Annotated in this window: 87 protein-coding genes, 1 other RNA gene and 1 other annotated feature (1 of these 89 running past the window's edge); of the genes, 38 read left to right on the top strand and 50 right to left on the bottom strand. The window is 53.4% G+C overall.

Translation table 11 applies throughout. The features are described 5' to 3' along the window. The 4 genes from fimH to fimA form a co-directional block, all read right to left on the bottom strand. Positions 1–176: the beginning of a type 1 fimbria D-mannose specific adhesin FimH gene (fimH, locus tag ACJHYD_RS19200; protein ID WP_001550766.1), read on the bottom strand. It extends 832 nt beyond the left edge of the window; the window shows 176 of its 1,008 coding nt (coding positions 1–176); its start codon is at positions 174–176; its stop codon lies off the left edge, out of view. A 12-nt stretch (positions 177–188) separates the two neighbouring features. Then, entirely contained in the window at positions 189–2,798 is a 2,610-nt protein-coding gene (locus ACJHYD_RS19195; RefSeq protein ID WP_001550764.1) for a fimbrial biogenesis usher protein, read from the bottom strand. Between the two features lie 30 nt (positions 2,799–2,828). After that, positions 2,829–3,521: a type 1 fimbria chaperone FimC gene (fimC, locus tag ACJHYD_RS19190; protein WP_000988364.1), complete on the bottom strand. Its 693-nt coding sequence runs from the start codon at positions 3,519–3,521 to the stop codon at positions 2,829–2,831. Between the two features lie 219 nt (positions 3,522–3,740). After that, entirely contained in the window at positions 3,741–4,283 is a 543-nt protein-coding gene (gene fimA, locus ACJHYD_RS19185; RefSeq protein WP_000776555.1) for a type 1 fimbrial major subunit FimA, read from the bottom strand. Between the two features lie 470 nt (positions 4,284–4,753). Here fimA and folD point away from each other — a divergent pair, with 470 nt between their 5' ends. The 3 genes from folD (at position 4,754) to ACJHYD_RS19170 (ending at position 6,463) form a co-directional block, all read left to right on the top strand. Beyond that, the gene (gene folD / locus ACJHYD_RS19180; RefSeq protein ID WP_000729155.1) at positions 4,754–5,620 is read left to right on the top strand and encodes a bifunctional methylenetetrahydrofolate dehydrogenase/methenyltetrahydrofolate cyclohydrolase FolD; all 867 of its coding nucleotides are present in this window, start codon (positions 4,754–4,756) and stop codon (positions 5,618–5,620) included. Between the two features lies 1 nt (position 5,621). Next, positions 5,622–5,834, top strand: a complete 213-nt coding sequence (ybcJ, locus tag ACJHYD_RS19175) for a ribosome-associated protein YbcJ (RefSeq protein WP_000190286.1) — start codon at positions 5,622–5,624, stop codon at positions 5,832–5,834. A 107-nt stretch (positions 5,835–5,941) separates the two neighbouring features. Beyond that, complete coding sequence (locus ACJHYD_RS19170; RefSeq protein ID WP_001522081.1) at positions 5,942–6,463, top strand: metal-dependent hydrolase; 522 nt, start codon at positions 5,942–5,944, stop codon at positions 6,461–6,463. A 35-nt stretch (positions 6,464–6,498) separates the two neighbouring features. Here ACJHYD_RS19170 and cysS read toward each other — a convergent pair whose 3' ends face one another. Further along, positions 6,499–7,884, bottom strand: coding sequence for a cysteine--tRNA ligase (cysS, locus tag ACJHYD_RS19165; protein WP_000912345.1), 1,386 nt, complete (start codon positions 7,882–7,884; stop codon positions 6,499–6,501). Positions 7,885–8,057: 173 nt separating this feature from the next. On the opposite strand from cysS, the gene ppiB reads away from it, so the two are divergent. The 4 genes from ppiB to purK all read left to right on the top strand — a co-directional run bounded on the left by ppiB (position 8,058) and on the right by purK (position 10,968). Next, the gene (gene ppiB / locus ACJHYD_RS19160; protein WP_000256006.1) at positions 8,058–8,552 is read left to right on the top strand and encodes a peptidylprolyl isomerase B; all 495 of its coding nucleotides are present in this window, start codon (positions 8,058–8,060) and stop codon (positions 8,550–8,552) included. Between the two features lie 2 nt (positions 8,553–8,554). Continuing rightward, complete coding sequence (lpxH, locus tag ACJHYD_RS19155; protein ID WP_000212237.1) at positions 8,555–9,277, top strand: UDP-2,3-diacylglucosamine diphosphatase; 723 nt, start codon at positions 8,555–8,557, stop codon at positions 9,275–9,277. A 117-nt stretch (positions 9,278–9,394) separates the two neighbouring features. Then, the gene (gene purE, locus ACJHYD_RS19150) at positions 9,395–9,904 is read left to right on the top strand and encodes a 5-(carboxyamino)imidazole ribonucleotide mutase (protein ID WP_001295318.1); all 510 of its coding nucleotides are present in this window, start codon (positions 9,395–9,397) and stop codon (positions 9,902–9,904) included. After that, positions 9,901–10,968 (top strand): 5-(carboxyamino)imidazole ribonucleotide synthase, encoded by a 1,068-nt coding sequence (purK, locus tag ACJHYD_RS19145; protein ID WP_001550762.1) that lies wholly within the window; start codon positions 9,901–9,903, stop codon positions 10,966–10,968. The genes purE and purK overlap by 4 nt, the downstream gene beginning before the upstream one ends. A gap of 136 nt (positions 10,969–11,104) precedes the next feature. On the opposite strand, the gene ACJHYD_RS19140 is transcribed toward purK, so the two are convergent. From ACJHYD_RS19140 to ACJHYD_RS19125, 4 genes are read right to left on the bottom strand one after another with little or no spacing between them, the layout of a single operon-like run. After that, positions 11,105–11,998 carry a carbamate kinase gene (locus ACJHYD_RS19140; protein WP_001550761.1) on the bottom strand — a complete coding sequence of 298 codons (894 nt, stop codon included), beginning with the start codon at positions 11,996–11,998 and terminating at the stop codon, positions 11,105–11,107. Further along, positions 11,995–12,810, bottom strand: a complete 816-nt coding sequence (locus tag ACJHYD_RS19135; RefSeq protein ID WP_001550760.1) for a DUF2877 domain-containing protein — start codon at positions 12,808–12,810, stop codon at positions 11,995–11,997. The genes ACJHYD_RS19140 and ACJHYD_RS19135 overlap by 4 nt, the downstream gene beginning before the upstream one ends. Positions 12,811–12,820: 10 nt before the next feature. After that, positions 12,821–14,080: a DUF1116 domain-containing protein gene (locus ACJHYD_RS19130; protein WP_001550759.1), complete on the bottom strand. Its 1,260-nt coding sequence runs from the start codon at positions 14,078–14,080 to the stop codon at positions 12,821–12,823. A gap of 9 nt (positions 14,081–14,089) precedes the next feature. Further along, positions 14,090–15,757 carry an acyl-CoA synthetase FdrA gene (locus ACJHYD_RS19125; RefSeq protein WP_001550758.1) on the bottom strand — a complete coding sequence of 556 codons (1,668 nt, stop codon included), beginning with the start codon at positions 15,755–15,757 and terminating at the stop codon, positions 14,090–14,092. A 316-nt stretch (positions 15,758–16,073) separates the two neighbouring features. Between ACJHYD_RS19125 and allD the strand changes: the two genes are divergently transcribed. Genes allD through allE form a run of 3 tightly spaced genes read left to right on the top strand, consistent with a single transcriptional unit; the run spans position 16,074 to position 19,176 of the window. Further along, complete coding sequence (allD, locus tag ACJHYD_RS19120) at positions 16,074–17,123, top strand: ureidoglycolate dehydrogenase (protein ID WP_000703911.1); 1,050 nt, start codon at positions 16,074–16,076, stop codon at positions 17,121–17,123. 21 nt (positions 17,124–17,144) lie between these two features. Beyond that, complete coding sequence (allC, locus tag ACJHYD_RS19115; RefSeq protein ID WP_001550757.1) at positions 17,145–18,380, top strand: allantoate deiminase; 1,236 nt, start codon at positions 17,145–17,147, stop codon at positions 18,378–18,380. Positions 18,381–18,390: 10 nt separating this feature from the next. Then, a complete protein-coding gene (gene allE, locus ACJHYD_RS19110) occupies positions 18,391–19,176 on the top strand; it encodes a (S)-ureidoglycine aminohydrolase (RefSeq protein ID WP_001550756.1) in 786 nt (261 codons plus the stop codon). A gap of 129 nt (positions 19,177–19,305) precedes the next feature. Here allE and glxK read toward each other — a convergent pair whose 3' ends face one another. From glxK to allA, 9 genes are all read right to left on the bottom strand, one after another. Further along, complete coding sequence (gene glxK, locus ACJHYD_RS19105) at positions 19,306–20,451, bottom strand: glycerate 3-kinase (protein WP_001550755.1); 1,146 nt, start codon at positions 20,449–20,451, stop codon at positions 19,306–19,308. A 21-nt stretch (positions 20,452–20,472) separates the two neighbouring features. Continuing rightward, positions 20,473–21,774 (bottom strand): uracil/xanthine transporter, encoded by a 1,302-nt coding sequence (locus ACJHYD_RS19100; protein ID WP_001302767.1) that lies wholly within the window; start codon positions 21,772–21,774, stop codon positions 20,473–20,475. Between the two features lie 56 nt (positions 21,775–21,830). Then, the gene (allB, locus tag ACJHYD_RS19095; RefSeq protein WP_001550754.1) at positions 21,831–23,192 is read right to left on the bottom strand and encodes an allantoinase AllB; all 1,362 of its coding nucleotides are present in this window, start codon (positions 23,190–23,192) and stop codon (positions 21,831–21,833) included. Between the two features lie 60 nt (positions 23,193–23,252). Further along, on the bottom strand, positions 23,253–24,707 hold the full coding sequence (locus tag ACJHYD_RS19090) for an allantoin transporter (protein WP_001550753.1): 1,455 nt from the start codon (positions 24,705–24,707) through the stop codon (positions 23,253–23,255). A 168-nt stretch (positions 24,708–24,875) separates the two neighbouring features. Beyond that, entirely contained in the window at positions 24,876–25,754 is an 879-nt protein-coding gene (glxR, locus tag ACJHYD_RS19085; RefSeq protein WP_000765839.1) for a 2-hydroxy-3-oxopropionate reductase, read from the bottom strand. Positions 25,755–25,853: 99 nt separating this feature from the next. After that, positions 25,854–26,630, bottom strand: coding sequence for a hydroxypyruvate isomerase (hyi, locus tag ACJHYD_RS19080; RefSeq protein ID WP_000943563.1), 777 nt, complete (start codon positions 26,628–26,630; stop codon positions 25,854–25,856). Positions 26,631–26,642: 12 nt separating this feature from the next. Continuing rightward, the gene (gene gcl / locus ACJHYD_RS19075) at positions 26,643–28,424 is read right to left on the bottom strand and encodes a glyoxylate carboligase (RefSeq protein ID WP_001305518.1); all 1,782 of its coding nucleotides are present in this window, start codon (positions 28,422–28,424) and stop codon (positions 26,643–26,645) included. Positions 28,425–28,513: 89 nt separating this feature from the next. Beyond that, positions 28,514–29,329 (bottom strand): HTH-type transcriptional repressor AllR, encoded by an 816-nt coding sequence (gene allR, locus ACJHYD_RS19070; protein ID WP_000141275.1) that lies wholly within the window; start codon positions 29,327–29,329, stop codon positions 28,514–28,516. 77 nt (positions 29,330–29,406) lie between these two features. Beyond that, complete coding sequence (allA, locus tag ACJHYD_RS19065) at positions 29,407–29,889, bottom strand: ureidoglycolate lyase (protein WP_000776388.1); 483 nt, start codon at positions 29,887–29,889, stop codon at positions 29,407–29,409. A 229-nt stretch (positions 29,890–30,118) separates the two neighbouring features. Here allA and allS point away from each other — a divergent pair, with 229 nt between their 5' ends. From allS to dinQ, 3 genes are all read left to right on the top strand, one after another. Then, positions 30,119–31,045: an HTH-type transcriptional activator AllS gene (gene allS, locus ACJHYD_RS19060; protein WP_000460155.1), complete on the top strand. Its 927-nt coding sequence runs from the start codon at positions 30,119–30,121 to the stop codon at positions 31,043–31,045. A 68-nt stretch (positions 31,046–31,113) separates the two neighbouring features. Further along, complete coding sequence (gene mnmH / locus ACJHYD_RS19055; RefSeq protein ID WP_001550752.1) at positions 31,114–32,208, top strand: tRNA 2-selenouridine(34) synthase MnmH; 1,095 nt, start codon at positions 31,114–31,116, stop codon at positions 32,206–32,208. Positions 32,209–32,547: 339 nt separating this feature from the next. Further along, entirely contained in the window at positions 32,548–32,703 is a 156-nt protein-coding gene (gene dinQ, locus ACJHYD_RS19050; protein ID WP_001308457.1) for a damage-inducible type I toxin DinQ, read from the top strand. A 217-nt stretch (positions 32,704–32,920) separates the two neighbouring features. On the opposite strand, the gene ybbP is transcribed toward dinQ, so the two are convergent. Further along, positions 32,921–35,335: a putative ABC transporter permease subunit YbbP gene (ybbP, locus tag ACJHYD_RS19045; protein ID WP_001550751.1), complete on the bottom strand. Its 2,415-nt coding sequence runs from the start codon at positions 35,333–35,335 to the stop codon at positions 32,921–32,923. Then, entirely contained in the window at positions 35,332–36,018 is a 687-nt protein-coding gene (ybbA, locus tag ACJHYD_RS19040) for a putative ABC transporter ATP-binding protein YbbA (RefSeq protein WP_001110573.1), read from the bottom strand. Before ybbA ends, ybbP begins: the two co-directional genes overlap by 4 nt. Here ybbA and tesA point away from each other — a divergent pair. From tesA to cnoX, 3 genes are read left to right on the top strand one after another with little or no spacing between them, the layout of a single operon-like run. After that, a complete protein-coding gene (tesA, locus tag ACJHYD_RS19035; RefSeq protein WP_001295836.1) occupies positions 35,989–36,612 on the top strand; it encodes a multifunctional acyl-CoA thioesterase I/protease I/lysophospholipase L1 in 624 nt (207 codons plus the stop codon). The genes ybbA and tesA overlap by 30 nt on opposite strands. Beyond that, positions 36,602–37,411: an NADP(+)-dependent aldehyde reductase gene (gene ybbO / locus ACJHYD_RS19030; protein ID WP_000148959.1), complete on the top strand. Its 810-nt coding sequence runs from the start codon at positions 36,602–36,604 to the stop codon at positions 37,409–37,411. Before tesA ends, ybbO begins: the two co-directional genes overlap by 11 nt. 60 nt (positions 37,412–37,471) lie before the next feature. Then, the gene (gene cnoX / locus ACJHYD_RS19025) at positions 37,472–38,326 is read left to right on the top strand and encodes a chaperedoxin (RefSeq protein ID WP_001295322.1); all 855 of its coding nucleotides are present in this window, start codon (positions 37,472–37,474) and stop codon (positions 38,324–38,326) included. Positions 38,327–38,388: 62 nt separating this feature from the next. On the opposite strand, the gene fetB is transcribed toward cnoX, so the two are convergent. After that, positions 38,389–39,168 (bottom strand): iron efflux ABC transporter permease subunit FetB, encoded by a 780-nt coding sequence (gene fetB, locus ACJHYD_RS19020; RefSeq protein ID WP_001295323.1) that lies wholly within the window; start codon positions 39,166–39,168, stop codon positions 38,389–38,391. Then, the gene (gene fetA, locus ACJHYD_RS19015) at positions 39,155–39,832 is read right to left on the bottom strand and encodes an iron efflux ABC transporter ATP-binding subunit FetA (protein WP_001157535.1); all 678 of its coding nucleotides are present in this window, start codon (positions 39,830–39,832) and stop codon (positions 39,155–39,157) included. The genes fetB and fetA overlap by 14 nt, the downstream gene beginning before the upstream one ends. Positions 39,833–39,977: 145 nt before the next feature. Between fetA and ACJHYD_RS19010 the strand changes: the two genes are divergently transcribed. Together ACJHYD_RS19010 and ACJHYD_RS19005 are read left to right on the top strand one after the other, a co-directional pair. Beyond that, positions 39,978–40,895: an SPFH domain-containing protein gene (locus tag ACJHYD_RS19010; protein ID WP_000904502.1), complete on the top strand. Its 918-nt coding sequence runs from the start codon at positions 39,978–39,980 to the stop codon at positions 40,893–40,895. Then, positions 40,892–41,350, top strand: coding sequence for an NfeD family protein (locus ACJHYD_RS19005; protein ID WP_000970327.1), 459 nt, complete (start codon positions 40,892–40,894; stop codon positions 41,348–41,350). The genes ACJHYD_RS19010 and ACJHYD_RS19005 overlap by 4 nt, the downstream gene beginning before the upstream one ends. A gap of 184 nt (positions 41,351–41,534) precedes the next feature. On the opposite strand, the gene ACJHYD_RS19000 is transcribed toward ACJHYD_RS19005, so the two are convergent. After that, on the bottom strand, positions 41,535–41,897 hold the full coding sequence (locus ACJHYD_RS19000) for a hypothetical protein (protein WP_001001643.1): 363 nt from the start codon (positions 41,895–41,897) through the stop codon (positions 41,535–41,537). 366 nt (positions 41,898–42,263) lie between these two features. On the opposite strand from ACJHYD_RS19000, the gene ACJHYD_RS18995 reads away from it, so the two are divergent. From ACJHYD_RS18995 to ACJHYD_RS18985, 3 genes are read left to right on the top strand one after another with little or no spacing between them, the layout of a single operon-like run. Then, on the top strand, positions 42,264–43,280 hold the full coding sequence (locus ACJHYD_RS18995; RefSeq protein WP_001550750.1) for a YadA family autotransporter adhesin: 1,017 nt from the start codon (positions 42,264–42,266) through the stop codon (positions 43,278–43,280). A 53-nt stretch (positions 43,281–43,333) separates the two neighbouring features. After that, positions 43,334–43,756 (top strand): hypothetical protein, encoded by a 423-nt coding sequence (locus ACJHYD_RS18990; RefSeq protein ID WP_001339231.1) that lies wholly within the window; start codon positions 43,334–43,336, stop codon positions 43,754–43,756. Then, positions 43,753–43,956 carry a hypothetical protein gene (locus ACJHYD_RS18985; protein WP_000664216.1) on the top strand — a complete coding sequence of 68 codons (204 nt, stop codon included), beginning with the start codon at positions 43,753–43,755 and terminating at the stop codon, positions 43,954–43,956. Before ACJHYD_RS18990 ends, ACJHYD_RS18985 begins: the two co-directional genes overlap by 4 nt. A 3-nt stretch (positions 43,957–43,959) precedes the next feature. Here ACJHYD_RS18985 and cueR read toward each other — a convergent pair whose 3' ends face one another. The 7 genes from cueR to glsA all read right to left on the bottom strand — a co-directional run bounded on the left by cueR (position 43,960) and on the right by glsA (position 72,504). Next, positions 43,960–44,367, bottom strand: coding sequence for a Cu(I)-responsive transcriptional regulator (cueR, locus tag ACJHYD_RS18980; RefSeq protein ID WP_001026752.1), 408 nt, complete (start codon positions 44,365–44,367; stop codon positions 43,960–43,962). Next, positions 44,364–45,539 carry an HlyD family type I secretion periplasmic adaptor subunit gene (locus ACJHYD_RS18975; RefSeq protein ID WP_001014327.1) on the bottom strand — a complete coding sequence of 392 codons (1,176 nt, stop codon included), beginning with the start codon at positions 45,537–45,539 and terminating at the stop codon, positions 44,364–44,366. The genes cueR and ACJHYD_RS18975 overlap by 4 nt, the downstream gene beginning before the upstream one ends. After that, positions 45,536–47,698, bottom strand: a complete 2,163-nt coding sequence (locus ACJHYD_RS18970) for a type I secretion system permease/ATPase (RefSeq protein ID WP_001550749.1) — start codon at positions 47,696–47,698, stop codon at positions 45,536–45,538. Before ACJHYD_RS18970 ends, ACJHYD_RS18975 begins: the two co-directional genes overlap by 4 nt. A 3-nt stretch (positions 47,699–47,701) precedes the next feature. Further along, positions 47,702–68,476, bottom strand: a complete 20,775-nt coding sequence (gene siiEA / locus ACJHYD_RS18965) for a BapA-related adhesin SiiEA (RefSeq protein WP_033546995.1) — start codon at positions 68,474–68,476, stop codon at positions 47,702–47,704. A 108-nt stretch (positions 68,477–68,584) separates the two neighbouring features. Further along, a complete protein-coding gene (locus ACJHYD_RS18960; RefSeq protein ID WP_001550747.1) occupies positions 68,585–69,940 on the bottom strand; it encodes a TolC family outer membrane protein in 1,356 nt (451 codons plus the stop codon). A 336-nt stretch (positions 69,941–70,276) separates the two neighbouring features. After that, positions 70,277–71,569 (bottom strand): APC family permease, encoded by a 1,293-nt coding sequence (locus ACJHYD_RS18955; RefSeq protein WP_001550746.1) that lies wholly within the window; start codon positions 71,567–71,569, stop codon positions 70,277–70,279. Between the two features lie 2 nt (positions 71,570–71,571). Beyond that, the gene (gene glsA / locus ACJHYD_RS18950; protein WP_000883024.1) at positions 71,572–72,504 is read right to left on the bottom strand and encodes a glutaminase A; all 933 of its coding nucleotides are present in this window, start codon (positions 72,502–72,504) and stop codon (positions 71,572–71,574) included. A 262-nt stretch (positions 72,505–72,766) separates the two neighbouring features. Here glsA and copA point away from each other — a divergent pair, with 262 nt between their 5' ends. From copA to ybaK, 3 genes are all read left to right on the top strand, one after another. Continuing rightward, positions 72,767–75,271, top strand: coding sequence for a copper-exporting P-type ATPase CopA (gene copA / locus ACJHYD_RS18945; RefSeq protein WP_001550745.1), 2,505 nt, complete (start codon positions 72,767–72,769; stop codon positions 75,269–75,271). 428 nt (positions 75,272–75,699) lie between these two features. Further along, complete coding sequence (locus ACJHYD_RS18940; protein WP_001550744.1) at positions 75,700–76,494, top strand: TraB/GumN family protein; 795 nt, start codon at positions 75,700–75,702, stop codon at positions 76,492–76,494. A 203-nt stretch (positions 76,495–76,697) separates the two neighbouring features. Continuing rightward, positions 76,698–77,177, top strand: coding sequence for a Cys-tRNA(Pro)/Cys-tRNA(Cys) deacylase YbaK (ybaK, locus tag ACJHYD_RS18935; protein WP_000186631.1), 480 nt, complete (start codon positions 76,698–76,700; stop codon positions 77,175–77,177). Between the two features lie 36 nt (positions 77,178–77,213). Here the strand turns inward: ybaK and ushA are convergent, their stop codons facing one another. Beyond that, the gene (ushA, locus tag ACJHYD_RS18930) at positions 77,214–78,866 is read right to left on the bottom strand and encodes a bifunctional UDP-sugar hydrolase/5'-nucleotidase (protein ID WP_001595403.1); all 1,653 of its coding nucleotides are present in this window, start codon (positions 78,864–78,866) and stop codon (positions 77,214–77,216) included. Between the two features lie 217 nt (positions 78,867–79,083). Between ushA and fsr the strand changes: the two genes are divergently transcribed. Continuing rightward, positions 79,084–80,304, top strand: coding sequence for a fosmidomycin MFS transporter (fsr, locus tag ACJHYD_RS18925; RefSeq protein WP_001251635.1), 1,221 nt, complete (start codon positions 79,084–79,086; stop codon positions 80,302–80,304). Between the two features lie 237 nt (positions 80,305–80,541). Further along, on the top strand, positions 80,542–82,218 hold the full coding sequence (ybaL, locus tag ACJHYD_RS18920; RefSeq protein ID WP_000546234.1) for a YbaL family putative K(+) efflux transporter: 1,677 nt from the start codon (positions 80,542–80,544) through the stop codon (positions 82,216–82,218). Positions 82,219–82,347: 129 nt separating this feature from the next. Here ybaL and gsk read toward each other — a convergent pair whose 3' ends face one another. Continuing rightward, complete coding sequence (gene gsk / locus ACJHYD_RS18915; RefSeq protein ID WP_000671574.1) at positions 82,348–83,652, bottom strand: inosine/guanosine kinase; 1,305 nt, start codon at positions 83,650–83,652, stop codon at positions 82,348–82,350. Positions 83,653–83,803: 151 nt separating this feature from the next. On the opposite strand from gsk, the gene aes reads away from it, so the two are divergent. Then, the gene (gene aes / locus ACJHYD_RS18910; RefSeq protein ID WP_000764314.1) at positions 83,804–84,763 is read left to right on the top strand and encodes an acetyl esterase; all 960 of its coding nucleotides are present in this window, start codon (positions 83,804–83,806) and stop codon (positions 84,761–84,763) included. Here aes and hemH read toward each other — a convergent pair. From hemH to ACJHYD_RS18870, 8 genes are all read right to left on the bottom strand, one after another. Continuing rightward, positions 84,760–85,722, bottom strand: a complete 963-nt coding sequence (gene hemH / locus ACJHYD_RS18905; RefSeq protein WP_001250117.1) for a ferrochelatase — start codon at positions 85,720–85,722, stop codon at positions 84,760–84,762. The genes aes and hemH overlap by 4 nt on opposite strands. Positions 85,723–85,853: 131 nt before the next feature. Then, a complete protein-coding gene (gene adk / locus ACJHYD_RS18900) occupies positions 85,854–86,498 on the bottom strand; it encodes an adenylate kinase (RefSeq protein ID WP_001220233.1) in 645 nt (214 codons plus the stop codon). Between the two features lie 180 nt (positions 86,499–86,678). Beyond that, on the bottom strand, positions 86,679–88,553 hold the full coding sequence (gene htpG, locus ACJHYD_RS18895; RefSeq protein WP_000678201.1) for a molecular chaperone HtpG: 1,875 nt from the start codon (positions 88,551–88,553) through the stop codon (positions 86,679–86,681). Positions 88,554–88,662: 109 nt separating this feature from the next. Continuing rightward, positions 88,663–89,268: a recombination mediator RecR gene (gene recR / locus ACJHYD_RS18890; RefSeq protein ID WP_001195025.1), complete on the bottom strand. Its 606-nt coding sequence runs from the start codon at positions 89,266–89,268 to the stop codon at positions 88,663–88,665. Further along, positions 89,268–89,597 (bottom strand): YbaB/EbfC family nucleoid-associated protein, encoded by a 330-nt coding sequence (locus tag ACJHYD_RS18885; RefSeq protein ID WP_000467098.1) that lies wholly within the window; start codon positions 89,595–89,597, stop codon positions 89,268–89,270. The genes recR and ACJHYD_RS18885 overlap by 1 nt, the downstream gene beginning before the upstream one ends. A gap of 52 nt (positions 89,598–89,649) precedes the next feature. Continuing rightward, complete coding sequence (gene dnaX / locus ACJHYD_RS18880; protein ID WP_000122013.1) at positions 89,650–91,581, bottom strand: DNA polymerase III subunit gamma/tau; 1,932 nt, start codon at positions 91,579–91,581, stop codon at positions 89,650–89,652. After that, positions 90,253–90,317: a sequence feature (DnaX frameshifting element), on the bottom strand. Its footprint overlaps the gene before it by 65 nt. A gap of 128 nt (positions 91,582–91,709) precedes the next feature. Next, complete coding sequence (gene apt, locus ACJHYD_RS18875) at positions 91,710–92,261, bottom strand: adenine phosphoribosyltransferase (protein ID WP_000127356.1); 552 nt, start codon at positions 92,259–92,261, stop codon at positions 91,710–91,712. A 152-nt stretch (positions 92,262–92,413) separates the two neighbouring features. After that, entirely contained in the window at positions 92,414–92,791 is a 378-nt protein-coding gene (locus tag ACJHYD_RS18870) for a DUF454 family protein (protein ID WP_001188905.1), read from the bottom strand. Between the two features lie 69 nt (positions 92,792–92,860). On the opposite strand from ACJHYD_RS18870, the gene priC reads away from it, so the two are divergent. Then, positions 92,861–93,388 (top strand): primosomal replication protein N'', encoded by a 528-nt coding sequence (gene priC, locus ACJHYD_RS18865; protein ID WP_001522038.1) that lies wholly within the window; start codon positions 92,861–92,863, stop codon positions 93,386–93,388. Positions 93,389–93,401: 13 nt separating this feature from the next. Further along, positions 93,402–93,566: a pleiotropic regulatory protein RsmS gene (gene rsmS, locus ACJHYD_RS18860; RefSeq protein WP_000051143.1), complete on the top strand. Its 165-nt coding sequence runs from the start codon at positions 93,402–93,404 to the stop codon at positions 93,564–93,566. Positions 93,567–93,604: 38 nt separating this feature from the next. Here the strand turns inward: rsmS and mscK are convergent, their stop codons facing one another. Beyond that, positions 93,605–96,967 (bottom strand): mechanosensitive channel MscK, encoded by a 3,363-nt coding sequence (mscK, locus tag ACJHYD_RS18855; protein WP_000177746.1) that lies wholly within the window; start codon positions 96,965–96,967, stop codon positions 93,605–93,607. Between the two features lie 127 nt (positions 96,968–97,094). Then, entirely contained in the window at positions 97,095–97,742 is a 648-nt protein-coding gene (gene acrR / locus ACJHYD_RS18850; RefSeq protein WP_000101737.1) for a multidrug efflux transporter transcriptional repressor AcrR, read from the bottom strand. A gap of 141 nt (positions 97,743–97,883) precedes the next feature. Here acrR and acrA point away from each other — a divergent pair, with 141 nt between their 5' ends. The 7 genes from acrA to pdeB all read left to right on the top strand — a co-directional run bounded on the left by acrA (position 97,884) and on the right by pdeB (position 106,436). Further along, positions 97,884–99,077 carry a multidrug efflux RND transporter periplasmic adaptor subunit AcrA gene (gene acrA, locus ACJHYD_RS18845; RefSeq protein WP_001295833.1) on the top strand — a complete coding sequence of 398 codons (1,194 nt, stop codon included), beginning with the start codon at positions 97,884–97,886 and terminating at the stop codon, positions 99,075–99,077. 22 nt (positions 99,078–99,099) lie between these two features. After that, the gene (acrB, locus tag ACJHYD_RS18840; RefSeq protein ID WP_001132480.1) at positions 99,100–102,249 is read left to right on the top strand and encodes an efflux RND transporter permease AcrB; all 3,150 of its coding nucleotides are present in this window, start codon (positions 99,100–99,102) and stop codon (positions 102,247–102,249) included. A 545-nt stretch (positions 102,250–102,794) separates the two neighbouring features. Continuing rightward, positions 102,795–103,169 carry an Hha toxicity modulator TomB gene (gene tomB, locus ACJHYD_RS18835; protein WP_000344800.1) on the top strand — a complete coding sequence of 125 codons (375 nt, stop codon included), beginning with the start codon at positions 102,795–102,797 and terminating at the stop codon, positions 103,167–103,169. A gap of 25 nt (positions 103,170–103,194) precedes the next feature. Next, positions 103,195–103,413, top strand: coding sequence for an HHA domain-containing protein (locus ACJHYD_RS18830; RefSeq protein ID WP_001291435.1), 219 nt, complete (start codon positions 103,195–103,197; stop codon positions 103,411–103,413). 171 nt (positions 103,414–103,584) lie between these two features. Then, positions 103,585–104,136 (top strand): maltose O-acetyltransferase, encoded by a 552-nt coding sequence (maa, locus tag ACJHYD_RS18825; protein WP_000102564.1) that lies wholly within the window; start codon positions 103,585–103,587, stop codon positions 104,134–104,136. Between the two features lie 115 nt (positions 104,137–104,251). Then, positions 104,252–104,722 (top strand): YlaC family protein, encoded by a 471-nt coding sequence (locus tag ACJHYD_RS18820; protein WP_000136192.1) that lies wholly within the window; start codon positions 104,252–104,254, stop codon positions 104,720–104,722. Positions 104,723–104,885: 163 nt separating this feature from the next. Then, the gene (gene pdeB / locus ACJHYD_RS18815) at positions 104,886–106,436 is read left to right on the top strand and encodes a cyclic-guanylate-specific phosphodiesterase PdeB (protein ID WP_001366446.1); all 1,551 of its coding nucleotides are present in this window, start codon (positions 104,886–104,888) and stop codon (positions 106,434–106,436) included. Between the two features lie 41 nt (positions 106,437–106,477). Here pdeB and ACJHYD_RS18810 read toward each other — a convergent pair whose 3' ends face one another. Both ACJHYD_RS18810 and ffs read right to left on the bottom strand, forming a co-directional pair. Beyond that, positions 106,478–106,831, bottom strand: coding sequence for a DUF1428 domain-containing protein (locus ACJHYD_RS18810; RefSeq protein WP_001550741.1), 354 nt, complete (start codon positions 106,829–106,831; stop codon positions 106,478–106,480). A gap of 119 nt (positions 106,832–106,950) precedes the next feature. Continuing rightward, positions 106,951–107,047, bottom strand: an RNA gene (ffs, locus tag ACJHYD_RS18805) — signal recognition particle sRNA small type. 162 nt (positions 107,048–107,209) lie between these two features. On the opposite strand from ffs, the gene ACJHYD_RS18800 reads away from it, so the two are divergent. Further along, entirely contained in the window at positions 107,210–107,521 is a 312-nt protein-coding gene (locus tag ACJHYD_RS18800) for an MGMT family protein (RefSeq protein WP_000409911.1), read from the top strand. A 30-nt stretch (positions 107,522–107,551) separates the two neighbouring features. On the opposite strand, the gene ACJHYD_RS18795 is transcribed toward ACJHYD_RS18800, so the two are convergent. Continuing rightward, the gene (locus ACJHYD_RS18795; RefSeq protein ID WP_000779831.1) at positions 107,552–108,124 is read right to left on the bottom strand and encodes a YbaY family lipoprotein; all 573 of its coding nucleotides are present in this window, start codon (positions 108,122–108,124) and stop codon (positions 107,552–107,554) included. Between the two features lie 217 nt (positions 108,125–108,341). Here ACJHYD_RS18795 and tesB point away from each other — a divergent pair, with 217 nt between their 5' ends. After that, on the top strand, positions 108,342–109,202 hold the full coding sequence (gene tesB / locus ACJHYD_RS18790) for an acyl-CoA thioesterase II (protein WP_000075876.1): 861 nt from the start codon (positions 108,342–108,344) through the stop codon (positions 109,200–109,202). A gap of 48 nt (positions 109,203–109,250) precedes the next feature. On the opposite strand, the gene amtB is transcribed toward tesB, so the two are convergent. The 5 genes from amtB to decR form a co-directional block, all read right to left on the bottom strand. Beyond that, positions 109,251–110,537, bottom strand: coding sequence for an ammonium transporter AmtB (amtB, locus tag ACJHYD_RS18785; RefSeq protein WP_000685029.1), 1,287 nt, complete (start codon positions 110,535–110,537; stop codon positions 109,251–109,253). Between the two features lie 29 nt (positions 110,538–110,566). Continuing rightward, positions 110,567–110,905: a P-II family nitrogen regulator gene (glnK, locus tag ACJHYD_RS18780; protein WP_001550740.1), complete on the bottom strand. Its 339-nt coding sequence runs from the start codon at positions 110,903–110,905 to the stop codon at positions 110,567–110,569. Positions 110,906–111,085: 180 nt separating this feature from the next. Then, complete coding sequence (locus ACJHYD_RS18775) at positions 111,086–112,867, bottom strand: SmdB family multidrug efflux ABC transporter permease/ATP-binding protein (protein WP_001550739.1); 1,782 nt, start codon at positions 112,865–112,867, stop codon at positions 111,086–111,088. Then, positions 112,860–114,632, bottom strand: coding sequence for a SmdA family multidrug ABC transporter permease/ATP-binding protein (locus ACJHYD_RS18770; protein ID WP_001550738.1), 1,773 nt, complete (start codon positions 114,630–114,632; stop codon positions 112,860–112,862). The genes ACJHYD_RS18775 and ACJHYD_RS18770 overlap by 8 nt, the downstream gene beginning before the upstream one ends. 29 nt (positions 114,633–114,661) lie before the next feature. Further along, entirely contained in the window at positions 114,662–115,120 is a 459-nt protein-coding gene (gene decR, locus ACJHYD_RS18765) for a DNA-binding transcriptional regulator DecR (RefSeq protein WP_000884589.1), read from the bottom strand. Positions 115,121–115,343 lie beyond the last annotated feature (223 nt).

The raw sequence follows: 115,343 nt of genomic DNA, 5'->3' as shown, positions 1-115,343 counted from the left end.
TTTTCCGGTAAAACAACAATCTGGCCTGGCTGGTTATTGGTGCTATTAAAGACATTTGAGAGATCATAGTGTTCATCTTCTGCTACGCCAGTACTATTTGCACAAACAGTAGCCCAGGATATGTTTGTTAACCACAAACATGCCATCGCCAATAATAATCTGCAGATTATCTTCATTGATAATTTCCTTTATGAGCCAGGATGTGTGCAAACTGCCGAAATAACAGTGACGGCTTGCTGTAAGCTTTGCTTCGGCAATACATAGTGCGCAATGCAGCGTGAGTTCGCGCCGTCTCCCCACTGAACCAGTAATTCACCAGACAATGGCGCACCACTTAAATAAACTTGCCCGTCATCACCCACCATACTGGTTATTCCGGTACTGTTTTCCCGTACCAGTGATCCAAACGGCACCGGTTTTCCGCCCTGGGTAACGGTAATGAGCGCCCGCACGCCTATGCGGGTATCAAAATTGGCACGAACCAACGCGCCTTGCGTCGGCACAACGCTGCTAATATTTTTTTCAACATCGATGGAATTCCCCATCGTATTGGTATCAAGCGCGATACGGTTATACCGATAAACCGTGGCATACGGCATCACCGCATAGCCGCGCCAGTCGGTTAAAATTCCAGTTTGATTTTCAATGCGTACACCGCCTGCGCCAGGCGCTTTAATCAAAACATTGGTATCCCCTAAAGGCTGGCTCAGCGTTATACCATTTTCATGCCCGACCACACCGCCAGACAGCTGCCAGTTAACGTCATGTTGATCGCGGTCGTAGTTATACCCGACCCCCAGCGTACCGTAAGCGGCCTGCCAGTTTGCCGTGGCGCTGCCCGTGTACCCATTATTCGAGGTATCGCCCTGGCTTACGTGATAACTCAGGTTGTGGCCTTCCAGTAAGGTCCCACCAACGCCTGCCAGCCAGCTATTTTGACCGTTGCTGTTACGGTTGGCGTTAAAGGAGGCATAAGCGCGATCGAGCGCATTTTCCCGGGTGTAGCGACGTTTGGTCAGGACATTGAAAGGCACTGAAACATTAAGTCCGACAATACGTTCGTTATCGGGGATCCCTACAGATTCATTCCACGAAAATGAGAGTGAGTAACTGATGCCAACCCAGCTGCTGGTATACCCCACCTGATACCACGTATCTGAATCCGAAGTATTCCAGTATTTTTGATGGGTACCAGAAATATAAAGCGAGCCAAAGTCATTAAGTGATTGTGAAATATTTAACTGCAAACGGTCTTTACGGCTAAAGCGTAAATTGTGGTAATTCACGATTATCGGTTCATCGCGATGCTCACCGTCATAATCGTAATCATATTCGTACCCCTCCATACGACGATACGCAACATCATCAAGGGTATAAAAACCTTGTGTCGAATAGCGGTAACCCATTAACTGAAAATTGGTGCCGAAAGTGTTCATTGATTTCGCATAGAGGAAGCGAATGGAATCCCCCTCATGACGACTGTCGTCGGCTAACTGACTGCGCGCATGCGTTACATCCAGCGACACTGCGCCCCAGTTCCCGAGGTTGCGCCCCAACCCTAACAAAAAGGCGGTGTAATTTGCAGATAATTGCGTCCCGCCGTAGGCAGTAAATTCCTGTGGTAAACCGCCGAGTGCCGTGCCCTGAAAAAAGAAAGGCGACGATTGCTGACTATTACCGCTACGAAAATCACCCGCCGTCAGGTCAAATTTGAAACGCCCTTCGCGTTGTAAAATTGGCACTGTTGAATACGGAATAGTGTAATTCTGCTGATTACCATCGCGCTCGTCGATGGTGACGTCCAGATCGCCATTTGAAGATGTCGGGTGTAAATCTGTAATTTCAAAAGCGCCGGGGGAAACATAGCTTTGATAGATAATAAAACCATTTTGCCGAATCGTTAGCTGGGCCGCCGTACGGGCAATCCCACGTACCGTTGGAGCAAACCCCTGCTGGCTATCAGGATACATATTATCGGAAGAATAAAGCCGTACACCACGAAATCCAACGCCATCGAAAATATCACTCCCTGTATTACCGTCTCCCATTACCAGTTCACTTTTCAGCGGAATAATGGCGCGCTGTACCCAGGTGCCAATATTATTCCACTGTTCTGAATGATATCCATTTCCGCGAAAATAATTCCAGGAACTATTGTTGCGTAAACGCCACGGGCCAATATTAATCCCGCTGAGTTCACTAAAAAAATAGCTATCGTTACCATTACCTCTGTTACCGGTGAAATTATAATTCAGGAGTAAAGCAGGAATACCTTCATCCCACTCTTCAGGCGGAATGTAACCGTGAGCGCTACTCAACAACGCTATCTGAGGAATAGTGATGTTCAGGCGCATCGCTGCAAAATCAAAGTTAATTGTGGCATCAGGTACAGCTTTCAGTAAATTAATGCATTTATTATTTTGCTGCTGGGCTAACTCGGGGAATGCACTGCTATTAAGGCCAATTCGTTCAAGGAGTGCCTGATTAAAACAAGGCATTAACCCACCTGATTTATCACCTGTATTTACTGTCGTCGATTCAAATACGATATCCTGTGAACCAATGAACTCATCATTACGCCAGAGATCCACCCGATACACGCCCGCAGGTTGATGATTACCTCTCTCAAAGCGCGATAAATCAGCAACGGATGTGCCATTCTCTAATAAAAATGCCGGGTTGAAATAACTTTCCGCATAGCTTAAAAAGGAGGGTAAAATGGCAAGAGATGAATAACAAATTCCGGCCAGACACCAGGTATACCTCTGCGGAATATCCGTAGTAGTGGGTATTTTCATAATTAGCTCTGATATTGTCAGATGATTCGGTTAGTTTAAGTTCACTTCTCTGACCGGGGTTACTGAACCATAATCATTAACGGTCTGAAATTTCAGCTTTCCCTGCACTCCTGAGGGTAAGGGAATTTGTGAATTAACTCTGGGTGCAGCCATAGCATTCCCCAGTTTTTGGCTGCCCACTTGCAAGTTAACCAGGGTGACATAAAAAGGTGATGGATTATGAACATTGATATAGTTACCGGATCGCGAAAACTTGAGTGTGTCCGGCGCTTCTGCGGGTAATTCTTGTAATTGAATTGGACGGAGAAATAATTTCATGCGCGATAAAATCGCCAGTTGCAAAACATTCCTGCCGTTCAATGCATTTTTATCTACCGAAGGGATCGTCTTAACATTCATCCAGAACAGAGACTCACGATCTGCCGCCAGCGGTGGACCGGTGTAAATAATACGCAAAGTATTTTCGCTTTTGGGTTCACTAACAAACAGTGGCGGTGTAATGATGAATGACTTTTCTTTTACACCGCTGCTGTTTTCAATCCACGAATTGACCAGAAAGCGCTCATTGGTATGGCTATTTCTAATCCATACCGCAGTCTGTTTAGCATCAGCGGGATAAATAATACGCGTGGCACCTAATGCGATCCCTCCGGCAGCATGGGCGCTGGCCGAAATGATTAAATAAAATATAATGAGCATCAATAACTTTATTTTAGTCATCATAGTTAATACGCCTTGTGTATTCCTGACGGCAAAAATAAGGAGTATAAAGAAATGATTGCTTTGGTTTCTTACAACACATCATTCCCTTTTCATTTAATAAAGCGGCATGATACAAAGTGAATATGATTTCGATTTACATTGCCACCATACCGCTTCAGACAACCGGTACATTACTTTGTTATAAGACGTGATATATAATTCAAAACAACGTGGTTTTGATTATTCGTATCTCATAATAAAAGTCGCGTCAGCATTTGCTTGCCCTGCTGATGCACTTGTACCGGTGCCTTTATAACGTGCAGAAAAATGAAGAACGTTGGTCCCGGGGATCAAGTTCTGGTTGGTTGAGAAGCTATTCCCATCAGGTTTGAGAATTGCGGATGTATTATCAAGTATTTCAATACCGACACCCGTTGCTGTTGTTGTATTAGTACTGGATGCAATGGCCAATAAATTATCATTGATTGCATCCGCCTGACCAGAAAATGCAACGGCAGCATTAGCGGCAACGACAGGATCGCAGTCGTTCAACTGTATAGTGAATGGAATTAATGCAGAGGTATTACCAACAGCATTGAAAATATCGGTACGATATTGACCGAGTGTGACAACCTGGTCTGCCGAGTCAGTATTCACTGAACAGGCAGCATTCACCAGTTCGCCTTCAAAGTGAATTGTACCGCCATCTACAACGGCAGCATAACTACCCGTAGCGGCGAATAGTGCGGCGGCCAGCGCAGACGAAATAAATCTTAATTTCATATATATTCCTTCAATCTCATTTATCGACTCCACATCCGTATATAACCGATTACTTTATTTAAGACACTGATAGTAGTAAATTCCTTTTTATCCTCTAAGAATGTCTTAATTGAAAATATGCACTCTATTCTAAAAAATAGAGAGCCCCGTTAGATGAATACTTCCGCGCAAAATATATTCAACACAAATATAGACCTGAAGCGGTAAATTACCAGGCTGAAAATTCTTTTTATATTGTCAGGTATTTCTTAAATTATCTTAATCCTTTGACAAGGAAATAAGTCAGTTCCAGATTTACAACGCCATCATGGACGAAAAATGAAGCTTTCAATCTCAGCGACAGTGCGCCTCACCTTCGCACGAGGTCGCTTCACGCGATAAATCTGAAACGAAACCTGACAGCGCGCCCCGCTTCTGACAAAATAGGCGCATCCCCTTCGACCTACGTAACAGATGGAATCCTCTCTCTGATGGCAGCAAAGATTATTGACGGTAAAACGATTGCGCAGCAGGTGCGCTCTGAAGTTGCTCAAAAAGTTCAGGCGCGTATTGCAGCCGGACTGCGGGCACCAGGACTGGCCGTTGTGCTGGTGGGTAGTAACCCTGCATCGCAAATTTATGTCGCAAGTAAACGCAAGGCTTGTGAAGAAGTCGGGTTCGTCTCCCGCTCTTATGACCTCCCGGAAACCACCAGCGAAGCGGAGCTGTTGGAGCTTATCGATGCGCTGAATGCCGACAACACCATCGATGGCATTCTGGTTCAACTGCCGTTACCGGCGGGTATTGATAACGTCAAAGTGCTGGAACGTATTCATCCGGACAAAGACGTAGACGGTTTCCATCCTTATAACGTCGGTCGCCTGTGCCAGCGCGCGCCGCGTCTGCGTCCCTGCACCCCGCGCGGTATTGTCACGCTGCTTGAGCGTTACAACATTGATACCTTCGGCCTCAACGCCGTGGTGATTGGCGCATCGAATATCGTTGGCCGCCCGATGAGCATGGAACTGCTACTGGCAGGTTGCACCACCACCGTGACTCACCGTTTCACTAAAAATCTGCGTCACCACGTAGAAAATGCCGATCTATTGATCGTTGCCGTCGGTAAGCCAGGCTTTATTCCCGGTGACTGGATCAAAGAAGGCGCAATTGTGATTGATGTCGGCATCAACCGTCTGGAAAATGGCAAAGTTGTGGGCGACGTCGTGTTTGAAGACGCGGCTAAACGCGCCTCATACATTACGCCTGTTCCCGGCGGCGTTGGCCCGATGACGGTTGCCACGCTGATTGAAAACACGCTACAGGCGTGCGTTGAATATCATGATCCACAGGGTGAGTAACATGGCGACATTTTCTTTAGGTAAACATCCGCACGTTGAGCTGTGCGACTTGCTGAAACTGGAAGGCTGGAGCGAAAGCGGCGCGCAGGCGAAAATCGCGATTGCCGAAGGCCAGGTGAAAGTCGACGGTGCGGTTGAAACGCGCAAACGCTGCAAAATCGTTGCCGGGCAGACAGTGAGTTTTGCCGGTCACAGCGTACAGATTGTTGCCTGATCCCTTTCCCGGCCTGTAACAACAGGCCGGTTCTCTTTTCAGACTTTTGCCCTCTACGCCCCGTTCATCCATGCTGATAGCATCGACATTTTGCCGAAGCGACCATCATGCCAACCATTATTACGCACGCAGCCGTTCCCCTTTGCATTGCTTTAGGGTTGGGTTCGAAAGTCATCCCTCCGCGCCTGTTATTTGCCGGAATCATCCTGGCGATGCTGCCCGATGCCGACGTCTTGTCGTTTAAATTTGGCGTTGCTTACGGCAATGTTTTTGGTCATCGCGGGTTTACCCATTCGCTGGTGTTTGCGTTTGTTGTCCCGCTGTTATGTGTGCTGATTGGACGCCGATGGTTCAGGGCTGGGCTGATTCGCTGCTGGCTGTTTTTAACCGTCTCGTTGCTATCGCACAGCTTGCTGGATGCGGTAACCACTGGTGGTAAAGGCGTTGGCTGGCTATGGCCGTGGTCAGATGAACGCTTTTTCGCTCCCTGGCAGGTGATTAAAGTCGCGCCGTTTGCATTGTCTCGTTACAGCACGCCGTACGGGCATCAGGTGATTATTTCTGAATTAATGTGGGTGTGGTTGCCGGGGATGCTACTGATGGGAATGTTGTGGTGGCGCAGGCGATAACCGGATGCGAAAACTCGCATCCGGCAATAGCGCAATTACTTACGACGCCAGGTGGTCCCTTGCGGGCCATCTTCCAGCACGATCCCCATCTCATTCAGACGGTCACGCGCCGCATCTGCCGCCGCCCAGTCTTTCGCTTTACGGGCATCCAGACGCTGTTGAATTAACGCTTCAATCTCAGCCACTTCGCTGTCGTCTGCCTGCGCGCCGCTTTGCAGGAACGCTTCCGGTTCTTGCTCCAGCAGGCCCAATACGGCGGAAAGTTTACGCAGATGAGACGCCATCGCGTTTGCCGCTGCCATATCTTCTGCTTTCAGACGGTTTACTTCACGCGCCATATCAAACAGTACGGAATAGGCTTCCGGGGTGTTGAAATCGTCGTCCATCGCTTCAATAAAGCGCGCTTCAAACGCTTCGCCACCCGCAGGCGCAACGGTTTTATCTGTGCCGCGCAGCGCAGTGTAGAGACGCTCCAGCGCCGCACGCGCCTGCTTCAGGTTCTCTTCGCTGTAGTTCAGCTGGCTGCGATAGTGGCCCGACATCAGGAAATAACGCACGGTTTCCGCGTCGTAGTATTTCAGCACATCGCGCACGGTAAAGAAGTTACCCAGCGATTTGGACATCTTCTCGCGGTCAACCATCACCATTCCGGAATGCATCCAGTAGTTCACATACTGACCATCATGGGCACAGGTGGACTGAGCGATTTCGTTTTCGTGGTGTGGGAACATCAGGTCAGAACCGCCGCCGTGGATATCAAAGTGGTTACCCAGCTGCTTGCAGTTCATTGCCGAACATTCAATGTGCCAGCCTGGACGGCCCGCGCCCCACGGCGACGGCCAGCTCGGTTCGCCCTCTTTCGACATCTTCCACAGAACGAAATCCATCGGGTTGCGTTTGTCGTCGACCACGTCAACGCGCGCGCCTGCCTGCAGCTGGTCGAGATCCTGACGCGACAGCACGCCATAAGTCGGATCGGTCGGGACGTCGAACATCACGTCGCCGTTGTCCGCCACATAAGCGTGACCTTTGGCGATCAGTTGTTCAGTGAGTTCAATAATTTCTGCGATATGGTGCGTCGCGCGCGGCTCCATATCCGGGCGCAGAATGTTCAAAGCATCAAAATCTTTGTGCATTTCGGCGATCATGCGATCCACCAGCGCCACAAAGCTTTCGCCATTTTCATTGGCGCGTTTGATGATTTTGTCGTCGATATCAGTAATGTTGCGCACATACTTCAGCTTATAGCCGAGGAAACGCAGATAGCGCGCAACCACGTCAAAGGCAACAAAGGTACGCCCGTGACCGATATGACAGAGATCGTAAACGGTGATTCCACACACGTACATGCCGACTTCCCCGGCGTGAATAGGCTTAAATTCCTCTTTTTGGCGTGTCAGAGTATTGAAGATTTTTAGCATCGAAGATTCCGTTTAGACATGTGTGGGTAATTGAGTTGCGTATAATACCCATATTTCCCGCGCGAATCAGCATACATTGCGTGATGATCCGATCGTGCGGTTATGCTATAACACCACCCTATATATGACCCGAACCGGGTTGAAGCACCAATCAAACGGAACAGGATGCAAAAATGGTTACTTTCCACACCAATCACGGCGATATTGTCATCAAAACTTTTGACGATAAAGCACCTGAAACAGTTAAAAACTTCCTGGACTACTGCCGCGAAGGTTTTTACAACAACACCATTTTCCACCGTGTAATCAACGGCTTTATGATTCAGGGCGGCGGTTTTGAGCCGGGCATGAAGCAAAAAACCACCAAAGACCCGATCAAAAACGAAGCCAACAACGGTCTGAAAAATACCCGTGGTACGCTGGCAATGGCCCGTACTCAGGCACCGCACTCTGCAACTGCACAGTTCTTCATCAACGTGGTTGATAACGACTTCCTGAACTTCTCTGGCGAAAGCCTGCAAGGTTGGGGTTACTGCGTGTTTGCTGAAGTGGTTGAAGGCATGGACGTGGTAGACAAAATCAAAGGTGTTGCAACCGGTCGTAGCGGTATGCACCAGGACGTGCCAAAAGAAGACGTTATCATTGAAAGCGTGACCGTTAGCGAGTAATCGTGGCGACACTCTTTATTGCAGATCTTCATCTCTGCGCGGAAGAACCGGCGATCACCGCCGGTTTTCTGCGTTTTTTAGCGGGGGAAGCCCGCAAGGCCGACGCGCTGTATATTCTTGGCGATCTGTTTGAAGCGTGGATTGGCGACGACGATCCCAACCCACTCCATCGCCAGATGGCGGCAGCGATCAAAGCGGTGTCCGATTCCGGCGTTCCCTGCTATTTCATTCATGGCAACCGTGATTTTCTGCTCGGCAAACGCTTTGCCCGTGAAAGCGGCATGACGTTATTGCCGGAAGAAAAGGTGCTCGAACTGTATGGTCGCCGGGTGTTGATTATGCATGGCGACACGCTGTGCACCGATGACGCGGGTTATCAGGCTTTTCGCGCCAAAGTCCACAAACCCTGGCTGCAAACGCTATTCCTCGCCCTGCCGTTGTTTGTGCGTAAACGCATTGCCGCGCGAATGCGCGCGAACAGCAAAGAAGCCAACAGCAGTAAATCGCTGGCGATCATGGACGTTAACCAAAACGCGGTGGTCAGTGCGATGGAAAAACATCAGGTGCAATGGCTGATCCACGGGCATACCCATCGCCCGGCAGTACATGAACTTATCGCCAATCAGCAACCTGCTTTCCGCGTCGTGTTGGGTGCCTGGCATACGGAAGGTTCAATGGTCAAAGTCACGGCGGATGACGTTGAGCTGATTCATTTCCCGTTTTAAAAAACCCGCAACTTTGCTGATTTCACAGCCACGCAACCGTTTTCCTTGCTCTCTTTCCGTGCTATTCTCTGTGCCCTCTAAAGCCGAGAGTTGTGCACCACAGGAGTTTTAAGACGCATGTCTTCCCGCAATAATCCGGCGCGTGTCGCCATCGTGATGGGGTCCAAAAGCGACTGGGCTACCATGCAGTTCGCCGCCGAAATCTTCGAAATCCTGAATGTCCCGCACCACGTTGAAGTGGTTTCTGCTCACCGCACCCCCGATAAACTGTTCAGCTTCGCCGAAAGCGCCGAAGAAAACGGTTATCAGGTCATTATTGCGGGCGCAGGCGGCGCAGCGCACCTGCCAGGCATGATTGCCGCCAAAACGCTGGTGCCAGTGCTGGGCGTGCCAGTACAGAGCGCCGCACTGAGCGGTGTCGATAGCCTCTACTCCATCGTACAAATGCCGCGCGGCATTCCGGTGGGTACGCTGGCGATTGGTAAAGCTGGCGCGGCAAACGCGGCGTTACTGGCAGCACAAATTCTTGCAACTCATGATAAAGAGCTACACCAGCGTCTGAATGACTGGCGCAAAGCCCAGACTGACGAAGTGCTGGAAAACCCGGACCCGCGAGGTGCGGCATGAAACAGGTTTGCGTCCTCGGTAACGGGCAGTTAGGCCGTATGCTGCGCCAGGCAGGCGAACCGTTAGGCATTGCTGTCTGGCCAGTCGGGCTGGACGCTGAACCGGCGGCGGTGCCTTTTCAACAAAGCGTGATTACCGCTGAGATCGAACGCTGGCCGGAAACCGCATTAACCCGCGAGCTGGCGCGCCATCCGGCCTTTGTGAACCGCGATGTATTCCCGATTATTGCTGACCGTCTGACTCAGAAGCAGCTTTTCGACAAGCTTCACCTACCGACCGCACCGTGGCAGTTACTTGCCGATCGCAGCGAGTGGCCTGCGGTGTTTGATCGTTTAGGTGAGCTGGCGATTGTTAAGCGTCGCACTGGTGGCTATGACGGACGCGGTCAATGGCGTTTACGCGCCGATGAAACCGAACAGTTACCGGCTGAATGCTACGGCGAATGTATTGTCGAGCAGGGCATAAACTTCTCTGGCGAAGTGTCGCTGGTTGGCGCGCGCGGCTTTGATGGTAGCACCGTGTTTTATCCGCTGACGCATAACCTGCATCAGGACGGTATTTTGCGTACCAGCGTCGCTTTCCCGCAGGCCAATGCGCAGCAGCAAGCGCAAGCCGAAGAGATGCTGTCGGCGATTATGCAGGAGCTGGGCTATGTGGGCGTGATGGCGATGGAGTGCTTTGTCACCCCGCAAGGTCTGCTGATCAACGAACTGGCTCCGCGTGTGCATAACAGTGGTCACTGGACGCAAAACGGTGCCAGCATCAGCCAGTTTGAGCTGCATCTGCGGGCGATTACCGATCTGCCGTTACCGCAACCGATAGTGAATAGTCCGTCGGTGATGATCAACCTGATTGGTAGCGATCTGAATTATGACTGGCTGAAACTGCCGCTGGTGCATCTGCACTGGTACGACAAAGAAGTCCGTCCGGGGCGTAAAGTGGGGCATCTGAATTTGACCGACAGCGACACATCGCGTCTGACCGCGACGCTGGAAGCCTTAATCCCGCTGCTGCCGCCGGAGTATGCCAGCGGCGTGATTTGGGCGCAGAGTAAGTTCAGTTAACCTGGTGCTCATATTCTTGCCGGATTCGGCGTGAACGCCTTATCCGGCTTACCGCTCCGGTACCCATTGTAGGCCTGATAAGACGCGTCAAGCGTCGCATCAGGCATGGTGCGACGATTGCCGGATGCTCTCATCACTACAGCGAAATACAGGTCCCCGCTTCGCCCGCCAGCGTCTCTTCAATCCGCGATAACGCCCCAATCCACGCAGGTTTACCACGGCTTCTGACATAACCACTCACCGCAGTCACCTTAGGCCCCATCGAACCATCGGCTTTGGCAAATGGCGCTAACTCATCCGGTGTGGCATGGCGAATGGCACGTTGCTGTGGCGTTCCCCAGTTTTCATATACCGCATCAGCATCGGTGAGGATCACCAGCCCATCGGCATTAATCTGCTCGGCGAGCAACGCAGCGGCGAGATCTTTATCAATCACTGCTTCACTCCCTGCCCCATCTTCCGTCACAGGCACACCGCCGCCGCCACTGCAAATCACCACATGCCCCTCTTTGAGCAACAACTCGATGGCTTCGCTGTCGAGAATTTTACGCGGTTGCGGAGACGCCACCACCCGGCGCAAGTATTTACCATCACGTTTCATCTGCCAGCCGTAAGCTGCTTCCAGTGCCTCTTGTTCTTCTGGCAGATAAACCGGACCAATAAACTTCTCTGGCTGCAAAAACGCCGGATCATCAGGCGAAACTTCAATGCGCGTCAGCACCGTCGTGACAGGCGGCATCTGCGGCTGCGCGCTCAAACTCTGCGCCAGCATATAGCCAATCATCCCCTGGCTTTCCGCCACCAGCACATCCAGCGGATACGGTTCTACCTCTTTCCACGCCAGATTCTGTAACGCCAGCAGCCCCACCTGTGGCCCGTTGCCGTGAACAATCGCCAGCCGATAAGAACGGGCCAGGCGCGTCAACGCGGGTACAGCACTGGCGATATTGCGATATTGATTTTCCGCCGTCAGCGCCTCACCGCGCTGGAGTAAGGCGTTGCCCCCAAGAGCTACAACCAGTGTTTTCATGGTTTTCCTTGTAATAATTGTTGACCAAGCCAGAACCCCAACAGCGTATCTGCCCCTGACGTGTGCCCCAGCGCCAGCAGCGAATCAATCGCCGCTGCGGTACGTTTCGGGCAACTCAGAGCATGAACAAAGTGCAGGAGTGGCGAGGCGAAATATCCTTGCGCGGCATAACGTAAATAACTGACGCTCACCGCAGTGGTAACGAGTTGAAGATTGTCGGAACAGGCAAAAAACGGGCGACCGGAGCGCGCATCTAAAGCGCCATAATACCAGGCCGCCAGCAGCATTCCGCTCAGCGTGTCATCATGACTTGGCGTTAATCCGGGGCCTTTACCCAGCCAGTGCCGCCAGTCGGTCTTAACGCCATTGAGCGCGGCCTGAAAACAGTGACGAAACTGGCGTAATTCAGCAGGCAGCGGATCGCTTGCCGCCAATGCCAGTGGCCCGAAAAGCCCGGTTTCCTCCGCGCGTTGCATCCATGCAACGGCAAGCGGTTGAGGATGCGCAGGCGGCGTAATACGCAGCAAACAATAACGCTGTGGCTGTTTAACCGTGAAACGCCCGAGGCGAATCCCTTGCGCCACAACCTGTGGTCGTTCATTGCCGCATAATCCACCGCATAACACATCGAATTGCGCGCGGCGAAGCACCCATCCGCCGGGGCCGAAACCACTACCCTGACGATGCAGCGTTAACAGTTCGCCGCTTTCCGTCATCAGGTTAATCGCCCGTCGCCACACGCCCGCTAACCGCCATGACTGGCGATAATTCGGTGCGCTACGGCTGGCAAGTAGAGGATGGATGATCGTCATTGCGCGTTCCTCAACCTATCCCCATGCTTTCAGCCAGTGCTTCCAGCGCCTGTTCAAAGCAGGCCAGCGGTGCCCGCACGGTGCCTGCGCCAATCTGCCCGATCCCCGCCTCTTTATGGGCGATACCGGTATTGATGAGTGGCGTAATGCCGGTTTCTACCACGCGACGAATGTCCAGTCCCAGGCACGCGCCCTGAAAATCCCAGCCGGGGATCTGCAACTGCATATTGCGTTCAAGGTAAATTTCCGCCATCTCTTCAGATACCGCTCTGGCCGCTTCCATGCCACCCGCACCGACAAAGCGCGTTACGCCAGGCGCTGCGATCATTGCCGCACCTCCGATACCAAAGGTTTCGGTAATCGCGCTATCGCCCATATCCGGGTTTGCCTGCTCCTGCGAGAAGCCGGTGAAAAACAGACCTTGCGGAGTGTTTACAGGCGCAGTAAACCAGCGTTCACCCAGCCCGCTGACCCGAATCCCGAACATATTGCCGTTGCGGGTCATAGCCGTAACGATGCTGCCTGCGCGGATCATCGCGCCAGCATCCATCGCCGCCTTGCAGTAGGCCATCGCGAGGTTGAGGAAGAACTGATCGGTCACGTTGAGGAAATCCATCACTTCCGCAATGTGCTGTTTATCATGATCGAGGCGAGCAATTTGTGGGGCCAGCGCACGCATTAACAGTGCAGAGGAAGCAATGTTGCGTTGATGGAACTCATCGCCCATGGTAATGCCCTGCGCCATCATCGCCGTGAGATCGATACCGCGCTCCATGCGCCCCAGCGCCGCGCTTAATACTGGCATTAACACATCGCGCATCCAGCGATGGCGAGTCAGGACATCTTCGCCGTAAGCGCCAAAACGCATCACTTTGCCGATACCTTCGTTGAGGTTGCAGTACGCCCGGTTGCCGTCGGTCACGTTCTCGACCACCAGCATCGGCATACTGGCAGAAGTAATGCCGCCCATTGGCCCGACGGCATTCACATGGTGACAAGGAATGAAGTTCACTTCCCCCTGATCCAGCATTGCCAGCGCCTGCGCTTCATCTTTCGCCCAGCCTTCAAACAGACATGCGCCCACACATGCCCCTTTCATGGGTCCGGTCATCTCCTGCCAGCGCATTGGCGGCCCGGCGTGAAGCAGTGTTTTGCCCTCGTTTAGTTCGCTGATAAGTGAAGAAGCCGGTTGCACATCCAGCCAGTGTGGACGAGCACGACGAATTTGTTCGATAACCGCAGCATTGGCTTGCGCCACTGATGTAAACATGGGAACCCCTTATTGCAAACGTTCTAATAAACGAGCCAGTTTTTTATTGCCGCCGGCGACTGGCGACCATTGGTAATGCACAACCGGTTTGCTGGCGCTTTGTAGCGCCAGCGCAAAGCTGCGTAATCCGATGTTAATCACGGCGACGTTTTCCAGTAATGACGGTGTGTGTTGCTGTGTGGCAGGCGAGAGCGGATGAATTAACGCTGCCGCCAGCAAGGTGGCTTCCGGCAGCGAACTCACGACCGCGATCCCCGCATCTTCCAGCGTGGCGATTTGTTGCGAGCGGCATTGCGGGTCACGTTCGGTGCCTGTCACCGTGGCAATGGCATACAGTGGTTGATTGTCTGGACGCGCGGCACAGGCTTTTTGCCAGGCGCTCACCAGCGAGGCGGCAGGATCGGCAGTCGCACCGAAGCCAATCACGACATCAAGCAGCAACACGCGCACTTGCGGTTTAGCGCCGAGATCGGCAATTAACAGGTTGCGTAAGGTCGGGTCGATCATCGGATGGGGACGCCCGACGGTGTAAAAATCATCGCCCAGGTCGAGGATCTGATGTCCGTCGGCGTCGAGCATCATGCCGTGATGATGGGCATCATCGGCTTCCACGCCAAGGTGTCCGGCAAGTAATCCCGCCGCTTCGGCAGCCAGCGTACCGCCGGTATACAAACCGCAAATAAATCCGCTGCTGGCAGGCGTTATCGCGTTACGTCGCGCCGTAACGCGTGAAAGCAGGCAAGCCAGGCGTGCGGCCTCATCCAGCGAGGAGGCAAACCAGACATTCTCGTCGCGGGCCACCGCCGGGGTATAACCTAAAAACAGCGCCACCGTCGGTTTGCCGGTTGCTTTCATGGCATTAACAATTTTCAGACGCACCGCTTCGGCAGGTGGTTTTGAAACAAATGCCAGCACTTCGCTTTTCTCGTCTGCACTGAGCATTTCCAGCGCCGTCAGCGCACTGATGCCGCCCACTTCACGGCTGAGGTCGCGCCCGCCAAGACCAATCGCGTGGGTAATTCCCTCCCCTGCCAGCGCAATCTGCGAGCACAGCTCCTGAATCCCGGTACCGGAAGCGCCAATGACGCCAATGTTGCCTTCCGGCATCACGTTAGCAAAAGCCAGCGGCGTGCCGGCAATCATCGACGTACCGCAGTCCGGCCCCATCACCAGCAAGCCTTTTTCCCGCGCGCGGGTTTTAAGTTGGATTTCATCTTCCAGCGTGACGTTATCGGAGAACATCATCACGTTGAGGTTGCGATCCAGCGCCTGATTCGCCAGCTCCGCCGCATACTCGCCAGCCACTGAAATCAGCGCCAGACTGGCGTCGGGTAATTTCTGACAGGCACTGTCCCAGCGACGCACCTGCGTCAACGCCTGGCTGCTGCCTGACCCCTGCGCCAGTTGTTTTAGCGCCTCTTCAAGCTGTTGCATAATCGCCTGCGCGATCCCCGCATCCGCCGCTTCGCTACGAATTGCCACGCAAATATCGTTCGGCGTGGCGTTATTAAAATCGTCATGCCAGAAACCTGTCGTCTCTAATAACGCTTTATTGGCGGGCGTACCCATCATTACAGAAACATCATCAACATTTTCTGATTCGCTTAGTTTTCGTGAAATAATCATTAAACTGACCGAATCCTGAAAACACCCTTTTTTAATAAAGGCGTGGATCATAACAACTCCTTAAAAATTGCACCCATGGCAATTGCACGAGCAGTGTTAATGTGGCAATTACGGTATCGATGACAACGGGAAAATAAGGTGATGAATATCACACAGGGATTATTAACAAAAGAATTCAAATAACCGCCAGGCTATTACGTGTTATTTTTTAATAAGCGTGGTTGTTTTAAAAACCAGGTTAAAAGCGAGCGGATTATCAAATAAATTCTAACTATATTTTTTTGCCTGTCTGGATCACATAATCCAGATATTTTCCCTGTATGTTAATTGCAGTCATGCTTCACACCGTCGTTAAAAAGGAAGACAGATGAAAATCAGTCGGGAAACACTCCACCAGCTAATCGAGAATAAACTCTGCCAGGCTGGGTTAAAACGTGAGCACGCTGCAACCGTGGCTGAAGTATTGGTTTACGCCGATGCCAGAGGGATCCACTCTCATGGCGCGGTGCGTGTTGAATACTACGCAGAACGCATTTCAAAAGGCGGCACCAACCGTGAACCGGAATTTCGTCTTGAAGAAACCGGGCCGTGTTCGGCAATTTTACATGCCGACAATGCCGCCGGACAGGTCGCGGCGAAAATGGGTATGGAACATGCCATAAAAACCGCCCAGCAAAATGGCGTTGCGGTGGTCGGTATCAGCCGGATGGGTCACAGCGGCGCAATCTCTTATTTTGTACAGCAGGCAGCTCGCGCAGGGTTAATTGGCATTTCGATGTGCCAGTCCGATCCAATGGTGGTGCCGTTTGGCGGCGCGGAAATTTACTACGGTACTAACCCACTGGCCTTTGCCGCGCCGGGAGAAGGCGACGAGATCCTTACCTTTGATATGGCGACTACCGTACAGGCATGGGGAAAAGTGCTCGACGCCCGCTCGCGTAATATGTCTATCCCGGATACCTGGGCGGTCGATAAAAACGGAGCACCAACAACCGATCCGTTCGCGGTACATGCTCTGCTCCCCGCCGCCGGGCCGAAAGGGTATGGCCTGATGATGATGATTGACGTCCTCTCAGGCGTCTTACTCGGCTTACCGTTCGGGCGACAGGTTAGTTCGATGTATGACGATTTACACGCCGGGCGTAATTTGGGGCAATTACATATCGTTATTAACCCGAACTTTTTCTCCTCCAGCGAATTATTCCGTCAACATCTTAGCCAGACCATGCGCGAATTAAATGCCATTACCCCCGCGCCCGGTTTTAACCAGGTTTATTATCCCGGACAGGATCAGGATATTAAACAACGCAAAGCCGCCGTCGAAGGCATCGAAATTGTTGATGATATTTACCAGTATTTAATTTCAGACGCGCTTTATAACACGTCATACGAAACGAAAAATCCCTTTGCGCAATAATTATTGAGACAGGACTTTCTTATGATTACACATTTCCGTCAAGCCATAGAAGAAACGCTGCCCTGGCTTTCCTCTTTTGGCGCTGACCCAACGGGTGGGATGACCCGTTTACTTTATTCGCCGGAATGGCTGGAAACCCAGCAGCAATTTAAAAAAAGAATGGCAGCAAGCGGGCTGGAAACACGTTTCGATGAAGTGGGGAATTTATACGGTCGCCTGAGTGGCACCGAATATCCACAGGAAGTGGTTCTGAGCGGTTCGCATATCGATACCGTGGTTAACGGCGGTAACCTCGACGGGCAATTCGGCGCGCTGGCGGCGTGGCTGGCAATTGACTGGTTGAAAACGCAATACGGCGCGCCGTTACGTACGGTCGAAGTGGTGGCGATGGCAGAAGAAGAAGGCAGCCGCTTCCCGTATGTCTTCTGGGGCAGTAAAAATATCTTTGGGCTGGCGAATCCTGACGACGTGCGGAATATCTGTGATGCCAAAGGAAATAGTTTTGTCGATGCGATGAAGGCTTGCGGATTTACTCTGCCGAACGCCCCACTAACTCCGCGTCAGGATATTAAAGCCTTTGTTGAACTGCATATTGAACAGGGCTGTGTGCTGGAAAGTAATGGGCAGTCAATTGGCGTGGTGAATGCAATTGTCGGGCAGCGTCGTTATACGGTGACGCTGAACGGCGAATCAAACCATGCAGGCACCACGCCGATGGGTTATCGTCGTGATACGGTTTACGCTTTCAGTCGCATTTGCCATCAGTCTGTCGAAAAAGCGAAAAAAATGGGCGATCCGCTGGTTCTGACCTTTGGCAAAGTAGAGCCGCGCCCGAATACGGTGAATGTGGTGCCGGGTAAAACCACGTTCACCATTGATTGTCGTCATACCGACGCTGCCGTGCTGCGCGATTTCACCCAGCAGTTAGAAAACGACATGCGGGCGATTTGCGATGAAATGGACATTGGTATTGATATCGATTTATGGATGGACGAAGAACCCGTGCCGATGAATAAGGACCTGGTCGCCACCCTGACAGAATTGTGTGAAAGAGAAAAACTGAATTACCGGGTGATGCACAGTGGTGCCGGGCACGACGCGCAAATTTTCGCGCCTCGCGTACCAACCTGCATGATTTTTATCCCCAGCATCAACGGGATCAGCCATAACCCGGCGGAACGCACCAATATTACCGACCTTGCCGAAGGGGTCAAAACGTTGGCACTCATGCTTTATCAACTTGCCTGGCAGAAATAAGGAGTTATAAATGGGATATTTAAATAACGTCACCGGTTACCGCGATGATTTACTGGCTAACCGTGCGATTGTTAAACACGGTAATTTCGCGCTGCTAACCCCGGACGGTCTGGTAAAAAATATTATTCCGGGCTTTGAAAATTGTGACGCGACAATCCTCTCCACGCCAAAGCTGGGGGCCTCTTTTGTTGATTATCTGGTCACACTGCATCAAAACGGCGGCAACCAACAGGGCTTCGGTGGCGAAGGCATTGAAACGTTCCTGTATGTGATCTCTGGAAATATCACTGCCAAAGCCGAAGGGAAAACATTTACCTTAAGTGAAGGTGGCTATCTTTATTGCCCGCCAGGCTCCTTAATGACGTTTGTTAACGCCCATGCCGAAGACAGCCAAATCTTTTTATATAAGCGTCGCTATGTTCCGGTAGAAGGTCATGCGCCGTGGCTGGTTTCTGGCAATGCCTGCGAACTCGAACGCATTCATTATGAAGGCATGGACGATGTTATTCTGCTGGATTTTCTGCCCAAAGAGTTAGGTTTTGATATGAACATGCATATCCTCTCTTTTGCGCCAGGTGCCAGCCACGGTTATATCGAAACTCACGTCCAGGAACACGGTGCCTATATTCTTTCCGGTCAGGGGGTTTATAACCTCGACAATAACTGGATCCCGGTGAAAAAAGGCGATTACATCTTTATGGGCGCTTATTCCTTACAGGCCGGTTATGGCGTAGGACGTGGTGAAGCGTTTAGTTATATTTACTCAAAAGATTGCAACCGCGACGTAGAGATTTAAGTCATACCACTCGCCTGATTATTTTTAGCTATGTTGGATTTTGCCACGGTTTATACCGTGGCTTTTTTTGCGGTAAATTCAGGTAAAAAACGGATGCGGGATAAAATGCATCCGCTCTAATGGCAAGAGTCAGTTTTTAATTCCCTGACCTATTTTAATGGCGCAGGCAATATTTCGCGCGCTGTTGAAGAGATTGATTTCACCGCTGGCGAGCACTTCGGCTAAAGGTGCCAGACGTGGCAAAATGCTGAATACCGCATCAATGCCGTACTGGTGCACCACTTCCACGCCATCACCCAATACGCCAGCAATCCCAATCACCGGTACATTAAACTGCTTCGCCACCGACGCCACACCCAGCGGCGCTTTACCGCCTGCCGTTTGCGAGTCGATGCGCCCTTCCCCGGTGATCACCAGTGCTGCGCCCTGCACTGCCTGCGCAAGATTGACCGCATTCAACACAATTTCAATGCCCGGTTTAATATCCGCATTGAGGAATACCGCCGCCGCAATACCCATACCGCCCGCAGCGCCGCCGCCCGCCATCTGGCAGACATTAATTTCAGTTTGCTGTTGTAAAACACGGGCGTAATTTTGCAGCCCCTGTTCAAGTTCTTCGACCATCTCCGGCGTTGCCCCTTTTTGCGGGCCAAACACCGCCGCCGCGCCGCGTGCCCCTACCAGCGGGTTATCAACGTCACATGCTACTTCAATATGGCAGTTCGCCAGACGCGGATCGCATTCATCCATTTCAATGCTTGCCACGCGCGCTAAATTGCCGCCGTTAGCCGCCAGCACCTGGCCGTCGGCATCAAGGAAACGCACACCAAGCGCCTGCGCCATGCCCATACCGCCGTCGACCGTCGCACTGCCGCCAATGCCGAGAATAATATGGCGAATGCCGTTATCCAGCGCATGACGAATTAACTCCCCCGTACCAAAACTGGAGGCCAGCAACGGATTACGCTTTTCAGGCGCGACCAGCATCAGGCCACTTGCTGCCGCCATCTCAATCACCGCTGTTTTCCCGTCGCCGGTAAGGCCATAAAAAGCATTCACTTTTTCGCCCATCGGCCCGCAGACTTCAAGCGTCACGATGTTACCACCCGTCGCGGCGACCATCGCATCCACCGTCCCTTCGCCGCCATCCGCTATCGGCAAACAGATATAGTTCGCATCGGGAAAGAGGGTCGAAAACCCGGCTTTAATTGCCTGACAACATTTTTCTGCACTTAAGCTCTCTTTAAAAGAGTCTGGCGCAATGACAATCTTCATTATCAATCCTTTTTCAACAAATTATTCGATGCGTTCCCACGGAATAAGGTTATCCATAAGAACAGCCAGTAAGATCCCGACCAATAAGCCGTTACTGAGCAGAGGACGCAGCGTTAATGGAAGGTCTTGCAGATACACAGGCGGTAATGCCATTAAAAATATGCCGACAAATAACGGTAATGCGAGTCGATAAATATTGCGAGCGGTAAAGGTTATTTGCTGGCTAAACACCAGCGCCGAAAAGAGTAAAGGCAGATAAGAAACCAGCATGACCGCGCTACTCACGGGTAAAGGGATACTGCAAAACAGTCGTGTGAGTGCCGGAACCAGCGCCACCAGCAGGCAAATAACGCTGCCATAAATAAACGAACGCCGCGTGTAATCGCCAGTCTGGGTTAATAAACCAATGGATGAAACAAACGGTGAAAATGGAATTACCGCCAGCGGTACAGTTATCAGTGTCATAAATCCGGTCGCCACAAAGCTGCGACGATAACGCGTATTCCCCGCGCCCTGCTGCGGATAAAAAACATCCGTGCCCCGAATCGCACCGTAGGTATTGCTGATATTCACCAGACCTGTAATCACCGCCGTCAGAATAATCCCCGGAGACAAAGCACCGCCACTGCCGAGCGGGAACCACTGCCAGTGCAACTCACCGGAGAGCGAATGCGAAGAAGGAAAGCAAAAGTACCACAACAACCAGCCGGTTATGGTGCCGACCAGCAGGCCATAACGGGCAAAACGTTGCGGCAGGAAAATAATCATCGCCAGTACCAGGCACATCACCGCCACCGAGAGCGCGAACGGCGGTAACTGAATTTTAAAATTCGGGTCGGCTATGCCAAACGGCAGCCCGAGCATACCTTTGAAAAAGATAGTGGTCAGCTGCGCGCCCAGCATCAACATAAACAAGACCATCACCGACGGCGTAAATAACCGTGCCAGGCGATGGCCTAATCCGCTAAAACCAATCAACATCGTCAGCACGCCAGAGAGAGCAATCCCCACCGCCAGGCTGGTAGCGATATCGTTGATCGGTGTCCCGCGCGATGCTTCACCAAGGGTGATAGTAAGGATGGTTCCCCACCACAGGCCACCGGGCCCTTCCATAATAGCGCGACGATGACCGCAGAACGCCTGAGCGAAGCAGGCCAGTGCGGTAGCAAGAAAAGCATATTGCGTGAGCGTAAGCAGGCTACTTTGCGGCAACTGAAAAGCAGAAAGTAGCGTAGGAGGAACCACAACCGTGTTGCAAAAAATAAAGAAAAACCACTGAAATCCTGATAACAGGCTTTCGCGGCTCACTGCAAAATTGAACATAAACACACCTTAACCGGAGAATGCCCGCCGCAAGGACGGGCATTGCAGGGGCCAGATTACTGCTGATGTTTAAGGATAAATTGACCTTTCGGCGCAACAGGGAAGCCCTGTTCGATGTCGTAAATCACATCACCACGTAAGATGGTTTTCGTGATACGCGCGCCAATGGTACGGCCAACATACGGGCTGACTTTGTGGCGATATTCCAGATCGTCATTGGTAAGAACATAGCTGCTATTCGGCTGAATGAAGACGAAGTCGGCATCTTTTCCTGGGGCGATACGGCCTTTTTGCTGCAGACCGAAAATATCTGCTGCGTTAGTCGCCATTAATTTGCCGAACATTGGCAGAGACATTCCGCGTTTCTGTACCGCTTCATCGAACATCACGTCCATGCAGCTTTGCAGACCGGCGATACCACCCCATGCTTTCATGATGTTGCCAGCTTTCATTTCCGGCGGGCATGGTGAGTGGTCGGAAACCAGGCAGTCGATTTCACCGTTAAACAGTTTTTCCCACATGCCTTTCTGGTTTTCCAGATCGCGGATCGGCGGTGAACACTTCGCCAGAGTACCGATTTCTTCGAACTGATCGGTATCCAGTACGAAGTAATGCGGGCAGGATTCACAAGTAACGTCCTGACCTTCCTGACGTGCACGAGTCACTTCTTCAACGCCTTCCGGGCTGCTGATATGGCAAACGTGCAGACGGCAACCGGCAACTTTCGCCAGGTACAGTACGCGGCGAATCGCTTCCACTTCGGTAAATACCGGACGCGAAGCCACATAGTCATGGGCAGTTACGCGACCTTCACTTTTCGCTTCTTCGCCCAGTGCATCACAGATCAGCGCGTTTTCGCAGTGCACCAGCACCGGCTGCCCCAGTTCGCCCAGCTTCTGCGCACCTTTGAAGAACTGCCAGTCGTTTACATCACGGAAGTCGTTGTCGATACCGCGATCGCCACAGGTTGCGACGAAGCATTTGAAGCCGACAACGCCCACTTCATCCAGCTCATGCAGACGGTCGATGTTGTAAGACACCAGGCCACCGAGTTGTGCCGCATCGATAGTCAGCTTGCCTTTAGCGGCATCGAACTTCAGTTCAATTGAAGCGCGGTCAACCGTTGCAGGCAGCTGGTTGAGCGGCATTTCGATCATGGTGGTGATACCACCTTTTGCCGCTGCGCGAGTACCAGTTTCATAACCTTCCCAGTGGCTACGACCCGGTTCAGAAATATGGGTGTGCGCATCAACCATGCCTGGCGAAACCACCAGACCAGACGCATCCATAACTTCTTTTGCATCGCCCAGATCCTGACCGATAGCAGCAATTTTTCCGCCTTTAACGGCGATATCTACAACGCGAGCTTCGTTTTCTAAAATAACAGTGCCGTTTTTAATGATTAAATCAAAAGACATAACAAACTCCTTGTAAAATACAGATTGGTTTTTTTACTCAATGTTCAATATCGGGATTAATTAACCTGTGACTTTTTGTTCTCCTGTGTTTTCTGCTGTAGTACGTTTCTTTAATAAGGCGTAGGCCGCAAAGGCGACGATGACGCCGACAAACCATGAAACACGAGATAACGGTTCCATAAAGGGAATAAACTTACCGCCAAGAGATAAAATAACGGCCACCAGAGTTACTGAAAACGCGGTGAGGTTAAAACCGTTATCGTAATATTTATAATCGCCAGGTGCGGTGTACAGTTCATCAAGATTAATTTGCCCACGCATCACCACAAAATAATGCGCCATCATGACACCAATTACCGGACCCAGCATTCCGCCGATAATATCGAGGAACAGATAAATACTGTCCTGATTTTCCATTAATTTCCACGGGCAGATCAGCAGGCTGATAATACTGGCAATCAGTACGCCGTTTTTATAGGTCAGTTTTGTCGGTGCAATAGCGGCAATCTGATAACCGGCCGGAATAATATTACCGGTGGCGTTAGTAGAGATAGTCGTCATCAGAATAACCAGTACCGCAAAGAACGAGGCAAACAGGCTATCCCAACGCTGAACAATATCCAGCACGTTCCAGGTGTCAGCGCCGTAGTGAATACTGGCTCCGGCAATAATACATACCCCGGCGACCGCAAACAGAATATAGGCCACAACTAAACCGAGCGTTTGCCCCAGCGCCTGCTCACGAAACGAGTGGGCGTTTTGCGTAAAGTCGGATGCGCTCACCGCCGGTGCCGCCCAGACCGCAACTACCGCGTTAATCACCACCAGGAACAGGAAGCCACTGTTTTCTGCTTTCTGAATACCGCTCGGAATGTAGTCAAAGATTGGACCGAGCCCGACCAGCGAAATCGCCCAAATCGCCATACCGCCGAAAACGATATAGATGCACGGGTTAAGAATGGCAGTGAATTTATTTAAAACTTTGCCACCACCGAAACCGATTCCGACGTTCACCAGCCAGAAGAGTAAGAAAGTGATTAAGCCCGGTAGAGAAAGCCCTAACAGGGTAAAATCACCACCGAGAGTTAAAAATCCCGGCCAGATTTTGCCAATCAGGATCAAGCAGGCCAGCGATCCAGCGTAACATTGCAGGCCAAACCACATAATGGCAGCAATCCCGCCTCTTAATAATCCGGGAAACAGTGCGCCACGTACGCCGTAAGAAGCACGCAGGATCATGGCAAACGGTACGCCGTATTTACTGCCCGCAGCGCCGTTTAATACCATTACCGCGGCAATGAAAAAGGCGCTGAGAATAATTGCCAGCATAATACTAAAGGTAGACAAGCCGAGAATAAAAAAGCCGCCGACCATCACATAATTGGGAACGTTATGAACCGAACCCATCCATAAGGTAAAATAGTTAAATGTTTTCCAGGTCCGCTGGCTTTGCGTTTTCGGCAATAGATCTTCGCTATAGCCGCGTTGCTGGAATAGTTTTCTCTGATGTTCCATAAATCCCTCTTAATTTCACGTATCGAATAACGTTGTTTTAATCTAGCTATGAGGAACAAATAAAATAAAAATATTATTTTTAATACTGAAGCAACATCTTTGGCTGCTTTCTTTTTTAATATTGCTGGCCGATTCATTTTCTGATATCGGCCATTTTTATTGTGGGTATCAGGCCAGTTTATGGTTAGCCATTAATTCCAGCGCCTGCACTAACGCAGAGTGATCCAACTGGCTGCCACCGTTTGCCGCACAGGTATTAAATAACTCCTGGCAGGTCGCAGTGTTTGGCAGGTTCAGCGCAAGTGCTTTCGCACTTTGCAGTGCCAGGTTGAGATCTTTCTGGTGCAGCGCAATTTTAAAACCTGGATTAAAGGTGCGTTTAATCATGCGCTCACCGTGAACTTCCAGAATACGTGAGGAAGCAAAGCCGCCCATCAGCGCCTGGCGCACACGTACCGGATCCGCTCCGGCTTTTGAAGCAAATAGCAGGGCTTCAGAAACCGCTTCAATATTGAGCGCCACGATAATCTGATTTGCCACTTTGCAGGTTTGACCGTCGCCGTTACCGCCCACGAGGGTGATATTTTTACCGAGCAGTTCAAACAGCGGTTTAACACGTTCAAATACCGCTTCGTCACCGCCAACCATAATCGACAACGTCCCTTCACGCGCGCCGATTTCACCGCCGGAGACGGGCGCATCGAGATAATCACCGCCCAGTTCATTCACCTGACGAGCGAAACGCTTAGTTTCGATCGGGGAAATGGAGCTCATATCAACAATGGTTTTGCCCTTCAGCGAGGCTTTGGTACAACCATTTTCACCGAACAGAACTTCTTCAACCTGTGGTGTATCCGGCACCATAATAAAAATGATGTCCGATGCTTCCGTTACCTGGCGCGCAGTTTCAACACTGACGGCACCCAGTGACAGTAATTCATCAGCAACCGGACCAATGGTTGTGACATGCAGTTGATGACCGGCACGCGCCAGATTAATGGCCATCGGTGTACCCATAATGCCTAAGCCAATAAATCCCAGTTTCATAATTAACCTCTTTTAAATTTCGCTTTTCCTGAATTCAGACAACACGATCCCCTGCCAACTTAGCGGCCTAAAAAAGCATTGTCTGAATAGCGTTACGTTTTAACGGTACGGATCCATCCAGCGTAAACCGGCTTCCGTGGTAGTTTGGGGTTTATATTCACACCCAACCCAACCGTTGTAGTCAGAATTTTCGATTACCTTAAAGAGATAATCATAATTAATTTCTCCGGTCCCCGGTTCCCCGCGATGCGGATTATCGGCAATTTGCAGGTGACCAATTTTATCGGCCCATTGCGTCATAGTGTTGGTTAATTCACCTTCCATCCGCTGCATGTGATAAATGTCATACTGAATTTTCAAATTGCAGCAACCAACATCATCAATCAGTTTCAGTGCCTGGCGAGTTCCGGTGAGATGGAAACCAGGAATATCAAAATGGTTGATAGGTTCAATCAGTAATAAAATATCTTCTTTCATCAGCATATTCGCGGCATAACGCAGGTTTTCTACAAGCGTTGTGTGAATCTGTTCACTGCTGAAACCAGCCGGCGTTTTACCGACCAGACAGTTAATTTTTTTATTACCCAGCGCACGAGCATAACGAATCGCTGCTGCTACGCCATCCCGAAACTCTTCTTCACGACCAGGAATACAAGCAATACCCCGCTCGCCCGCCGCCCAGTCACCTGCCGGTAAATTGTGCAACGTATGTTCGAGTTTATTACTCGCCAGCACCTGTTTTAATTCTTCAATGTCATAGTCATAAGGGAACATAAATTCAACGCCGCGAAAACCACACTGCGCAGCTTTCTCAAAACGGGCGAGAAAATCATATTCACCAAATAACATCGATAAATTAGCAGAGAAACGTAACATTATTTATCTCCCTTATTCATAGTGCATGAAGCAGGTTTCAGTCGGTGCGTCCACTGCGTTATCGGCGATATCTTCAAATTCCATGACGTTATCCAGTTCGCTGCCCATCGAAATATTGGTCACACGCTCGAGAATAACTTCCACGACTACCGGTACCCGATATTGCGCCATTAAGGCTTTCGCCTGTTCAAAGGCTGGTGCAATATCTTCCGGTTTGAAGACCCGAATCGCTTTACAACCTAAACCTTCCGCTACTTTTACGTGGTCGACGCCGTACCCGTTCACTTCACTGGAGTTAATATTTTCGAACGCGAGCTGTACGCAGTAATCCATATCAAACGCGCGCTGCGACTGGCGAATCAGACCCAGATAGGCGTTATTGACCAGTACATGGATGTACGGAATGTTGAACTGTGCGCCAACGGCTAATTCTTCAATCAGAAACTGGAAGTCGAAGTCACCGGAAATCGCCACCACTTTGCGCTCTGGATCAGCGGCACAAACCCCCAGCGCCGCCGGAATGGTCCAGCCCAGCGGGCCTGCCTGCCCACAGTTGATCCAGTGGCGGTCTTTAAAGACATGCAGCATTTGTGCCGCAGCGATTTGTGACAGGCCAATGGTGGTGACATAACAAACATCGCGACCAAAGGCTTTGTTCATCTCTTCATACACGCGCTGCGGTTTCACCGGCACGTTGTCGAAGTGGGTTTTGCGCAGCAAAGTGCGTTTGCGCTGCTGGCAGTCGGCGACCCATTCTTTACGACACGGCAGACGACCCGCTTTTTGCATCTCCTGCGCCACTTCAACCAGCAGCGTCAGCGCCGCTTTAGCATCAGAGACAATGCCGAGATCCGGACACAGCACGCGGCCAATTTGCGTCGGCTCAATATCGATATGAACGATTTTGCGCCCTTCGGTGTATTTCTCTACCGAACCGGTATGACGGTTCGCAAAACGGTTACCGATACCAAACACCATGTCGGACGCCAGTAGCGTTGCGTTACCGTAACGATGCGCGGTTTGCAGACCCACCATCCCGGCCATCAGTTCATGATCGTCGGGAATACAGCCCCAGCCCATCAGCGTTGGGATCACCGGAACGCTGGTCAGTTCAGCAAACTGTTGTAACAGTGCAGCAGCGTCAGCATTGATTACCCCGCCCCCGGCAACAATCACCGGACGTTCGGCCTGAATTAACATTTCTACCGCTTTTTCGATCTGCATACGGCTGGCAGCAGGTTTGTAGACCGGCAGCGGTTCGTACATGTCAGGATCAAACTCGATTTCCGCAACCTGAACGTCGAACGGTAAATCCACCAGTACCGGACCCGGGCGACCAGAACGCATCAGGTGAAACGCCTGTTGCAGCACACGAGGCACCAGCGCCGCTTCACGAACTGTAACCGCCATTTTGCTGACCGGTTTAGCAATTGCTTCAATATCAACGGCCTGGAAATCTTCTTTATGCAGACGGGCGCGCGGAGCCTGGCCGGTAATACACAGAATAGGAATGGAATCAGCAGAAGCGGAATAGAGCGCGGTGATCATGTCCGTGCCCGCAGGACCGGAAGTCCCCAGACATACGCCGATATTCCCTGCCGTTGCGCGGGTATAACCTTCCGCCATGTGCGAAGCACCTTCCACATGACGCGCCAGAATGTGACGAATACCGCCGTGCTTACGCATCGCTGAATAGAACGGATTGATTGCTGCTCCCGGAACGCCGAAGGCGGTGGTGATACCTTCTTTCTCCAGCACATACATTGCCGCGTCAACGGCTCTCATTTTTGCCATTTTATTCCTACCTCTATAAATTGGAAAAATTTTCCAACTTTCAAATTTTGTCAAAAAAACCCGCTCCGCAGAGCGGGATGCGACAGACACTATGGATGTGCTTTCAGTCCCAACGCCGTGCTGATATCGCGGGCGGTGTCTCTGACCAGCTCACCCTGACTGACAAAACGATCTTCTGTCAGTCTTGATGAAGGCCCGGAGATGGAGATAGCGGCAACAACGCTACCTACATCATCGTAAATTGCTGAAGCTATGCAATTCAGACCTACAACATGCTCTTCTTTATCTACGGTATAGCCCAGTTCACGCGCTTGTTCCAGGTCCTTCAGCAAGGTGGGCATATCCACAAGCGTAGTTGGCGTAAACTGCTGCAAACCGGTTTGCAGAATGATGCTCATCAACTCCTCTTCCGCCAGCGGATAAAGCAACGCCTTGCCCGCACCGGAAGCATGCAGCGGCAGACGACTGCCCAGTGGCGCACACATCCTGACCATCGATTTACACTCTAACTGACCAATTAATACTGCTTCATTGCCGTTACGAATCGCGACATTGACCGTTTCGCCGGAAAGTAACATCAGGCGGCGCATAAACGGCCCGGCGACGGAGAGGACATCGCGGTTATGGATGTACGCCGCACCGACATTAAAGACACCTAATCCTATATGCCACCAGCCTAACTGACTGTCCTGATAGACAAAATCCGCTGCCTGTAAAACCTTCAGCAAGCGAAAGGTCGTGGAGAGCGGCAAATCCAGATTGAGAGAAATATCGCTAACCGATGAACTTCCCCCACTTTTTTCCAGATATTGCAGAATCGCAATTCCCCGCTCTAACGCCTGTGCGCCCTTCTGTGCCACAGGCTCCGCCTGTCCTGGCCTGCCGCGCCGTCTAACTTCCGTCATACCTACGTTAACTCCGACCTACAAGTGAGCATAAACAATGAACAATTAGTTTATCTTATGCAAGTCGGTTGCAGGCGTCACGCAAAACAGAGTTCCTGTTCAGGAATACTTTCAACATCACAGTTGTCACTGCCGCCGCGATCGATGGTCAGAAAATCGGTGACGCGCTGCCAGGCGAAAAGTGGGTGATGCCAGACATTACGATGGTAATTCACCCCCTGTTCACCGTTGGTGATAAACGCCCGCAGCGTTGACAGGTCTGGTTTGTCGTCACCTAACGCCACGACCACCACAAACACTTCACCTTTCATCGGGATAAAGGCCTGAGTGCCCAGCGGATGACGTTCGAGTTCGTGAATGGTCAGCGGCAGATTCGCCGGTTGCGCGCGGTTAATGCTGATGAGCGTACGGTCTTGCTCAAGAATCTCAACCAGCGCCAAATCGTGGTAACGCTCTACCAGACCATTGTTAATATGGAAAAAATCCCGTTGCTGCGTTTCGATTACATCGCCATAAGCACTAAAGGCTTCCTGACTTAACGGTAATACCTGAAGTTTCATCTTTTTGTCCTTGTAACATAATTCCGTTCAACCACCGCCGACCGGTCAGCTTGGTTTCAATAACAGGCAATCTAAAACCTTAAGAGAACAACATCAACACAAAACTTGGAATATTTTTCCAAAACTAGATTTAGTCCACAAATTGAACAGGGTTATCATGTAAAAATACTGATAAACCAGAGGATAAGAAAATCACGCAACTTGCTGATTTAAAAGGGGATGCCTGAAGATGTTCGATCCAGAAACCTTGCGGACTTTCATTGCGGTTGCTGAAACAGGAAGTTTTTCAAAAGCGGCAGAACGATTGTGTAAAACCACGGCGACGATCAGTTATCGCATTAAACTTCTGGAAGAGAATACCGGAGTGGCGCTGTTTTTCCGCACGACTCGCAGCGTGACGTTGACAGCGGCTGGCGAGCATCTACTTTCTCAGGCCAGAGACTGGCTGAGCTGGCTGGAAAGTATGCCCAGCGAGCTGCAACAGGTGAATGATGGCGTGGAACGCCAGGTGAATATTGTCATCAACAACCTGCTCTACACCCCCCAGGCCGTCGCCCAGCTGCTGGCGTGGCTGAATGAACGTTACCCGTTTACCCAGTTTCACATCTCCCGACAAATCTATATGGGCGTCTGGGACTCGCTATTGTACGAAGGTTTTTCACTGGCTATCGGCGTCACGGGAACCGAGGCGCTGGCAAATACCTTTAGTCTTGATCCCTTAGGATCGGTGCAATGGCGCTTTGTCATGGCGGCGGATCATCCGCTGGCGAACGTTGAAGAGCCGCTAACAGAAGCACAGTTGCGGCGCTTTCCGGCGGTCAATATTGAAGACAGCGCCCGAACACTAACCAAACGCGTCGCCTGGCGATTGCCGGGGCAAAAAGAGATTATTGTTCCCGATATGGAAACGAAAATCGCCGCCCATCTGGCGGGCGTTGGCATTGGTTTTTTGCCAAAATCACTTTGCCAGTCAATGATCGATAATCAACAACTGGTCAGCCGGGTAATCCCAACGATGCGCCCTCCTTCGCCATTGAGTCTGGCATGGCGCAAATTTGGCAGCGGCAAAGCGGTAGAAGATATTGTGACCTTGTTTACCCAGCGCAGGCCAGAAATCAGCGGATTTTTAGAAATTTTCGGCAACCCACGCAGTTAAAAATCAAGTTTCCTTGCGCGTTGGCGCGTAAAATAGCGCGCAAGCTGATTTGAGGTTCACTTTTAACTATGCAAGAGAGACACACGGAACAGGACTATCGTGCCCTGCTGATTGCTGATACGCCCATTATTGATGTTCGTGCCCCTATAGAGTTTGAGCAAGGCGCAATGCCCGCCGCTATCAATCTGCCGTTAATGAATAACGATGAACGCGCCGCCGTTGGAACCTGCTATAAACAGCAAGGGTCAGACGCGGCGCTGGCGCTGGGGCATAAACTGGTGGCGGGTGAAATTCGTCAGCAGCGTATAGACGCCTGGCGGGCAGCGTGCCTGCAAAATCCGCAAGGTATTCTCTGCTGCGCCCGTGGCGGTCAGCGCTCACATATTGTGCAAAGCTGGTTGCATGCAGCGGGGATTGATTATCCGCTGGTAGAAGGCGGTTATAAGGCACTGCGCCAGACCGCGATTCAGGCGACCATTGAACTGTCACAAAAACCGATAGTGCTGATTGGCGGTTGTACCGGCAGCGGTAAAACGCTATTAGTGCAACAACAGCCAAACGGTGTTGATCTGGAAGGGCTGGCGCGTCATCGCGGTTCGGCGTTTGGTCGCACGTTACAACCACAACTTAGCCAGGCAAGTTTTGAAAACCTGCTGGCTGCCGAAATGCTAAAAACCGACGCCCGTCAGAATTTGCGCCTGTGGGTGCTGGAAGATGAAAGCCGGATGATCGGTTCGAATCACCTGCCGGAATGTCTGCGCGAACGAATGACCCAGGCGGCGATTGCGGTGGTAGAAGATCCGTTTGAGATCCGTCTTGAGCGCCTGAACGAAGAGTATTTCTTGCGTATGCATCATGATTTTACCCACGCGTACGGCGACGAACAGGGCTGGCAGGAATATTGCGAATACCTGCATCACGGACTTTCGGCGATTAAGCGTCGGCTGGGGTTACAGCGATATAACGAACTGGCTGCAAGGCTGGATGCTGCGCTGACAACGCAACTCACCACCGGCAGCACCGACGGTCATCTGGCCTGGCTGGTGCCGTTACTTGAAGAATATTACGACCCGATGTATCGCTATCAGCTTGAGAAAAAAGCTGAAAAAGTTGTCTTTCGCGGTGAGTGGGCGGAAGTGGCGGAATGGGTTAAGGCGCAGTGATGGGCGGTATTCTGAAACGGCGATTGTCGTGAGAACAGAATGGTTGCACCAGAATACAGATATAAAAAAACCGACATGACAGTCGGTTTTTTTATTTTTTCCGCCCAAGACTTGGTGGTTCCGGGCAGAAATGAAACAGTCCTCATCTAGCAAGTGAATTATAAGTCAGGATGCCTACATATTCAAACAGCTATGTTGGCGATACAATCCCGACGCTAGTAGTGATACTGCCTCAAGGGATTACCGCAGTGCGGAAAAGTACTTTTAAGTCCTGGTCAGGATACAGGTGGTGCTGATTCTGGTGCTCTAATTTGGAGAGAGGCAGTCCTCATCTAGCACATGAAGAAAATCATAGTTACAGGCAACGTAAGGGTAAGCTGTGATTGTCTTTCTCCCTTAAGGGAGCAACGGATGAAAACTTTTCTCGATAAAGTTCTCATCGTTCTTAAGGCGCTAATCGCGCTGCTGGAACTGATTCGTCAGTTTATTGAATAACTGAGGAAACGTAGCTAAGGCCGAAGGTTTGCCACCTTCGGCCTTTAAAAAAACCGACATGACAGTTGGTTTCATATTTATTGCCAAAATGCATACTGTTCATGCCAGATGCGGCGTAAACGCCTTATCCGGCCTACACAATCTTGCAAAATCAATATATTGCACGCTCTTCGTAGGCCTGATAAGCGTAGCGCATCAGGCAATCTAACACCTGTCATCATCCCGCAAACTGCCTGAACAGCGCCTTACCCTTAACCAGTCGCGCACCCAGCCAGCCGCCGAAAAGCGACAGCAGCAGCGCACCGCTGCACGGCAGAACAATCCACAATCGCCAGTCTGGCTCCCACGGGAAATCAAACACTTTCGCCTGCAACACTGCCAGCGCCGTTTCCGCACCAATTGCGGCCACCAGGCCAGAAACAAACCCGAGCATGGCGAATTCACACCACAACGTGGTGTGCAGCAGTTTTTTCCCCGCACCGAGTGTGCGCCACACCACCAGCTCCTGATGACGCTGACGCATTCCCACCTGCACCTGTGCCAGCAACAGCAACATACCGCAGGCAGTGACCAGCACCACCATCACCTCCAGCGCCCGACTTACCTGCTCCAGCACCTGACCGACCTGTTTTAAAATCGCGCCAATGTCTAACAGGCTAATGGTCGGGAACTGGCGGTTGAGTTGCGTCAACATGCCATTGCCATTCTCCCAGCGGAAACTGGTAAGCCAGCTCTGCGGTTGCCCGTCTAATGCCCCTTCCGGGAAAATAAAATAGAAATTAGGCCGCAGACTTTCCCAGTCCACTTTGCGCAGGCTGGTCACTTTAGCGCGGAACTCCTGGGTATCGCCCATAAAGGTGACTGTATCGCCGAGGCCAACGTTTAAGCGTTTCGCCAGCCCCTCTTCCATCGACACTTCATCGGCTTTTGGCGGCCAGTTACCGGCGATAATCGGATTATGATCGGGCCGCGTATTTTGCCAGGTAAGATTGAGTTCGCGGTTAAGCGCCTCATCTTCATTACCTTCTGTCGGCTTATCGTTAATCGCCGTCAGCCGCGCCCGCACCACCGGATAAAACGATTCCGGGACTATCTGATGTTCCGCGAGGAACGCTTTTAGCGGTGCTACCTGTTCTGTGGCGATGTTAATTAAAAAGTAGTTCGGGCTTTCTGGAGGTAGCTGCTGCTGCCAGCGGTCGAGCAGATCGCCACGCAGCACCAGCAGCAGTGCCAACAGCATAAAGGAGAGCGAAAATGCCGAAAGCTGGCTTAACGTTGACCACGGCTGACGTAACAGGCGGCTAACCGCCAGGCGCAGAGATAGCGATTTCAGCGTCATGCGGCGAAGTACATTCAGCAGCATCCAGCCCAGCACACCGCACAGCAAAGCCAGTACTACCGCGCCCGCCAGCACCGCCCAAAGCAGCATGCTGCCACCCATTAATCCGGCGAGCAGCAGCACAACCACCACACTGACAATCGGCAGATAAAACTTGAGCGGCCAGACGTTCGCTACCACATCATTACGTAATACGCGTAAAGGCTGCGTTGCCAGCAACAAGCGGTACGGTCGTAGCCCCACCAGCAGCGAGATAACCGTCATGGTGCCCAGCGCCCATAGCCACGGCCAGAGGCTGGCTGGCGGTAGTGCGGCAGGCAGAACGGGCTTGAGCAGCACCATCAACACGTTTTCGAACAACAGGCCTATCGCCCCGCCGGTAACGGCTGAAAGCGCCAGCACCATCAACCACTGACCGACGATTAGCTTACGCAGTTGCGCTCGCCCTGCCCCCAGCGTTTTGAGGATCGCCACAAGATCGTAGCGACTGCGACAGTAATGATTCATCGCCACCGCCACCGCTGCCACTGCCAGCAGCAAGGTCAGAAGCGCCGAAAGCAGCAGGAACTGTTGCGAGCGTTCCATCGAGCGCCCCAGCGCGCCTTCGTCCTGTTCCAGACCGTACCAGCGTTGTTCGGGTTTAAGCTGAGGTAACAACCATTTCTCATAGCCGTCGAGCTGGTTCTCGTTGCCGCCGAATTTATAGCGCCAGGTGACCCGACTTCCCGGCTGCACGGCTCCGGTTTTATCGACATCCGCCAGATTCATCATCAGACGCGGAGCCATCTGGAAGGGGTTAAAACCGGAATCCGGTTCCTGAATCACTTCTCCGGCAATCCGCAAGGTGGCATCACCCACGTCGATGGTGTCGCCCGTTTTCAGGTTAAGCAGTGCCATCAGGCGTGGGGCCAGCAATACGCTGCCCGCCTGCGGTTTCAGGCCAGGGGGATTGGTTTGCAGATCGCCATACATCGGATAGATATCATCCACCGCTTTGACGTTCGCCAGCTGCGGTGTGTCGCCTGCAAATGTCATGGTGGCGAAAGTCAGCTGCTTGCCGACTTTCAGGCCGCGCTTTTGCGCTTCCTCCAGCCACGCTTGCGGCACTTCGCGCGAACTGCGCAACGCCCGATCGCCCGCCATAAACTCCCGGCTTTGCTGGCTTAAGCCCTTCTCCATGCGATCGCTGATATTGCCCAGCGCCAGCACGCAGGCCACCGCCAGGCTTAGCGCCAGCCAGACAATTAATAGCGACGGCGAGCGCCATTCGCGCCAGAACCAACGTGCAATCATGCTTCCTCCTGCAACTGCCCGTTCACCAGCCGTAAGCAGCGGTCGCAGCGTGCCGCCAGTTGCAGGTCGTGGGTCACCATAATCAACGTGGTGCCATGCTCACGGTTGAGGGAAAACAGCAGGTCGGCAATTTTATCGCCCGTCTGGCGGTCAAGGTTGCCGGTGGGTTCGTCGGCAAACAGCACATCAGGTCGACCGTTAAAGGCTCGCGCCAGCGCCACTCGTTGCTGTTCGCCGCCGGAAAGCTGTGCCGGAAGATGATCAAGACGTTTACCCAGCCCTAACTGTTCGAGCAACGCTTTCGCCCCGTTACGACTTTCCGCGCTACTCTCACCGCGCAGCAGCGCCGGAAGCTCGACGTTTTCCAGCGCGTTAAGGGTAGGAATTAACATAAATGACTGAAAAACAAAACCTACGTGCTTCGCGCGCAACTTTGCCCGCGCTTCTTCGTCCATATTATGTAGCGGTTGTCCCACCAGACTCACTTCGCCACTGCTGCCGTCATCCAGCCCGGCGAGGATTGCCAGCAAGGTTGACTTACCCGATCCCGACTCACCCACCAGTGCGATGGTCTCGCCACGTTTGACAACCAGCTCAACTCCGGTGAGGATGGAGAGTTCATGCTCCCCCTGACCGACGGACTTCTTAAGATGATGAACTTCAACAATGTTTTCCGCTGGCATTTGCCCTTCCTGTTCCTGGTCCTGTTAACCTTCCGTGCCGCCGCAGCGGACACGTTATTGATTCTGGGTGATAGCCTGAGCGCCGGGTATCGAATGTCTGCCAGCGCGGCCTGGCCTGCCTTGTTGAATGATAAGTGGCAGAGTAAAACGTCGGTAGTTAATGCCAGCATCAGCGGCGACACCTCGCAACAAGGGCTGGCGCGCCTTCCGGCTCTGCTGAAACAGCATCAGCCGCGCTGGGTGCTGGTTGAACTGGGCGGCAATGACGGTTTGCGTGGTTTTCAGCCACAACAAACCGAGCAAACGCTGCGCCAGATTTTGCAGGATGTCAAAGCCGCCAACGCTGAACCATTGTTAATGCAAATACGTCTGCCTGCAAACTATGGTCGCCGTTATAATGAAGCCTTTAGCGCCATTTACCCCAAACTCGCCAAAGAGTTTGATGTTCCGCTGCTGCCCTTTTTTATGGAAGAGGTCTACCTCAAGCCACAATGGATGCAGGATGACGGTATTCATCCCAACCGCGACGCCCAGCCGTTTATTGCCGACTGGATGGCGAAGCAGTTGCAGCCTTTAGTAAATCATGACTCATAAAGCAACGGAGATCCTGACAGGTAAAGTTATGCAAAAATCGGTCTTAATTACCGGATGTTCCAGTGGAATTGGCCTGGAAAGCGCGCTCGAATTAAAACGCCAGGGTTTTCATGTGCTGGCAGGTTGCCGGAAACCGGATGATGTTGAGCGCATGAACAGCATGGGATTTACCGGCGTGTTGATCGATCTGGATTCACCAGAAAGTGTTGATCGCGCAGCCGACGAAGTGATCGCCCTGACCGATAATTGTCTGTATGGGATCTTTAACAATGCCGGATTCGGCATGTATGGCCCCCTTTCCACCATCAGCCGTGCGCAGATGGAACAGCAGTTTTCTGCCAACTTTTTCGGCGCACACCAGCTCACCATGCGCCTGTTACCCGCGATGTTACCGCACGGTGAAGGGCGTATTGTGATGACCTCATCGGTGATGGGATTAATCTCCACGCCGGGTCGCGGCGCTTACGCAGCCAGTAAATATGCGCTGGAGGCGTGGTCGGATGCGCTGCGCATGGAGCTACGCCACAGCGGAATTAAAGTTAGCCTGATCGAACCCGGTCCCATTCGTACTCGCTTCACCGACAACGTCAACCAGACGCAAAGTGATAAACCTGTCGAAAATCCCGGCATCGCCGCCCGCTTTACGTTGGGGCCGGAAGCGGTGGTCGACAAAGTGCGCCATGCTTTTATTAGCGAGAAACCGAAGATGCGCTATCCGGTAACGCTGGTGACCTGGGCAGTAATGGTGCTTAAGCGCCTGCTGCCGGGGCGCGTGATGGACAAAATATTGCAGGGGTAAGTTGAAGCGCGCGCTTAAGCCCCCATGTCAAAGAAAATATCGACAACAGAGAGCGACTCCATGTCCGTAGAAAATATTGTCAACATTAACGAATCTAACCTGCAACAGGTTCTTGAACAGTCGATGACCACTCCGGTGCTGTTCTATTTTTGGTCTGAACGTAGCCAGCACTGTTTGCAGTTAACCCCAATTCTGGAAAGCCTCGCGGCGCAGTACAACGGGCAATTTATTCTGGCGAAGCTGGACTGCGACGCGGAGCAGATGATTGCCGCCCAGTTTGGTCTGCGCGCGATTCCGACCGTGTATCTGTTCCAGAACGGGCAACCGGTAGACGGCTTCCAGGGGCCGCAACCGGAAGAGGCGATCCGCGCCCTGCTGGATAAAGTGCTGCCGCGCGAAGAAGAACTGAAAGCACAGCAGGCGATGCAACTGATGCAAGAAGGCAATTACACCGACGCCCTGCCATTGCTGAAAGACGCCTGGCAGTTGTCGAATCAGAACGGGGAGATCGGCCTGCTGCTAGCAGAAACGCTGATTGCGCTGAACCGTTCTGAAGATGCTGAAGCCGTGCTGAAAACCATTCCGTTACAGGATCAGGACACCCGCTATCAGGGGCTGGTGGCGCAAATCGAACTGCTGAAGCAGGCGGCTGATACGCCGGAAATTCAACAGCTGCAACAGCAGGTGGCAGAGAATCCAGAAGATGCCGCACTGGCGACGCAACTGGCGCTGCAACTGCATCAGGTTGGGCGCAATGAAGAGGCGCTGGAGTTACTGTTTGGGCATCTGCGTAAAGATCTCACTGCCGCAGACGGTCAGACGCGTAAAACGTTCCAGGAGATCCTCGCTGCGCTGGGTACAGGTGATGCACTGGCGTCGAAGTATCGCCGCCAGCTGTATGCGTTGTTGTATTGAGTTTCCGTTGATCGGCACATGAACCACAACGCCGGATGCGATGCTGCGCATCCGGCATTGCATCATTTCTTCTTCAATTGCGTCACCACCAACTGGTGGCGCGAATTATAAAATTTACGATAGGTTAAATAGCAGGCAATAATGGTAGACAGGCTGGCAGTTGAGAGCAGCATAAAGGTCACCATAATCTGATATTTAATCGCCTTCACCGGATCAATCCCGGCAAATATCAGCCCGGACATCATTCCTGGTAAACTCACTAAGCCAACCGTTTTTGCTGAATCGACCGTCGGAATTAAAGCCGCGCGAATACTGTCGCGAATCAATATCGCTGAAGCCTGTTTCGGCGTCGCGCCAAGACTCAGTTTCTCCTGAATCTGTTGCTGTTCGCTAATCACCCGTTGCCCTAAATTGTTGTAACACAACCCCACCGCTACCATGGCGTTACCGGCTATCATCCCGGCGATAGGGATCACCTGCATCGGGATAAATTCAATCGACCCAGAGAGAATCAGCACCGCCAGGGTAATTCCCGCCCCGACCGTAATGGCAATAAACGATGAGATAAAAGCTTTAGCAATATATTTACTGCGTTTTTGCGCGTTCCACGCCGCATTAAAGCAGATAAATAACACCATCAATAATGTCAGGCTGGCATCATCCACGCTGAAAATATACTTCAGCACATAGCCGACAATAATCAGCTGAATTATCGCTCGCCCGACGCTCCAGAGAATATCTTTCTCCAGCGCCAGTTTTTCTTTATGGCTAATTAAGATTGCCACCACCACCAGCATTAATGCCAGTGCCAATGATTCGTTAGTAATATTATGCGAGTTCATAGCGTGCTTCCTGCATTTCTCCGGCATGCGGTTGCAGTGTAATCACCTTATCCGCATGATTAATTTCGTCTTTATCGTGTGTCACCCACAGCACGGCAATATTTTGCTCGCGCACATACCGGTGGATCATCTCATTAACGTTATGTTTATTACTTTCATCCAGCGCACTGGTGATTTCATCCAGCAATAAAACCTTCGGCATAAATTGCAGGTTACGAATTAATGAGATGCGTTGTTTTTCACCCCCAGATAGCTCGGCGATATTCTTCGTCAAAATGCTGTCCGGTAAAGCGAAGCGTTCGAGAAAATCGAGAAAAATGGCCGGGTCAGGCTGCTGGTTACGGATCTGCCAGGGAAAGATCAGATTATCGTATACCGTATCGCCAAACAGCGTCGGTGTCTGGGCGCAGTAAGAGACTTGCTGGCGGTAGATTTCTGGCTTTAGTGTGCTGACATCCTCACCTTCAAACAGTAACGTTCCGCTGGTTGGGCTGATCAATGAAGCAACTATTTTTAGCAGCGTACTTTTGCCACAACCAGAAGGACCGGTAATTAACTTAAATTCGCCAGCACGCAGCGAAAAATTGATGTTATTAAGAATCTTCGCATCACCCGCCAGATATCCTACGTTTTGTAGCTGAAGCAAAGGACTATTTTCCTGCATCGCTGTTCCCTTTTTCTGATTTTTACTAAAAACAGTTTATCCTTCCCAGGAATAAGGGGGAACTCTCTTTCAGTAATCAGGTATAATTTGTTTAATCAAGCAGCAATTTTGCTGATTATGGACGGTACAACAGGAGGTTTTTCCGATGCTTATCTTTATCCCGATTCTCATTTTTGTCGCGCTGGTCATTGTCGGCGCGGGCGTCAAAATCGTGCCGCAGGGCTATCAGTGGACAGTAGAACGCTTTGGTCGCTATACCAAAACGTTACAGCCTGGGCTAAGTCTGGTGGTGCCGTTTATGGATCGCATTGGTCGCAAGATCAATATGATGGAGCAAGTGCTCGATATCCCTTCCCAGGAAGTTATCTCGAAAGATAACGCCAACGTTACCATCGACGCAGTCTGTTTTATTCAGGTGATTGACGCGCCACGCGCTGCCTATGAAGTCAGCAATCTGGAGCTGGCGATCATCAACCTGACCATGACTAACATCCGTACCGTGCTGGGTTCAATGGAACTTGACGAAATGCTCTCTCAGCGCGACAGCATCAACTCACGCCTGCTGCGTATTGTCGATGAAGCCACTAACCCGTGGGGGATTAAAGTCACCCGTATTGAAATTCGCGACGTGCGCCCACCGGCAGAGCTTATCTCTTCAATGAACGCGCAGATGAAAGCAGAACGTACCAAACGCGCTTACATCCTCGAAGCGGAAGGGATCCGTCAGGCGGAAATCCTCAAAGCTGAAGGTGAAAAACAGTCGCAAATCCTGAAAGCGGAAGGCGAACGTCAGTCGGCGTTTTTACAGGCTGAAGCGCGTGAACGTTCTGCCGAAGCAGAAGCCCGCGCCACCAAAATGGTGTCTGAAGCTATCGCCTCCGGTGATATTCAGGCGGTGAACTACTTCGTAGCGCAGAAATACACCGAAGCGTTACAGCAGATCGGTTCCTCCAGTAACAGCAAAGTAGTGATGATGCCATTAGAGGCCAGCAGCCTGATGGGGTCGATTGCCGGGATTGCCGAGCTGGTGAAAGACAGCGCCAACAAACGGACTCAGCCATGATGGAGTTAATGGTCGTTCATCCACATATTTTCTGGCTCAGTCTCGGCGGGTTGTTGCTGGCAGCCGAGATGCTGGGCGGAAATGGTTATTTGTTGTGGAGCGGCGTGGCCGCGGTGATTACCGGCCTGGTAGTCTGGCTGGTGCCGCTGGGTTGGGAGTGGCAAGGAGTAATGTTTGCCATCCTGACGCTGCTCGCCGCCTGGCTGTGGTGGAAATGGTTGTCGCGGCGGGTGCGCGAACAAAAGCACAGCGATAGTCATTTAAACCAGCGGGGGCAGCAGCTGATTGGTCGACGTTTTGTGCTGGAATCACCGCTGGTCAATGGGCGAGGTCATATGCGCGTCGGCGACAGTTCATGGCCTGTCAGCGCCAGCGAGGATCTCAGTGCAGGTACGCATGTTGAGGTGATTGCGATAGAAGGGATAACGCTGATTATCCGTGCGGTCATCGCCTGATGCGACGCTGATGCGTCTTTTCATGCCTACAAAATATGCCCGAATTGTAGGCCGGATAAGGCGTTTACGCCGCATCCGGCGGTTATGCGCTGATGCCTGATGCGGCGCGGGCGCGTCTTATCATGCCTGGAAGTCTGCGCCCGAATCGTAGGCCGCCTCCGCTATATTAACTGGCATTGGCAAATTACTCGTCACTACCTTTATTCATGTTTTTTTGGTCTTCATCCGGATAATGTTTTTTTAGATATTCCAGGACGTTTTTATTGACCTTGTGTTGCGTATACACCCACCCTTTCCAGTAATCAGGCTGGTCCAGGTAAACTTCTGGCGGAATGGTGAAATCAGAAAGCGTTAACCATTCGGCTAACAGATCGGGGTTTCGTTTCTGGATTAACTGCAACAGCATAATCAGTGACATAGCTGAGGCAGGAGCCGTACTATCACCACTCAAATATTTCCACACTGTTGACCGGTTCGAACGAAAAAGGATCGGTAGCAATGCCCGGTCCAGATTCATTTCATTAAAAATCTTCTCAAATTCATTCATTTAAATTTTCCTGCCTGGCGTAAACCTCTTAAAAATTGAGATTTATCAAAGAAACGCATTTTAGCACACATCAGGAACCGCTTCACGTTTAGTCCAGAAACAGAATTTATTTCGCTTATCAAAACAAGTCTTTACTCTTTTTTACATTGAAAGAGCACAAAATGATTTTCGATTTTATTTATATAAGAAACATTTTTTGTTTCTTATTGGTGGTGTTTACGCTTACACCAGACAAAAATGCGCTTTACATCACACAAATGGCGGCGTAGATTTCGATCAAATTGCAACGCAGTTTATTTCTTAAAACAATATTATTTGTTTCTTATAGAAACATTAATGCGACTTATTTTGAACAAGAGAAAATGAATGAAAACTGTAAACGTAGCTTTACTGGCACTCATAATTTCAGCAACATCCAGCCCTGTTGTTTTAGCTGGTGATACCATTGAAGCGGCGGCAACAGAGCTTTCAGCCATTAACTCTGGCATGTCGCAATCGGAGATTGAGCAGAAGATTACCCGCTTTTTAGAACGCACAGACAACAGCCCCGCTGCGTATACCTATTTGACTGAACATCACTACATCCCTTCTGAAACACCTGATACCACTCAGACTCCCACTGTCCAGACAGATCCTGACGCAGGACAAAAAACCGTTGCCGCTACAGGTGATGTACAGACAACCGCCCGTTATCAGAGCATGATCAACGCCCGACAGTCTGCGGTAACTGATGCCCAGCAAACGCAAATTACAGAGCAACAGGCGCAGATCGTAGCCACACAAAAAACGCTCGCCGCGACTGGAGATACGCAAAATACTGCGCATTATCAGGAGATGATTAATGCCAGACTGGCGGCTCAAAATGAGGCTAATCAGCGCACTACCACGGAACAAGGGCAGAAAATGAATGCACTGACAACCGATGTGGCAGCACAACAGCAAAAAGAAAGGGCTCAATACGATAAACAAATGCAAAGTCTGGCGCAGAAGTCTGTCCAGGCACATGAGCAAATTGAAAGTCTGAGACAAGATTCCGCACAAACGCAGCAACAGTTAACCAACACGCAAAAACGGGTCGCAGATAACAGCCAACAAATTAACACGCTCAATAACCATTTCGATTCTCTGAAAAACGAAGTTGAGGACAATCGTAAAGAAGCCAATGCGGGAACTGCATCAGCCATCGCTATCGCCTCACAACCACAGGTGAAAACCGGTGACTTGATGATGGTGTCAGCGGGAGCGGGAACCTTCAACGGTGAATCTGCGGTGTCTGTAGGAACATCTTTTAATGCCGGAACGCATACGGTACTTAAAGCAGGTATTTCTGCGGATACACAATCTGATTTCGGTGCGGGTGTCGGCGTGGGATATTCGTTCTAATTTTAACAGCAATTTCTTATTCGCAATTTTCCGTACATTATTTAAGGTTAACAATGATGAATAGCTCCATTAAATCGTTTTCCCTGCTGGCGGTTATATTACTGGCTGGCTGTAGTTCACCCACTTCCCGCATCGCAGATTGCCAGGCGCAGGGCGTCAGCCATGACACCTGTTATCTCGCAGAACAACAGCGTCAGACGGCTATTTTAAGTGCATCCGAGGCGCAGGCATTTAAAAATGCAGAAGCCGCACAACATGCCCAGGCGGCAAAGAAAGCCATTTATAAAGGATTTGGAATGACCTTTAGAATGAGCAGTAAAAACTTTGCTTATCTCAATGATTCATTATGTGCAATTGATGAAGACAATAAAGATGCCACTGTTTATCAGTCAGGTCTGTATAACGTCATTGTTTATCATCACACAGGAAAAGTCGCCTTAATGAAGGAAGGTCAATTTGTGGGTTATTTAAAATGAAGGAGCAAAGGAAAATACCCCTGACGCATATTATGATTATCGGTGCGTTTATTTTTGCCTTCTTGCAAGTAGTATTATTAGCCTCCCTGGTTCACGCTGTGAATGTTAACAACGAAATCCAGGAAGGCTTATTTCAGTCGGGGCGCATTATGGTAGAAAGTTTGCAGCATATTCTTTCGGTGCAAACGGGGATTAACTGATTTTCACCCCGCCCGATGATGACAGCAGCCGGAGAGATTTTCGATAATCGGGCAGTCGGCGCTGTCATCGCCAGGGCAGGCATTCGCCAGCGCCAACAGCTGGTTGCGCATGGATTGCAGCTCCTCAATGTGTCGTTCGATCTCCGCCACTTTCTCCAGGGTGCGCCGTTTTACATCGGCGCTGTGACGCTGCGGGTCGTTAAACAGATTCACCAGTTCGCCGCTCTCTTCCAGGTTAAAGCCCACCTGGCGCGCCTGGCGCAGTAAGGTCAGTTCGTTGAGATGCTGCTGCGTGTAGGTTCGATAACCATTTTCGCTACGCATCGGCGGCGTCACCAGCCCCTTCTCTTCATAGAAGCGGATTGCTTTGCTGGTCAGGCCGGTAATTTTTGCTACATCGCTAATGTTCATCGTTCGCGCAACGCCTCCTGTGCTTTGTTAAAGGGTTTCAACAGATAATCCAGCACGCTTTTTTTGCCGGTGCGGATATCGACCGTCGCCACCATACCGGGAAATATCGGAAATTGCTGTTTGCTTTTGTTTTCCAGATGGTTGCTGAAAGTGCGAATGTACACCCGATAGTAATAAACATCGCGCCGTACTTCATCCTGCACGGTGTCTGGTGATATCACCGCCACTTCTCCCGGCAGGCCGCCGTAGATGGAGTAATCGTAGGCGGTTATTTTCACCAGCGATTTTTGCCCCGGATGGATAAACGCCACATCGCGCGGGGAGATTTTTGCCTCGATCAGCAGTTGCTCATCCAGCGGCACGATGGTCATCAGTTTACCACCGGGGGCAATAACGCCGCCAACCGTGGTGACGTCAATGTCCTGAACAATGCCACGTACCGGCGCGGTAAAGTTGAGCCGGGTGAGAGAATCTTCCCGCCCGCGGATCACCGAACGCTGGGTTTCTACTTCCGCATTGGCTTTCGCTAACTCTTCCCGCGCCTGTACGTAGTATTGCGTGCGCACGTCGCTGAGTTTGTTTTCCAGTTCATTGGCCTGGCGTTGCAGGCGCAGCACTTCAACGCTGCTCGCCGCCCCCTGTTTTACCAGCGGCTGGGTCATCGCCAGTTCGCGGTTGACCAGGCTAATCCCCTGCGTCAGCCCGGTGGTGGCTTTGTTCAGCCCATCGCGGCGAGTGTTGTACAACGCCGTTTCCGACTCGATAAGTTCGGGGAATTTATTCAGTTCGTCAGGGAAGACCAGCGGTTTATTACTCACTTCCGCCCGCAGCCGCGCCGAGGTTGCCAGCGCCGCGTACAGCCGCGACATTGCTTCCTGGACGTCGGATTCCGTTTTGGTGCGGTTAAGCTGCGCCAGCGGCTGGCCCTGTTCAACAATATCGCCAACCTTGACGTCGAGATGATACAGAATTCCGCCTTCCAGCGACTGCACCACCTGTTCGCGCCCGGAAGGTTCTACCGTGCCGCTGCCGGTGGTGACTTCATCAAGCTGGAAGTACCACGCCCAGCCGAGAAAACAGAGCAGCATCACAGCGGTAACGCGTACCGCCAGCGCCGAACGCGGCAGGCGGGGTTCAGTCAGGCCACGGTTGTATTGCAGTTGTCCATTCATGCGGCAGACCCCTTATTCTTCTCCTGCAACACCACCCGTCGCGTCGTGGGTTCGCCCTGTTCACGCAAAATGGCCTCTTTCGCGCCATCCATCACAATCCGCCCCTGATCCATCACGATAATGCGGTCCACCAGTTGCAGCATCGCCGTGCGGTGAGTGGCGATAATCAGCGTGCGATGGCCAATCCACTGTTTCAGTTGTTCGATTAAATACGCTTCTGCCATTTCATCCAGCGAGGCGCTGGGTTCATCGAGCAGCACGATATTGGGTTGAGAGATGAGAAGCCGCGCCAGCAGCAGCGTTTGCCGCTGACCGCCAGAAAGACCAAATCCCCCTTCCTGAATCATGTAGTTGAGGCCGTTTTTCTGCTTCTGCACAAACGGCAGCGCCCCGCTGAGGGTTAATGCGCGTTCGATATCTTCATCGCTGGCCTCCGGCATCCCCATCGTCAGGTTTTCCCGCAGCGAGCCGAAAAACAGTCGTCCGGTCTGGCTCAGTAGCCCCATGTCGCGGCGCAGATCTGCCGGATCAAGCTGCCCGATACTGATGTTATCCAGTAGCACCTGCCCCTGCTGGGCGATACGCATTCCGGCGAGCATTTGCAGTAGCGTTGATTTACCCGCGCCGTTGCGCCCGAGAATGGCGATTTTCTCTCCGGCCTGGATGTTGAGTTTGCCAATCGCCACATCGGCAATTTTCTCTTCTTCATCGTAATAAAAGATAGCGTTGCTGAACTGATAATTGCCGTGTAGCACCGCTTTATGCACCAGTTTGCCGTGTTCCGGCTGATCCACCGGGCGCTTCATCAGTTCATCAAGTCCGTTGCGCGCCACTTTCGCCTGCTGCCAGCGCGAGAGCACACCGGATATCTGCGACAGCGGCGCGATGGTGCGCGAAGCCAGGATCGTCGTCCCGACCAGCGCGCCGGTAGTCATGTCACCGTTCATTACCATAAAGCAGCCCACCAACAGCACCACGACGTAGACGATGGATTGCACTTCCTGCGTCCAGGTGAGCAGTAGCCCGGTGAGAAAACGTTGCTTCATGCTGATGGACGAGGCCACGTCGTTAGTGTGATTCCACTGATTCTGAAAACGCTGTTCAGCGCGCAGCAGTTTAATGTCTTCAATCGACTGCACGGCTTCCACCAGCGTAGCGTTACGCACCGCCGACTCGCGCATCCCTTCGTTCGCCAGCCGCGCCAGCGGGCGTTGTACCAGCAGGCCGGGGATCACCAATAACGGCAGCGCCAGCAAAACCACCAGCACCAGCCAGCCGCCAATCATCCACAAAATAAAGACAAACAGCAGGAAGAACGGCAGATCCGCCACTGCACCAATAGTGGTGGAGGTGATCAGCTCCCGCACCGATTCCAGTTCGCGGATCTGCGAGATAAACGATCCGGTGGATTTCGATCGCACGTTATTTTTCAGCCGTAATGCGTGACCAAAAACGCGATCCGAAATGCGCAGATCTGCCCGCTTACCAATCACATCGGAAAGGTGCGTGCGCACCATGCGCATACAGAATTCAAACAGGATCGCCATCATCACCCCGGCGAACAGCACCCACAGCGTCGGGTAGGACTGCGCCGGAACCACCCGGTCGTAAACCTGCATCGAGAAAATCATCGCCGCAAGCGCCAGCACGTTCGCCACCAGTGACGCCAGCATAATATCGCCATAGCGCCGCCAGTCTTTTAGCGAGAGATTCCAGAACCAGTTCGCCTGATACGGGCGAATATAGTCGTCTACCCGCGCGTCAGGAATAGCGCTGAGCGGGCGCAACAGCGCCAGTTCGACGATGTTATCTTCAATATCCGTAACGTTAAGCGTGGTTTCCAGCCCTTCGTCACCGCTGAACTGAACGCTGATATTGTCGTGATTATCGCGGCGGGTGATCACGCCAATTTGTTGATTATCAAAAACGGCGATCAACGGCAGCCGCCAGGGGTTGAGCGAGTCGGTGGAGAACTCCACCAGCCGAAGCCCCATCCCCAACTGCCGCGCCATGTCGGTGAGTAACTCCTCCCGCTTACTGTCGCGCTCCCAGTTGACGGTCGCGCGCACATTCTCCTGAGAAAAATCAAGGCGGTAATAGCGCGCCACGGCGATCATCGCCTCCAGCCAGGCTTCCACGGACTGGGCATTTTTTTTCATTCTCTACACCACCATCAACTGATGATTCGCCAGCAAAGTGGCGAGGTCGGTATGCACGCCCGTCAGCGTGACCACGTTAGTTGCCGCAAAAGTGCCGCCCGTGCCGTCGCGGTCGATCTGCACGATGGTGTCGCTGCCGCTCTGGGTGACTTTGACAAAATCACCGATGTTTCCGGCCTGCGCATCCAGCGTTGCCACGCCGTTGACGTAGCTGGCTTTGCCGTTGCCGGTGTAGCCGCTGCCCTGTAACAACTCGCGGATATCAATGCGATCGGTGTCGGCGGTGCCTTCCCATGTCCCTACCGTAAAGCCATTCACCACATCCGAGCCGTTGCCGCCGGTCGCGTCGCTTGCGTTGAGCAGTTTATAGAGCAAGGTGTCGTGGCCGCCGTTGCCGATGTTGAGCGTGTCGTTACCGCCGCGCCCTTCCAGTTGGTTATCGCCGCTGCTGCCGGTCAGAGTGTCGTTAAAATTCGAGCCGGATATCCCTTCGATATTGGTAAATGTCGAGGTGTTAAAGCCGGTGGCCTGCGCGGCGGTGCTGCTTAAGTTCGCGGTCACGCCCACCGTCGAGAGGCGGAAATCAACCACGTCCATGCCGCCGTTCGCAAGCCAGGTTCCGGTGCCGGAGCTGTACACCCAGCCGCCGGAACCGTCGTAAGTGTCGGTGCCTGCGGTGGCAAAGAAGGTGTCGTTATAGCCGGTGCCGACGAACTTGCCATTGTTGCTCGCGGTGCCTGCTTCGGCGCTGAGGTCGTAAGCGTGAGTGGCATCGGTGGCCTGTAAGCCGCCCCAGCTGGTGTTGACCGTCTGGTCGATATTGCTGGCGGTGGTGCCAGTGGATTTGATCAGCACCGCGTTGTAGGTTTCTCCGGCATTCAGCCCGTAGAAGTTGACCAGCGCCGAGGTGTCGTTAACCCCCATCCCCGACTGCGGGTTGATGATTTGCGTGGCGACCAGCACTCCCGCCGAGTTGTACAGTTTTACGGTATTGCCGTAATAGACGTTAATGCCGTTAGGATCGGTGATGCGCAGGTGCAGCGAGGTGCCGTAGCTCACCGTGTTGGTGTTGCGAATAAGATAGACGCTGCCCGACTGTTTGGTCACCAGCACATCCACCGCGCCGTCCCAGTCGTAGTCCATTGCCGCCACGCCGCTGGTGGTACCGCTCTGGCTGCCGCCGAGGGCCGATTGTGTCCAGTTGCTGGCATTGCTGACGTTGGTATAAAGATACGACTGCCCGGTCTGGGCGATACGGGCGATATCCATCAGGCCGTCATGGTTCCAGTCCACCGCCACGCTAAACTGGCTGGCATAGGTGGTTGCCGTTGCGCCCACCGCCACCGGGCTACCCAGTACGCCGTTGGTGTTGAATAACAGCGAGCCGTAGTTAGCTCTTCCCTGGCTGGCAGGCAGGAAGAGATCCATATCGCCGTCACCATCGAAATCGGCCCAGGTCATGGAAACGCTGCTGCTCATAGCGCCACTGCCCGCCCCGCTCAGGAAGGTATTGGTGGTGTTCTGCCCCCAGACAAACGTCCCATTCCCTTGGTTGATGAGCGAAGATAGCGTGTAATAGTTGTTCAGGTTGTAGGTGTGCTGAACCAGGTCGATCCTGCCGTCATTGTTCAGATCGACACCAGAACCTTCGTTGAGCGAAAGATACCCTGTCACCGCCCCGCCCACCGTGGCGCTACCGCCGCTGTTCGACGTGGTGGAGTTACCTACCAGCGTACCTGCGTTGTTCCACAAGAAGGTGTTGGAGTCCGGCCCGCCCGCGTCGCCAATCCAGAAGTCGAGATAGCCGTCGCCCTCTTTATCAAATGCCACAATCGAGCCGTACCACGTCAGGGTGCCGACGGTGACCTGAATAGCGCTGGAAAAGGTGCCATCGCCGTTATTGGTAAAGCCGTTGATATAGCCTGTACCGTAGTCATCACGGGTGATAAACAGATCGCCCGTGCCGTTACGGTCGTAATCGGCGATGGAGCTGGTGGCGTAGTTGTTGCCGCTCTGATACAGCGTCAGCGCGGTCTTCGACCAGGTGAGTGGGTCAGTCGATTGCATTACCTGCTGGTTTGCCAGCACCGTCCACATCCCGTGCGAGTCAAGGCCGTAGGTCAATCCCCAGGCGGTGGTTTTGCTGGCGGTGGTCCAGGTCGGTGTGTAATCAATCGCCGCGTTAACCGTCACCGTGCCGTTGCTAATATTGGCGTTATTGCCGTTGCCCGCCGAGCTTTTTACCTGCGCGGTGACGTTATAGGCGGTCGCAGAAGCCGCCAGCGCGTCGGTATCCGGCAACTGTACATACCAGGTGTTGTGCGCCGGATCGACCACTACCGCGCCACCCGGTTCAGAGGTGTAGGTTTTGCCGTTGATCACCACTTCAACATACTGCCCACTGGCGAGTGCCGCCGTGATTACCCCGCTGATAATCGGCGTGGTATCGCGCGTGGTCTGGCTGGTAATTTGCGCCAGCGTGGTCGGAATAGAGGTATCGACCGTCAGGACAAAATCACTGGAGGCGGTGATATTCCCCGCCAGATCCACCACTCGCGCACTGTAGGTGTAGGCACCGCTCACCAGCCCGCTGTCGCTGTAGGTCCAGTTCAGTGCGCCGACCATCGTTACCGCGCCTAACAGCAGGCCGTTACGGTAGAGGTAAACCACTTCACCGCTGGCAAGCGGGCCGGAGAGCACGCCGTTCAGCAACGGCGTAGTGTCGTCGGTGGCCTGCGAACTGCTTAATGTCCCCTGCCGCTGCCCGACATCATCGGTATACGACACAATGGTCGGCGTGGCGGTAGGGTTAATCGTATCGACCACCACCGTTTTCGACACCACCGGGCCGGTGTTCCCCGCCAGATCCAGCACCCGCACCTGATAAACATAGCTGCCGTCGGTCAGCGTGCGGCTGTCAGTGTAGGTCCACTGCGTGCCGTTGGTGGTGAGTGTGATCCAGGTCGCGCCGCCATCGAGGCTAATCTGCGCCACTTCGCCGCTGGCAAGCCCCGCCCCCAGCGAACCGGTTAGGGTGAGCGTGGTGTCACTGGTGATAAAGTCAGTTGCCGAACTCCCCGTGTCGGTGCTGATGCTGGCGATGGTCAACACCTGCGCCGGGTTAACGGTGTCGATCTGCGCCGACTGGCTGCTGGTTGCGCCAACGTTGCCCGCCAGATCGACCACCCGCACCTGCCAGGTCGTCGTGCCATTCGTTAGCGTGCGTCCGTCAACGTAACTCCAGTTCAGGCCATCTGCCGCCAGCGTTACGTTCACCCAGGTTGCGCCGTTGTCGGTACTGATTTGCGCGAACTCGTTAGCGCCGAGCGCCGCCCCCAATACGCCGCGCACGGTAAGCGAGGTGTCGCTGGTAATAAAATCGCTGCTGCTGGCTCCGGTGTCATCGCTGATACCGGTAATGGTGATACTTTTCGCCGCTTCCGGGCTGGTGGTGTCGACCACCACATTTTGCGTTGCGGTCTGCCCAACGTTCCCCGCCAGATCCACCACCCGCACCGTGTAGTTCCAGGTGCCGTCGGTCAGTGTGCGACCATCGGCATAGCTCCAGCTGGTGCCGATAACGGTTAACGTGGTCCAGGTGACACCGCCGTCGAGGCTGATTTGCGCCCGTTCATCGGCGGCAAGCGCCGCGCCGAGCGTGCCGCGCACGGTCAGCGTGGTGTCGCGAGTAACAAAATCGCTGCTACTTAACCCAGTGTCATCGCTGATGCCCGCAATGGCGATGGTTTTGCTCGCCAGCGGCGCGGTGGTGTCCACAGTGACTATCTGGCTGGCGGTCGCGCCGATATTTCCGGCGGTGTCGATAACCCGCACCTGATAGTTGTAGTTGCCATCGCTCAGCGTCCGCCCGTCAAGATATGTCCAGGTCAAACCGCTTACCGAAAGATTCTGCCAGGTGGTGCCGCCATCAATGCTGATTTGCGCGAACTCACCGGAAGAAAGCGCCGCCCCCAGCGTGCCGCTTACCGCAAGCGTCGTGTCGCTGGTGACAAAATCGTTAGTAATCAATCCAGTATCGGTGGTGATCGCGTTGATGGCGATGGTTTTCACCGCGGGATCTGGCGCGATGGTGTCGATCACCACATTCTGGCTGTCAGTGGCACCGACGTTGCCCGCCGCGTCAATCACCCGCACCTGATAGAGATAACTGCCATCGGTCAGCGTGCGGCTGTCGTTATAGCGCCAGGTCGTGCCGGTAACGGTGAGCGTGGTCCAGGTTACGCCGCCGTCGATACTGATTTGTGCCGTCTCGTTACTGGCAAGCGCGGCGGTGAGCGAGCCGTTGACCACCACCGGACTGACGCTGGTGATAAAGTCGCTGGAGCTAAGGCCAGTGTCGGCTTGCAGGGAATCGATATTAATACCCATCGCCGGGGCGCTGAGATCGACAGTAATGGTGTGATTGCTGCTGCCGGTGTTGCCAATAGCGTTGCTCACCGAGGCGTTAATCACGTAGGCATTGCCGTCCGCCAGCGCGGTGACATCGACGCTGCCGAGGGTGTAGCTCCAGCTACCGCCGGTCTGTACCGTGGTGGTGTAGGTTTTGCCGTTTAAGGTCAGGGTCAGCGTCTGCCCGACTGGGGCGGTGGTGGTGCCGCTGATCACCAGCGACGAGCCGTGCTCCGCTGCATTCACCACATCATCGCCCGCAAAGGTGTTGATGGTGACGGAGGGGACGTCGCCGTTCAGCGTCACGCCACGGCTGGCGCTGCCGGGGTTTCCGGCCTGATCGCTAACCGTCGCGCTAATGGTGTAGCTGCCGTCGCTTAATCCGGCAAACTGCTGCGCCGGAATAAACACCGACCAGCTTCCGCCGCTGCCGACCGTTGCAGTCCAGCTCTGACCGTTAAAGGTAACGGTCACCGTCTGGCCCACTTCGGCGGTGGTGGTGCCGCTGATGGTCTGCCCGGCAAGCTGCTCGGCGTTGTTGATAATATCGTCACCCGCCACCGTGGCGATGGTGACCGTTGGCGCAACGGTATCGACGGTCAGGGCGTGCGTGGTTTGACCGGGGTTACCGGCGCGATCGTTCACGCTGGCGGTAATGGTCTGCGCACCCTGCCCGAGCGCGGCCAGATCCGCCGCAGGCACGTTAAGCGCCCAGGTGCCATTGGCGGCAACCGTGGCGGTATAGGTTTTGCCGCCAAAGGTGACGGTGACCGTCTGCCCCACTTCCGCGCTAGTCGAGCCGTTAAGGGTTAACGGCTGCTGCTGTTCGGCGGCGTTGAGTCGGTCGTCCGTTGAAACCGTGTTTATGCTGATAACCGGCGCGGTGAGATCCACCGCCACGCTGCGTGAGGCCGTGGCGCTGTTTCCGGCGCTGTCCTGCGCGGAGGCGCTAACCGTGTAGCTGGTGCCATCACTGAGTGCTGCGACGTCTGCCGCCGGCACGTTCACGCTCCAGCTCCCGTTGCTCTGAATGGTGGCGCTGTAGCCTTTGCCGTTAAGCAACACGGTCACTACTGTACCTGCGGCAAAGTTCGTTCCGGTGCCGCTCAGGGTCAGCGCACTGCCTGCTTCGGCGGCGTTAATAATATTATCGCCGCTGATGGTGCTGACCGAGAGCGACACTGCCGCCGTGTTTACCTGCACGTTGTGCGTCTGCGTACTGCTGTTGCCTGCGCTATCGGTAATGGTGGCGCTGATGGTCACCGTGCCGTCCGCAAGGCCGGAAATCACGCTGGCAGGCACGCCAACGCTCCAGTTGCCGCTGGCATCGGTGCTGGTGACATACTGCTGCCCGGCGATGGTCACCACCAGGCGGTCGCCCGCCACCGCGCCTGTGGCGGTGCCACTGATAATCTGCGCCTGAGTGTGTTCGACGTTGTTAATCACATCGTCGCCCGCCACGGTGTTGAAACTGATGACGGGCGCGGTGGTATCGACGGTCACACCTTTGCTGGCGCTGCCAGGGTTACCCGCCAAATCGCTGACCGAGGCGGTCAGGGTGTAGCCGTTATTGGCAAGTGCGGTTAAGTCGCTGGCGGGCAGCGTTAAACTCCAGCTGCCGTCTGCCTGCACCGTGGTCTGGTAGTTAGTGCCGTTAAGCGTGACGGTCAGCGTCTGCCCCGTCTCCGCCGTGCTGGTGCCGGATACCGTCACGCCCGCCGCCGCTTCGCTGGCGTTGATGATGTTATCACTGGCAATGGTGTTGATGGTCACCGTTGGCGCGGCGCTATCGACGCTGTATTCATGCGTTGCCGTGGCGCTGTTGCCATTGACGTTAGTCACCCGCACCTGGGCGCTGGCATCGCCGTCACGCAGGGTCGCCATATCCACAGCCGGAACGGTGGTGCTCCAGCTACCGTTAGCCGCCACCGTGGTGGTGTAGGTTTTGCCGCCAAAAGTAATGGTAACGGTTTGCCCCGCTTCGACACCGGACGTGCTGCCGGAGAGCGTTAGCGCCGCGCCTTTTTCGGCGGCGTTAATCACATCATCGCTGGTGATGCTGTTTATGCTGACGGCGACGGTGGTGAGATCAACGGTCAGCGGATGGGTAATGCTGGTTTGCGTTCCGGCACTGTTCGCGCCGCTAACGGTAATATTCAGCGTTCCCGCAGGCCAGTTACTGACATCCGTCGCAGGAACGCCGACGCTCCAGCTGCCGTTCGCCAGCACCGTGGCGGCGTAAGTTTGATTATTTATCACTACGGTCAGCGCCGTGCCCGCCGCAAAGCCGGAGCTGCTACCGGTGATCACCTGCGCCTGACTGTGTTCGATGATATTGACCACATCATCACCCGCGACGGTATCCACCCGCAGGCCAGGCAGACTGGCATCGATGGTGATATCGCGCGTGCCGCTACCGGTGTTACCAACGGCGTTGGTCACCGAGGCATTAACCGTTAACTCACCGTTACCCAGCGCCTGCCAGTCGGCGGCAGGTACGCTCACATTCCAGCTTAAATCAGCCTGGACGGTGGCGGTGTAAGTTTTACCGCCCAGTTCAACGGTGACGGTGCTGCCCGCCGCCGCACCGGTTACCTGGCCGCTGATAGTTTGCGCGCTGCCTGCTTCTGCGGCGTTAATAATATCGTCCGTCGTTACCGGATTAATGGTGACGCCCGGTAGCGCGGTATTGACCTGCACGTTATGGCTGGCGGTGCTGCTGTTACCCTGAGCATTGGTGACGCTCGCCGTCACGCTGTAGGAGGCTTCGCCCAGCGCACTGACCGCCGAGGCGGGCACGGTGACGCTCCAGTTGCCAGAAGAGTCGGTGGTGGCGCTGTAGTTTTGTCCGTTCAGGGTGACGGTGATCGCCGTGCCCGCTGGCTGATCGCTGATGCCGGAAAGCGCCAGATCAGATCCTTTTTCCGTCGCGTTGATCACATCATCGCCCGCGATGGTGTTGATGCTAATCACTGGCGCGGTGAGACTGACGGTCACGGTGCGGCTGGCGTCGTCGCTGTTGCCTGCCCGATCGCTGACGCTGGCGGTGATGGTCTGCGCACCGCTACCGAGTGCCGCAACATCCGCCGCTGGAACGCCAACGCTCCAGTTACCGGAGGCATCCAGGGTGGTGGTGTAGGTTTTGCCGTTGAGCACAACGCTCACCACATCGCCCGCTTCCCCGCCCGTGCTGGTGCCGGAGATCACCAGCGCCTGCGCATGTTCGGCATCGTTGATAATGTCATCGCCCACCACAGTGTTAATGGTGAGAACCGGCGCGGTGGTGTCTACCGCCAGATTATGGCTGGCGCTGCCGGGGTTGCCCGCTTTGTCGTTGACCGTGGCGCTGACGGTGTAATTGCTTGCGCTCAGCGCGCCTAAGGCTGAAGGGGGAACGCTGACGCTCCAGCTACCGTCTGCCTGCACATTACCGCTGTAGGTTGCGCCGTTAAGGGTGACGGTGACCGTCTGCCCGGTTTCGGCGGTGCTGGTGCCGCTGATGATGAGCGGGCTTCCCGCCTCCGTGGCGTTAAGAATATCGTCGCTGGCAATGGTGTTAATGGTGAGCGTCGGTGCGCTGGCGTCAACGCTATACGCATGGGTCGCCGAGGCACTGTTACCGCTCGCGCTGCTGACACTAGCCTGCACGTTCGCCGCGCCGTCTGGCAGAATTGCCAGATCTGCCGCCGGAACGTTTACACTCCAGCTCCCGTTGGCGGCGACGCTTGCAGTGTAGGTTTTACCGCCAAAAGTGACGGTGACGGTTTGCCCGCTCTCAATCCCGCTGGTACTGCCGGAAAGGGTCAGATTGGTGCCTTTCTCGGCGGCATTAATTACGTCATCGCTGGCAACGGTGCTGATGCTGATTGCCACCGCCGTTAAATCGACAGTGAACGGATGGCTGACGCCGACCGGATTTCCGGCGCTGCTCTGCCCGTCTACCTCAACGGTTAATGCTCCCGCTGGCCAGGCGCTAACGTTTGCCGCCGGAATGCCGACACTCCAGCTTCCGTCCGCCTGTACCGTGGCGGAATAAGCCGTACCGTTAATCGTGATCGTCAATGGCACACCGGCATTCAGACCACTGCTGCCGCCGGTGATCACCAGCGCCTGCCCGTGTTCAATGCTGTTGACGATATCATCGCCCGCCACCGTATCCACGCGCAGCCCCGGCAGGTTGGCATCAATGGTGATATCCCGCGTGCCGCTGCCGGTGTTGCCATTCGCGTTGGTGACCGAGGCGGTAATGGTCAAATCACCATTGCCCAGCGCCTGGAGGTCGGCTGCCGGAACGCTGACGCTCCAGCTTAAATCGGCCTGAACTTGTGCAGTATAAGTGTTGCCGCCAAGCGTCACGGTGACCGTATCGCCAGCGGCGGCGCGAGTCACCACCCCGCTGATGGTTTGAGCGGCTCCCGCTTCGGCGGCGTTGATAATATCGTCGCCTGCCACGGTGTTGATGGTGACGCCCGGCAGGCCGCTGTCGACCAGTAAATTCGCCTGGCTGCTGGCGGTGTTACCTGCCGCACTGGTGGCGCTGGCGCTGACGATATAGTTGGCCTGGCCTAAAGCCGCCAGATCGCTCACCGGCACGGTTAAGGTCCAGTTGCCCGCCGCGTCGGTGGTAGCGCTGTAGTTATGACCGTTGAGTGTGACGGTAACCTGTGCGCCGGTCGCCAACCCCGTACTGCTACCGCTAATGGTCAACGGCTGGCCTTTTTCATCGGCGTTCAGGACGTTATCGCCGCTGATGGCGTTAAAGGTAATTGACGGCAGGCCAGTATTGACCGTCACCTGATGCGTGGCGCTGCCGCTGTTTCCGGCGGCATCGGTGACGCTGGCGTTAATGGTCACCGTGCCGTTCGCCAGCGCCGAGACGACGCTTGCCGGAACGCCGACGCTCCAGTTACCGCTGGCATCCAGCACGGTGGTGAAGGTATTTGTGCCGATAGTCACCGTCACGGTGCTACCGGTTGCCGCACCCGTGGCGGAGCCGCTGATGATCTGCGCCTGGGCGTGTTCCGTCGCGTTGATCACATCATCGCCTGCCACCGTGTTGATGGTGACGACCGGAACGGAAGTATCCACCGTCAGGTTGTGATTAACCGAGGCCGGGTTTCCGGCTTTGTCGCTCACCGCCGCGCTAACGGTGTAGTTGCTGGCGGTCAGGGCGCTTAAGTCGGCTGGCGGTACGCTGATGCTCCAGCTGCCGTCCGTCTGTACGGTGCCAGTATAGTTTGCACCATTGAGGGTGACGGTCACCGTCTGCCCCGCTTCCGCCGTGCTGCTGCCAGTGATAGTCAGCGCAGCACCCGCTTCGGCGGCGTTAAGAATGTCGTCGCCCGCAATGGTGTTAATGGTCACCGTTGGCACGCTGGCATCGACGCTGTAAGCGTGGGTAGTAGTGGCGTTGTTGCCGTTAACATTGCTGACGCTGGCCTGTGCGCTGGCATCGCCATTACGCAGGGCCGCCATATCTGCCGCCGGAACCGAGGTGCTCCAGGAACCATTCGCCGCGACGCTTGCAGTGTAGGTTTTGCCGCCAAAGGTGACGGTGACCGTTTGCCCGGCCTCCACACCAGAAGTGCTGCCAGAGAGCGTTAACGCCGCGCCTTTTTCGGCAGCGTTAATCACGTCATCGGCAGTAATGGCGTTGATGCTGACCGCCACCGCAGTGAGATCGACAGTCACCGGATGCGTAACGCTGACCGGATTTCCGGCTGTGGTGCTACCGCTCGCCGTAATCGTGACCGTCCCCGCAGGCCAGGCGCTGACATCTGCCGCCGGAACGCCGACGCTCCATGAGCCATCCGCCAGTACCGCCGCAACATAGGTTTGCCCGTTAATGGTCAGCGTGACGTTACTGTCCGTCGCCAGACCGGAACTGCTGCCGGTAATCACCAGCGCCTGTCCGTGCTCGATAATATTGACCACATCATCGCCCGCCACGGTATCGACCCGCAGACCGGGCAGATTCGCGTCGATGGTGATTTCACGCGTGCCGTTACCGGTATTACCTACGCTGTTCGTTACCGAAGCCGAAATGGTCAGCTCGCCGTTGCCCAGCGCCTGTAAAGCGGCTGCCGGAACATCGACGCTCCAGCTTAAATTCGCCTGCACCGTGGCGGTGTACGTCGCCCCGCCGAGCGTGACGGTCACCGTGTCGCCTGCCGTAGCACCCGTCACCTGCCCGCTGATGGTCTGGTCCACGCCCGCTTCGGCGGCGTTAATAATATCGTCCGTTGCCACCACGTTAATGGTGACGCCCGGCAGCGCGGTATTAACCTGCACGTTATGGCTGGCGGAACCGCTGTTGCCATCAGAGTCAGTAGCGGCGGCGGTCACCGTGTAAGTGGCTTCACCGAGGGCGCTCACCCGTGACGCCGGAACGGTCACGCTCCAGTTACCGGATGCATCGGCAGTGGTGGTGTAATTTTGCCCGTTGAGCGTAACGGTTATCTGCGTACCCGCAGGCTGGTTGCTGCTGCCGGAAATCGCCAGATCCGCGCCTTTCTCCGTGGCATTAATGATGTCATCAACGGCGATGGTGTTAATGGCGAGCACCGGAGCGCCGAGCGCCACGGTGACAGTGTGCGAGGCCGTGCCGCTGTTGCCTGCGGAGTCGGTGACCGTGGCGGTAATGGTGACATCGCCCTGCGCCAGTGCGGAAATCACGCTGGCAGGCACGCCGATGCTCCAGTTGCCGTTGGCGTCCAGCACGGTGGTGTAGGTGGTCGTGCCAATGGTCACGGAAACCGTGTTACCGGTAGTCGCGCCCGTTGCCGAGCCGCTGATAATCTGCGCCTGTGCATGTTCTGTGGCGTTGATGATGTCATCGCCCGCCACCGTGTTAATGGTGACAACCGGAGCGGCAAGGTCCACCGTCAGATTATGTGTTGCTGAAGCCGGATTTCCGGCTTTGTCGCTGACCGCTGCGCTCACCGTATAGGGGCTGGCAGTGAGGTTAGCTAAATCGCCGGTCGGGACGCTGACGCTCCAGCTTCCGTCTGCCTGCACGTTACCGCTGTAATTGACGCCGTTAAGCGTCACGGTCACCGTCTGCCCGGCTTCTGCCGTGCTGGTGCCGCTGATGGTCAGCGCCGATCCCGCTTCGGCGGCGTTAAGAATATCGTCGCTGGCGATGGTGTTGATGGTAACGGATGGCGCGGTGGCATCGACGCTGTAAGCATGCGTTGCCTGGGCGCTGTTACCTGCGACGTTGCTGACGCTGGCCTGGACGTTTGCTGCGCCGTCAGGCAAGGTTGCGAGATCGGCTGCTGGGATTGTCAGCCCCCAGGTGCCGCCCGCGGCAACCGTGGTGGTGTAGCTTTTGCCGCCGAAGATAACGGTGATGGTTTGCCCCGCTTCCACATCGGAGGTGGTGCCGGAGAGCTGCAAATCGCTGCCTTTTTCGGCGGCATTAATCACATCGTCAGTGGAAAGGGTGTTAATGGTAATCGCCACGGCCGCGAGATCGACCGTGACCGGATGGCTAATGCTGGTTGTGGTTCCGGCGGTATTGGTGCCAGAAACGGCAATATTGACCGTTCCCGCAGGCCAGTTTGTGACATCTGCCGCAGGAACACCGACGCTCCAGGTGCCATCGGCGAGTACCGTTGCGCCGTAGGTGACGCTATTGATAACCACCGTCAACGCCGCCCCCGCCGCCAGTCCGCTACCGCTACCGGTGATCACCAACGCCTGAGTGTGCTCAATGCTGTTAATCACATCATCACCTGCCACGGTATCGACCCGCAGGCCAGGCAGGTTGGCATCTATCACGATATCGTGCGTTGCGGTGCCAGTATTATTTGCGGAATTGGTCACCGAGGCGCTGATGGTCAGTTCTCCGTTGCCCAGCGCCTGCAAAACGTTCGCCGGTACGCTGACGCTCCAGCTTAAATCTGGCTGCACGGTGGCGGTGTATTGATTGCCGCCAATAGTGACAATCACCGTATTCCCCGCAACCGCTGTTCCCGTGACCTGACCGCTGATGGTCTGCGCCACAGCGATTTCAGCAGCATTGATAATGTCATCGCCCGCCACCGTATTAATGATCACCCCAGGCAGGAGCGATTCGACATTCACCGTATGGGTGGTGCTGCCGTTGTTGCCCGCGCTGTCGGTGGCACTGGCGCTAATCTGGTATACCGCCTCGCCCAGTGCGCCGACCGCCGAAGCAGGCACGGTAACGCTCCAGTTACCGGAACTATCGGTAGTGGCGCTGTACGCCAGGCCGTTCAACATCACGGTGACCGTGGTGCCAGTCGCCAGACCGCTGGAGCCGCCGCTGATGGTCAGATCCTGGGTTTTCTCCGTACTGTTAATAATGTCATCGTCGGAGACGGTACTGATGGTCAGCGTCGGGCCGCTGAGATCAACGGTCACATTATGGGTAGTGCTGTCGCTGTTGCCCGCGCGATCGCTCAGGCTGGCGGTAATCGTCTGGCTACCGGTCGCCAGCGCCGTGACATCCGCCGCCGGAATGCCCACAGTCCAGTTACCGGAGGCGTCCAGCGTGGTGGTGTAGTTTTTGCCGTTGAGCGTGACGGTTACCACATCACCCGCCGCCGCGCCCGTGCTGGTGCCGCTGACCACCAGCGCCTGACCATGTTCGATGGCGTTGATAATGTCATCGCCCGCGACGGTATTAATGGTGAGATCCGGCGCGGTAACGTCCACCGCCAGCGCATGATCGGCGCTTGCCGGGTTGCCCGCTTTGTCGCTCACCGTCGCAGTCACGGTATAACTGCTGGCGGTTAATCCGCTTAAATCCGTTGCCGGAACATTCACGCTCCAGGTGCCATCCGCCTGAACGGTGGTCTGGTACGTGTTGTTATTCAGCGTGACGGTCAGCGTCTGCCCGACCTGTGCCGTGGTGGTGCCGCTGATGGTGATCCCTGCGCCCGCTTCGCTCACGTTAAGGATATCGTCGCTGGCGATGGTGTTGATGGTCACAAGCGGCGCGGTGGCATCAACGCTATACGCGCGATCCGCCTGGGCGCTGTTGCCGTTAATATTACTGACGCTCGCCTGCACGTTGCCCGCGCCGTCCGGTAGCGCAGCGAGATCGGCAGGCGGCACATTCACCGTCCAGCTACCGTTAGATTCCACAGTGGTGGTGTAATTTTTGCCACCAAAGGTGACAGTCACCGTTTGCCCAGCTTCCACACCGCTGGTGCTGCCGCTTACGACCAGCGTTTCGCCTTTTTCGACGGCGTTGATCACATCATCACCAGAGAGAGTGTTAATGGTGATGGCGACCCCAGCCAGATCGACGGTAACCGGATGGGTAATGGTGGAGGTTGTTCCGGCGCTGTTGGTGCCGCTTACCGTAATATCCACCGTACCCGCAGGCCAGTTGCTGACGTCTGCCGCCGGAATACCGAGGCTCCACGTGCCGTCGGCTAATACCGTCGCGCCATAAGTAACGTTGTTAATCTCGACCGTTAACGCCGTTCCCGCCGTTAATCCGCTGCTGCTGCCGGTGATCACCAGCGCCTGATTGTGCTCAATGCTGTTAATAACATCATCGCCCGCCACGGTATCGACCCGCAGGCCAGGCAGATTGGCATCGATAGTGATGTCTCGCGAACCGTTGCCGGTGTTGCCGACGACGTTGGTCACCGAGGCGTTTACGGTGAGAGAGCCGTTGCCGATGGCCTGAATATCTGCCGCCGGAACGCTGACACTCCAGCTTAAATTAGCCTGCACCGTGGCGGTGTAGGTGTTGCCGCCCAGCGTAACGGTGACCGTATCGCCCGCCGCCGCGCCCGTGACCTGGCCGCTGATGGTTTGCGCGTTTCCGGATTCAGCAGCGTTAATAATATCGTCGGTCGCCACCGCGTTAATGGTGACGGCAGGCAGCGCGCTGTTGACCAGCACGTTATGGCTGGCGGAATTGCTGTTGCCTGCACTATCGGTGACGTTCGCGGTTACCGTGTAACTGGCTTCCCCCAGCGCGCTAACCGCCGAGGCTGGCACCGTGGCGCTCCAGTTGCCGGAGGAATCGGTCGTCGCGGTGTAATTTTGCCCGTTCAGCGTCACCGTTATTGTGGTGCCTGCGGGTTGATTACTGGTGCCGGTGATTTGCAGATCCGCGCTTTTTTCCGTGGCGTTAATCACGTCATCGCTGGCGATAGTGTTGATACCAATGGTTGGCGCGGTCAGATTCACGGTGACCGTGCGGCTGGCGTCATCGCTATTACCCGCGATATCCGTAATGGTGGCAGTAATGGTTTGCGGGCCGCTGCCCAGCGCAGTGACATCTGCCGCCGGAACGCCGACGCTCCAGTTGCCGGAAGCGTCCAGCGTGGTGGTATAGGTTTTACTGTTTAACGTGACGGTGATGACATCGCCCGCTTCCCCGCCAGTGCTGGAGCCGGAGATCACCAGCGCCTGTCCGTGTTCGGCGGCGTTAATAATGTCATCGCCGGAGACGGTGTTGATGGTCAGCACTGGAACAGTGAGATCCACCGCCAGGCCGTGAGTGGCGGTCGCCGGGTTACCCGCTTTATCGTTTACCGAGGCGCTGACCGTGTACGGGCTGGCGGTCAGATTGCTGAGATCCGCCGTCGGTACGCTGACGCTCCAGCTTCCGTCAGCCTGGACGGTGCCGGTGTAAGTCACGCCATTAAGCGTGACGGTTACCGTCTGCCCCGCTTCGGCGTTACTGCTGCCGCTGATGGTTAGCGGATTGCCCGCCTCGGCGGCGTTCAGAATATCGTCGGTGGCGATGGTATTGATGGCAAGCGTCGGGGCCGTGGCATCGACGCTGTAGGCGTGGGTTGCCGAAGCCGTGTTGCCGTTAATAGTGCTGACGCTGGCCTGTACCGTGGCGTCGCCGTCGCGTAACGCGCTGAGATCGGCGGCAGGTACGGTGGTTGTCCAGCTACCATCGCCCGCTACGGTAGCGGTGTAGGTTTTCCCGCCAAAGGTAACGGTGACCGTTTGCCCCGCTTCCACGCCGGAGGTGCTGCCTGAAAGGGTTAAATCTGCACTTTTTTCAGCGGCATTAATCACATCGTCGCCGGAAACGGTGTTAATGGAGATCGCCACCGCTGCCAGATCGACGGTGACTGGATGGGTGATTGTCGTAGTTGTTCCGGCGGTGTTAGTGCCGCTTACCGTGATATTCACCGTCCCCGCAGGCCAGTTGCCCACATCTGCCGCCGGAACGCCAAGGCTCCATGTGCCATCGGCTAATACTGTCGCGCCATAGGTGACGTTATTGATCACCACCGTCAGCGCCGCGCCCGCCGCCAGCCCGCTGCTGCTACCGGTTATCACCAGTGCCTGACCGTGCTCGATGCTGTTAACCACATCATCGCCCGCCACGGTATCGACGCGCAGACCTGGCAAATTGGCGTCGATAGTAATATCGCGCGAACCGCTGCCGGTATTACCCACGCCGTTGGTCACTGAGGCGTTAACCGTGAGATCGCCATTACCGATGGCCTGAATATCCGCCGCCGGAACGTCCACGCTCCAGCTTAAATTCCCCTGCACGGTAGCGGTGTAAGTTTTCCCGCCAAGTGTCACGGTGACGGTATCGCCCGCCGCCGCGCCCGTCACCTGCCCACTGATAGTTTGCGCCACGCCCGATTCGGCGGCATTAATAATATCGTCGCTCGCCACCGGATTAATGGTGACGCCAGGCAGCGCGGTATTGACCTGCACGTTATGGCTGGCGGAATTGCTGTTGCCCGCGCTATCGGTGACGTTCGCCGTCACCGTGTAACTGGCTTCGCCCAGCGCACCGACAGCGGAGGCTGGCACCGTGGTGCTCCAGTTGCCGGAAGCATCGGTCGTGGCGGTGTAATTTTGCCCGTTCAGTGTCACCGTAATAGTGGTGCCCGCTGGCTGATTGCTGGTGCCGGAAATTTGCAGATCCGCGCCTTTTTCGGTGGCGTTAATTATGTCATCGGTAGCGATGGTGTTAATGCCAATGGTTGGCGCGGTAAGGTTAACGGTGACCGTGTGCGTTTCGCTGTCGCTATTACCTGCCGCATCGGTAACGGTCGCCATCACGGTTTGCGGGCCGCTACCCAGCGCCGTGACATCCGCCGCCGGAACGCCGACGCTCCAGTTGCCGGAGGCATCCAGCGTCGTGGTGTAGGTTTTACTGTTTAGCGTGACGGTGACGACATCCCCCGCTTCTCCGCCAGTGCTGGAACCGGAAATCACCAGCGCCTGCCCGTGTTCGGCGGCGTTAATAATATCGTCGCCCGCAATGGTGTTGATGGTAAGTACCGGAACGGTGAGATCCACCGCCAGATTATGCGTGGTGCTCGCCGGGTTGCCCGCTTTGTCATTGACCGTGGCGGTCAGGGTGTGGCTGCCATCGGTCAATGCCTCAAGATCTGCCGCCGGAATATTGATGCTCCAGCTGCCGTCCGCCTGCACCGTTGCCTGATAGGTCTGCACGGTCGGGCTATTGAGCGTTACCGTAACAATCTGCCCCGCTTCAGCGGTGGTGCTGCCGCTCACCGTCACACCCGCATCGGCTTCGCTGGCGTTGACGATATTGTCGCTGGCGACGGTATTGATAATGATGGTCGGGGCACTGCTGTCGACGCTGTAGTTATGCACCGCCGAGGCGCTATTGCCATTAATATTGCTGACGCTGGCCTGCGCGGAGGCGCTGCCCTCTGGTAATGCTGTCAGATCGGCGGCAGGTAAGGTGGCAGTCCAGCTACCGTCGCTTGCTACGCTGGCGGTGTAATTTTTCCCGCCAAAGGTGACGGTGACGGTTTGACCGGGTTCTACGTTAGTGGTGGTGCCGGAAAGGGTTAAATCAGCGCCTTTTTCTGCGGCGTTAATCACGTCATCCGTGGCGATGGTGTTGATGGCGATCGCCGCCGGAGTGAGATCGACCGTCACCGGATGCGTAATGCTCACCGAGTTTCCGGCGCTACTTTCCCCGGATACAGCAATATTAACCGTCCCCGCAGGCCAGGTGCTAACCTGCGCCGCAGTGACGCCCACGCTCCAGCTACCATCGGCCTGCACCGCGGTGGTGTATTCCACATTATTAATCGTGACGGTAAGCGGCGTGCCTTCTGCCAGCCCCGAACTGCTGCCGGTGACCACCAGCGCCTGCCCGTGCTCGATGATATTGACCACATCATCGCCCGCCACCGTATCGACCCGCAGGCCGGGCAGATTGGCGTCGATGGTGATATCCCGCGTGCCGCTGCCGGTGTTGCCGTTTTGATTGGTGACTGAGGCACTCACCGTTAAATCGCCATTACCCAGCGCCTGAATATCTGCCGCCGGAACGCTCACGCTCCAGGTGAAATTGCTGCCCACCGTCGCCGTATAAGTATTACCGCCCAACGTAATAGTTACCGTGTCGCCATCTTCCGCGCCAGTAACCTGCCCGCTAATGGTTTGCGCAACGCCCGCTTCGGCGGCGTTAATAATATCGTCGGTTGCCACCGGGTTAATGGTCACGCCGGGCAGCGCGCTGTCGACCAGCACGTTATGGCTTGCGGTGTTGCTGTTGCCGATATTACTCGTCACCGCCGCCGTTACCGTGTAGTTGGCCTGGCCCAGTGCGGTTACCGCCGATGCCGGAACGGTGACGCTCCAGTTGCCGGAGGCGTCGGTCGTGGTGGTGTAATTTTGCCCGTTCAGCGTCACGGTGATGGCGGTATTAACAGGCTGATCGCTGGTGCCGGTGATCTGGAGATCGGCCCCTTTTTCGCTGGCGTTAATCACATCATCGCCCGCAATGCTGTTAATGCCGATAAGGGGCGCGGCAGTATTGACCGTGACGGTCAATGACTGGCTGCCCGTGTTTCCGGCGCGGTCAGTCACTGACACGTTGATCGGATAACTGCCATCCACCAGTCCGCTGACAACGGAAGCCGGAACGCCCAGGCTCCAGTTGCCGGAACCATCCACCACCGTTGTGTAATCCACATTATTCAGCGTCACGGTGACGATATCGCCCGCCTGAGCGCCAGTAACCGTGCCGCTGATGATTTGCGCCTGGGTGTGTTCCGGCGTGTTGATGACGTTATCGGTCGCCACCGGATTAATGGTTACCACCGGCGGCGTGGCATCGACCAGCGCCACGCGTGAGACGCTGGTCGGGTTACCGGCGATATCGTTCACGCTGGCGGTGACGGTGGCGTTGCCGTCAGCCAGTGCGCCAACGTTGGCGGCGGGAACGGTCACGCTCCAGGTGCCGTCTGGCTGCACGACGCCCTGGTACGTCTGCCCATTCAACGTAACGGTCACCGTCTGCCCTGGCTGAGCGTCGGTGGTGCCGGTGATGGGCAAATCCTGCCCGCTTTCGGCGGCGTTAATGATGTTATCAGCGGTCAGTGGATCGATGCTCAACGCCGGGGCCTGGCTGTCGACGGTAATGGTGCGGGAGGTGTTGCCGGTATTGCCGCTGAGATCCGTCACAGAAGCGGTAATCGCCACCGCGCCGTCAGGCAGATTTCCCATCGCGGCGGCAGGTACCGTCAGACTCCAGGAGCCATCAGCCTGCACGGTAGTGGTAAAACTCTGTCCAGCCAGGGTTACTGTGACGGTTTGTCCTGTCTCGGCCTGTTGAGTGCTACCGGTAAGGGTCAGTGGCGCACCTTTTTCTGCGCCACTGATAATGTCATCGCCGGAGACGGTGTTAATGGTGATTAACGGAGAAACACCGACCAGCGTGATTGCTCGAGACGCCGCGCCGGTATTTCCTGCAGTATCTGTCACGGTGACGAAAATCGTATTGGCTCCGCGATCCAGCGTGCGGGTTACCGCTGGGTCCAGCGCCACATTCCAGCTGCCATCTGCCAGCACAATGCCCGTCAGGACATGAGTGCCCAATTTCACCGTTACCGTATCGCCAGGAGAAGCACCGCTGACTTGTCCGGAGATGATCTGCGCGACGGCCTGCTCAGCATTATTAAGAATATCGTCGCCCGCTACGGTATTAACACTGACCACGGGTGCTGAGGTATCTACCGTGAAATTCGCGCTGTGGCTGGTGCTGTTCCCTGCCCGATCGCTGACACTGGCATTGACAGCGTAATTACCCTCCGCCAGCGCCTGGACTTCCGTGGCAGGCAGCGTCACTTGCCAGGTTCCGTCGCTACCGACGGTTGCTGTATGGCTTTTCCCGTTGACGGTCAGTGTTACGGTTTGCCCCGCTTCTGCATTCGACGTGCCGCTCAGTACCAGCGCGACGTTATGTTCCGCAGCACTGATGATGTTGTCCTGAGCGATGGTGTTGATGGCAAGCGTTGGCGGTTGGGTATCGACCGTTAGCAGTTGCACGCCGGTGACGGTATTGCCTGTGGCGTCTTTCCCGCTGACCAGCACTGCCTGATTCCCTTCGCCTAACGCCTGCGCATCGGCGGTCGGTACCTGCACGCTCCAGGCACCGTTAGCGCCTACGCTGGTGGTGTAGGTTTTGCCGTTTAGCGTAACGGTGAGTTCTGTTCCCTGTGCCAGATGACTACTGGTGCCAGAAAGCGTAAACCCGGCGGCCTGTTCGCTGGCGTTAATAATGTTATCGCCTGCGGTGGTGGCAACCTGCACGCTGGCCTGACTATTGTCGATGGTTAACGTTATCGAACCGGCGTCAGTGATGGTACTGCCGACGATTTGCACCACTGACCAGGTATGTTCGCCCGCGCTTTGCGTGGGCAAATCGACGCTCCAGCGTCCATCGCTACCGACCTGAGTACTGGCGATGGTGTCACCATTGCTGTCTTTAATCTGGATGGTCGCCCCCGCCTGCCCGCTGCCGCTAAAGGTTGGCGTAGTGTCATCGGTGGTATCGTTGGCGGAAAGAATACCGCGTTGATCGCCCTGATTATCGGTTACCAAAAACGATGGCGTGGCGTTGCCGGGTTCGGCTGGCGGTGGGTTGTTAACCACTTCAGTTTTTGAGTCATCATCGCCACCGCTTGCCAGTAAAGCGCCAAGCGCGCCGCCACCTACCGCCGCCCCCGCCAGCCATCCCCACGGGAAAGCCGTCGTCTGGCCGACGATATCAAGGTACGGCGCAATGCTTTCAATTGCGGTGGTCTGAGCGGTCAGCTCCACGGGCGCTAATCCACCTGCCGCGGTATCGGCAAATGTTACGTGGGTCAGTTGTTGACCATCGACAAACACCAGTTCGGATTGTTCGCTGGTATTTGCCGCTTGCAGGAAATAACCGTTGCAGCGGATCACCGTGCCGTCCTGCATATAGATCAACAAGTCATTTCCGTCACGAACATAACGCGCAACGGCAGATGCCTGAGCATGAACCTGCACCACAGAGGGCTCATAAATGACAACCGTAACGTCGCCAGGATTGATCAGCGTTTGTTTGACGGATGTTTTTCGCGAAATAACATCAATAATCAGGCTCATAATGGCATTCCTGATAAATGGCGCACATCCTTAGCGAGTCCATTTATCTAAATAAGACAAAGGTAATCACTCAACAACGATGCATACCTGATATTAATAATGGCAGGATTATTTCAAGTCGGGTAAGTCGTTGTATAAGCCCTGTTTAATTCCCGCTAATGGAATAAGGTTATTAACCGCAGCGGCATAATTCACTGCGGCGACCCAGCCATCATAATTGGCATTTATTTCAGCCGATTGCGCCTGAAAGACATCTTGCTCGACGGTTAATAGATCATTCAGGCTGCGTTTACCCAATTTATATTCATTTTGGTAGACATCTCGCGTTCTGTGCGCACTTTCAGATTGCGCTAACCCAGCCTCTTCACGACCCCGTGCGCCTGTCCAGTTGGCATATGCCACAGACGCTCGTTGCAGCACATCCAGTTTTGCCTGTTCGACCTGCGAGGCAGAGATTTTTTGTTGCCCTTCAGCCTGTTGCACCTGGGCAGAAACCGCGCCGCCCTGATACAGCGGCGCGTTAACGTTCAGTTGTAGCTGATCATCCCAATACGAGCGGTCGCTGGTCTGGTAGCGCGTTTTGCCCCCCTGAATACTCAGCGTTGGCCAGTATTGCGCTTTCGTTTTTTCCACGCCGTACTGTGCTGACTGGCGTAAGTTTTCTGCCGCCAGCACCAGCGGGATGGACTGGTAATCAATATTTTTCAGCGATACCGGCTGCTCGGCTAATTCAGCAGGTGGCGCGGCTATCGCCTCCGGCTGTACGCCAGTGAGCACCGCCAGTTGCGCTTTGGCGCTTGCCATCTGCGCCTGATATTGCTCCAGCGTTGAGCGCATTCCGGCAATGCGCGTCTGGGCCTGTAATTCATCCGACGACGAGTTCAGGCCAGCGTTAGCACGCAATGCTGCCATGTTGTAGACGTTTTCCAGCGAGTGAATATTGCGTTGAGCCGCATCGCACAAAGCCTGATAACGACTGACTTCCATATAGGCAGTCGCCGTTTTCTCTGCAACATCGGTTAAGGTTGCCATCAATTTAAAGCGGTAGCTGTCACGGGCGGCAGTTTGCAGTTTGATATCGTTGTTAGTTTTACCAAAGTCATACACCAGCTGTGTCAGGGTTATGCCATACGAAACGTTGTTATCAAGCCTGCCACTGGAGTCCGTTTGTCGGGACGGTCCCGCATTGCCGGTTAATCCAACGTGCGGATACCAGGCACTTTTGGCTTCATCAATTTGCGCTTCGCCAATACCTATCTGCGCCGCCTGTTGAGTGACGTCGGGATTTCGCGCAAAGGCGCGTAATATACTTTCCTGTAAAGATAATTGGGCAACTGGCGTTACCGCTGGGGCGTTCGCCCATTGTGGCAGCGGTGCAGCAATTGTAGCTTCTCCCATCACCATAAAACTTATTAAAAAAATAAACCCATTATTTTTACGGCTTTTAAACTGGAATCGCGCCATAGATAAGTCACTTCCTTCCAGGTCATTATTTTAACTGGTTTTTATAACTAGTCTCATTTTATTAAGAAGGGTAATAACTTGTGCATCTCTTTTGTCGATCATTGATATTGGCAAAGAAATGCAGCTAAAAAGCTTATACGTTATTTATTTAGAATACACTACGACTTTTAGATTACCATCATACACATTAAGAATAATCCACGGCAATAAGTGATTAGCATCACAGATTTATCGCGTATATATCATTTTTTGTGACTTATTTATTAAAGGAATAAGAAAGGTAATTTGAATTAAAGACAAAGGCGCAGTACAGGCTGTACTGCGCACAGAGAGGTGTTATACGGTTTTATTGCGCTTCATGACCATTGCCACAATAAGGCTGAGTAAGATTGCACCAATAATCCATATCAACGCACGGCTGCCCTGGGACCACAGGCTGTAGATAAAGCCAATGATCACCAACAACATCACCAACGTACCAACGATAAGAATCGGCAACAAGGCGTGAATATCATGACGCAGGCGGATCGCCACCACAAACACCGCCAGATAGCAGATCAAAAAGGTGGCGCTGGCAACGCTGGCGAGTGAGCCTAAATTCAGCGCCGCCGTCATCAGCATAATCAGCACCACGACAATGATGTTGCCCCAGGTACTCTGCCGCCACAGGGATTTATTCATTAGCTTCGGCAGTTCGCGTTCGCTGCCCATGTTGTCCATGATGTTAAACACGGCGAACAGGTTCGCGTTGATGGCTGAAGCCGTCGCCAGTAAAGCGCCGATGACGACGATCACATAACCCACATGCCCGAGCAGCGGAGAAGCTGCCTGCGCTACGGCGGTATCGGCATATTTTTCTAACTCTAAAGCCGATACATCGCTAAGCAAAACCAGCGCCAGCGAGATATAAAGCAACGTGGTAACGCCAATCGCCACCAGAAACGCCCGTGGCATAATGACCTGCGGATCTTTCACTTTATCCGCCGCGTTCGCCATCATGCCAAAGCCCGCATAGGCAAGGAAGGTTATCCCGATACAGGAGAAGAACGCACCGGAGCTGGGGGGCGCAGAGACAGAAATATGCGCCGGTTGCAGCGACCAGACACCGGCAATAATCAGCAATAACAGGATCATCATTTTAATGCCGACGAGGATCACTTCCAGCCGCCCTACCGCATGGTTGCTTAAGGAGTTGAAAAGCGTCATCACCGCAATGATCCCCAACGCGTAGAGCAATATAAGGTGCTCCTCCTGGCTGCCTTCATGCAAAAACTGCACGGCATAAGCGCCAAAAGCACGGGCGACCATGGCGATGCTCACCGCCAGCGTCAACAGGTACAGTAACGAGAGCGCCAGCGAAAAGACGCCGTTGCCTAATCCGCGACGAAAGAAGTCGATAATACCGCCATTGCTGGGATAGCTCGCCCCCAGGCGCGCATAGGCATAACCGGAAAACATCGCCACAATACCGCCAAATGCAAAGGCGACCCAGGTCGAGGCTTCCATTAGCAACGCAGCCTGCCCCAGCAGCGCGAAGATCCCCGCCCCCACCATTGCCCCAATACCGATGGAAACGACGTTCCATAGACCGAGGGGTTTGTTACCGTTATTACCTTCCGTGTTCATCATGATCAGCCCTTAAACACGTTATAGCCGAGTTGCTTAGCGACCGATGCCACCATTTTTTGACCGCGAACACTGTTGCCTTCTTCGTCCAGCGGTGGTGAGAACGCGGCAATTCCCATCACGCCAGGGACGACCGCCAGAATACCGCCACCTACACCGCTTTTGCCCGGTAAACCAACGCGATACGCCCAGTCACCGGAGCGACCATACAGCCCTTCCATCATCATTTCAGCCAGAATGTACGGCACGTTGTCGGCCTGAAGAACGCGCTTATGAGTCAGCGGATTCACACCACCCGCCGCCAGCGTCGCGCCAAGCGTTGCCAGTTCAACAGTATTGATGAGCGTGGAGCACTGACGGGTGTACACGTCACAGGCTTCCATTGCATCACAATAGAGATATCCGGCGGAGTACAGCAGCCAGGCAATGGCCCGGTTATGGAAGTTGGTTGTTTGTTCCGACTGGTTGACTTCGTCAGAGAGCGCTACCTGCTCACCAGCCAGTTGTTGTTGGATATGTAAAATTCGCTGCCAGCGTTGTTCGGCATTTTCAGCGTTAATCAGGCTGGTGGTGGCAATAGCGCCAGCATTTACCAGTGGCGACAGCGGTTTGCCGCCATGCAACTCTAAGGCGATAACTGAGTTAAAGGGCAATCCGGTCGGGTCAGCGCCAACTTTGTCCTGTACCGCCTGCGGGCCGACATCTTCTAACGCAAGGGCTAACGTACAGACTTTCGAGATGGATTCCAGCGCAAAACGGTAATCACTATCACCCGCGCGATAGATGTTGCCATCGCAGGTCACAATAGCCACTGCTGCCAGTTGACCAGGTACATTCGCCAGAAAGGGAATGTAGTCGGCATTTTGTCCGCCGTTAAGTGAGTGAAATTGGGTGTAAGCCTGATCCACTGCCTGCTGTAATTTGTTTGCATCTAACATCTTTTGTTAACTCCTTTTTATAGATGCGGGAGGTAATTCCTCACCCCGGTGCCGATTTTCAGGCATCCTGATTTAACTTAGCACCCGCAACTTAACTACAGGAAAACAAAGAGATAAATGTCTAATCCTGATGCAAATCGAGCCGATTTTTTAATCTTTACGGACTTTTACCCGCCTGGTTTATTAATTTCTTGACCTTCCCCTTGCTGGAAGGTTTAACCTTTATCACAGCCAGTCAAAACTGTCTTAAAAGGAGTGTTTTATGTCACAAACTATCGACCTGACCCTGGACGGCCTGTCCTGCGGTCACTGCGTTAAACGCGTGAAAGAAAGTCTCGAACAGCGCCCGGATGTTGAGCAGGCGGATGTGTCTGTCACTGAAGCGCACGTTACCGGGACTGCCAGTGCAGAACAGCTGATCGAAACCATCAAACAAGCGGGTTATGACGCATCTGTAAGCCACCCAAAGGCTAAACCGCTGGCGGAGTCATCAATCCCGTCGGAAGCACTGACAGCGGTTTCTGAGGCGCTTCCGGCAGCGACCGCCGATGACGATGACAGCCAGCAGTTGCTGCTGAGCGGCATGAGCTGCGCCAGCTGTGTCACCCGCGTACAAAATGCGTTGCAAAGCGTACCGGGCGTCACTCAGGCACGGGTAAACCTGGCGGAGCGTACTGCGCTGGTGATGGGCAGTGCCTCCCCACAAGATTTAGTGCAGGCGGTGGAAAAAGCGGGCTACGGCGCGGAAGCGATTGAAGATGACGCTAAACGCCGCGAGCGCCAGCAGGAAACCGCAGTCGCTACGATGAAGCGCTTCCGCTGGCAGGCAATTGTCGCACTGGCGGTGGGTATCCCGGTGATGGTCTGGGGGATGCTCGGCGATAACATGATGGTCACCGCTGACAACCGCAGCTTGTGGTTAGTTATCGGCCTGATAACCCTGGCAGTGATGGTTTTCGCCGGCGGCCATTTTTACCGTAGTGCATGGAAAAGCCTGCTGAACGGTGCAGCGACGATGGATACGCTGGTGGCGCTAGGTACTGGCGTGGCGTGGCTCTATTCGATGAGCGTCAACCTGTGGCCGCAGTGGTTCCCGATGGAAGCGCGACATCTTTATTACGAAGCCAGCGCGATGATTATCGGTCTGATCAATCTCGGCCATATGCTGGAAGCGCGCGCGCGTCAGCGTTCTTCTAAGGCGCTGGAGAAATTACTCGATTTAACCCCACCGACGGCGCGCCTGGTCACCGACGAAGGTGAAAAAAACGTGCCGCTGGCAGATGTTCAGCCAGGTATGTTACTGCGCCTGACGACCGGCGACCGTGTGCCGGTAGATGGTGAGATTACCCAAGGCGAAGCGTGGCTGGATGAAGCGATGCTGACGGGCGAACCTATCCCGCAGCAAAAAGGCGAAGGCGATAGCGTCCATGCCGGGACAGTGGTACAGGACGGCAGTGTGCTGTTTCGTGCCAGTGCGGTCGGCAGCCATACTACGCTGTCACGGATCATTCGCATGGTGCGACAGGCCCAGAGCAGCAAGCCAGAAATCGGTCAACTGGCGGATAAAATCTCCGCCGTGTTTGTGCCGGTAGTGGTAGTCATTGCGCTGATCAGTGCGGCAATCTGGTATTTCTTTGGTCCGGCACCGCAGATTGTCTATACCCTGGTGATTGCCACCACGGTGCTGATTATCGCCTGTCCGTGTGCGCTGGGACTGGCGACGCCGATGTCGATTATTTCGGGCGTCGGGCGGGCGGCTGAGTTTGGTGTGCTGGTGCGGGACGCCGACGCGCTGCAACGCGCCAGTACGCTCGACACCGTGGTGTTCGATAAAACCGGGACGCTGACCGAAGGGAAGCCGCAGGTTGTCGCAGTAAAAACATTTGCTGATGTTGATGAAGCGCAGGCATTGCGTCTGGCGGCGGCGCTGGAGCAAGGTTCCAGCCACCCGCTGGCACGGGCGATCCTCGATAAAGCAGGTGATATGCAGCTACCGCAGGTCAACGGTTTCCGCACATTGCGCGGGCTGGGTGTGAGCGGTGAAGCTGAAGGTCATGCGGTATTGCTGGGCAATCAGGCGCTGTTAAATGACCAGCAAGTTGATACTAAAGCGATTGAGGCAGATATTTCAGCTCAGGCATCACAAGGGGCAACGCCTGTGCTGCTGGCGGTTGACGGGAAAGCGGTAGCCCTGCTGGCTGTACGCGATCCATTGCGTAGTGATAGCGTGGCGGCGCTGCAACGCCTGCATAAAGCGGGATATCGTCTGGTGATGCTAACCGGGGATAACCCAACCACCGCCAATGCGATCGCCAAAGAAGCAGGGATTGATGAGGTGATAGCCGGGGTGCTACCGGACGGTAAAGCCGAAGCGATCAAACGTCTGCAAAGTGAAGGACGTCAGGTGGCAATGGTGGGCGACGGCATTAACGACGCGCCAGCGCTGGCTCAGGCGGATGTCGGTATTGCGATGGGTGGCGGCAGTGATGTTGCCATTGAAACCGCGGCGATTACCCTGATGCGCCATAGCCTGATGGGTGTTGCGGATGCGCTCGCGATTTCCCGCGCAACGCTGCGCAATATGAAGCAGAACCTGCTCGGCGCGTTTATCTACAACAGTATCGGTATTCCGGTCGCCGCCGGTATTTTGTGGCCGTTCACTGGAACACTGCTTAACCCGGTGGTCGCCGGAGCGGCAATGGCGCTCTCGTCGATTACCGTAGTGAGTAACGCCAACCGGTTGCTGCGGTTTAAACCGAAGGAATGATTGGTATTTACTTAATGCGTTTGTGAGATCCAGTTCTTGTTGCGCTCCTTTTATGAGTAATGCCATATAAAGTGACTGGCGCAGGGAGCGCGCAGGGGGCGGCCAATCGCCGCCGCCCCCTGCACCCCCGGGCTCTGGCGAACAAAATCGCCGCTGCGCGGTACCCTCAGCTTATCCCTTGCGGCTACCGGGTCGGGCGCGAGGTAACATCCCTGTAAAACGCGCCCTCAGCCCACATCCATGTGGGCTGCCCCGGCCTTCAGGGAACGCCTCGGCGATTTTGACGCCACCAACACCGGTGCAGTCTTTCGTTTCAAAGCAAAAACAATTTTTCGATCATATTTAAGCTACCACTGAACAAGCCTCATAACTCCATTTGCGCCATCCCTCCCCGCGCGCTAGCATGATATTTCACAAAGGGAGGTCGTATGGATCTGTTGTACCGGGTAAAAACGCTTTGGGCCGCGCTGCGCGGTAATCATTACACCTGGCCTGCTATCGATATCTCTCTTCCCGGCAATCGCCATTTTCATCTGATTGGCAGTATTCATATGGGCAGCCACGATATGGCTCCCCTGCCCACCCGTTTGCTCAAAAAGCTCAAAAACGCCGATGCGCTGATCGTCGAGGCGGATGTTTCCACCAGCGATACGCCTTTTGCTAATTTGCCTGCCTGCGAGGCGCTGGAAGAGCGCATTAGCGAGGAGCAACTCCAAAACCTGCAGCACATTAGCCAGGAGATGGGCATTTCTACCTCACTCTTTTCTACCCAACCGCTGTGGCAAATCGCGATGGTTCTTCAGGCGACGCAGGCACAAAAACTGGGGCTGCGGGCAGAATACGGTATCGATTACCAGCTATTGCAGGCGGCGAAGCAACAACATAAACCCGTGATTGAACTGGAAGGGGCTGAAAACCAGATTGCCATGTTGCTCCAGCTCCCTGACAACGGACTGGCACTGCTGGACGATACGCTGACCCACTGGCACACCAATGCACGGTTGCTGCAACAAATGATGAGCTGGTGGCTGAATGCGCCGCCGCAAAATAATGAAATAACGCTGCCTAATACGTTCAGTCAATCGCTGTACGATGTGCTGATGCATCAGCGAAATCTCGCCTGGCGGGACAAATTATGCGCCATGCCGCCGGGGCGCTATGTGGTCGCAGTCGGTGCACTACACCTGTATGGAGAAGGGAATTTGTCGCAGATGTTGCGCTAAAAAAATGGCCAATATCGCTATTGGCCCGTCAAAGAGGAATTTCATTTTTTTATTATTATGCCGTCACTTTAAGCGACGGTGTAACTCGATTGTCGCTCAATCTCACCATCCTGCCAATACTCTTAGGCAAGATGACTCTTTTTTTTGGACCGCCATCAGGCGTATGCTTGCTTCGTTTTTTTGTTTAAGGCAGGAAAATTACCATGACACCCGCAGTTAAATTACTCGAAAAAAACAAGATTTCGTTTCAAATCCATACCTACGAGCACGATCCGGCTGAAACCAATTTTGGCGATGAAGTCGTCAAAAAATTAGGTTTGAATCCGGATCAGGTCTACAAAACGCTGCTGGTCGCAGTGAACGGTGATATGAAACACCTTGCCGTGGCCGTTACGCCGGTCGCAGGTCAACTGGATCTTAAAAAAGTAGCAAAAGCGCTGGGTGCCAAGAAAGTTGAGATGGCCGATCCGATGGTTGCGCAGCGTTCGACGGGATATCTGGTTGGGGGGATTAGCCCACTGGGGCAGAAAAAACGTCTGCCAACGATTATCGACGCCCCCGCACAAGAATTTGCCACTATTTATGTTTCCGGCGGCAAGCGCGGGCTGGATATCGAACTGGCGGCAGGCGATCTGGCAAAGATCCTCGATGCCAAATTTGCTGATATCGCCCGCCGCGATTAAGCATTGTGCCGGATGCAAATATCCGGCACTTTCGGATTACTGCCAGCTCACCTCACCTTTCGGTTCATAAACACTCACATCCAGCGGCGAGCTCTTCTGGATATACGCTTTCAGCACTTCGGCATCAATAAAGCCGGTATTCACATAGCCCGGTTTGTTATCAAGGCGCGGATAGCCATCACCGCCGGTGGCATTGAAGTTTAATGTCGCCATGCGGTAAGTTTTCGCCGGATCGACCGGTTCGCCGTTGATTTTCAGGTCGTTGAGTTTGCCGTCTTTCGCCACAAAGCTAACGTTAGCAAATTGCGGGTAGGCACCTGAATCTGGCTTCATTTGTGCGACGGCGGTCAGGTAATCAATCACCTCTTTCCCGGTCATGTCGGCATACACCACCACATTGCCGAATGGCTGCACTTTCAGCACGTTTTTATAGCTGATATCGCCTGCTTCGATAGAATCACGAATTCCGCCTCCGCTCATCACCGCAAAGTCAGCACCAGTGCGATCCATTTGGGCTGCCAGAATTAACCGCCCCATATTGGTCTGTACAAAACGCACTTTGTCACGATCGCCTTCCAGACGACCATTGGTTTCGCCTATTTTCACGTCCAGCTGCGCTTTGCCTTTGTTCTGGAACGGTGATAACAGCGAGATCATTTGCTGGTTTTCAGCGATTTCAGGAGTGTAAAGCACGCGCTCGCTTTTCCCGTCTTCCCAGGTCACTTTCTTCTTCAGGTTCACCGGAATCAGCTGGTAGTTAACCATTTTCATTTCGCCATTACGAAACTCAAAATCAGCCCGTCCCACGTATTTGCCCCACTCATGCGCCTGCACAATCCAGATGCCGTTTTGTTGATCCGGTTTGCATGGCGTACCCGGCACGTAATCGACCTGTTTTTTGTTTTCTGCCGCCATGCAGACCGGAGCTTGCGAGTGACCACCGACGATCATCGCCAGCGATCCGGCAGGCAGCGCGCGCGCCATCTCCACATCGCCCGGTGCGTTAGAGCCGTGCTCACCATTGTCGTAATGCCCCATATGGGTCGCCGCGATAATAATGTCTGGCTTTTCTGTCTGTTGCAGCTCCTGAATCACCAGCTTCGCTTCATCGGCGGGCTTACGGAACTCAATATCGGTGAAGTTTTCTGGGTTGCCTAACTTCGCTGTGTCATCCGTCGTCAGGCCAATAACGGCAATTTTCAGATCCTGACGCTTAAACAGCGCCCATGGTTTAAACAGGCGCTCGCCGGTACTTTTCTGGTAGATATTGGCAGAAAGTAACGGGAACTTTGCCCACTTTTCCTGCTGGCGTAATACGGTGAGCGGGTTATCAAATTCATGATTACCGATTGCCATCGCATCGTAGCCCACCAGATTCATGCCGCGAAAATCAGGTTCGGCATCCTGTAAGTCAGACTCGGGCACGCCAGTGTTAATGTCGCCACCGGAAAGTAGCAGCACGCTACCGCCTTCAGCCGCAACCTCTTTGCGGATACCATCCACCAGCGTTTTTTGCGCCGCCAGACCATATTCGCCATATTCATTGCGCCAAAAATGCCCATGATGATCATTGGTATGCAGAACTGTAATTTTGTAGGTTTTATCCTGCTCATACGCCAGAGCAGCTTCACTCGCCAGTGTAAATGTGGTTAACAGTGCTAACGCCACGCCCCGCTGCAATAATTTCATACTTCTCTCCCTGACCTGATTTCAACGTGTTGAAAAATAGTATGACGCGACATCATAGACAAGTCTGCGTCCGGTGAAGATAAATCTGCATCCAGATTAGAAATTCTGTATTCGGCGTTGAGACTTCCTTCAGGCGACGCATACAGGTATGTTAGTCGGGTAATAATCACAAATAAGATCATTCTTTACATCGCAACCCTGAAAAAGTGACTTTCCTATGGCAATGAGTGAACAAACCCAGCCTGTGGCGGGCGCGGCTGCGTCAACGACCAAGGCCCGAACATCGTTTGGTATTTTAGGTGCTATCAGCCTCTCACATCTGCTGAACGACATGATCCAATCCCTGATTCTGGCGATTTATCCGCTGCTTCAGTCAGAGTTTTCTCTGACATTTATGCAGATTGGCATGATAACCCTCACCTTCCAGCTCGCCTCTTCGCTACTGCAACCGGTGGTCGGTTACTGGACCGATAAATATCCGATGCCGTGGTCGTTGCCAATTGGCATGTGCTTTACCTTAAGTGGTCTGGTGCTGCTTGCGCTGGCGGGCAGTTTTGGCGCAGTTCTGCTGGCGGCGGCGCTGGTCGGTACCGGTTCATCGGTCTTTCATCCGGAATCTTCTCGCGTGGCCCGTATGGCTTCTGGCGGGCGTCATGGCCTGGCGCAATCTATCTTTCAGGTCGGCGGCAACTTTGGCAGTTCCCTGGGGCCCTTGCTGGCAGCGGTAATTATCGCGCCTTATGGCAAAGGCAACGTAGCCTGGTTTGTACTTGCGGCACTGCTGGCGATCGTGGTGTTGGCGCAAATCAGCCGTTGGTACTCGGCACAGCACCGAATGAATAAAGGAAAACCAAAAGCGACGATTATCAATCCACTGCCGCGCAACAAAGTGGTACTGGCGGTCAGCATTCTGTTAATCCTCATTTTCTCGAAATATTTCTATATGGCGAGCATCAGCAGCTATTACACCTTTTATCTGATGCAAAAATTCGGATTATCTATCCAGAATGCCCAGCTTCATCTGTTTGCCTTCCTGTTTGCCGTTGCGGCCGGTACGGTGATCGGCGGGCCTGTAGGGGATAAAATTGGGCGAAAATATGTGATTTGGGGCTCTATCCTCGGCGTTGCGCCGTTTACGCTGATTTTACCCTACGCCAGCCTGCACTGGACGGGGGTTTTAACGGTGATTATTGGATTTATCCTCGCTTCGGCATTCTCTGCCATTCTGGTCTACGCTCAGGAGCTGCTTCCGGGACGTATCGGTATGGTTTCTGGACTCTTTTTCGGTTTTGCTTTTGGCATGGGAGGTCTGGGAGCGGCAGTTCTGGGGCTTATCGCCGACCACACCAGCATCGAGTTAGTCTATAAAATCTGTGCTTTCCTGCCACTATTGGGGATGTTGACCATATTCCTGCCTGATAACCGGCATAAAGAGTGATTTCATTGCAGCCAAAGGCAAACTTTGGCTGCATCATTTTACAGTCGCCATAAGCCTTTCCTCTGTTAAACCGCCTTCAGTTTTCCGATCCGTGCTTTTTTTGCAGCTAATTCCATTTTTCTGCAAAATTCAACAATTATTCATAAACATCATCAATGAAATTGTCATAAACTATTACCTGTAATTTTGGTTTTCCCGGCCAAAAATGGACAATAACCACCAGGAAAAGGAGACGGAATGCATCACGCCACCCCGCTTATCACCACCATTGTTGGCGGCCTTGTGCTCGCCTTTATCCTCGGCATGCTGGCCAATAAACTACGTATTTCTCCTCTGGTGGGATATCTGTTAGCGGGTGTGCTGGCAGGACCATTCACTCCGGGCTTTGTTGCCGATACCAAGCTTGCGCCGGAACTGGCTGAACTGGGCGTCATTCTGTTGATGTTTGGCGTCGGTTTGCACTTTTCGCTGAAGGATTTGATGGCGGTAAAGGCCATCGCCATTCCCGGTGCGATCGCCCAGATAGCCGTGGCGACGCTGCTGGGTATGGCGCTCTCCGCCGTGCTGGGCTGGTCGTTAATGACCGGTATCGTGTTCGGCTTATGCCTTTCCACCGCCAGTACCGTGGTGTTACTGCGCGCACTTGAAGAACGGCAATTAATAGACAGTCAGCGTGGGCAAATCGCCATCGGTTGGTTGATTGTGGAAGACCTGGTAATGGTTCTGACGCTGGTGTTGCTGCCCGCAGTGGCAGGAATGATGGAACAAGGCGATGTGGGCTTTGCCACTCTTGCTGTCGATATGGGGATCACCATCGGCAAGGTGATCGCATTTATCGCCATTATGATGCTGGTAGGTCGCCGTCTGGTGCCGTGGATTATGGCACGCAGCGCAGCAACCGGTTCCCGTGAGCTGTTTACCCTGTCGGTGCTGGCGCTGGCGTTAGGGATTGCCTTTGGTGCGGTGGAGCTGTTTGATGTCTCCTTTGCACTCGGTGCGTTCTTTGCCGGGATGGTGCTGAACGAGTCTGAACTGAGTCACCGTGCCGCCCACGATACGCTGCCATTGCGCGACGCGTTTGCGGTGCTGTTTTTTGTCTCCGTCGGGATGTTGTTTGATCCGTTAATTCTGATTCAGCAACCGCTGGCAGTGCTGGCGACGCTGGCGATTATTCTGTTTGGTAAATCGGTCGCGGCACTGTTCCTTGTGCGTCTGTTTGGTCACTCCCAGCGCACGGCGTTAACTATCGCCGCCAGCCTGGCGCAGATTGGTGAGTTCGCGTTTATCCTGGCGGGACTGGGAATGGCATTGAATTTACTGCCGCAGGCCGGACAAAACCTGGTACTGGCAGGGGCGATTTTGTCGATTATGCTCAACCCGGTCCTGTTTGCGCTGCTGGAGAAATATCTGGCGAAGACCGAAACGCTGGAAGAGCAGACGCTGGAAGAGGCTATCGAAGAAGAGAAGCAGATCCCAGTGGATATTTGCAACCATGCGCTACTGGTAGGTTACGGTCGTGTAGGCAGCCTGCTGGGGGAGAAATTGCTCGCCTCTGATATTCCTTTAGTGGTGATTGAGACGTCACGAACCCGTGTTGATGAACTGCGAGAGCGCGGGGTCCGCGCAGTATTGGGCAATGCGGCGAACGAAGAAATTATGCAACTGGCGCATCTGGAATGTGCAAAATGGCTGATCCTGACGATTCCCAACGGTTATGAAGCGGGTGAGATTGTGGCATCTGCCCGCGCGAAAAATCCGGATATTGAGATTATTGCCCGCGCCCATTATGACGATGAAGTGGCGTATATCACCGAACGTGGTGCAAATCAGGTAGTGATGGGTGAGCGTGAAATCGCCCGTACTATGCTGGAACTGCTTGAAACGCCACCGGCGGGTGAGGTGGTGACGGGGTAAACGGTGGTTGCCGGATAATAGGCGCGGATATGTAGGCCTGATAAGACGCGCCAGCGTCGCATCAGGCATCGAGAGCCAAATGCCAGATGCGGCGTGAACGCCTTATCTGGCCTACGAACCGACGATAACTTAACGATCCCAGTAAGACTCTTCCAGGCTGTCTTCACGCTCCGGCAAGCCGCGCGTTAAACGAGGTGAATGCTGGTTCAGTACCTGATAGCTCACACGGTTAGCATATTTACACACCTGCGCTAATGACGAATACGTCAACCAGGTGAATTTATGTTTGCTGGAGTTTGGTACGTTGCTACGGTGGTAGCTGTTGGCGGTAATGTCATGCAGCAACGCTGCCAGTGCGCCATCCCCCGCTCCATTAGTGTTCATGATTTTTTCCGGCCCGCCCATATACGGCGCAATGTGCGAATAGACACGCAACGGATTCTGGCAATCCTTGTGGCGCATGGCGCGGCTAAACTCATACTGGTTAAATTCCGCTATAGCGCCCGGCAGCAGCGGATGCTGGGTTTTACGTTTCGCTTCGTCTTCAGTAAAGCCCGCCATATACAAGCCGATTGGCCCGGCGGTGCACAGCACCAGATCAACCCAGTCCAGCGCCTTGTCAGATGCCAACAACGGATCGCTTTCTCCGGTCAACGCTTCGGCTTCATCTTCGTTCATCGCAAGGATAGAAACGTGGTCTTTGAGGAATTGCTGCCACCACTGCGGATTCTCGGCAATGACAAACTTGGTGCCCAGCGTCAGCACCACCGGTACGTTATATTTCTTCGCGTACTCAATGGCTTTCATGGTTGCTTCCGGCATGGGTTCACCCGGCTTGCAACGCACCAGATAAGAAGTGAGAACCAGTGCCGAGGCTCCGGCAATCACATCTTCCGGAATACTTTCAGCCCGCAGCTGGTTCATGTGGCCAGGGCTGATAGCAAAGGTACGTTCCCCGGACTCGCCAATCAGCGTAAAGCAACGACCAATCGGGCCATCCACGCCTTGTAGATAGTTAAGATCGGTACGGCTGGAGGTGTTACACAGGTAACGATAGGCATAGCTGCCAATTTCAATATTGCTACACATGACGCCCAGCAGCACCGAACGGTCGTCCGCGAGCACCGAGTAGTTGTGCATGGTGTTACCAATAGTGCCACCCGCAAATTGATGGGTAATCAGGTTTTTCTGTTTTAGTTCCTGATAAAGCGCTTCGGCTACGTCATCCTCAATCACCAGTGAATGCCCGGCGCTTAATCCATAACGCTCAATGAATTCGTCATCCACTTTCGCTTCAATATCGACCAGCGTTTGATCGATACCCACTACCCAGGCGGCGCTGGTTTCGTTTTCTGGCTGGAATTGCTGAAGCAGCGGATCGCGTGCATTTACAGGGAAGTAATGTTTGGATTTACGTTTACCGGGAAATTTCATGGTTGTTTTTACGGGTGGTTAACTGAGCGGCGAATGTTAACACAATCTGACGGGAGCGCGCGAGACGCAGCCAGTTTCAATATCAGCAGGCGGGATCGCATTTTCATGGCAGTGGTTCCTTACAATGACGTAATTTGAAAGGAGTTTTTGCATGAAGCTGGAAAACAAATTACCCGTTCTGGACCTTATTTCTGCTGAAATGAAGACCGTTGTGAATACTCTTCAGCCGGATTTACCGCCCTGGCCCGCAACGGGAACGATTGCTGAGCAACGACAGTATTACACGCTTGAGCGCCGATTCTGGAATGCGGGCGCTCCAGAAATGGCAACCAGAGCTTACATGGTTCCAACAAAATATGGGCAGGTGGAAACACGTCTCTTTTGTCCGCAGCCAGATAGCCCAGCGACGCTATTTTATTTGCATGGAGGCGGTTTTATTCTCGGCAATCTCGATACCCACGATCGCATCATGCGCCTGCTGGCAAGCTACAGCCAATGTACGGTGATTGGTATTGATTACACCCTTTCACCTGAAGCGCGTTTTCCGCAAGCGATAGAGGAAATTGTGGCTGCTTGTTGTTATTTCCACCAGCAGGCGGAGGATTATCAAATCAATATGTCCCGCATTGGCTTTGCCGGTGATTCCGCAGGTGCCATGCTGGCGCTCGCCAGTGCGTTGTGGTTGCGTGATAAACAGATCGATTGCGGTAAAGTTGCGGGCGTTTTGCTGTGGTATGGGCTTTACGGATTACGGGATTCCGTGACTCGTCGTCTGTTGGGCGGTGTCTGGGATGGCTTAACGCAACAGGATTTACAGATGTATGAAGAGGCGTATTTAAGCAACGACGCGGACCGCGAGTCGCCGTATTACTGCCTGTTTAATAATGATCTCACTCGCGAAGTTCCGCCCTGTTTTATTGCCGGGGCGGAGTTCGATCCGCTGCTGGATGACAGCCGTCTGCTTTACCAGACGTTAGCGGCGCATCAGCAGCCCTGTGAGTTCAAACTCTACCCAGGCACGCTGCACGCCTTTTTGCATTATTCACGGATGATGAAAACCGCCGACGAGGCTCTTCGCGACGGCGCTCAGTTCTTTACCGCTCAGCTTTAGCGATACGCGGCAACAAGATTAGCCATCATCTCGATATGTTCCGGAGTGGCATTAAGCGCCGGAATATATTCATATTTTTTCCCGCCCGCACCGAGGAAGACCTCACGGTTTTGCTCGGCAATCTCTTCCAGCGTCTCCAGACAATCCGCAGCAAAGCCCGGGCACATCACCTGAATATGACCTACGCCTTTTTCTCCGAGCATTTTCAGCGTTTCGTCGGTATAAGGCATCAGCCAGGGTTCCCGCCCAAAGCGCGACTGAAAGGTCATCATCACTTTTTCCGGTGCCATCCCCAGTGCGGAAGCCAGTTCGCGAGTCGTTGTGCGGCAACGTTGCGGATAATCATCGCCTTCATCTGCATAACGCTGGGGAATGCCATGATAAGAGAGCAGCAGCAGATCCGGTTCGCCATGTTTAGCGAAAGAAGCACGTACGCTGTTCGCCAGTGCATTAATGTAATCGTGGTTATCGGCGTAATCACGAATAAACGATATCCCCGGAATGCTACGTTTGCGCGCCAGAATGCGTGCCAGTTCATCCCATACCGCACCGACCGTTGAACAGGAGTATTGCGGATAAAGCGGCAGTACCACAATATGATCTACATGCTCTGCCAGGAGTTCATCTACGGCGCTTTCCAGTGATGGCGAGCCGTAGCTCATTCCCAGCGCTACGGGCGTCTCCGGTAAACGTTGTGCCAGCGCCTGCTGTTGCTGGCGGCTGTAAACCATCAGCGGCGAGCCACCCTCCATCCAGACAGAGGCATACAGCTTCGCCACACGCGGCGAGCGCAGTGGCAAAATCACGCCGCGCAGCAATGGCCACCATAACAACCGTGAGGTATCAACCACGCGTCTGTCGCTTAAAAATTGTTTCAGATAGCGTTTTACCGCTTCAGGTGTGGGGGCATCGGGCGTACCCAGGTTTGCTAGCAGGATACCGGTTTTAGTCTGACGCATTACCGCCTCTTATCGATTCAACTTGTTGATAATTGTAGCGGAAAAGTGAAGAAGAAGAACTAATTGCTGTGAGAGGTATTGCCTGAGGAGAATGAGCAGACCTGCCCGAAAGCAGATCTGCTGCGGCTTGATTAGCCGAGGATTTTTTCCAGATCAGCGCGAACTTCAGCAACCGGCTTGGTGCCGTCAACTTTCGCGTATTTGGTGTTACCCGCTTCCGCTTCTTTGGAGTAGTAGCCGATCAGCGGTGCAGTCATCTGATGGTATTCAACCAGACGTTTACGTACGGTTTCTTCCTGATCGTCTTTACGGGTAGTCAGTTCTTCACCGGTAACGTCGTCTTTGCCTTCTACTTTCGGCGGGTTGAATTTAACGTGATAAACACGACCAGACGGCGCGTGAACGCGGCGACCGACAATACGGTCAACGATCAGTTCGTCCGGTACGTCGAATTCCAGAACGTAATCAACATTGATGCCCGCTTCTTTCATCGCGTCTGCCTGCGGAATGGTACGCGGGAAGCCGTCCAACAGGAAACCATTACGGCAGTCTTCCTGAGCAATGCGCTCTTTAACCAGCGCGATCACCAGTTCGTCGGTAACCAGTTTGCCAGCATCCATAATGTCTTTTGCTTGTTTACCCAGCTCGGAGCCAGATTTGACCGCAGCACGCAGCATATCGCCAGTGGAGATTTGCGGAATACCATATTTCTCCATGATGAACTGAGCCTGAGTCCCTTTCCCCGCGCCCGGAGCGCCAAGCAGAATGATACGCATTGCGAAAATCCCCTTAAAATGTGTCGAATTTTTTGAAAAAGCGATAAACGATACCACCAACAGGCGATTGCCTCAAGAAAGGCACCTGGGGCTGAAACGGTTAATGGCGAGATAATTTGCGGAAAGTGCAGATAATGAAAAGAAAAATGCCGGATGACACGAAGGTCATCCGGCATGACATCAGGAAACCAGCAGCTGGTTCATACGACGAATAAACAGGTTCGGATCTTCCAGCGTGCCGCGTTCTGCCAGCAGCGCCTGATCCAGCAGCAGTTCTACCCACTCGCTGAACTTCGCTTCATCTTCAGTATCTGCCGCACGTTTCACCAGTACGTGATCCGGGTTCAGTTCAAAGATGTATTTCACTTCTGGCACTTTCTGGCCCGCCGCAGCGAACAGTTTCGCCATCTGGGTGCTCATTTCGTCCGCATCGGTAGAGACAATCGCTGGCGTATCGGTCAGACGGTGAGTCAGACGGACATCTTTCACACGCTCGCCGAGCAGGGCTTTCACACGGTCGATGAACGGAGTCAGTGCTTTCTCCGCTTCTTTCGCGCTCTCATCAACTTCGTCAGCCAGTTTTTCCAGCGACTCGTCAACTTTAGACACCGACTGGAACGGTTTACCGTCGAACTCAGTCAGATAGTTCATCATCCACTCATCGATGCGGTCGGAAAGCAGCAGAACTTCGATGCCTTTCTTACGCAGCAGTTCCAGGTGCGGGCTGCTCTTCGCTGCCGCATAGCTGTCTGCGGTAATGTAGTAGATTTTCTCCTGCCCTTCTTTCATGCGGGAAACGTAGTCTTCCAGAGACACGGTCTGCGCAGAAGAATCGGTATGGGTAGAAGCAAAACGCAGCAGTTTGGCGATCGCTTCCTGGTTAGCGAAATCTTCCGCCGGACCTTCTTTCAGTACCAGGCCAAACTGTTGCCAGAAGGTCTGGTATTTTTCCGCGTCGTCTTTCGCCAGTTTTTCCAGCATTTGCAGCACACGCTTGGTCAGCGCATTGCGCAGGTTACGCGTTACCGTGCTGTCCTGGAGGATTTCACGGGAAACGTTCAGCGGCAGATCGCTGGAGTCAATCAGACCACGCACGAAGCGCAGATAGTTCGGCATGAACTGTTCTGCGTCGTCCATGATGAACACACGCTGAACATACAGTTTCAGACCGTGTTTATGATCGCGGTTCCACATATCCCACGGTGCCTGAGACGGAATGTACAGCAGGCTGGTGTACTCCTGCTTACCTTCAACGCGGTTGTGGCTCCAAGTCAGCGGATCGTTAAAGTCGTGGGCGATGTGTTTGTAGAACTCTTTGTACTCTTCATCGGTGATTTCCGACTTGTTACGAGTCCACAGCGCCTGCGCTTTGTTGATTTTTTCCCAAGAGATAACGGTTTCGCCGTCTTTCTCTTCGCGTTTTTCGATCTCTACCGGCAGCGCGATATGGTCGGAGTATTTGCTGATGATGGAACGCACGCGCCAGTCATCGAGGAACTCGTCTTCGCCTTCACGCAGATGCAGGGTGATTTCAGTACCACGATCTTCTTTGGTGATGTCGGCAACGGTGTATTCACCTTCACCAGCCGATTCCCAGAAAACACCGTTTTCTGGTTTTTCGCCTGCCGCGCGAGTACGCACGGTCACTTTGTCGGCCACGATAAACGCAGAGTAGAAACCAACACCAAACTGACCGATCAGCTGGCTGTCTTTCGCCTGGTCAGAACCCAGGGATTCGAGGAATGATTTGGTGCCGGATTTAGCGATAGTCCCCAGATGGTCAATCACTTCGTCGCGGGTCATCCCTACGCCGTTATCGGAGATGGTCAGCGTACGCTTGTCTTTATCGAAAGAGACACGAACGCGCAGTTCGCCATCACCTTCGTACAGGTCCGGGTTAGAGAGCGCGCGGAAACGCAGCTTGTCCGCCGCATCGGAGGCGTTAGAGATAAGCTCACGCAGGAAGATTTCTTTATTGGAATAGAGAGAATGGATCATCAGGTGCAGAAGCTGTTTCACTTCTGACTGAAAACCACGAGTTTCTTGTCCTTTCATGTAGGTCTACCTCAATAATGCCATTTTAAGGTTAAAAACAGGATGTGGGAGAGATGGGGACAAGGGAGAATAATTTCAAGCGAGAGCAGGTGATCCTGCTCTCGTTTGCTTAAAAACGAATCTTATGACGCCCGGCAAGGGAGTGTGACAGCGTGGTGCCATCGACCATTTCCAGTTCGCCGCCAACCGGTACGCCATGAGCGATTCGGCTGGCTTCCACGTCATATTGCGCGCAAAGCTCGGCAATGTAGTTAGCGGTAGCTTCACCTTCAACAGTGGGGTTGGTGGCGAGGATCACTTCAGTGATTTTTTCCTCTGCCAGACGCTGTTCCAGACGATCAAGGCCGATATCATCCGGACCGATGCCGTCCAGCGGTGACAGGTGCCCCATCAACACAAAATAACGGCCTGAAAACTGCCCCGTCTGCTCAATGGCGTAGATGTCCGCCGGACTCTCCACCACGCAGATTTGACCGTTTTCCTGACGACGCGGATTCGAACAGATGTTACAGACTTCCTGTTCGGTGAAGGTGCGGCAATCGGCGCAGTGGCCGATTTCCGACATCGCCCGGGTGAGCGCCTGCGCCAGACGCATCCCGCCGCTACGATCGCGCTGAAGCAGCGTGAACGCCATACGCTGCGCCGACTTCGGGCCAACGCCCGGCAGACAGCGCAGTGCTTCCATAAGCTGTGTTAACAGCGGGCTGGTTTGCATCAGAACGGCATCTTAAAGCCAGGCGGCAGCTGCATTCCGGAGGATACAGAGGCCATTTTTTCTTTCTGCGTTTCTTCAATACGACGTGCTGCGTCGTTGAATGCTGCAGCCACCAAGTCTTCCAGCATCTCTTTGTCGTCTTCCAGCAGGCTCGGGTCGATCTCTACGCGACGGCAGTTGTGTGCACCGTTAATGGTCACTTTTACCAGACCTGCGCCAGATTCGCCGGTGACTTCCAGCTGCGCGATCTCTTCCTGCATTTTCTGCATTTTTTCTTGCATCTGCTGGGCTTGCTTCATCAGGTTACCCAGACCGCCTTTACCAAACATAGGTTTCTCTCTCAATCACGTTAAGGATGACGAACGTAAGCTGTGCTTACGATCAAATGGGGCGGATACTTTCTTCATCCAGCTCCGCATCGAAGAACCGACGCAGGGTCTGAATATTATTATCCGCAATAATGGACTCGCGCGCCTGCGCAAGTTTTTCTTCGTATATCGCCTGACGCCATTCCAGCGGCGTACGCACCGCGGGATTATCATCTTCAACGATAGTCAGTTCAACCGTTGAACCTTTTAACATGCTCAACGCTTCAGCCAGTTTTTGCTGTGCGCCGCGGTTGTTCAAATGCCGCTGAGAGGAGCGCAAATGCAGACATACTGCGTTGTCGCTCTCCTCTTTCCAGGCATTTAACGCCACCTGTTCGACCAGTTTTGGTAGCGAAAGTTGACTCACCTGAGCCGCCCACGGGTCGCGCTCAATGGCTTCTGCCGCCAGCTTCGCCGCCAGTTCCGGCGTTTTTTCATGTTCCAGCGCTTTTTTCAGCGCCTTCGGCGTAGCGACCACTTCTTTTTGCTGCATCACTGGAGTGGTGGCCTTCCAGCGATACGCTTCTTTTTTGGCTGGCGCTTTTTCCAGCGCCGATGGCACCGGACGCGCCTGAACGCGATCGGTGACCGAAGCCAGTCTTTCCAGCGCAGCGTTATTCACCGGCCGCGCGCGGGTAGCGGCTGCCGGTTCACTCTTTTTTGCTTTGGTTGCTCCCTGCACGCGCTGCAACTGCTGGCGCGCCGCCAGCACCTGGCTGGTGGTTTCCGGGAGCGGTACAGTCGGTGCCTGCTGCGGCGCTGATTGCGGTTGCGGCGGCACCTGGGTTGGCGTCATTACTGCCGTTGGCGCGACGGGCGCAAAGGACTGGCGTGGCACTTCTGGCTCAGGCAGCGGCATACGCGGATGGAACGCCAGCGCGCGCAACAGCGTCATCTCAACGCCCATACGGCGGTCTGGCGCATACGGTAATTCTTTGCGACCAATCAACAGCGTCTGATAGTAAAGCTGAATATCCGTCGGCGGTATGGTGCGCGCCAGTTCACGCATCCGCAGCTCGATAGCGGCCATGTCGTTGCCAAGTGCAGCAGGCGAAAGTTGTACCATCGCAATACGATGCAACAGGCCGAGCATTTCCACCAGCAACGCTTCCCACTCGATACCACGGGCAGCGGCTTCATTAATCAGTGCCATTACGCGCTCGCCGTTGGCCTCGACCATCGCTTCAACCAGCGACAGCGCCTGATCGTCGTCAAGCGTACCCAGCATCGCACTGACCGCCTGAGTTGAAACCTGGCCGTCACCGCTGGCAATCGCCTGGTCGGTCAGACTTAAGGCATCTCGCAGGCTGCCTTCAGCGGCGCGTGCCAGCAATTGCAGCGCCCGCGGCTCGTGAGCGATATGTTCTTCGTTGAGGATGTGCTCAAGCTGATGGCGAATTTGCTCGACATCCAGCGCCTTGAGATGAAATTGCAGACAACGTGACAAAATCGTCACCGGCAATTTCTGCGGATCGGTCGTCGCCAGCAGAAACTTAACGTGCTCTGGCGGCTCTTCAAGGGTTTTTAACAGTGCGTTAAAGCTGTGGCGCGACAGCATATGCACTTCGTCGATCAGATAAACTTTGAAACGACCACGCGCCGGAGCGTACTGGACGTTATCCAGCAGGTCGCGAGTGTCTTCAACTTTAGTGCGCGAGGCGGCATCGATTTCAATCAGATCGACAAAGCGCCCCTGCTCGATTTCACGACAGTTATCGCACACGCCGCACGGCGTCGCGGTAATGCCGGTTTCGCAGTTTAGCCCCTTCGCCAGCAGTCGGGCGATAGAGGTTTTTCCGACGCCACGGGTGCCGGAAAAAAGATAAGCATGATGAATACGCCCTAACGACAAGCCGTTCGCCAGTGCGGTCAGCACATGTTCCTGGCCGACGACGTCAGCAAAGGTTTGTGGGCGCCATTTTCGGGCTAAGACCTGATAACTCATTGGCAGGCTCTGAAACGCTGGAAGGTGGATTCACGAAGGGGTAATGCTAACACAGCCCCGTCAGAACGGCGAGGCTGAATGCACATCTTGTGCTGTCCGTAGCGTGGGCAGCACAAGACTGGCGATAATTAATGGCCCGGGAACGGAACAAGGCTGTAGCTGGTAATGCCCTGTTTTTCGAGACGCTGTTCGCCGCCGAGATCGAACAGATTGATAATGAACGCAGCATCAGCCACTTCACCACCCAGACGACGGATCAGTTTAACGGTCGCTTCGATAGTGCCGCCGGTTGCCAGCAGATCGTCCACCACCAGAACTTTGTCGCCCGGTTTGATGGCATCAACGTGGATTTCCAGCTGATCGGTGCCGTATTCCAGATCGTAAGTTTCACTGATGGTTTCACGCGGCAGTTTGCCCGGTTTACGGACCGGTACAAAGCCAACGCCCAGACCCAGAGCTACCGGAGCGCCAAACAAGAAGCCACGCGCTTCGGTGCCGACAACTTTGGTAATGCCCGCATTTTTGTAACGCTCAACCAGCAAGTCGATGCTGAGAGCGTAAGCTTTCGGGTCTTCCAGTAAGCTGGTGACATCACGGAAAAGAATGCCGGGTTTTGGGTAGTCCTGAATGCTTTTGATGCTATTTTTGAGATACTCAAGCTGCTGTGCAGTCGCGGTCATAAGTGTATGCCTGCTTGTTACGGTGGTACTCACGGCGCGTTTTAAACGTATCAAAAGTAACAGTTGTTTAACCTTTGACCGCCTGCGCCTGTGCTCGAAAACGCCAGAATGTACTGGCTGTACGCAATAATTGCAACTGCGATTGTTGTGCTTCAGTGCTTTTCTTGCTTTTCATCAATCACCGGAATTCGCCACATATAAAAAAGCAAACAGGCGAGAATTACCAGCAACATGATGCGCACCCATGGCATCTGGACGAACCACAGAGAAATTGCAAACGTGAGCAAAATAAGCAAAATCGCCCGCGGTTTGACGCCGCGCGGCATCGCATGATGTTTCTGCCAGAAACGTAGATAGCTGCCAAACCATGAGCGGTACAGCAACCAGGCGTGAAAGCGCGGGGAAGAACGGGCAAAGCACCAGGCCGCCAGCAGGATAAACGGCGTCGTCGGTAATACCGGTAATACCACGCCCAGCGTACCCAGCACTACCGCCAGCCAGCCAATGATGATTAAAATGATTCGTTGCATATTGAGTGTTGTCAGCTTACAGAGTGGCTACTTTAGCATAACAATTATCATTTTCATTGAGGTCTTATCATGAAAACCGCCCTGCTGCTGGAAAAACTGGAAGGACAGCTCGCCACGCTGCGCCAGCGTTGTGCCCCGGTAGCGCAATTTGCCACGCTAAGTGCCCGCTTTGACAGGCACCTTTTTCAGACCCGTGCGACAACACTGCAGGCTTGTCTCGATGAGGCGGGCGATAACATGGCTGCGCTTCGTCATGCGGTTGAGCAGCAACAGCTGCCGCAAGTGGCCTGGCTGGCAGAACATCTGGCGGCGCAACTGGAGGCTATAGCGCGTGAAGCCACAGCCTGGTCGCTACGCGAGTGGGACAGTGCGCCACCGAAAATTGCCCGCTGGCAGCGTAAACGTATTCAGCATCAGGATTTTGAGCGGCGGCTACGTGAGATGGTAGCCGAACGTCGAGCCCGCCTGGCGCGGGTGACCGATCTCGTGGAACAGCAAACGCTGCATCGTGAAGTGGAAGCCTATGAAGCGCGCCTGGCACGCTGCCGCCATGCGCTGGAAAAAATCGAAAACAGGCTAGCGCGCTTAACCCGCTAGCAATGGAGAGAGTATGTCACTGGAAAATGCCCCTGACGATGTCAAACTGGCTGTCGATTTGATTGTGCTGCTGGAAGAAAATCAGATCCCAGCCCGCACCGTGCTGCGCGCGCTGGATATTGTGAAGCGTGATTATGAAAAGAAGTTACAGAGCGATGAGGCTTCGCAAAGCGAGTAAAAAATAAAGGGCGGCATCACTGTCGCCCTTTATTGTCCTTACCCTACCGCTGGTGTCGGATCGTCGCCTTTGTAGTCGCGTTTGACTTCCGTCACCTCATCGCCCTTCTCGTTGTGCAGATGCACTTCAAGCTGGTTAAAGGCAATGTTGATATCGTTTTCACGGCACAGCTGATCGATAGTACGGTTCAGCTCATCGACAGTACGGCTACGGTCACGCAGTTCACGCACATACAGACGCAGCTCATGATCCAACGTGCTGGCACCAAACGCCGTAAAGAAGACTTCCGGCATTGGTTCGTGCATCACCCTTGGGTGCTCAGTCGCCGCCTTCAGTAACACTTTACGCACTTTTTCCAGATCGGAGCCATAGGCCACGCCGAGACGGATCACCAGACGCGTAGTAGTGTCAGTCAACGACCAGTTGATCAGACGCTCGGTAACAAACGCTTTGTTCGGGATGATCACTTCTTTGCGATCGAAATCGGTAATCGTTGTCGCACGAATACGGATCTTACTTACCGTCCCCGAGAAGCTACCAATGGTTACCGTATCGCCAATGCGCACCGGACGTTCGAACAGAATGATCAAACCGGAGACGAAGTTACCGAAGATCTCTTGTAAACCAAAACCAAGACCTACGGATAATGCTGCCGCCAGCCACTGGAGTTTATCCCACGAGACGCCCAGCGATCCGAACACCGTCATCGCACCAACGGCAATAATGATGTAGTTAAGGATGGTAGTAATGGCATACGACGCGCCCTGCCGCATGTTCAGGCGCGAGAGCACCAACACTTCCAACAGACCAGGCAGGTTGCGAATCAACGCCCAGGCTACCATTGAGGCGATAATCGCAAACAACAGACTGCCCATGGTGACGTTTTTCACCACCGCAGCGCCAGCTTCAGTGCCGTTGTAATGCCAGAGCGTGATGCTGTCCAGATAGCTGAACACGGTGATCAAATCGGACCAAATTGCCCAGAACATGACACCGAACAGCGCAAACATCAGCAACATGGTAATACGCAGCGTCTGCTGGTTAACCTGCTCCAGTGCAATGGTGGGTTCTTCCGGCGGTTCAGCACCTTCCGCGCCCTCTTTCACCAGATTCTGCCGACGCGCCAGCGCACGACGCCAGGCGATACGCCGCGCCGCTACGCTTAAGCCGCGCAATACCGTCTGGTACAGCAGGTTCCAGATGATCACCAAATAAACGGTTTCAATCCAACGCCCGGAGAGGCGCAGCGTGGTGTAGAAATAACCCGTGGCGGTCAGCACCATCAACGCAATCGGGATAATCGACAGCACGGTAATGGTGACCAGTCGCATGGTGTGCGACTCTTTATCACGCCAGCTTTCGCGGCACATCGGCCATACCAGGAAGGCAATCAGCAGCAGGTTGAAGAAAATCATCGCCTGCCCCAGCACATCATCCATCAGATGCAGCGGGGAAAGTTCTGCCACCACAGACCAGAAATGGATAGGCAGCAATGCGAGACTGATGCGGACAATTTGCCGACGCCAGTGGCTGGTCTGCTGTTCCGGCATACCAAAGTGACGCACGGCAACGCCGTTTTTCTCCAGTACCTTCCAGCACAGGCCAAACACCAGCCAGAAAATCGCCAGTTTTTTACTGAACGACCATAGCAGTTCGCTGATGTTGAGTTGCATGGTCAACAGAATCAGGCCAACCGCGAGAATAATCAGGCACACCGGCAGCGCACGGATCAGGTCGATAAGGATCGCTTTTGGTGTGTTGAGCTGGCTGTCGTTACGCAGGGAACCCACAGCGGAAGCCAGTTTCTGTTGATACGCTTTCAGCCAGCCCAGACGCCAGTGGATCAGCCCGGCAATCAACAGCAGCGGCAAACCGGCGAGGAAAGCGATAAAAACGGCAGGCCATGCTTTTTCCCAGTTCACTGTGATTTTCATCGACTTAAATTCATCTTTCAGGCTTTGCGGGAACGCTTTGATCCAGTCCCAGTCCATTGGACGGTTACTGTTCACCCAAAAGATTTGCTGAGTCAGGATGGATTTCAGGTTTTTCGACACACTCATTAACTGCTGCTGGTTGATTTGCAGGTTAATGGCCATCATCAGCTGGTTACCCAACTGTTTGTTAAGCTGATCCAGCAATTCGCGACGCATATCAACTACTTGCAATAACGCATCGTGAACTTCGCTGTTGACTTCGTTGGTGTGACCTTCTTCCAGTTTGTTGACGAACGCATCGCTCTGGAAGAGTGCATCACGCTGCTGGTTAACTTCAAACTGTTCGAGACGCAAATCCGCGATGCGGTTGGTCATGTTTTCCAGCTCATCCGCCGAGGGCAGCGTTTGTTGTTGCTGGTAAAGGATACGAGACAACAGCAGGCTGCCCTTCAGGACGGCAATCTGCTCTTTAATATTGCGTTCCGATTGCAGCGCCCGCTCCAGCCAGTTTTTGACTTTAATGTTTTGCTGCATCAACTGATTACCGTTTTCAGTCGCGGTAATCAGACGCTGACTTAACTGCTGGTTAATTTCCAGTTCCTGCTTCACCAGCGGATTAGCCTGAATACGCGCGGCTTCATCCGGGGAGACGGCTTCCTGCGCCGTTTTTTCGGTTAAAGTCAGGCGCTTGCTGTTTACTGCTTCTTGCAACAGCTGCAACTGGTGCTCCAGACGGGCGCTGTTCGCCGTCACGTAATCCCGTTGCTTTTGCAAGGTATCCTGTAAGACTGTGTTCCCTTCCAGGCTTTTACGCTGCTGGTCAATCTCGGCATTCAGCAAAGCCTGCTGAGCCTGCATTAACACTTTCTGGCTGGGACGTAAGGCAGTCTCGCCGACATCAGTCCCATCCAGACGACTGCGAATTTGTTGCAGCTGCTGCGAAGCGTTATACATCGCATTTTGCACGCGTTCGGGCTGCGTCTGTAACGAAACCAACTGGCTGTTATAAGACGCCAGATCGTTTTGTGCGTTCTGCAAATCGTCCAGCGCCTGGGCAACGCGAGTTTCCAGCTGGCGCAACGAAAGCGTACTCAGAATTTTGCGCGTTTCTTCGTCATTATCGACATCGCTAAGTGCAGTTAACGCCGCGGTCGCCTGGCGCATTTTTTCCGGCGCTTCAGCGACTTTTTGCCGTAGCTGAACTGTCTCTTCTTTTACGCGATCGATTTTATCGAGGGTGGCTAATGTATCTGTCAGATCCTGCTGCACCAGTTTGTCCTGAGCAGAAAGATCTTTTTGTTTATTCAGTGAGTCAAGTTGTGCCTGCAGGTCCGCTTTTGTCGGCAGATCACCATTCGATGACGCCCGCGCAAACGCCGTGTTCTGGCATAACAAGACAAAAACAAAAGCAATAAATGCTGAAAAAACAAAATGCCGTGATCGTTTGTAATACTGGAACATAGTCATGATGAATGAAGGTTTCTGAACCTGAAGAACGACCTGAAAAAGTCAAACCGCAAGAATATCACGACGCAGTGAACCAGAATAGCAACGACGAAAATGTCCAGGAAAAATCCTGGAGTCAGATTCAGGGTTATTCGTTAGTGGCAGGATTACGAAGCGTGGGGCACAGGAGATACATCTCCAGTAAGATGGCGACGTAATCGCGGGCTTCTTTTTTAAGATCAAAAGATTGCGGGGCAAAGAGCCAGTTTTCCATCAGGCCGGAAATATAGCCGCGCATAATAATTGCTGCCCGACGCGTCATTAAATCCGCAGGCAACATTTTCGCTTCAATACAATGTTTTAACGTTTGTTCTATACGGTCATAACTTTCCAGACAGAGATTACGTTGTGCCTGTTGCACAACAGCCATTTCTCCGACAAATTCGCATTTGTGGAATATAATCTCCATCAATAATCGACGCCGTTCTTCTGTCACCGTGGATTCAAGAACATGAATTAATATCTCTCTTAATACTGAGAGTGGATCGCCAGGGAATTTTGCCTGATACTCAAGCTCTAGTTCACCAATATTGGATTCTGACAGTTCCCAGATCTCACTGAACAAATCCGACTTGTCTTTAAAATGCCAGTAGATTGCACCGCGCGTAACGCCAGCTGCTTTTGCAATCTCACCCAGCGAGGTGGATGATACCCCCTGCTGTGAGAAAAGACGTAGAGCCACATCGAGGATGTGTTGGCGCGTTTCTTGCGCTTCTTGTTTGGTTTTTCGTGCCATATGTTCGTGAATTTACAGGCGTTAGATTTACATACATTTGTGAATGTATGTACCATAGCACGACGATAATATAAACGCAGCAATGGGTTTATTAACTTTTGACCATTGACCAATTTGAAATCGGACACTCGAGGTTTACATATGAACAAAAACAGAGGGTTTACGCCTCTGGCGGTCGTTCTGATGCTCTCAGGCAGCTTAGCCCTAACAGGATGTGACGACAAACAGGCCCAACAAGGTGGCCAGCAGATGCCCGCCGTTGGCGTAGTAACAGTCAAAACTGAACCTCTGCAGATCACAACCGAGCTTCCGGGTCGCACCAGTGCCTACCGGATCGCAGAAGTTCGTCCTCAAGTTAGCGGGATTATCCTGAAGCGTAATTTCAAAGAAGGTAGCGACATCGAAGCAGGTGTCTCTCTCTATCAGATTGATCCTGCGACCTATCAGGCGGCATATGACAGCGCGAAAGGCGATCTGGCGAAAGCCCAGGCTGCAGCCAATATCGCGCAATTGACGGTGAATCGTTATCAGAAATTGCTCGGTACTCAGTACATCAGTAAGCAAGAGTACGATCAGGCTCTGGCTGATGCGCAACAGGCGAATGCTGCGGTAACTGCGGCGAAAGCTGCCGTTGAAACTGCGCGGATCAATCTGGCTTACACCAAAGTTACCTCTCCGATTAGCGGTCGCATTGGTAAGTCGAACGTGACGGAAGGCGCATTGGTACAGAACGGTCAGGCGACTGCGCTGGCAACCGTGCAGCAACTTGATCCGATCTACGTTGATGTGACCCAGTCCAGCAACGACTTCCTGCGCCTGAAACAGGAACTGGCGAATGGCACGCTGAAACAAGAGAACGGCAAAGCCAAAGTGTCGCTGATCACCAGTGACGGCATTAAGTTCCCGCAGGACGGTACGCTGGAATTCTCTGACGTTACCGTTGATCAGACCACCGGGTCTATCACCCTACGCGCTATCTTCCCGAACCCGGATCACACTCTGCTGCCGGGTATGTTCGTGCGCGCACGTCTGGAAGAAGGGCTTAATCCAAACGCTATTTTAGTCCCGCAACAGGGCGTAACCCGTACGCCGCGTGGCGATGCCACCGTACTGGTGGTTGGCGCGGATGACAAAGTGGAAACCCGTCCGATCGTTGCAAGCCAGGCTATTGGCGATAAGTGGCTGGTGACAGAAGGTCTGAAAGCAGGCGATCGCGTAGTAATAAGTGGGCTGCAGAAAGTGCGTCCTGGTGTCCAGGTAAAAGCACAAGAAGTTACCGCTGATAATAACCAGCAAGCCGCAAGCGGTGCTCAGCCTGAACAGTCCAAGTCTTAACTTAAACAGGAGCCGTTAAGACATGCCTAATTTCTTTATCGATCGCCCGATTTTTGCGTGGGTGATCGCCATTATCATCATGTTGGCAGGGGGGCTGGCGATCCTCAAACTGCCGGTGGCGCAATATCCTACGATTGCTCCGCCGGCAGTAACGATCTCCGCCTCCTACCCCGGCGCTGATGCGAAAACAGTGCAGGACACGGTGACACAGGTTATCGAACAGAATATGAACGGTATCGATAACCTGATGTACATGTCCTCTAACAGTGACTCCACGGGTACCGTGCAGATCACCCTGACCTTTGAGTCTGGTACTGATGCGGATATCGCGCAGGTTCAGGTGCAGAACAAACTGCAGCTGGCGATGCCGTTGCTGCCGCAAGAAGTACAGCAGCAAGGGGTGAGCGTTGAGAAATCATCCAGCAGCTTCCTGATGGTTGTCGGCGTTATCAACACCGATGGCACCATGACGCAGGAGGATATCTCCGACTACGTGGCGGCGAATATGAAAGATGCCATCAGCCGTACGTCGGGCGTGGGTGACGTTCAGTTGTTCGGTTCACAGTACGCGATGCGTATCTGGATGAACCCGAATGAACTGAACAAATTCCAACTAACACCGGTTGATGTCATTACCGCCATCAAAGCGCAGAACGCCCAGGTTGCGGCGGGTCAGCTCGGTGGTACGCCGCCGGTGAAAGGCCAACAGCTTAACGCCTCTATTATTGCTCAGACGCGTCTGACCTCTACTGAAGAGTTTGGCAAAATCCTGCTGAAAGTGAATCAGGATGGTTCCCGCGTGCTGCTGCGTGATGTGGCGAAAATTGAGCTGGGTGGTGAGAACTACGACATCATCGCAGAGTTTAACGGCCAACCGGCTTCCGGTCTGGGGATCAAGCTGGCGACCGGTGCAAACGCGCTGGATACCGCTGCGGCAATCCGTGCTGAACTGGCGAAGATGGAACCGTTCTTCCCGTCAGGTCTGAAAATTGTTTACCCGTACGACACCACGCCGTTCGTGAAAATCTCTATTCACGAAGTGGTTAAAACGCTGGTCGAAGCGATCATCCTCGTGTTCCTGGTTATGTATCTGTTCTTGCAGAACTTCCGCGCGACGTTGATTCCGACCATTGCCGTACCGGTGGTATTGCTGGGGACCTTTGCCGTCCTTGCCGCCTTTGGCTTCTCGATAAACACGCTAACAATGTTCGGGATGGTGCTCGCCATCGGCCTGTTGGTGGATGACGCCATCGTTGTGGTAGAAAACGTTGAGCGTGTGATGGCGGAAGAAGGTTTGCCGCCAAAAGAAGCTACCCGTAAGTCGATGGGGCAGATTCAGGGCGCTCTGGTCGGTATCGCGATGGTACTGTCGGCGGTATTCGTTCCGATGGCCTTCTTTGGCGGTTCTACTGGTGCTATCTATCGCCAGTTCTCTATTACCATTGTTTCAGCAATGGCGCTGTCAGTACTGGTGGCGTTGATCCTGACTCCGGCTCTTTGTGCCACCATGCTGAAACCGATTGCCAAAGGCGATCACGGGGAAGGTAAAAAAGGCTTCTTCGGCTGGTTTAACCGCATGTTCGAGAAGAGCACGCACCACTACACCGACAGCGTAGGCGGTATTCTGCGCAGTACAGGGCGTTACCTGGTGCTGTATCTGATCATCGTGGTCGGCATGGCCTATCTGTTCGTGCGTCTGCCAAGCTCCTTCTTGCCAGATGAAGACCAGGGCGTATTTATGACCATGGTTCAGCTGCCAGCAGGTGCAACGCAGGAACGTACGCAGAAAGTGCTCAATGAGGTAACGAATTACTATCTGACCAAAGAAAAGAACAACGTTGAGTCGGTGTTCGCCGTTAACGGCTTCGGCTTTGCGGGACGTGGTCAGAATACCGGTATTGCGTTCGTTTCCTTGAAGGACTGGGCCGATCGTCCGGGTGAAGAAAACAAAGTTGAAGCGATTACCATGCGTGCAACACGCGCTTTCTCGCAAATCAAAGATGCGATGGTTTTCGCCTTTAACCTGCCCGCAATCGTGGAACTGGGTACTGCAACCGGCTTTGACTTTGAGCTGATTGACCAGGCTGGCCTTGGTCACGAAAAACTGACTCAGGCGCGTAACCAGCTGCTTGCAGAAGCAGCGAAGCACCCTGATATGTTGACCAGCGTACGTCCAAACGGTCTGGAAGATACCCCGCAGTTTAAGATTGATATCGACCAGGAAAAAGCGCAGGCGCTGGGTGTTTCTATCAACGACATTAACACCACTCTGGGCGCTGCATGGGGCGGTAGCTATGTGAACGACTTTATCGACCGCGGTCGTGTGAAGAAAGTTTACGTCATGTCAGAAGCGAAATACCGTATGCTGCCGGATGATATCGGCGACTGGTATGTTCGTGCTGCTGATGGTCAGATGGTGCCGTTCTCGGCGTTCTCCTCTTCTCGTTGGGAGTACGGTTCGCCGCGTCTGGAACGTTACAACGGCCTGCCATCCATGGAAATCTTAGGCCAGGCGGCACCGGGTAAAAGTACCGGTGAAGCAATGGAGCTGATGGAACAACTGGCGAGCAAACTGCCTACCGGTGTTGGCTATGACTGGACGGGGATGTCCTATCAGGAACGTCTCTCCGGCAACCAGGCACCTTCACTGTACGCGATTTCGTTGATTGTCGTGTTCCTGTGTCTGGCGGCGCTGTACGAGAGCTGGTCGATTCCGTTCTCCGTTATGCTGGTCGTTCCGCTGGGGGTTATCGGTGCGTTGCTGGCTGCCACCTTCCGTGGCCTGACCAATGACGTTTACTTCCAGGTAGGCCTGCTCACAACCATTGGGTTGTCGGCGAAGAACGCGATACTTATCGTCGAATTCGCCAAAGACTTGATGGATAAAGAAGGTAAAGGTCTGATTGAAGCGACGCTTGATGCGGTGCGGATGCGTTTACGTCCGATCCTGATGACCTCGCTGGCGTTTATCCTCGGCGTTATGCCGCTGGTTATCAGTACTGGTGCTGGTTCCGGCGCGCAGAACGCAGTAGGTACCGGTGTAATGGGCGGGATGGTGACCGCAACGGTACTGGCAATCTTCTTCGTTCCGGTATTCTTTGTGGTGGTTCGCCGCCGCTTTAGCCGCAAGAATGAAGATATCGAGCACAGCCATACTGTCGATCATCATTGATACAACGTGTAATCACAAAGGCCGCGCAAGCGGCCTTTTTTATGCATAACCGACGAACATTAAGGAGTCATTGAACCACCAACTCAGGATCTCATACGAAAACCAGTATTAACCTCGCATAAAATTCATAAAAAATACTGATTGTTAGTTAATTTATATTAAGTAGCGCTAATAAATTTAATAATCCATAATCATTTAGAGGCTATTCTTAATTATTTGCGGTAATTCTTTATTCATTCCTCGGTTATTACGTCATATTCAGAGCAATCCTGGTATTAGTGTCACCAATTTCATCTGGCGATAATCCTGAAATGTTATGAATAGTTCGAGCAGACTGCTTTTACCTACTGCGGGTTAGTGCTAGTATGAAAAAATGAGTCCTGTCCCGATTCCTTCCTAATTGTAATTTTTCGTAATAATGCGATGAAAACCTGCAAAGAGTGGCTTATAGTTAAGCTAACAAACGAGAGGGCAAGTCCAGGTCAGTAAGTTTTTTCCATCCCGAAAGGTGTCCGTTAGTTCAACCACTAAGAAGGGGACGCGTTATGGATGAATACTCACCCAAAAGACATGATATCGCACAGCTTAAGTTTCTCTGTGAAACCCTGTATCATGACTGTCTTGCAAACCTTGAAGAAAGCAATCATGGCTGGGTTAACGACCCAACCTCGGCGATCAACCTCCAGTTGAATGAACTGATTGAGCATATTGCGACCTTCGCACTTAATTACAAAATTAAGTATAATGAAGACAATAAGCTCATTGAGCAGATCGACGAATATCTGGATGACACCTTTATGTTGTTCAGCAGTTATGGTATTAATATGCAGGATCTTCAGAAATGGCGGAAGTCAGGTAATCGACTATTCCGTTGTTTTGTCAATGCGACGAAAGAGAATCCTGCGAGTTTATCTTGTTAGAATTATTACAACCATGGGTAGAAGTATGTCCGAAAAACCTTTAACAAAAACCGATTATTTAATGCGTTTACGTCGTTGCCAGACAATTGACACGCTGGAGCGTGTTATCGAGAAAAATAAATACGAATTATCAGATAATGAACTGGCGGTATTTTACTCAGCCGCAGATCACCGCCTCGCCGAATTGACCATGAATAAACTGTACGACAAGATCCCTTCCTCAGTATGGAAATTTATTCGCTAATAAATAATTCGCTTTCGGAGCTATAACCGGCTGTTTATTAAGAATTTTATACTTTTTCGCCATGAAGACGTACCCTATGTGATCTTTATCACACAGATGTAATGGGAACGTTCTCTTCACTGACTTTTCGTCTTACTGTGTTGCCGCATTTTCAGCAACCGGAGGTCAGTAATGAGCACAGAAAAAGAAAAGATGATTGCTGGTGAGTTGTATCGCTCGGCAGATGAGACGTTATCTCGCGATCGCCTGCGCGCTCGTCAGCTTATTCACCGATACAATCATTCCCTGGCGGAAGAGCACACATTACGCCAGCAAATTCTCGCTGATTTATTCGGTCAGGTGACAGAGGCTTATATTGAGCCAACGTTTCGCTGTGATTATGGCTATAACATTTTTCTCGGCAATAATTTTTTCGCCAACTTCGATTGCGTGATGCTTGATGTCTGCCCTATTCGCATCGGTGATAACTGTATGTTGGCACCAGGCGTTCATATCTACACGGCAACACATCCCATCGACCCTGTAGCACGTAATAGCGGTGCTGAACTGGGGAAACCCGTCACCATCGGTAATAACGTCTGGATTGGCGGACGCGCGGTCATTAACCCTGGTGTGACCATTGGTGATAACGTCGTGGTAGCCTCAGGTGCAGTTGTCACAAAAGATGTCCCGGACAACGTTGTCGTGGGCGGTAATCCAGCCAGAATAATTAAAAAATTGTAATAGGTTTTTCGCAACTGTTATGCAAAATTGTGGTAAATCTGTTACTTTCCCTCTACTATTCCCACGTTAAAATAGGGTGTTCCCTGGAAAGTTGCAGATACCACGAAGGCAAACGATGACCGAAATACAACGCCTGCTGACCGAAACAATTGAGTCTCTAAATACCCGCGAAAAACGCGACAACAAACCCCGCTTTAGTATCAGTTTTATCCGTAAACATCCGGGGCTGTTTATCGGTATGTATGTTGCTTTTTTTGCCACCCTGGCGGTGATGTTGCAGTCCGAAACGCTTTCAGGCTCTGTCTGGCTACTGGTTGTATTATTTATCCTGCTTAATGGTTTCTTCTTTTTCGATGTCTACCCACGCTACCGCTATGAAGATATCGACGTGCTGGATTTCCGCGTTTGCTATAACGGCGAATGGTACAACACGCGCTTTGTACCTGCCGCGCTGGTTGAAGCCATCTTGAACTCTCCGCGTGTCGCGGATGTTCATAAAGAACAACTGCAAAAAATGATCGTCCGTAAAGGTGAACTGTCTTTTTACGATATTTTTACCCTCGCTCGCGCCGAATCAACATCTTAAGTTAGGGTTACATACCAGGCGTAAAGCTCTGCGCCTGGTCAAATGACAACGTTCGTTTCCACCCATCCCTTCATGAAATCCCGGCTCTACCTCCTTATCTCCTGCAAGCCTTTTTCCACAATCAGATATACTTTCCCTACACTGTGTTAATAAGGATATGGTGGTGAGAACACGACATCTGGTCGGCCTTATTTCGGGAGTACTGATTCTTTCAGTATTGCTGCCTGTCGGCTTAAGCATCTGGCTGGCCCATCAGCAGGTAGAAACATCATTTATTGAAGAGCTGAATACGTATTCCTCCCGCGTCGCTATTCGGGCCAATAAGGTGGCGACACAAGGGAAAGATGCGCTGCAAGAGCTGGAAAGATGGCAAGGCGCTGCCTGTAGCGAAGCCCATCTCATGGAAATGCGTCGGGTATCTTACAGTTATCGCTATATTCAGGAAGTGGTTTATATCGATAACAACGTTCCCCAGTGTTCGTCTCTGGAGCATGAAAGCCCGCCCGATACCTTCCCCGAGCCAGGTAAAATTTCGAAAGATGGTTATCGTGTCTGGTTAACATCGCATAACGATTTAGGCATTATCCGTTACATGGTTGCCATGGGAACGGCACATTATGTCGTCATGATCGACCCCGCTTCCTTTATTGATGTCATTCCCTATAGCTCATGGCAAATTGATGCCGCCATTATTGGCAATGCCCATAACGTTGTGATAACCAGCAGCGATGAAATTGCTCAGGGAATTATTACCAGACTACAAAAAACACCCGGTGAGCATATCGAAAATAATGGAATCATTTACGATATCCTGCCCTTCCCGGAAATGAATATTTCGATCATCACCTGGGCTTCAACGAAAATGTTGCAGAAAGGCTGGCATCGGCAAGTCTTTATTTGGTTACCGCTCGGGTTGGTGATTGGCCTGCTGGCAGCGATGTTTGTGCTGCGTATTTTGCGCCGTATCCAGTCACCGCATCATCGGCTGCAGGATGCTATCGAAAATCGTGATATTTGCGTGCACTATCAGCCGATTGTCTCCTTAGCCAATGGCAAAATTGTCGGTGCTGAGGCACTGGCGCGCTGGCCGCAGACAGACGGTAGTTGGTTGTCACCAGATAGTTTTATTCCGCTGGCACAGCAAACGGGCCTTTCTGAGCCATTGACGCTACTGATTATAAGAAGCGTCTTTGAAGATATGGGCGACTGGCTGCGTCAGCATCCGCAGCAGCATATTTCGATCAATCTTGAATCCACCGTGCTCACCTCGGAAAAAATCCCGCAATTGCTGCGTGAAATGATCAATCACTATCAGGTTAATCCCAGACAGATCGCGCTTGAACTCACTGAACGCGAGTTTGCCGATCCGAAAACCAGCGCCCCGATAATTTCTCGCTACCGGGAGGCGGGCCATGAAATTTATCTTGATGATTTTGGTACGGGGTATTCAAGTTTAAGTTATTTACAGGATCTGGATGTCGACATTCTGAAGATCGATAAATCTTTCGTTGATGCGCTGGAATATAAAAATGTCACGCCGCATATCATCGAAATGGCAAAAACACTGAAACTGAAAATGGTAGCGGAGGGAATCGAAACCAGTAAACAAGAAGAGTGGTTACGCCAGCATGGCGTGCACTACGGTCAGGGCTGGCTCTACAGCAAGGCATTACCGAAAGAAGATTTCTTACGCTGGGCCGAGCAACATTTGTGAATTGTAGGGCTGACGGCACGCCGCACAGCCCATCACGCTACCTATTCGTCGATGATTGACTCGAATCCGCCATAGATCATTCGCTTACCATCAAACGGCATGGACTCGCCGAACTCTTTCATCCGTGGGTCCGACATCATCTTTTGATTAGCAGCGTCGCGGACCTCTTTTGAAGGGTATTCAATCCAGCTAAAGACAACCTCTTCATTCTCTTCAGCTTTTACCGCCATACGAAAATCGGTCACTTTGCCATCCGGTACATCGCTGGCCCAGCATTCGACAATACGAAGCGCGCCAAACTCTTTAAACAATGGCGCAGCCTTAGCAGCCATTTCCCGATAGGCATCCTTTTTATCGACAGGAACGGCAACCACAAAACCATCAACATACTTCATCAGACATACCTCCGAAGCGTACTGCGCAGCCAGACAATTCTTGCGACGTCAGTTGTGGTTAAAGTTTAGCCATATTGGGATTTTTTGACGAAACGGGGGGAGGCAGAAATGGGTGGGGGCCCTGCCAGCTACATCCCGGCACACGCGTCATCTGCCTTGGCTGCTTCCTTCCGGACCTGACCTGGTAAACAGAGTAGCGTTGCGGGAGAACCAACAGAGCCCCCATTGAGAGCGTTGAGAACCAACGCGCAGGCGCATTATCACTGCTGCCCCGGCTAATTGCAACCCATTGCGTGCCGGATGCTGGTTTCTTGCGCAATGCGGCTTCACTCGGGCGTTTTTCCAGATTATGCTGAAAAATTACCTCAGGAAGAAAAGATGGAAAAAGAAGATTCATTTCCCCAACGCGTCTGGCAAATCGTCGCCGCTATTCCCGAAGGCTATGTCACCACTTACGGTGATGTGGCGAAACTGGCAGGATCGCCCCGCGCCGCGCGCCAGGTGGGCGGTGTGTTAAAGCGTCTCCCCGAAGGCAGCACCTTACCCTGGCACCGGGTGGTTAATCGCCACGGCACAATTTCGCTAACCGGACCGGATTTACAGCGTCAACGACAGGCATTACTGGCAGAAGGTGTGATGGTATCGGGAAGCGGGCAAATCGACTTGCAGCGTTATCGCTGGAACTACTAACCCTCTCCGGGCGGAGAGGGTTAACTGCGCTTAATATTGCGTAGGAGCTGGAACTGCCGAAGACGGATTCACCTGAGTTGGTGAAGTCGAAGGTACGGTAGTCGTTGCGCCACCGCTGGCCTGAACCGGCACGGCGGTTTGCTGCACCGGCACCAATGTCAGGTCGGCTTTAGTTCCGCCCTGGTTGATCACCGGCTGAACGGTATCGGTAATAAATACCAGTTTGTCATTCACGGTAATCGCCGCACTCAACAGAATACGCGCATTCGGCTGAACATCTGCCGGGTTAAATGGCAGAACAAAGCTGAATGGTGACTGTTTGCCTTCGGTACGCACCGCTTTCTGCGCCAGTACTTTTGACGGTGCATCGGCTAACGACGCGTCAGAAAGTGTCACGGTCAGCACAGCATCAGGCGGCAGTGCGACTTTCTGACGGATCCAGACGGTACCGGAGACATTCGGTTGCTGGATAGCAGGTTGTTGTGTTGCTGAAATAGACGTATTTGCAGCCGGTGCTGGCGTCTGAATATCCGCGCTTTTATCTGCGCAAGCCGCCAACGCAATCGCAACCGCTAAACCACTGGCCATGTGCACGAGTTTCATTCACTTCTCCTTATTATCAATGCACCAGCGGGCTAACTTTCCTCGCCGGAAGAGTGGTTAACAAAATAGTAACGTCAACAAGTGTGGCACACATCACGCATTTCTGCCTGTAATTAGCCCGTAATTCAGACCATTGCACCCATCGGACCAGTGGCAAATTTGCGTTATACTCAACTCACTTTGGCTTGCTGCGGCAGCTTTGTTACTGGAGAGTTATATGAGTCAGGCGCTAAAAAATTTACTGACATTGTTAAATCTGGAAAAAATTGAGGAAGGACTCTTTCGCGGCCAGAGTGAAGATTTAGGTTTACGCCAGGTGTTTGGCGGCCAGGTCGTGGGTCAGGCCTTGTATGCTGCAAAAGAGACCGTCCCTGAAGAGCGGCTGGTACATTCGTTTCATAGCTACTTTCTTCGCCCTGGCGATAGTAAGAAGCCGATTATTTATGATGTCGAAACGCTGCGTGACGGTAACAGCTTCAGCGCCCGCCGGGTTGCTGCTATTCAAAACGGCAAACCGATTTTTTATATGACTGCCTCTTTCCAGGCACCAGAAGCGGGTTTCGAACATCAAAAAACAATGCCGTCCGCGCCAGCGCCTGATGGCCTGCCTTCGGAAACGCAAATCGCCCAATCGCTGGCGCACCTGCTGCCGCCAGTGCTGAAAGATAAATTCATCTGCGATCGTCCGCTTGAAGTCCGTCCGGTGGAGTTTCATAACCCACTGAAAGGGCACGTCGCAGAACCGCATCGTCAGGTGTGGATCCGCGCAAATGGTAGCGTGCCGGATGATCTGCGCGTTCATCAGTATCTGCTCGGTTACGCTTCTGATCTTAACTTCCTGCCGGTAGCTCTACAGCCGCACGGCATCGGTTTTCTCGAACCAGGAATTCAGATAGCGACCATCGACCATTCCATGTGGTTCCATCGCCCGTTTAATTTGAATGAATGGCTGCTGTATAGCGTGGAGAGCACCTCGGCGTCCAGCGCACGCGGCTTTGTGCGCGGTGAGTTTTATACCCAGGACGGCGTGCTGGTTGCCTCGACCGTTCAGGAAGGAGTAATGCGTAATCACAATTAAAAAAATAGCCGGAGGTGAAAACCGTCCGGCTGTTTTTTGCAGTGCTTGTTACGCGTTATAGGCATTTTCGCCGTGGCTGTTGACGTCAAGCCCTTCTCGCTCCTGTTCTTCCGGCACACGCAGGCCAACCGTCAGATCCGCCAGTTTGTAGCCGATAAATGCCACCACACCGGACCAGACGATCGTAATGGCGATGCTTTCCAGCTGTACCAGCAACTGATGGCCCATCGTCACACCTTCAGCGAAGCCCACGCCGCCCAGCGAACTGGCGGCAAAAATCCCGGTCATGATACAGCCGACAATGCCACAAACGCCGTGCACACCGAAGACATCGCAGGGATCATCCACCCGCAGCAAGCGTTTGAGCATGGTAACGCCCCACAAGCCCGCCAGACCAGCTACCACGCCGATAATCAACGCGCCGCCAACACCAATGTAGCCACACGCTGGCGTCACGCCGACCAGACCGGCAATCGCGCCAGAACACGCTCCCAGCAGTGAAGGCTTTCCGCGCAGCGCCCATTCACCGAAGATCCAGCCAAGAATTGCTGCCGCCGTTGCGACCACAGTATTCACAAATGCCAGTGCCGCGATTTCATTCGCCGTGCCCGCTGACCCGGCGTTAAAGCCAAACCAACCGATATAGAGAATGGCAGTCCCGGTGAAGACCATCGGCAGGTTGTGCGGTTTAAACGCCTCTTTACCGAAGCCCACGCGTTTGCCTATCAGATATGCGCCCACCAGACCGGCGATTGCGGCGTTAATGTGCACCACCGTGCCACCCGCGAAATCCAGCGCACCGTGAGAAGCCAGCAAACCACCGCCCCAGACCATATGCGCAATCGGAATGTAGGAGAGCGTCAGCCATACCACCACGAAAATCAACACAGCTGAGAAGCGGATTCGTTCCGCCAGCGCCCCAACTATCAAGCCTACGGTAATGCAGGCAAACGATCCCTGAAACGCTACGTGGATATACTGATAAATGCTGCCCATCACCGCCGTCAGTTCGATGTTTTTCAGCATCAACCAGTTAATGTTGCCGAAGAAGTTGTTTCCCTCACCAAACGCCAGCGAGTAACCGTAAACCACCCAGAGAATACAGACCAGTGCAAACGTCACCGTCACCTGCGTCAGCATCGACAGCACGTTTTTGCCGCGAATCAACCCACCGTAAAACAGGGCAATCCCCGGAATAGTCATAAACAGCACCAGCGCAGTACAAATCATCATAAACGCATTGTCGGCTTTATCGGCCACCGCAGGTGCAGCCATTACCAGTCCCGGCAGCATCGCCAGTGAAGCAAGCCCAGTTTTTATCGTCGCTATCTTCATTTTTCGTTCCTGTTGCTGTGTGCCAGAGATTACAGCGCCGATTCGTCGGCTTCGCCGGTACGAATACGAATGACGCGTTGCAATTCAGCGACGAAGATTTTGCCGTCGCCAATTTTTCCGGTGTAAGCCGCTTTGCTGACGATATCGATCACTTCATCGAGTTGGTCATCAGCAATCGCCACATCAATTTTTACTTTTGGCAGGAAATTGACGCTGTATTCCGCCCCCCGGTACAGCTCGGCATGTCCTTTCTGACGCCCGAAACCTTTCACTTCGGTGACGGTCAGGCCCTGAATACCAATGGAAGATAACGCTTCACGAACGTCTTCCAGCTTGAATGGTTTGATTATCACGGTCACCAGCTTCATAGATCCCCTCCGGTCAGAATTCGGTAATGGTTCTGCTACACGAAGAAGGTATTGCAAGCGGTGTGCCAGAAATGAAAAACGAGAAGGAGAGCAGGAAGTTAAGAAGATTGAAAACAAAAACGCACTATGACAGTGCACAGTGCGTTACATTTTTGCACCAACGATGAAATATTGCGCTATTCAGGCGCTCAATGATTCCTCTTCACGCACGCTGGCTGCCAGCTCTTCGCCCGCAAGTTGCAGTTGATACATCTGCCAGTAGCGTCCCTGGGCCGCCAGCAGTTGCTGGTGAGTACCCTGCTCCACGGCTTGCCCACGATGAAGCACCAGAATGGTGTCGGCATCAACAATGGTCGATAAGCGGTGAGCAATCACCACCAGCGTGGTATGTTCACGCACCGCCGCCAGAGCATGTTGAATCGCCTGTTCAGTACCGGAGTCAATGCTGGCGGTTGCCTCATCAAGGATCAGGATTTGCGGCGTCTCCACCAACACGCGTGCCAGTGCCAGCAGTTGCTTTTGCCCGACTGAGAGATTATTCCCCTGCTCGCCAAGCGGCGTGTAAATACCGTCGCTCATGCTACGCGCCAGCTCCGCCAGTTGCACGGTTTCCAGCGCCTGCCAGACGCGTTCTTCGGAGATATCACGCCCCAGCGTCACGTTGGCGAGGAAGGTATCCGCCAGCACCACCGGATCTTGCTGCACCATTGCCACGCCCTGGCGCAGCGCGCTGTGACTTAGCGAACTTAATGGACGACCATCAAGGCGAATCTCACCTTCCGTTAGCGGGTAATAGCCCATCAATAAACTGGCGAGGGTGCTTTTGCCACTGCCGGTATGCCCGACCAGTGCCACAAAGTTACGCGAAGGCACAGAGAGATTAATGTTCTTTAGCACCAGATTGTCATCGCGATAAGCAAATGACACGTTATCGACTTCGATGGTGCCGCTCTGTAACGGGCGATCATCATTGCCATATTGCTGGCGCGGTCCGTCCATCAGTTCAAACACACGCTCACCAGCAACTACAGCCTGTTGCAGCATCGCCTGCTGCGTGGTCAGTTCGATTAATGGTTCGTTAAGTCGCCCAAGATAGCTGATAAATGCATACAACACGCCCACTTCAATGGTGCCGCTGGCGGAGAAGCCAAACAGCATCAACAACCCACAAAGAATGAGCGATGAAAACAGACTCAGCAGCGGACGCAGCAGAAAACCGTCGAGGCGCAGGGTTTGCATCCTCGCCATATAGTGTGAACGACTGGCCTCACCCATACGTTCGCCAAATCGCGACTGCTGACGGAACTGCTGGATAACGCTCATGCCATTGATGATTTCGTTAAAGCCGTCGTTGATATCTGCCAGATAAGCGCGTACACGGCGGACGATCGGCGTGCTGTAACGCTGATATATCACCATTACCACCAGCACCACCGGGAAAATCATTATCGCCACCAGCGCCATTCGCCAGTCGAGGCTGAACATCGACACCAGCATCGCGCCCACCAGTGCGGCGCTACGCAGGACAGTTGCCACTACGGTAACGTAGAGGTCGCGGATCACTTCAGTGTCATTAGTGACGCGGGAAATCACCTGCCCGACGGGTTGGGTATCAAACTCGCTTAATGGCTGGCGTAACGCAGCATCCATCACGTCGGTACGCAACTGTTGCACTACGCCTACTGCCGCCCGATTAAACAGCAGCGACTGCGCGTAATGTAGCCCGGCGGCAAACAGTTGCAGCCCAACATACGCCGCAGCCAGCCCTGCAACCACTTTCAACGGCAGGTTATTTTTCGCTACCATATTGTCGATAAAATAGCTGATAAGCAGCGGCCCACTGACTTCTGCCGCTGCCGCAACCCACATCATCAGGACCGCAATCCCCAGCGGTTTACGCCACGGCGAACCGTACGCTAACAGACGCTTGAGAGTCGGCCACAGTTGGCTAAAACTACGCATCAACGGCCTCCTCGCGAATTTCCGGAGCGTCGTCGAGCGCCGCCTCCAGTTGTTGATAGCGATACATATCGCGATACCAGCCGCTTTGTTGCGCCAGCTCATCATGATTGCCACGCTGAGCGATATGTCCGTGCTGCATCACAATAATTTCACTGGCTTCCGTCAGTGCCGAAAGGCGATGGGCACTGATGATTACCGTTCTTCCCTGCCCCCATTGACGCAGGTTATGCAGGATCTGGTGCTCTGTGCGTCCGTCTACTGCCGAAAGCGCATCATCAAGGATGAGGATTTCCGCGTTGACTAATAACGCACGAGCAATGGAGATACGCTGTTTTTGCCCACCGGAAAGCATCACGCCGCGCTCGCCCACTTCTGTATCGTAACCTTGCGGTAAACGCAAAATATCGTCATGCACGCTGGCTAACCGCGCGACATGCTCAATCTCTTGCTGGGTGGCATTCGGGCAACCCAACGCGATGTTGTTCGCTACGGTGTCGGAAAAAAGGAACGGTGTCTGGCTAACTACCGCCAGGCGGCTACGCCAGCTATCGAGTTGTAACTTCGTCAGAGGAATATCATGAAAGCGGATATCCCCCTCGCTGACGTCGAAATGACGCTGAATGAGCGACAACAGGGTACTTTTGCCGGAACCAGTCGGCCCGCAAATACCCAGCATCTGACCGGGTTTCAGGGCGAAATTGACGTTTTCCAGCGCAGGATGGTCAGTCTGCGGATACGTGAACTGGCGAATATTTACATCCAGTTCGCCACGACCTTCCGGCACGGGTTCGCTACCATCATTCACCACCGGCGCTTCCGCCAGCATCGCGCGAATGCGGCTGTACGCAGCACTACCACGTTCCACTATGTTAAACATCCATGCCAGCGCCAGCATTGGCCAAATCATCAGACCTAAATACATCATAAAACTGGTGAGCTGGCCCAGCGTTAAACTACCCTGCACCACCATCCAACTACCGCCGCCAATCGCCAGCAAGTTCGCCGTGCCGATGGCGATGTAAATGGTCGGATCAAAACGGGCATCAATACGTGCCACACGCATGTTTTTCTTGCCGGTATCTTCGGCATCCTCGGCAAATAACGCCGACTGGCGATCTTCCAGACCAAAAGCTTTGATCATGCGGATACTGGTGAGGCTTTCCTGGGTGCGGTCATTAAGACTAGAAAACGCCGCCTGTGCCAGCTTAAAGCGTTCATGCAAGGCATCGCCGTTGCGCTTGATCATGATCGCCATCACTGGCATCGGCAACAGGGCAAATAAGGTCAACTGCCAGCTAATTTGCGTAGACATCATAATCAACACAGCGCAGCCCATCACCAGTGAATCCACCAGCGTCAGCACCCCTTCTCCGGCGGCAAACACGACGCGATCGACGTCATTGGTCGCACGAGCCATGAGGTCACCCGTGCGATGACGCAGGTAAAACTCAGGATGCTGCCGGCTTAGCTGACGGTAATAATCTTCACGCAGTTCAACAGCCAGTTGATAAGACGCACCAAACAGCAATACGCGCCAGACGTAACGCAGGAGATAAACCACAACGGCAATCAGCACCATGGTGGCGATCCACATCAGGATCTGCCCGGTAGTAAAGTGTTGTTCTGTCACGCCATCGACAACAATACCAACCACTTTTGGCGGAACCAGTTGCAGCATCGCGATAATGACAAGCAAGGCGACAGCCCCGAGATAGCGACGCCATTCCCGACGGAAATACCAGCTTAATTGAGCAAATAATCGCACGCGTTGTGTCCTGACCTGATTCTGGATATTTATTCGATGGGTAAAGAAGTGGTGTATTTAATCTGTTCCATCGCGAAGCTGGAAGTGACGTCCGACAGCCCCGGCACGCTGTTTACCAGGCGCTTATAAAACTCGTCGTAGCGTTTCATGTCGGCAACCTGGACGCGCATCAGATAATCGTATTCACCAGCCATGCGCCAGAACCCCAGCACTTCTGGCATTTCGGTAACCACCGTGACAAAGCGGCAATACCATTCGCTGCTGTGATGTTGCGTTTTTATCAGCACAAAGGCGGTCAGGCCGAGGCCTATTTTTTCCGGATCCAGCAGGGCGACTTTGCCGATAAGAATACCGTCGTCCTCCAGCCGTTTCAGACGCTTCCAGCAGGGGGTAGTTGTCAGATTAACGGCTTCAGCCAGTGCCTGCAAAGAGAGGGTGCAATCCTGCTGTAGTAAGGCCAGCAGCTTACGGTCAATTTTATCTAACATAGCCCTTCCACGGAGAATTTTTTTCTCTTTTAATTCTATTTTAAAGGTGAAATCGCGACAATTTATTCTGTGCGGTTTAAACACCACGGCACAAAATGACAAATTCAACGCAAATAAATATCCTCCGGCATAGCCGGAGGTTTTTCAAATGCGCCTGTAAGGCTCTGTTACCAGCCGCGCCCTAACAGGCGCATACGATCTGACATTTGCATTCAACTTCGTT

Origin of the sequence: Escherichia sp. WS1368 (genome assembly GCF_046487485.1) — a bacterium.
Lineage (GTDB): Bacteria > Pseudomonadota > Gammaproteobacteria > Enterobacterales > Enterobacteriaceae > Escherichia > Escherichia coli.
Note: the sequence above shows the minus strand (reverse complement) of the source record. Positions and strands in the feature narration are given on the sequence as shown.

Coding starts and splice junctions, on each gene's coding strand:
- hemH (WP_001250117.1), bottom strand. CDS start 85,722: ATGCGTCAGACTAAAACCGGTATCCTGCTAGCAAACCTGGGTACGCCC.
- glxR (WP_000765839.1), bottom strand. CDS start 25,754: ATGAAACTGGGATTTATTGGCTTAGGCATTATGGGTACACCGATGGCC.
- allR (WP_000141275.1), bottom strand. CDS start 29,329: ATGACGGAAGTTAGACGGCGCGGCAGGCCAGGACAGGCGGAGCCTGTG.
- ACJHYD_RS19140 (WP_001550761.1), bottom strand. CDS start 11,998: ATGAAAACACTGGTTGTAGCTCTTGGGGGCAACGCCTTACTCCAGCGC.
- ACJHYD_RS18830 (WP_001291435.1), top strand. CDS start 103,195: ATGTCCGAAAAACCTTTAACAAAAACCGATTATTTAATGCGTTTACGT.
- ybbO (WP_000148959.1), top strand. CDS start 36,602: ATGACTCATAAAGCAACGGAGATCCTGACAGGTAAAGTTATGCAAAAA.
- rsmS (WP_000051143.1), top strand. CDS start 93,402: ATGTCACTGGAAAATGCCCCTGACGATGTCAAACTGGCTGTCGATTTG.
- allA (WP_000776388.1), bottom strand. CDS start 29,889: ATGAAACTTCAGGTATTACCGTTAAGTCAGGAAGCCTTTAGTGCTTAT.
- tomB (WP_000344800.1), top strand. CDS start 102,795: ATGGATGAATACTCACCCAAAAGACATGATATCGCACAGCTTAAGTTT.
- ACJHYD_RS19090 (WP_001550753.1), bottom strand. CDS start 24,707: ATGGAACATCAGAGAAAACTATTCCAGCAACGCGGCTATAGCGAAGAT.
- ACJHYD_RS18870 (WP_001188905.1), bottom strand. CDS start 92,791: ATGCAACGAATCATTTTAATCATCATTGGCTGGCTGGCGGTAGTGCTG.
- apt (WP_000127356.1), bottom strand. CDS start 92,261: ATGACCGCGACTGCACAGCAGCTTGAGTATCTCAAAAATAGCATCAAA.
- ybbP (WP_001550751.1), bottom strand. CDS start 35,335: ATGATTGCACGTTGGTTCTGGCGCGAATGGCGCTCGCCGTCGCTATTA.
- cysS (WP_000912345.1), bottom strand. CDS start 7,884: ATGCTAAAAATCTTCAATACTCTGACACGCCAAAAAGAGGAATTTAAG.
- maa (WP_000102564.1), top strand. CDS start 103,585: ATGAGCACAGAAAAAGAAAAGATGATTGCTGGTGAGTTGTATCGCTCG.
- ACJHYD_RS18940 (WP_001550744.1), top strand. CDS start 75,700: ATGGATCTGTTGTACCGGGTAAAAACGCTTTGGGCCGCGCTGCGCGGT.
- ACJHYD_RS18985 (WP_000664216.1), top strand. CDS start 43,753: ATGAAGGAGCAAAGGAAAATACCCCTGACGCATATTATGATTATCGGT.
- ushA (WP_001595403.1), bottom strand. CDS start 78,866: ATGAAATTATTGCAGCGGGGCGTGGCGTTAGCACTGTTAACCACATTT.
- glnK (WP_001550740.1), bottom strand. CDS start 110,905: ATGAAGCTGGTGACCGTGATAATCAAACCATTCAAGCTGGAAGACGTT.
- purE (WP_001295318.1), top strand. CDS start 9,395: ATGTCTTCCCGCAATAATCCGGCGCGTGTCGCCATCGTGATGGGGTCC.
- acrA (WP_001295833.1), top strand. CDS start 97,884: ATGAACAAAAACAGAGGGTTTACGCCTCTGGCGGTCGTTCTGATGCTC.
- siiEA (WP_033546995.1), bottom strand. CDS start 68,476: ATGAGCCTGATTATTGATGTTATTTCGCGAAAAACATCCGTCAAACAA.
- acrB (WP_001132480.1), top strand. CDS start 99,100: ATGCCTAATTTCTTTATCGATCGCCCGATTTTTGCGTGGGTGATCGCC.
- copA (WP_001550745.1), top strand. CDS start 72,767: ATGTCACAAACTATCGACCTGACCCTGGACGGCCTGTCCTGCGGTCAC.
- ACJHYD_RS18975 (WP_001014327.1), bottom strand. CDS start 45,539: ATGAATGGACAACTGCAATACAACCGTGGCCTGACTGAACCCCGCCTG.
- ybaK (WP_000186631.1), top strand. CDS start 76,698: ATGACACCCGCAGTTAAATTACTCGAAAAAAACAAGATTTCGTTTCAA.
- glsA (WP_000883024.1), bottom strand. CDS start 72,504: ATGTTAGATGCAAACAAATTACAGCAGGCAGTGGATCAGGCTTACACC.
- ACJHYD_RS19005 (WP_000970327.1), top strand. CDS start 40,892: ATGATGGAGTTAATGGTCGTTCATCCACATATTTTCTGGCTCAGTCTC.
- ACJHYD_RS18795 (WP_000779831.1), bottom strand. CDS start 108,124: ATGAAACTCGTGCACATGGCCAGTGGTTTAGCGGTTGCGATTGCGTTG.
- ACJHYD_RS19170 (WP_001522081.1), top strand. CDS start 5,942: ATGCCAACCATTATTACGCACGCAGCCGTTCCCCTTTGCATTGCTTTA.
- aes (WP_000764314.1), top strand. CDS start 83,804: ATGAAGCTGGAAAACAAATTACCCGTTCTGGACCTTATTTCTGCTGAA.
- ACJHYD_RS19130 (WP_001550759.1), bottom strand. CDS start 14,080: ATGTTTACATCAGTGGCGCAAGCCAATGCTGCGGTTATCGAACAAATT.
- dnaX (WP_000122013.1), bottom strand. CDS start 91,581: ATGAGTTATCAGGTCTTAGCCCGAAAATGGCGCCCACAAACCTTTGCT.
- ACJHYD_RS18995 (WP_001550750.1), top strand. CDS start 42,264: ATGAAAACTGTAAACGTAGCTTTACTGGCACTCATAATTTCAGCAACA.
- allB (WP_001550754.1), bottom strand. CDS start 23,192: ATGTCTTTTGATTTAATCATTAAAAACGGCACTGTTATTTTAGAAAAC.
- mnmH (WP_001550752.1), top strand. CDS start 31,114: ATGCAAGAGAGACACACGGAACAGGACTATCGTGCCCTGCTGATTGCT.
- ACJHYD_RS19125 (WP_001550758.1), bottom strand. CDS start 15,757: ATGATCCACGCCTTTATTAAAAAAGGGTGTTTTCAGGATTCGGTCAGT.
- ACJHYD_RS18885 (WP_000467098.1), bottom strand. CDS start 89,597: ATGTTTGGTAAAGGCGGTCTGGGTAACCTGATGAAGCAAGCCCAGCAG.
- ACJHYD_RS18820 (WP_000136192.1), top strand. CDS start 104,252: ATGACCGAAATACAACGCCTGCTGACCGAAACAATTGAGTCTCTAAAT.
- ACJHYD_RS18775 (WP_001550739.1), bottom strand. CDS start 112,867: ATGCGTAGTTTTAGCCAACTGTGGCCGACTCTCAAGCGTCTGTTAGCG.
- ACJHYD_RS19100 (WP_001302767.1), bottom strand. CDS start 21,774: ATGTTCAATTTTGCAGTGAGCCGCGAAAGCCTGTTATCAGGATTTCAG.
- ACJHYD_RS19010 (WP_000904502.1), top strand. CDS start 39,978: ATGCTTATCTTTATCCCGATTCTCATTTTTGTCGCGCTGGTCATTGTC.
- allE (WP_001550756.1), top strand. CDS start 18,391: ATGGGATATTTAAATAACGTCACCGGTTACCGCGATGATTTACTGGCT.
- gsk (WP_000671574.1), bottom strand. CDS start 83,652: ATGAAATTTCCCGGTAAACGTAAATCCAAACATTACTTCCCTGTAAAT.
- ACJHYD_RS19195 (WP_001550764.1), bottom strand. CDS start 2,798: ATGAAAATACCCACTACTACGGATATTCCGCAGAGGTATACCTGGTGT.
- allD (WP_000703911.1), top strand. CDS start 16,074: ATGAAAATCAGTCGGGAAACACTCCACCAGCTAATCGAGAATAAACTC.
- cnoX (WP_001295322.1), top strand. CDS start 37,472: ATGTCCGTAGAAAATATTGTCAACATTAACGAATCTAACCTGCAACAG.
- folD (WP_000729155.1), top strand. CDS start 4,754: ATGGCAGCAAAGATTATTGACGGTAAAACGATTGCGCAGCAGGTGCGC.
- ACJHYD_RS19000 (WP_001001643.1), bottom strand. CDS start 41,897: ATGAATGAATTTGAGAAGATTTTTAATGAAATGAATCTGGACCGGGCA.
- amtB (WP_000685029.1), bottom strand. CDS start 110,537: ATGAAGATAGCGACGATAAAAACTGGGCTTGCTTCACTGGCGATGCTG.
- hyi (WP_000943563.1), bottom strand. CDS start 26,630: ATGTTACGTTTCTCTGCTAATTTATCGATGTTATTTGGTGAATATGAT.
- glxK (WP_001550755.1), bottom strand. CDS start 20,451: ATGAAGATTGTCATTGCGCCAGACTCTTTTAAAGAGAGCTTAAGTGCA.
- priC (WP_001522038.1), top strand. CDS start 92,861: ATGAAAACCGCCCTGCTGCTGGAAAAACTGGAAGGACAGCTCGCCACG.
- allS (WP_000460155.1), top strand. CDS start 30,119: ATGTTCGATCCAGAAACCTTGCGGACTTTCATTGCGGTTGCTGAAACA.
- recR (WP_001195025.1), bottom strand. CDS start 89,268: ATGCAAACCAGCCCGCTGTTAACACAGCTTATGGAAGCACTGCGCTGT.
- ACJHYD_RS19135 (WP_001550760.1), bottom strand. CDS start 12,810: ATGACGATCATCCATCCTCTACTTGCCAGCCGTAGCGCACCGAATTAT.
- adk (WP_001220233.1), bottom strand. CDS start 86,498: ATGCGTATCATTCTGCTTGGCGCTCCGGGCGCGGGGAAAGGGACTCAG.
- fimA (WP_000776555.1), bottom strand. CDS start 4,283: ATGAAATTAAGATTTATTTCGTCTGCGCTGGCCGCCGCACTATTCGCC.
- fsr (WP_001251635.1), top strand. CDS start 79,084: ATGGCAATGAGTGAACAAACCCAGCCTGTGGCGGGCGCGGCTGCGTCA.
- ybbA (WP_001110573.1), bottom strand. CDS start 36,018: ATGCCAGCGGAAAACATTGTTGAAGTTCATCATCTTAAGAAGTCCGTC.
- ACJHYD_RS18810 (WP_001550741.1), bottom strand. CDS start 106,831: ATGAAGTATGTTGATGGTTTTGTGGTTGCCGTTCCTGTCGATAAAAAG.
- acrR (WP_000101737.1), bottom strand. CDS start 97,742: ATGGCACGAAAAACCAAACAAGAAGCGCAAGAAACGCGCCAACACATC.
- ACJHYD_RS18955 (WP_001550746.1), bottom strand. CDS start 71,569: ATGATGAACACGGAAGGTAATAACGGTAACAAACCCCTCGGTCTATGG.
- gcl (WP_001305518.1), bottom strand. CDS start 28,424: ATGGCAAAAATGAGAGCCGTTGACGCGGCAATGTATGTGCTGGAGAAA.
- ACJHYD_RS18960 (WP_001550747.1), bottom strand. CDS start 69,940: ATGGCGCGATTCCAGTTTAAAAGCCGTAAAAATAATGGGTTTATTTTT.
- fetA (WP_001157535.1), bottom strand. CDS start 39,832: ATGCAGGAAAATAGTCCTTTGCTTCAGCTACAAAACGTAGGATATCTG.
- ACJHYD_RS18990 (WP_001339231.1), top strand. CDS start 43,334: ATGATGAATAGCTCCATTAAATCGTTTTCCCTGCTGGCGGTTATATTA.
- ACJHYD_RS18800 (WP_000409911.1), top strand. CDS start 107,210: ATGGAAAAAGAAGATTCATTTCCCCAACGCGTCTGGCAAATCGTCGCC.
- fimC (WP_000988364.1), bottom strand. CDS start 3,521: ATGATGACTAAAATAAAGTTATTGATGCTCATTATATTTTATTTAATC.
- htpG (WP_000678201.1), bottom strand. CDS start 88,553: ATGAAAGGACAAGAAACTCGTGGTTTTCAGTCAGAAGTGAAACAGCTT.
- purK (WP_001550762.1), top strand. CDS start 9,901: ATGAAACAGGTTTGCGTCCTCGGTAACGGGCAGTTAGGCCGTATGCTG.
- fetB (WP_001295323.1), bottom strand. CDS start 39,168: ATGAACTCGCATAATATTACTAACGAATCATTGGCACTGGCATTAATG.
- tesB (WP_000075876.1), top strand. CDS start 108,342: ATGAGTCAGGCGCTAAAAAATTTACTGACATTGTTAAATCTGGAAAAA.
- allC (WP_001550757.1), top strand. CDS start 17,145: ATGATTACACATTTCCGTCAAGCCATAGAAGAAACGCTGCCCTGGCTT.
- ACJHYD_RS18970 (WP_001550749.1), bottom strand. CDS start 47,698: ATGAAAAAAAATGCCCAGTCCGTGGAAGCCTGGCTGGAGGCGATGATC.
- decR (WP_000884589.1), bottom strand. CDS start 115,120: ATGTTAGATAAAATTGACCGTAAGCTGCTGGCCTTACTACAGCAGGAT.
- dinQ (WP_001308457.1), top strand. CDS start 32,548: ATGAAGAAAATCATAGTTACAGGCAACGTAAGGGTAAGCTGTGATTGT.
- ybcJ (WP_000190286.1), top strand. CDS start 5,622: ATGGCGACATTTTCTTTAGGTAAACATCCGCACGTTGAGCTGTGCGAC.
- mscK (WP_000177746.1), bottom strand. CDS start 96,967: ATGACTATGTTCCAGTATTACAAACGATCACGGCATTTTGTTTTTTCA.
- ppiB (WP_000256006.1), top strand. CDS start 8,058: ATGGTTACTTTCCACACCAATCACGGCGATATTGTCATCAAAACTTTT.
- tesA (WP_001295836.1), top strand. CDS start 35,989: ATGAACTTCAACAATGTTTTCCGCTGGCATTTGCCCTTCCTGTTCCTG.
- ybaL (WP_000546234.1), top strand. CDS start 80,542: ATGCATCACGCCACCCCGCTTATCACCACCATTGTTGGCGGCCTTGTG.
- cueR (WP_001026752.1), bottom strand. CDS start 44,367: ATGAACATTAGCGATGTAGCAAAAATTACCGGCCTGACCAGCAAAGCA.